At 51.1% G+C, this 115,343-nt stretch carries 109 protein-coding genes and 1 tRNA gene; 52 read left to right on the top strand and 58 right to left on the bottom strand.

Annotated elements, in window-relative coordinates:
* Positions 1-277: 277 nt before the first annotated feature.
* From WC598_RS09565 to WC598_RS09545, 5 genes are all read right to left on the bottom strand, one after another.
* On the bottom strand, positions 278-409 hold the full coding sequence (locus WC598_RS09565) for a type II toxin-antitoxin system RelE/ParE family toxin (RefSeq protein WP_372961269.1): 132 nt from the start codon (positions 407-409) through the stop codon (positions 278-280).
* 140 nt (positions 410-549) lie between these two features.
* Entirely contained in the window at positions 550-750 is a 201-nt protein-coding gene (locus WC598_RS09560; protein ID WP_372961268.1) for a hypothetical protein, read from the bottom strand.
* A 381-nt stretch (positions 751-1,131) separates the two neighbouring features.
* Positions 1,132-1,281 carry a hypothetical protein gene (locus tag WC598_RS09555; protein ID WP_372961267.1) on the bottom strand — a complete coding sequence of 50 codons (150 nt, stop codon included), beginning with the start codon at positions 1,279-1,281 and terminating at the stop codon, positions 1,132-1,134.
* Positions 1,282-1,678: 397 nt separating this feature from the next.
* Entirely contained in the window at positions 1,679-2,158 is a 480-nt protein-coding gene (locus WC598_RS09550; RefSeq protein WP_372961266.1) for a hypothetical protein, read from the bottom strand.
* Between the two features lie 27 nt (positions 2,159-2,185).
* Positions 2,186-3,268, bottom strand: coding sequence for a hypothetical protein (locus tag WC598_RS09545; protein ID WP_372961265.1), 1,083 nt, complete (start codon positions 3,266-3,268; stop codon positions 2,186-2,188).
* 464 nt (positions 3,269-3,732) lie between these two features.
* Here WC598_RS09545 and WC598_RS09540 point away from each other — a divergent pair, with 464 nt between their 5' ends.
* Complete coding sequence (locus WC598_RS09540; RefSeq protein WP_372961264.1) at positions 3,733-5,265, top strand: carboxylesterase/lipase family protein; 1,533 nt, start codon at positions 3,733-3,735, stop codon at positions 5,263-5,265.
* 162 nt (positions 5,266-5,427) lie between these two features.
* Here the strand turns inward: WC598_RS09540 and WC598_RS09535 are convergent, their stop codons facing one another.
* The gene (locus WC598_RS09535) at positions 5,428-6,291 is read right to left on the bottom strand and encodes a RecB family exonuclease (protein ID WP_372961263.1); all 864 of its coding nucleotides are present in this window, start codon (positions 6,289-6,291) and stop codon (positions 5,428-5,430) included.
* A 74-nt stretch (positions 6,292-6,365) separates the two neighbouring features.
* Positions 6,366-6,548, bottom strand: a complete 183-nt coding sequence (locus WC598_RS09530; RefSeq protein WP_372961262.1) for a hypothetical protein — start codon at positions 6,546-6,548, stop codon at positions 6,366-6,368.
* Positions 6,549-6,890: 342 nt separating this feature from the next.
* Between WC598_RS09530 and WC598_RS09525 the strand changes: the two genes are divergently transcribed.
* Together WC598_RS09525 and WC598_RS09520 are read left to right on the top strand one after the other, a co-directional pair.
* On the top strand, positions 6,891-7,808 hold the full coding sequence (locus WC598_RS09525) for an ABC transporter ATP-binding protein (RefSeq protein WP_372961261.1): 918 nt from the start codon (positions 6,891-6,893) through the stop codon (positions 7,806-7,808).
* Positions 7,809-7,811: 3 nt separating this feature from the next.
* Positions 7,812-8,558, top strand: a complete 747-nt coding sequence (locus tag WC598_RS09520; RefSeq protein WP_372961260.1) for an ABC transporter permease — start codon at positions 7,812-7,814, stop codon at positions 8,556-8,558.
* 98 nt (positions 8,559-8,656) lie between these two features.
* Here the strand turns inward: WC598_RS09520 and WC598_RS09515 are convergent, their stop codons facing one another.
* Positions 8,657-9,304: a hypothetical protein gene (locus tag WC598_RS09515; RefSeq protein ID WP_372961259.1), complete on the bottom strand. Its 648-nt coding sequence runs from the start codon at positions 9,302-9,304 to the stop codon at positions 8,657-8,659.
* Between the two features lie 872 nt (positions 9,305-10,176).
* Entirely contained in the window at positions 10,177-10,602 is a 426-nt protein-coding gene (locus tag WC598_RS09510) for a hypothetical protein (RefSeq protein WP_372961258.1), read from the bottom strand.
* Positions 10,603-11,406: 804 nt separating this feature from the next.
* On the opposite strand from WC598_RS09510, the gene WC598_RS09505 reads away from it, so the two are divergent.
* Positions 11,407-11,961 (top strand): TATA-box-binding protein, encoded by a 555-nt coding sequence (locus WC598_RS09505; protein ID WP_372961257.1) that lies wholly within the window; start codon positions 11,407-11,409, stop codon positions 11,959-11,961.
* 159 nt (positions 11,962-12,120) lie between these two features.
* Here the strand turns inward: WC598_RS09505 and WC598_RS09500 are convergent, their stop codons facing one another.
* From WC598_RS09500 to rsgA, 3 genes are all read right to left on the bottom strand, one after another.
* The gene (locus WC598_RS09500) at positions 12,121-12,354 is read right to left on the bottom strand and encodes a DUF2164 domain-containing protein (protein ID WP_372961256.1); all 234 of its coding nucleotides are present in this window, start codon (positions 12,352-12,354) and stop codon (positions 12,121-12,123) included.
* Positions 12,355-12,979: 625 nt separating this feature from the next.
* Positions 12,980-13,795, bottom strand: a complete 816-nt coding sequence (locus tag WC598_RS09495; RefSeq protein WP_372961255.1) for a hypothetical protein — start codon at positions 13,793-13,795, stop codon at positions 12,980-12,982.
* Between the two features lie 134 nt (positions 13,796-13,929).
* Positions 13,930-15,027, bottom strand: coding sequence for a ribosome small subunit-dependent GTPase A (gene rsgA, locus WC598_RS09490; RefSeq protein WP_372961254.1), 1,098 nt, complete (start codon positions 15,025-15,027; stop codon positions 13,930-13,932).
* Positions 15,028-15,223: 196 nt separating this feature from the next.
* Between rsgA and WC598_RS09485 the strand changes: the two genes are divergently transcribed.
* A complete protein-coding gene (locus tag WC598_RS09485; RefSeq protein WP_372961253.1) occupies positions 15,224-15,655 on the top strand; it encodes a nuclear transport factor 2 family protein in 432 nt (143 codons plus the stop codon).
* Positions 15,656-15,760: 105 nt separating this feature from the next.
* Here WC598_RS09485 and WC598_RS09480 read toward each other — a convergent pair whose 3' ends face one another.
* A complete protein-coding gene (locus WC598_RS09480; RefSeq protein WP_372961252.1) occupies positions 15,761-16,561 on the bottom strand; it encodes an ABC transporter substrate-binding protein in 801 nt (266 codons plus the stop codon).
* Positions 16,562-16,770: 209 nt separating this feature from the next.
* On the opposite strand from WC598_RS09480, the gene WC598_RS09475 reads away from it, so the two are divergent.
* On the top strand, positions 16,771-17,325 hold the full coding sequence (locus tag WC598_RS09475; protein WP_372961251.1) for a TATA-box-binding protein: 555 nt from the start codon (positions 16,771-16,773) through the stop codon (positions 17,323-17,325).
* Between the two features lie 323 nt (positions 17,326-17,648).
* Here the strand turns inward: WC598_RS09475 and WC598_RS09470 are convergent, their stop codons facing one another.
* Positions 17,649-18,197 carry a hypothetical protein gene (locus WC598_RS09470; protein ID WP_372961250.1) on the bottom strand — a complete coding sequence of 183 codons (549 nt, stop codon included), beginning with the start codon at positions 18,195-18,197 and terminating at the stop codon, positions 17,649-17,651.
* Between the two features lie 196 nt (positions 18,198-18,393).
* Between WC598_RS09470 and WC598_RS09465 the strand changes: the two genes are divergently transcribed.
* The 3 genes from WC598_RS09465 to preA all read left to right on the top strand — a co-directional run bounded on the left by WC598_RS09465 (position 18,394) and on the right by preA (position 22,264).
* Entirely contained in the window at positions 18,394-18,972 is a 579-nt protein-coding gene (locus tag WC598_RS09465) for an exonuclease domain-containing protein (RefSeq protein WP_372961249.1), read from the top strand.
* Positions 18,973-19,282: 310 nt separating this feature from the next.
* Positions 19,283-20,953, top strand: a complete 1,671-nt coding sequence (locus WC598_RS09460) for a cache domain-containing protein (protein ID WP_372961248.1) — start codon at positions 19,283-19,285, stop codon at positions 20,951-20,953.
* 66 nt (positions 20,954-21,019) lie between these two features.
* On the top strand, positions 21,020-22,264 hold the full coding sequence (gene preA / locus WC598_RS09455) for an NAD-dependent dihydropyrimidine dehydrogenase subunit PreA (protein ID WP_372961247.1): 1,245 nt from the start codon (positions 21,020-21,022) through the stop codon (positions 22,262-22,264).
* A 127-nt stretch (positions 22,265-22,391) separates the two neighbouring features.
* Here preA and WC598_RS09450 read toward each other — a convergent pair whose 3' ends face one another.
* The 4 genes from WC598_RS09450 to WC598_RS09435 all read right to left on the bottom strand — a co-directional run bounded on the left by WC598_RS09450 (position 22,392) and on the right by WC598_RS09435 (position 26,922).
* Positions 22,392-23,336: a hypothetical protein gene (locus WC598_RS09450; protein ID WP_372961246.1), complete on the bottom strand. Its 945-nt coding sequence runs from the start codon at positions 23,334-23,336 to the stop codon at positions 22,392-22,394.
* Positions 23,336-25,006 carry an AAA family ATPase gene (locus WC598_RS09445; RefSeq protein WP_372961245.1) on the bottom strand — a complete coding sequence of 557 codons (1,671 nt, stop codon included), beginning with the start codon at positions 25,004-25,006 and terminating at the stop codon, positions 23,336-23,338. Before WC598_RS09445 ends, WC598_RS09450 begins: the two co-directional genes overlap by 1 nt.
* A 1,287-nt stretch (positions 25,007-26,293) precedes the next feature.
* Positions 26,294-26,632: a DUF86 domain-containing protein gene (locus WC598_RS09440; RefSeq protein ID WP_372961244.1), complete on the bottom strand. Its 339-nt coding sequence runs from the start codon at positions 26,630-26,632 to the stop codon at positions 26,294-26,296.
* Positions 26,629-26,922 (bottom strand): nucleotidyltransferase family protein, encoded by a 294-nt coding sequence (locus WC598_RS09435; RefSeq protein WP_372961243.1) that lies wholly within the window; start codon positions 26,920-26,922, stop codon positions 26,629-26,631. Before WC598_RS09435 ends, WC598_RS09440 begins: the two co-directional genes overlap by 4 nt.
* Before the next feature lie 336 nt (positions 26,923-27,258).
* Here WC598_RS09435 and WC598_RS09430 point away from each other — a divergent pair, with 336 nt between their 5' ends.
* Complete coding sequence (locus WC598_RS09430; RefSeq protein WP_372961242.1) at positions 27,259-28,272, top strand: lysostaphin resistance A-like protein; 1,014 nt, start codon at positions 27,259-27,261, stop codon at positions 28,270-28,272.
* Between the two features lie 117 nt (positions 28,273-28,389).
* Here WC598_RS09430 and WC598_RS09425 read toward each other — a convergent pair whose 3' ends face one another.
* On the bottom strand, positions 28,390-29,526 hold the full coding sequence (locus tag WC598_RS09425) for a competence protein CoiA (RefSeq protein ID WP_372961241.1): 1,137 nt from the start codon (positions 29,524-29,526) through the stop codon (positions 28,390-28,392).
* Positions 29,527-29,869: 343 nt separating this feature from the next.
* Here WC598_RS09425 and WC598_RS09420 point away from each other — a divergent pair, with 343 nt between their 5' ends.
* The gene (locus tag WC598_RS09420; protein ID WP_372961240.1) at positions 29,870-31,132 is read left to right on the top strand and encodes an ABC transporter substrate-binding protein; all 1,263 of its coding nucleotides are present in this window, start codon (positions 29,870-29,872) and stop codon (positions 31,130-31,132) included.
* A 53-nt stretch (positions 31,133-31,185) separates the two neighbouring features.
* Here the strand turns inward: WC598_RS09420 and WC598_RS09415 are convergent, their stop codons facing one another.
* Entirely contained in the window at positions 31,186-31,455 is a 270-nt protein-coding gene (locus WC598_RS09415; RefSeq protein WP_372961239.1) for a hypothetical protein, read from the bottom strand.
* 45 nt (positions 31,456-31,500) lie between these two features.
* Here WC598_RS09415 and glp point away from each other — a divergent pair, with 45 nt between their 5' ends.
* Both glp and WC598_RS09405 read left to right on the top strand, forming a co-directional pair.
* The gene (gene glp, locus WC598_RS09410; protein WP_372961238.1) at positions 31,501-32,709 is read left to right on the top strand and encodes a gephyrin-like molybdotransferase Glp; all 1,209 of its coding nucleotides are present in this window, start codon (positions 31,501-31,503) and stop codon (positions 32,707-32,709) included.
* 599 nt (positions 32,710-33,308) lie between these two features.
* Positions 33,309-33,446 carry a hypothetical protein gene (locus tag WC598_RS09405; protein ID WP_320160598.1) on the top strand — a complete coding sequence of 46 codons (138 nt, stop codon included), beginning with the start codon at positions 33,309-33,311 and terminating at the stop codon, positions 33,444-33,446.
* Positions 33,447-33,891: 445 nt separating this feature from the next.
* Here the strand turns inward: WC598_RS09405 and WC598_RS09400 are convergent, their stop codons facing one another.
* The gene (locus WC598_RS09400) at positions 33,892-34,035 is read right to left on the bottom strand and encodes a hypothetical protein (RefSeq protein WP_372961237.1); all 144 of its coding nucleotides are present in this window, start codon (positions 34,033-34,035) and stop codon (positions 33,892-33,894) included.
* Positions 34,036-34,229: 194 nt separating this feature from the next.
* Here WC598_RS09400 and WC598_RS09395 point away from each other — a divergent pair, with 194 nt between their 5' ends.
* The 5 genes from WC598_RS09395 to fhcD all read left to right on the top strand — a co-directional run bounded on the left by WC598_RS09395 (position 34,230) and on the right by fhcD (position 37,347).
* Complete coding sequence (locus tag WC598_RS09395; protein ID WP_372961236.1) at positions 34,230-34,388, top strand: hypothetical protein; 159 nt, start codon at positions 34,230-34,232, stop codon at positions 34,386-34,388.
* Positions 34,389-34,598: 210 nt separating this feature from the next.
* Complete coding sequence (locus tag WC598_RS09390) at positions 34,599-35,261, top strand: alpha/beta hydrolase (RefSeq protein WP_372961235.1); 663 nt, start codon at positions 34,599-34,601, stop codon at positions 35,259-35,261.
* A gap of 88 nt (positions 35,262-35,349) precedes the next feature.
* Positions 35,350-35,691: a hypothetical protein gene (locus WC598_RS09385; RefSeq protein ID WP_372961234.1), complete on the top strand. Its 342-nt coding sequence runs from the start codon at positions 35,350-35,352 to the stop codon at positions 35,689-35,691.
* Between the two features lie 190 nt (positions 35,692-35,881).
* Positions 35,882-36,442 carry a 5-formyltetrahydrofolate cyclo-ligase gene (locus WC598_RS09380; RefSeq protein ID WP_372961233.1) on the top strand — a complete coding sequence of 187 codons (561 nt, stop codon included), beginning with the start codon at positions 35,882-35,884 and terminating at the stop codon, positions 36,440-36,442.
* Between the two features lie 14 nt (positions 36,443-36,456).
* Entirely contained in the window at positions 36,457-37,347 is an 891-nt protein-coding gene (fhcD, locus tag WC598_RS09375; protein WP_372961232.1) for a formylmethanofuran--tetrahydromethanopterin N-formyltransferase, read from the top strand.
* Positions 37,348-37,401: 54 nt separating this feature from the next.
* Here fhcD and WC598_RS09370 read toward each other — a convergent pair whose 3' ends face one another.
* Together WC598_RS09370 and WC598_RS09365 are read right to left on the bottom strand one after the other, a co-directional pair.
* Complete coding sequence (locus WC598_RS09370) at positions 37,402-38,262, bottom strand: class I SAM-dependent methyltransferase (RefSeq protein WP_372961231.1); 861 nt, start codon at positions 38,260-38,262, stop codon at positions 37,402-37,404.
* Between the two features lie 70 nt (positions 38,263-38,332).
* On the bottom strand, positions 38,333-38,602 hold the full coding sequence (locus WC598_RS09365) for a hypothetical protein (RefSeq protein WP_372961230.1): 270 nt from the start codon (positions 38,600-38,602) through the stop codon (positions 38,333-38,335).
* A gap of 183 nt (positions 38,603-38,785) precedes the next feature.
* Between WC598_RS09365 and WC598_RS09360 the strand changes: the two genes are divergently transcribed.
* From WC598_RS09360 to WC598_RS09350, 3 genes are all read left to right on the top strand, one after another.
* Positions 38,786-40,558 carry a thiamine pyrophosphate-dependent enzyme gene (locus tag WC598_RS09360; RefSeq protein WP_372961229.1) on the top strand — a complete coding sequence of 591 codons (1,773 nt, stop codon included), beginning with the start codon at positions 38,786-38,788 and terminating at the stop codon, positions 40,556-40,558.
* Between the two features lie 318 nt (positions 40,559-40,876).
* Positions 40,877-42,586 carry a histidine kinase N-terminal 7TM domain-containing protein gene (locus WC598_RS09355; protein WP_372961228.1) on the top strand — a complete coding sequence of 570 codons (1,710 nt, stop codon included), beginning with the start codon at positions 40,877-40,879 and terminating at the stop codon, positions 42,584-42,586.
* 190 nt (positions 42,587-42,776) lie between these two features.
* Positions 42,777-42,995: a hypothetical protein gene (locus WC598_RS09350; protein WP_372961227.1), complete on the top strand. Its 219-nt coding sequence runs from the start codon at positions 42,777-42,779 to the stop codon at positions 42,993-42,995.
* Between the two features lie 602 nt (positions 42,996-43,597).
* Here WC598_RS09350 and WC598_RS09345 read toward each other — a convergent pair.
* A complete protein-coding gene (locus tag WC598_RS09345) occupies positions 43,598-43,909 on the bottom strand; it encodes a putative quinol monooxygenase (protein ID WP_372961226.1) in 312 nt (103 codons plus the stop codon).
* 422 nt (positions 43,910-44,331) lie between these two features.
* Positions 44,332-45,549 carry an FprA family A-type flavoprotein gene (locus WC598_RS09340; protein ID WP_372961225.1) on the bottom strand — a complete coding sequence of 406 codons (1,218 nt, stop codon included), beginning with the start codon at positions 45,547-45,549 and terminating at the stop codon, positions 44,332-44,334.
* A 40-nt stretch (positions 45,550-45,589) separates the two neighbouring features.
* Here WC598_RS09340 and WC598_RS09335 point away from each other — a divergent pair, with 40 nt between their 5' ends.
* The 6 genes from WC598_RS09335 (at position 45,590) to WC598_RS09310 (ending at position 51,361) form a co-directional block, all read left to right on the top strand.
* Positions 45,590-46,429 (top strand): V4R domain-containing protein, encoded by an 840-nt coding sequence (locus tag WC598_RS09335; protein WP_372961224.1) that lies wholly within the window; start codon positions 45,590-45,592, stop codon positions 46,427-46,429.
* A gap of 494 nt (positions 46,430-46,923) precedes the next feature.
* A complete protein-coding gene (locus tag WC598_RS09330; RefSeq protein ID WP_372961223.1) occupies positions 46,924-47,436 on the top strand; it encodes a hypothetical protein in 513 nt (170 codons plus the stop codon).
* Positions 47,437-47,558: 122 nt separating this feature from the next.
* On the top strand, positions 47,559-48,521 hold the full coding sequence (locus tag WC598_RS09325) for a zinc ribbon domain-containing protein (RefSeq protein ID WP_372961222.1): 963 nt from the start codon (positions 47,559-47,561) through the stop codon (positions 48,519-48,521).
* A 991-nt stretch (positions 48,522-49,512) separates the two neighbouring features.
* The gene (locus WC598_RS09320; RefSeq protein ID WP_372961221.1) at positions 49,513-50,004 is read left to right on the top strand and encodes a hypothetical protein; all 492 of its coding nucleotides are present in this window, start codon (positions 49,513-49,515) and stop codon (positions 50,002-50,004) included.
* A 640-nt stretch (positions 50,005-50,644) separates the two neighbouring features.
* Complete coding sequence (locus tag WC598_RS09315; protein WP_372961220.1) at positions 50,645-50,908, top strand: hypothetical protein; 264 nt, start codon at positions 50,645-50,647, stop codon at positions 50,906-50,908.
* Between the two features lie 57 nt (positions 50,909-50,965).
* Complete coding sequence (locus tag WC598_RS09310) at positions 50,966-51,361, top strand: hypothetical protein (RefSeq protein WP_372961219.1); 396 nt, start codon at positions 50,966-50,968, stop codon at positions 51,359-51,361.
* A gap of 430 nt (positions 51,362-51,791) precedes the next feature.
* Here the strand turns inward: WC598_RS09310 and WC598_RS09305 are convergent, their stop codons facing one another.
* A complete protein-coding gene (locus tag WC598_RS09305; RefSeq protein WP_372961218.1) occupies positions 51,792-52,346 on the bottom strand; it encodes a GNAT family N-acetyltransferase in 555 nt (184 codons plus the stop codon).
* 234 nt (positions 52,347-52,580) lie between these two features.
* Here WC598_RS09305 and WC598_RS09300 point away from each other — a divergent pair, with 234 nt between their 5' ends.
* The gene (locus tag WC598_RS09300; protein WP_372961217.1) at positions 52,581-53,498 is read left to right on the top strand and encodes an AEC family transporter; all 918 of its coding nucleotides are present in this window, start codon (positions 52,581-52,583) and stop codon (positions 53,496-53,498) included.
* A gap of 493 nt (positions 53,499-53,991) precedes the next feature.
* On the opposite strand, the gene WC598_RS09295 is transcribed toward WC598_RS09300, so the two are convergent.
* Positions 53,992-54,417 carry a YkgJ family cysteine cluster protein gene (locus tag WC598_RS09295; protein ID WP_372961216.1) on the bottom strand — a complete coding sequence of 142 codons (426 nt, stop codon included), beginning with the start codon at positions 54,415-54,417 and terminating at the stop codon, positions 53,992-53,994.
* A 179-nt stretch (positions 54,418-54,596) separates the two neighbouring features.
* Here WC598_RS09295 and WC598_RS09290 point away from each other — a divergent pair, with 179 nt between their 5' ends.
* A complete protein-coding gene (locus WC598_RS09290; RefSeq protein WP_372961215.1) occupies positions 54,597-55,052 on the top strand; it encodes an Hsp20/alpha crystallin family protein in 456 nt (151 codons plus the stop codon).
* Between the two features lie 269 nt (positions 55,053-55,321).
* Here the strand turns inward: WC598_RS09290 and WC598_RS09285 are convergent, their stop codons facing one another.
* The 3 genes from WC598_RS09285 to WC598_RS09275 all read right to left on the bottom strand — a co-directional run bounded on the left by WC598_RS09285 (position 55,322) and on the right by WC598_RS09275 (position 57,406).
* Entirely contained in the window at positions 55,322-55,918 is a 597-nt protein-coding gene (locus tag WC598_RS09285) for an acetate uptake transporter (protein WP_372961214.1), read from the bottom strand.
* A gap of 445 nt (positions 55,919-56,363) precedes the next feature.
* Positions 56,364-56,636 carry a hypothetical protein gene (locus WC598_RS09280; RefSeq protein WP_372961213.1) on the bottom strand — a complete coding sequence of 91 codons (273 nt, stop codon included), beginning with the start codon at positions 56,634-56,636 and terminating at the stop codon, positions 56,364-56,366.
* Positions 56,637-57,208: 572 nt separating this feature from the next.
* Positions 57,209-57,406, bottom strand: a complete 198-nt coding sequence (locus WC598_RS09275) for a hypothetical protein (protein WP_372961212.1) — start codon at positions 57,404-57,406, stop codon at positions 57,209-57,211.
* Between the two features lie 331 nt (positions 57,407-57,737).
* Between WC598_RS09275 and eif1A the strand changes: the two genes are divergently transcribed.
* From eif1A to WC598_RS09255, 4 genes are all read left to right on the top strand, one after another.
* Positions 57,738-58,073 (top strand): translation initiation factor eIF-1A, encoded by a 336-nt coding sequence (gene eif1A, locus WC598_RS09270; protein WP_372961211.1) that lies wholly within the window; start codon positions 57,738-57,740, stop codon positions 58,071-58,073.
* A gap of 159 nt (positions 58,074-58,232) precedes the next feature.
* Positions 58,233-58,361 (top strand): hypothetical protein, encoded by a 129-nt coding sequence (locus tag WC598_RS09265; protein WP_372961210.1) that lies wholly within the window; start codon positions 58,233-58,235, stop codon positions 58,359-58,361.
* A 133-nt stretch (positions 58,362-58,494) separates the two neighbouring features.
* The gene (locus WC598_RS09260; protein ID WP_372961209.1) at positions 58,495-59,577 is read left to right on the top strand and encodes a hypothetical protein; all 1,083 of its coding nucleotides are present in this window, start codon (positions 58,495-58,497) and stop codon (positions 59,575-59,577) included.
* Positions 59,578-59,828: 251 nt separating this feature from the next.
* Complete coding sequence (locus WC598_RS09255) at positions 59,829-61,562, top strand: ATP-binding protein (RefSeq protein WP_372961208.1); 1,734 nt, start codon at positions 59,829-59,831, stop codon at positions 61,560-61,562.
* A gap of 196 nt (positions 61,563-61,758) precedes the next feature.
* On the opposite strand, the gene WC598_RS09250 is transcribed toward WC598_RS09255, so the two are convergent.
* The 6 genes from WC598_RS09250 to WC598_RS09225 form a co-directional block, all read right to left on the bottom strand.
* Positions 61,759-62,739: a hypothetical protein gene (locus WC598_RS09250; RefSeq protein ID WP_372961207.1), complete on the bottom strand. Its 981-nt coding sequence runs from the start codon at positions 62,737-62,739 to the stop codon at positions 61,759-61,761.
* Positions 62,740-62,870: 131 nt separating this feature from the next.
* On the bottom strand, positions 62,871-62,996 hold the full coding sequence (locus WC598_RS09245; protein ID WP_372961206.1) for a hypothetical protein: 126 nt from the start codon (positions 62,994-62,996) through the stop codon (positions 62,871-62,873).
* Between the two features lie 111 nt (positions 62,997-63,107).
* Positions 63,108-65,180, bottom strand: coding sequence for an AAA-like domain-containing protein (locus tag WC598_RS09240; RefSeq protein WP_372961205.1), 2,073 nt, complete (start codon positions 65,178-65,180; stop codon positions 63,108-63,110).
* A 229-nt stretch (positions 65,181-65,409) separates the two neighbouring features.
* Positions 65,410-66,468, bottom strand: a complete 1,059-nt coding sequence (locus WC598_RS09235; RefSeq protein WP_372961204.1) for an inositol-3-phosphate synthase — start codon at positions 66,466-66,468, stop codon at positions 65,410-65,412.
* An 18-nt stretch (positions 66,469-66,486) separates the two neighbouring features.
* On the bottom strand, positions 66,487-67,269 hold the full coding sequence (locus WC598_RS09230; protein WP_372961203.1) for a hypothetical protein: 783 nt from the start codon (positions 67,267-67,269) through the stop codon (positions 66,487-66,489).
* A gap of 688 nt (positions 67,270-67,957) precedes the next feature.
* Positions 67,958-69,745: a hypothetical protein gene (locus WC598_RS09225; protein WP_372961202.1), complete on the bottom strand. Its 1,788-nt coding sequence runs from the start codon at positions 69,743-69,745 to the stop codon at positions 67,958-67,960.
* A gap of 133 nt (positions 69,746-69,878) precedes the next feature.
* Here WC598_RS09225 and WC598_RS09220 point away from each other — a divergent pair, with 133 nt between their 5' ends.
* The 4 genes from WC598_RS09220 to WC598_RS09205 all read left to right on the top strand — a co-directional run bounded on the left by WC598_RS09220 (position 69,879) and on the right by WC598_RS09205 (position 75,092).
* Positions 69,879-70,712 carry a viperin family antiviral radical SAM protein gene (locus WC598_RS09220; RefSeq protein ID WP_372961201.1) on the top strand — a complete coding sequence of 278 codons (834 nt, stop codon included), beginning with the start codon at positions 69,879-69,881 and terminating at the stop codon, positions 70,710-70,712.
* Positions 70,713-72,447: 1,735 nt separating this feature from the next.
* Positions 72,448-72,792, top strand: a complete 345-nt coding sequence (locus tag WC598_RS09215; protein WP_372961200.1) for an STAS domain-containing protein — start codon at positions 72,448-72,450, stop codon at positions 72,790-72,792.
* Between the two features lie 110 nt (positions 72,793-72,902).
* A complete protein-coding gene (locus tag WC598_RS09210) occupies positions 72,903-74,021 on the top strand; it encodes a hypothetical protein (protein WP_372961199.1) in 1,119 nt (372 codons plus the stop codon).
* Between the two features lie 609 nt (positions 74,022-74,630).
* A complete protein-coding gene (locus tag WC598_RS09205) occupies positions 74,631-75,092 on the top strand; it encodes a hypothetical protein (protein WP_372961198.1) in 462 nt (153 codons plus the stop codon).
* A 23-nt stretch (positions 75,093-75,115) separates the two neighbouring features.
* Here the strand turns inward: WC598_RS09205 and WC598_RS09200 are convergent, their stop codons facing one another.
* From WC598_RS09200 to WC598_RS09180, 5 genes are all read right to left on the bottom strand, one after another.
* Positions 75,116-75,763: a tetratricopeptide repeat protein gene (locus WC598_RS09200; protein ID WP_372961197.1), complete on the bottom strand. Its 648-nt coding sequence runs from the start codon at positions 75,761-75,763 to the stop codon at positions 75,116-75,118.
* Between the two features lie 72 nt (positions 75,764-75,835).
* On the bottom strand, positions 75,836-76,804 hold the full coding sequence (locus tag WC598_RS09195; RefSeq protein ID WP_372961196.1) for a DNA methyltransferase: 969 nt from the start codon (positions 76,802-76,804) through the stop codon (positions 75,836-75,838).
* A gap of 63 nt (positions 76,805-76,867) precedes the next feature.
* Positions 76,868-78,001: a molecular chaperone DnaJ gene (dnaJ, locus tag WC598_RS09190; protein ID WP_372961195.1), complete on the bottom strand. Its 1,134-nt coding sequence runs from the start codon at positions 77,999-78,001 to the stop codon at positions 76,868-76,870.
* A gap of 7 nt (positions 78,002-78,008) precedes the next feature.
* A complete protein-coding gene (dnaK, locus tag WC598_RS09185; protein WP_372961194.1) occupies positions 78,009-79,871 on the bottom strand; it encodes a molecular chaperone DnaK in 1,863 nt (620 codons plus the stop codon).
* Positions 79,872-79,874: 3 nt separating this feature from the next.
* A complete protein-coding gene (locus WC598_RS09180; protein WP_372961193.1) occupies positions 79,875-80,408 on the bottom strand; it encodes a nucleotide exchange factor GrpE in 534 nt (177 codons plus the stop codon).
* A 265-nt stretch (positions 80,409-80,673) separates the two neighbouring features.
* On the opposite strand from WC598_RS09180, the gene purH reads away from it, so the two are divergent.
* From purH to WC598_RS09160, 4 genes are all read left to right on the top strand, one after another.
* Positions 80,674-82,158 carry a bifunctional phosphoribosylaminoimidazolecarboxamide formyltransferase/IMP cyclohydrolase gene (purH, locus tag WC598_RS09175; RefSeq protein WP_372961192.1) on the top strand — a complete coding sequence of 495 codons (1,485 nt, stop codon included), beginning with the start codon at positions 80,674-80,676 and terminating at the stop codon, positions 82,156-82,158.
* A 135-nt stretch (positions 82,159-82,293) separates the two neighbouring features.
* Positions 82,294-82,416, top strand: coding sequence for a hypothetical protein (locus WC598_RS09170; protein WP_372961191.1), 123 nt, complete (start codon positions 82,294-82,296; stop codon positions 82,414-82,416).
* Entirely contained in the window at positions 82,417-82,962 is a 546-nt protein-coding gene (locus WC598_RS09165) for a DUF4013 domain-containing protein (RefSeq protein ID WP_372961190.1), read from the top strand. It begins immediately after the preceding gene.
* Positions 82,963-83,209: 247 nt separating this feature from the next.
* The gene (locus WC598_RS09160; RefSeq protein ID WP_372961189.1) at positions 83,210-83,941 is read left to right on the top strand and encodes a DUF4013 domain-containing protein; all 732 of its coding nucleotides are present in this window, start codon (positions 83,210-83,212) and stop codon (positions 83,939-83,941) included.
* Positions 83,942-84,369: 428 nt separating this feature from the next.
* On the opposite strand, the gene ilvD is transcribed toward WC598_RS09160, so the two are convergent.
* The 3 genes from ilvD to WC598_RS09145 form a co-directional block, all read right to left on the bottom strand.
* Entirely contained in the window at positions 84,370-86,013 is a 1,644-nt protein-coding gene (ilvD, locus tag WC598_RS09155) for a dihydroxy-acid dehydratase (protein ID WP_372961188.1), read from the bottom strand.
* A gap of 87 nt (positions 86,014-86,100) precedes the next feature.
* On the bottom strand, positions 86,101-87,426 hold the full coding sequence (locus tag WC598_RS09150; protein WP_372961187.1) for a cobyrinate a,c-diamide synthase: 1,326 nt from the start codon (positions 87,424-87,426) through the stop codon (positions 86,101-86,103).
* A 398-nt stretch (positions 87,427-87,824) separates the two neighbouring features.
* Entirely contained in the window at positions 87,825-89,054 is a 1,230-nt protein-coding gene (locus tag WC598_RS09145) for a COG1361 S-layer family protein (RefSeq protein ID WP_372961186.1), read from the bottom strand.
* Positions 89,055-89,917: 863 nt separating this feature from the next.
* Here WC598_RS09145 and WC598_RS09140 point away from each other — a divergent pair.
* Both WC598_RS09140 and WC598_RS09135 read left to right on the top strand, forming a co-directional pair.
* Entirely contained in the window at positions 89,918-90,307 is a 390-nt protein-coding gene (locus WC598_RS09140) for a hypothetical protein (RefSeq protein ID WP_372961185.1), read from the top strand.
* Between the two features lie 80 nt (positions 90,308-90,387).
* A tRNA-Arg gene (locus tag WC598_RS09135) sits at positions 90,388-90,459 on the top strand.
* Between the two features lie 125 nt (positions 90,460-90,584).
* Here the strand turns inward: WC598_RS09135 and WC598_RS09130 are convergent.
* From WC598_RS09130 to WC598_RS09120, 3 genes are read right to left on the bottom strand one after another with little or no spacing between them, the layout of a single operon-like run.
* Positions 90,585-91,379, bottom strand: coding sequence for an energy-coupling factor transporter transmembrane protein EcfT (locus WC598_RS09130; RefSeq protein ID WP_372961184.1), 795 nt, complete (start codon positions 91,377-91,379; stop codon positions 90,585-90,587).
* Position 91,380: 1 nt separating this feature from the next.
* The gene (locus WC598_RS09125) at positions 91,381-92,841 is read right to left on the bottom strand and encodes an ABC transporter ATP-binding protein (RefSeq protein WP_372961183.1); all 1,461 of its coding nucleotides are present in this window, start codon (positions 92,839-92,841) and stop codon (positions 91,381-91,383) included.
* Entirely contained in the window at positions 92,838-93,362 is a 525-nt protein-coding gene (locus WC598_RS09120; protein WP_372961182.1) for a tryptophan transporter, read from the bottom strand. The genes WC598_RS09125 and WC598_RS09120 overlap by 4 nt, the downstream gene beginning before the upstream one ends.
* Positions 93,363-93,567: 205 nt before the next feature.
* Between WC598_RS09120 and WC598_RS09115 the strand changes: the two genes are divergently transcribed.
* Complete coding sequence (locus tag WC598_RS09115) at positions 93,568-94,785, top strand: NADP-dependent malic enzyme (protein WP_372961181.1); 1,218 nt, start codon at positions 93,568-93,570, stop codon at positions 94,783-94,785.
* 44 nt (positions 94,786-94,829) lie between these two features.
* Here the strand turns inward: WC598_RS09115 and WC598_RS09110 are convergent, their stop codons facing one another.
* The 4 genes from WC598_RS09110 to WC598_RS09095 all read right to left on the bottom strand — a co-directional run bounded on the left by WC598_RS09110 (position 94,830) and on the right by WC598_RS09095 (position 97,979).
* Positions 94,830-95,222 (bottom strand): thioredoxin family protein, encoded by a 393-nt coding sequence (locus WC598_RS09110; protein ID WP_372961180.1) that lies wholly within the window; start codon positions 95,220-95,222, stop codon positions 94,830-94,832.
* A gap of 155 nt (positions 95,223-95,377) precedes the next feature.
* Positions 95,378-96,091 carry a UPF0280 family protein gene (locus WC598_RS09105; RefSeq protein ID WP_372961179.1) on the bottom strand — a complete coding sequence of 238 codons (714 nt, stop codon included), beginning with the start codon at positions 96,089-96,091 and terminating at the stop codon, positions 95,378-95,380.
* The gene (locus tag WC598_RS09100) at positions 96,088-96,474 is read right to left on the bottom strand and encodes a 4Fe-4S binding protein (protein WP_372961178.1); all 387 of its coding nucleotides are present in this window, start codon (positions 96,472-96,474) and stop codon (positions 96,088-96,090) included. Before WC598_RS09100 ends, WC598_RS09105 begins: the two co-directional genes overlap by 4 nt.
* Positions 96,471-97,979: a homocysteine biosynthesis protein gene (locus tag WC598_RS09095; RefSeq protein WP_372961177.1), complete on the bottom strand. Its 1,509-nt coding sequence runs from the start codon at positions 97,977-97,979 to the stop codon at positions 96,471-96,473. Before WC598_RS09095 ends, WC598_RS09100 begins: the two co-directional genes overlap by 4 nt.
* A gap of 91 nt (positions 97,980-98,070) precedes the next feature.
* Here WC598_RS09095 and WC598_RS09090 point away from each other — a divergent pair, with 91 nt between their 5' ends.
* Together WC598_RS09090 and WC598_RS09085 are read left to right on the top strand one after the other, a co-directional pair.
* Positions 98,071-98,778, top strand: coding sequence for a Nif3-like dinuclear metal center hexameric protein (locus tag WC598_RS09090; protein ID WP_372961176.1), 708 nt, complete (start codon positions 98,071-98,073; stop codon positions 98,776-98,778).
* Positions 98,775-99,107, top strand: a complete 333-nt coding sequence (locus WC598_RS09085; RefSeq protein WP_372961175.1) for an SWIM zinc finger family protein — start codon at positions 98,775-98,777, stop codon at positions 99,105-99,107. The genes WC598_RS09090 and WC598_RS09085 overlap by 4 nt, the downstream gene beginning before the upstream one ends.
* Positions 99,108-99,411: 304 nt before the next feature.
* Here WC598_RS09085 and WC598_RS09080 read toward each other — a convergent pair whose 3' ends face one another.
* Positions 99,412-99,942: a chemotaxis protein CheW gene (locus WC598_RS09080; protein WP_372961174.1), complete on the bottom strand. Its 531-nt coding sequence runs from the start codon at positions 99,940-99,942 to the stop codon at positions 99,412-99,414.
* A 17-nt stretch (positions 99,943-99,959) separates the two neighbouring features.
* Entirely contained in the window at positions 99,960-101,438 is a 1,479-nt protein-coding gene (locus tag WC598_RS09075) for a methyl-accepting chemotaxis protein (protein ID WP_372961173.1), read from the bottom strand.
* A gap of 152 nt (positions 101,439-101,590) precedes the next feature.
* On the opposite strand from WC598_RS09075, the gene WC598_RS09070 reads away from it, so the two are divergent.
* The 3 genes from WC598_RS09070 to WC598_RS09060 all read left to right on the top strand — a co-directional run bounded on the left by WC598_RS09070 (position 101,591) and on the right by WC598_RS09060 (position 107,156).
* Entirely contained in the window at positions 101,591-103,246 is a 1,656-nt protein-coding gene (locus tag WC598_RS09070; RefSeq protein ID WP_372961172.1) for a PAS domain S-box protein, read from the top strand.
* Positions 103,247-103,666: 420 nt separating this feature from the next.
* Positions 103,667-106,408, top strand: a complete 2,742-nt coding sequence (alaS, locus tag WC598_RS09065) for an alanine--tRNA ligase (RefSeq protein WP_372961171.1) — start codon at positions 103,667-103,669, stop codon at positions 106,406-106,408.
* Positions 106,401-107,156 carry an ArsR/SmtB family transcription factor gene (locus WC598_RS09060; RefSeq protein ID WP_372961170.1) on the top strand — a complete coding sequence of 252 codons (756 nt, stop codon included), beginning with the start codon at positions 106,401-106,403 and terminating at the stop codon, positions 107,154-107,156. Before alaS ends, WC598_RS09060 begins: the two co-directional genes overlap by 8 nt.
* 467 nt (positions 107,157-107,623) lie before the next feature.
* Here the strand turns inward: WC598_RS09060 and WC598_RS09055 are convergent, their stop codons facing one another.
* The 3 genes from WC598_RS09055 to WC598_RS09045 all read right to left on the bottom strand — a co-directional run bounded on the left by WC598_RS09055 (position 107,624) and on the right by WC598_RS09045 (position 110,512).
* Positions 107,624-108,451, bottom strand: a complete 828-nt coding sequence (locus WC598_RS09055) for a hypothetical protein (RefSeq protein WP_372961169.1) — start codon at positions 108,449-108,451, stop codon at positions 107,624-107,626.
* A 65-nt stretch (positions 108,452-108,516) separates the two neighbouring features.
* Complete coding sequence (hisH, locus tag WC598_RS09050) at positions 108,517-109,122, bottom strand: imidazole glycerol phosphate synthase subunit HisH (protein WP_372961168.1); 606 nt, start codon at positions 109,120-109,122, stop codon at positions 108,517-108,519.
* On the bottom strand, positions 109,100-110,512 hold the full coding sequence (locus WC598_RS09045; RefSeq protein ID WP_372961167.1) for a phosphoadenosine phosphosulfate reductase family protein: 1,413 nt from the start codon (positions 110,510-110,512) through the stop codon (positions 109,100-109,102). The genes hisH and WC598_RS09045 overlap by 23 nt, the downstream gene beginning before the upstream one ends.
* A 102-nt stretch (positions 110,513-110,614) precedes the next feature.
* Here WC598_RS09045 and WC598_RS09040 point away from each other — a divergent pair, with 102 nt between their 5' ends.
* Together WC598_RS09040 and WC598_RS09035 are read left to right on the top strand one after the other, a co-directional pair.
* Entirely contained in the window at positions 110,615-110,902 is a 288-nt protein-coding gene (locus WC598_RS09040) for a hypothetical protein (protein WP_372961166.1), read from the top strand.
* Entirely contained in the window at positions 110,899-111,210 is a 312-nt protein-coding gene (locus WC598_RS09035) for a monovalent cation/H(+) antiporter subunit G (RefSeq protein ID WP_372961165.1), read from the top strand. The genes WC598_RS09040 and WC598_RS09035 overlap by 4 nt, the downstream gene beginning before the upstream one ends.
* Before the next feature lie 278 nt (positions 111,211-111,488).
* Here WC598_RS09035 and WC598_RS09030 read toward each other — a convergent pair whose 3' ends face one another.
* The gene (locus WC598_RS09030) at positions 111,489-111,839 is read right to left on the bottom strand and encodes a hypothetical protein (RefSeq protein ID WP_372961164.1); all 351 of its coding nucleotides are present in this window, start codon (positions 111,837-111,839) and stop codon (positions 111,489-111,491) included.
* 1,300 nt (positions 111,840-113,139) lie between these two features.
* Between WC598_RS09030 and WC598_RS09025 the strand changes: the two genes are divergently transcribed.
* The gene (locus WC598_RS09025; protein WP_372961163.1) at positions 113,140-113,727 is read left to right on the top strand and encodes a hypothetical protein; all 588 of its coding nucleotides are present in this window, start codon (positions 113,140-113,142) and stop codon (positions 113,725-113,727) included.
* Between the two features lie 244 nt (positions 113,728-113,971).
* Here the strand turns inward: WC598_RS09025 and WC598_RS09020 are convergent, their stop codons facing one another.
* Entirely contained in the window at positions 113,972-114,970 is a 999-nt protein-coding gene (locus tag WC598_RS09020) for a hypothetical protein (protein WP_372961162.1), read from the bottom strand.
* Between the last annotated feature and the right edge of the window lie 373 nt (positions 114,971-115,343).

Genomic DNA, 115,343 nt, shown 5'->3' with positions numbered 1-115,343 from the left:
ATCGGCTGAAATGCACCTCGTAGAATGGCCCCAAACGGTGGTCCGGCAGCCTCTTTTCCGGTGCTCTGCCATGGGTGGTTTTTACTAAGAAACGCGAAAAGAACGCGAATACGGGGGCCGGATTTTCCGGGGGGTGTCCGGGAAAACGGTGGTCTGGGCTCGCAAAGGTAATGCCGATGGAAAGCGGGATTTTATATCTGCGCCCTGAGCCGGCAATGCGACCAGCAAAAATCCGCTGCACAGGGTGCAGCCAATCGCACCGTCGGGGACGTACGTATTACGGAAAAGACCGGTAAATCTCTTCCCGGCTCTTTACCCGGTAGAATATGATCGTATTGTCATCCGTAATCTTACAACCGATCCGGTATTGTCCAACGCGGATACGATAGTATTGCTCATACCCTTTCATTTTGTCGATATTAAATCGAAAAAAAATTCTCTGACCCGGGAATCTGATCAAATACCAGCCGTTCGATCCGGGAACGAGGCCGTTTTGGTAGTTCAGCGAGATCTTTTAGGAATAGTTTCTTGTAGCCGCAAGCCGGCATTTCAAACCTTTTTTAATGACCGGTAGTGTTTCTTTGCTTCGTTCACGGAAAGCGTCTCATCAGACTCTGCTTCTTCCATAAATTTTGCCAGCCCGTTATTCTCGATGATAGACTCCATCCGGTTGAATGTTTCAAGGTCGACTATCACCGCCTGCTTCCGGCTCCTGGCATCCGTGATATATTTTCGGGGGATTGCAGTCATACCTGTATCATTTCACTGTTTATGCTGGAGAGTATAAAGGAACTTCGGGAGGATGGCGAATGTACCCTCAGATGTGAGCTGACAGGATAGTTGCCCGGATGCAGATGCGGATGAATAATAGCGTGAAGCCGGATAATCTGGCCTGATGATGACCGGTACCTGAATACGTGAAAAAAGAATAGCCCTGAAGCAATGTGGCCACTCCCAGATAAGAATGGCCTGTTCACGATACTATATCGAGTTGAGGAAGAAGGGGATTATCAAAAAGACGGGCCCTCGCAAGCCCTATCCCTGAGACCGATTACCTTCTTACTCAGATTATCATATAAAAAAATTCAAGATCTTCAAAAGGGATGGGGGAGGTCATTCTCAACGCACGGTTCAGTCATGCCCGGCATGCTCTGCGTCGCGCTTTGCTTCACGCATCAGGTTCAGGCCTTCACGGGTAAATGTCGGGTGCTCCAGGTACTCCTGGAACGCTATTGCATCCTCGCCTTCGAGTACGAGTCCGATCTCAATCGGTTTTGCCATATACATTTGCCTCCTGAATCTTTCGTTGTTTTATTATATGCTCAGGTAAATATATCGAATCTTGTGTGGAGCAAGAGATACGGCAGGCCTGTTTTGATTGCCCTGATTTCCAGCACACTATACCCTCTCATATTCTCCCAACCTTTGCCTCCGGACAAACCTCCGCAAACTTACAACTCAGGCACTCCCGCTGCGACGGGTTCACCGGGAAATCCCCGTACTCACACGAGGCATTCATCACTTCATATTCCCGGGGGATCATCTCCTGTATCTCGCGTAACCGGTCCTCGTAAAACCGGTATGGCTTCTTTGCTTGTTCACGAATGTATCTCACCCCATTGGGTTGCGGCACGACGGTACCCGCGGCGGAGTGTGGTAATTGACAAAAAACTGGAACTTATTTTACTATAATCGTCATATTGAACATCCGGTCCGTACTCATATTCTCTGTCCCCGAAAAGCGAAGAATTGCTTTTATTGATTGCACCCCTGTTTCTTTTGTTGTGACATTCCACTCATGAATTCCATATTCAATTAATGATATCGGGGGCGTCCCTTTCTCATCGTACCAGGTGACTCCTTCATCATATATCTGGAGACCTGGACTTCCGGTGATAATCCATGTATGTCCGGTTCTGCTGACGTCAGGAAGCCTGATCAGTATCGAGCTGTTGAGGCCGGCACAAATCGTTGCATTATTCTGTGTCTCGTTAATGATCAGGTTTTGTCCTGATTCAAGAGATACCGGACATTTTACCGATGCACTGTTCGGTTGACCCGGTTGCTGGCCGGGCCCGAGGCAACCAACCCCCAGTATAGCCAACAAAATTATCACTCCCAACAGTATGTATCCGGTTTTCTTGTAAATCGGTCTCATTCCCTCAATTCCTCAAGATAAAAAATATTAATTATTATTTGTCCACAGAGTCACGGGTGTCATACCCGTCCATGTAACATCCAGATTTGTCAATCCCATATTTGTGGATACCTGCCGGTTCCATGTAAATGAAACCGGGTTTAAGTTTACATCTTTAAAATTCATGTTTTTAAAGATAATTTTTCCTGAAACATCGTTGTCGTTATTGATGGTTTTTCCTTCCAGTGCACAAACCGCCCTCACATTATTTGTTCTGATATTTGGGGCATTGGTAGAGAAGCTGGATGAATATCCACCGTTTGTTAAATCCATGAAGATAATATTCCACCGGTTCAGATTGGAATTCCATCCCAATATCCCTCTGACATTGTTGCCAACCTGGGTACTTATAGGGGTGCCACGCCATCCTCTCCAATTAGTGTCGACATACCATGGAGCACCTGTCCACATATGGGTTCCTCCTACATTGTATTCAAGTACTGGCTGAACAATTCCAATGCTGCCTTCCGGCTGAATTTCATTGAAAATATAATTGATTGCTGTTGTCTGTAGATTTGGCGGAGATGATGGCACTTTCCAGTCAGCAGTAAACTGACCCAGTTGGGATATTCCTCCCGCTTGCGAAGATTCAATCCAACCGTTGGCAGATCGAATGGTTTTTTTCTTGCCTGGTGGAGATATTACCGTTAAGATCCTTTTCTCATTCAAATACACATCTGTGATTCCGTTATCGTTCACATGAATATACGATCCATCCGGAACCTGAGTAATGTCAATTGCAGAAATATATCCATCGGGTGTGGGAATCTGCGGGGATTCACTATCTTTTGAAATGGAGATTTGTTTCCCTTGAGAATCAAATACCCTGGTGATTCCATCATCCGAATGCTGAATGATTGATCCTTGCGGTATTCCCGTCTGGGTCAAGTTGTCAGTAAGACTGAAACCATTTTGGATTACAATTTTTGTTTGTGAATCATCTGGTTTCAATTGGGATAACAGTGAAGTGTGTCGTGAATCTGATTGCTCTTCCGCGTTCACTATCGGGACCATCGCCATCGCTGCCAGCAATAGTGCCAGCAGAACGACGCTCCATTTGAAAAGTTTCATTTTTTCATACCTCCTTTTTTTCGATACGCTATGCTCGGAGGCACGGGAAAACGTTCATAATAATGAAAGATAATAATCACATGCCTGCGGGCGGGACCGGGTTCAACACAAAGTTCGTCGCTTGGTGAACCCGTTCTCTTCTTTTGGGACAACCCCCGGTCATCCACAGGGAGCAATTCGGGGAGTGGGTATAAACCTTTTATCACCGGGTACCTTCCGCTTTTTCAATCACGGTAATGCACCGGGGAATCCGGAGTATCAATAATCCCGCAGGGAAATGTACGGTATTGGCCTCTCCAGATCCAAATTCCCTGCGTCCGGCCCCGGTACCGACGCAATCCTCTTTTTGCCCGCTCCGGTACAGCATCCGGAACCACTCCCCGGTAAAATCCGACAGGTTAATTTCGTCATAATCCAACTGAAAAAGTCAGATACCCATGACAACCGCAGGGAAAATTACGGATTTGGCAATTTGTATACAGGTTTTTCTTTTGATTGCCGGTCTCGTACTGGTTGCCGGGTGCATCCAGAAAAATCCAGGGCCCGGCCCGGTTTTAACGGGGGCTGGCGTTGTAACAACCGATGCCGGCTCGCTCCAGGGAACAACGGAGAATGGCATCACGGTCTACCGGGGCATTCCCTATGCAGCGGCCCCGGTCGGGGACCTCCGGTGGAAACCCCCGGCAGCGGTCCAGCCATGGCCCGGCGTGCGGAACGCGACAGAGTATGGTGCAGTATGTCCCCAGCCGAAATCAGGCGAATTCGATGTAATGCCGGTCATGAGCGAGGACTGCCTGTCCTTAAACGTCTGGACACCGGCAAAGAACCCGGACGAAAAACTCCCCGTCATGGTCTTTATCCACGGGGGTGCGTGGAAGACCGGGGCCGGATCCCAGGCGCTCTTTGACGGGAGCTCCCTTGCAGACAAAGGGGTTGTTGTCGTCACGCTCAATTACCGGCTCGGGGCACTCGGGTGGATGGCACATGAGGAGCTGACGGCTGAGTCACCCCATAACAGTTCGGGCAATTACGGGATCCTCGACCAGCAGGCTGCCCTGAAGTGGGTTCATACGAACATCGGTGCGTTCGGAGGCGACCCGTCACGGGTGACGGTATTCGGGGAATCTGCGGGGGGAAACAGTATTTACGCCCATCTGGTGAGCCCGGGGAGCAAAGGTCTTTTCCGGCAGGCGATTATCGAGAGCGGCCCGTTCTTCTCCGATGATGCAATGGGAACCGTCTTCCGGCCACGGAGCGAGGCCGAGCAGTACGGGATTGAATTTGCCCGGGGCCTCAACATCTCCGGTTCCGGAACGATCCAGCAGATGCGGGCGCTCAGTGCTATGGAGATCCTCAATGCAACCCCGGAACTGAAGTCTCCGTTCCGGACCATGCGGACCATCCAGTTCAAGCCGATCACGGACGGCTGGATCATTCCCTCCGCCCCGCAGGAAGTTTTCCGGCAGGGAACGCAGAACCCGGTTCCCCTCATTGTCGGGAACAATGCCGCTGAAGGAATACCGCTTGCGCTCGATGCAAACATGACGGTCCCCGAGTACCGGCAGTATATCCGGGAACGTTTCGGAAAGAACGCCGACCAGATCCTTGCAGCGTACCCGGCCGGCACGCCCGCTGAAGTCCAGGCCCAGACTGAACGGGTCATGACCGTGTACGACTTTGACCATGCCTCAAAACTCGTTGCCGGGTCCATGGCCGGGCTGAACCAGAGCACGTACCTGTACCGCTTCACGTATGCCCTTCCCGGCCAGCCCTATGGGGCATACCATGGCAGCGAGCTGTACTTCATCTTCCGGCATTTCCCCGGGGAACCGGACCCTGCGAGTATCAGGGTATCAGATACGATGATGGACTACTGGACACAATTTGCGAAGACCGGCAGCCCGAACGGCAAGACGAACGTGAACTGGCCGGAGTACGATACACGGACCGGCCAGTACCTTGATATCAATACTACGTCCAGTGTCGCAACCGCGTAGTAACGTGTGAGTGGGGAGTAGTACTCCCCTGTTCACCAATGCCGGACTTTGAGCCCGGACACCGGACCGATGTCAGGTTTGAAGGCTGCGGTCGTGCTCCCGCTCATTTTCATGGGGGCTGGCCGGTCCTGGATTCTCCCCATTCCCATCAGGTTCCTCCACTCATATTCTCCCGGGCCTGGCATCCGGACAAACCTCTGCAAACCTGCAGCTCAGGCACTCCCGCTGCGAGGGCCGGGCCGGGAAATTGCCATACTCATACGAGGCGTTCATCGCTGCATATTCTTTGGGGATCATCTCCTGCATGTCGTGTAACTGTTCCTCGTAGAACCGGTAGGGTTTTGTTGCGCCGGTTTTCAGGAAGACGAGCTCGGTGCTGATCTCGTCAGCACTCATCTTGTAGTATTCCTGAGCCCAGAGCACATAGGCTGCCATCTGGAGTTCCGTCTCGTACTCGTCATCGTCCCGCCCGGTCTTCCAGTCGGTGAGAACAAGCGTGCCGTCCGGCATCTTACCGACAAAATCCACCTTGACCGTTACCCCCACGTCCCCGATCTGGAAATGATCGAACTGCTCGTGCCGGAGGCATTCCCGGGTCGCGTAGCCCGGCCATTTCCCAAAGAAGGTCTGGAGACAGGTCTTCCCGTTCGCATCGATGTATGAAAAAAATGAGGAGGGGATCTTCTCGCCGTTATGGTACTCGGTGAAGGTCTCGCCGCCGATATCCCGGTAGAGCGATACTTTCTTCGAGAAGGATTTCATCGCCCCGTCCAGGTCCATCGGCTTGTTCGTGCAGTGGCATTCGATCTGCTGGTCGATGATGTCGTGGATGAGCTGGCCCTGGACAACGAACTTGGACGTGAAATTCTTGAGCCACCGGATTTTTTCTTGGCTGACAACCGGTGCCGATTTCACGTACGGGGCAATGTACTCGAAGTAATACTGGCGCTGGCACCGGTTCCAGACCCGGTGTTTGGTGAAGGACCAGGTGTTGATGGAAAAGAAGAACGGGTCAAGGTCTGGCATTATGGTTTAGGTGAGGGGAATGCGACGATATAGGTTCGTATCCGATTCCTGTACCAGGGTGGAGAGGGAAAGGATCAGCTGTCAGCGGTATCGAATCGTTCAACGTAACATTCGCCGGACGATCTCTTCTCCCCGGGTTTCAGGTGCAGGAGAAGGCTGTCGGCATGCTCTGAGCAGACATGCGCAAAACAGCACCCGATTGACTGGAACCCGATGGCCTCTTTCCCGCATACAGCGCACCGTTGTCTTTCCGCCATGATACTTTTCTTTTGTGTCTTTTTGCAGGTATATCTTTTTGATCTCCCGCTCCGGAACTTTTGGGCGGCCCCGCGTGTATCCATGGAGACGGTCCCGAAAATACCTCCGCTGGCACCCGGGCCGGAAATTTACCGGCGTTCTGGAAATGGAAGTACCCAGAGCCCCTTGCAGGGCCGGGTGTATCATAAAATTTTTTTTGGCATCACCTGTGTAAGATATGACCTCTTTTTGTCAGCAATGTCTTTTTAAAAGAGGTGACGGATCGCGGGGAAACCATCTCCCGAAAAAACAGATATCCTCATCAGGTATTCCGGAGAATGTAGATTCCGGAACACCACGGTATGGATGCTATCATTGCAAGGAATCTTCAGAAGACCTTTGGGCCGATCACCGCTGTTGACGATGTCAGCATTGCCATACCGGAAGGCGGCATCTTCGGATTCCTCGGACCGAACGGGGCCGGGAAGACGACAACGATCCGGATGATAACCGGTGTCCTGACACCGGACGCCGGATCGGTGCGGATCCTTGGAACGGACGTGCAGGAAGACCCGCTCACCGCAAAGCTGAAGATGGGCGTTATTCCGGAGAACGGCACGGTGTACAGCGATCTCACCGCAGAGCAGAACATCCTTCTCACGGCAAAATTTTTTGGCATGGATACGGCAGACCGCAGGAAGCGGGCCCATGAGATCCTCGGACAACTCGGGCTCCTGGAGCGGAGAAACGATCTTGTCCGCACCTTCTCGAAAGGGATGCGCCAGCGGATCAGCATTGCGTGCGCCATCGTCCACTCCCCCCCGGTCCTTGTTCTCGATGAACCTACCACCGGGCTCGACGTGTACAGCCGCAGGCTCGTGATCGATACGGTCCGGCAGATGAACCGCGGGGGCAGCACGATCCTGCTCACCACGCACAACATCGAGGAGGCAAACGCTCTCTGCACAACCATCAGCATCATCAACCGGGGGAAGATCGTGGCAACCGGCAGCCCGGAGAAACTCAAGAAGACCTTTGATACCTCGCGGTATGTCGAGATATCGTTCGACCAGCCGGTGGGGCCGGCATTATTCTTTGCCCCCTTTATCACCCGGGCGGAACCGTGGGGGGACAAGTGGCGGGTGTACACGGACGACCCTGACCGGGCGGTGAAGCACCTTGCCCGGGTTGCAGAGCGGGACCACCTGGCGATCGTTTCCATTGCAACCTCGAACCCCACGCTTGAAGAAGCGTTTGTCCAGCTCACTACGGGGGCCTGAGCCGTGGACTGGAAGATCTTTTTCCGCAGCACTCTCGTGATTACCGAGAAGAACATGCGGATCTATTACTTCAAGGGCCCGGTGGTGATCTTCGGCCTGCTCTTCCCGCTCATCATGTTCCTCACGTTCTTTATCGGACGGGACCTCGATCTCATCCTGTTCTTCCCGGGGTTTCTGGGCATGATGCTTTTCTTTACCGCATCGTCGGTCGGCCCGCTCATCACCCCGTGGGAGAAGCGGGAGAAGACCTACGAGCGGCTCGTCTCCCTTCCCGTCATCCTTGAGAATATCATCCTCGGCGACCTGCTGGCCGGGGCGATCTTCGGCTTTGCCATCACGCTCATTGTGTATCTGGCGTGTGCACTGCTCTTTCCCATCCCGCTTGCAGGTGCCGGGCTCCTTGCCCTGGGATTTGTTCTCGGATCGGTTGCATTCGCGGCCCTCGGGACCCTGCTGGCATCCCCGACAACCGATAACCCTTCGAACATCATGATGCTCTCAAGCCTTGTCCGTCTCCCGCTCATGTTCATATCAGGAATCTTCATCCCGCTCAGCCAGCTGACCGGGCCGTTCTTTCTTCTTACCTCCCTCTCCCCGCTCACCTACCTTGTCGACCTGTTCCATGCCGCACTGAACGGCGATGCCGTCTACCCGCCCTGGGTAGATGTGCTGGTGCTTGTTGCCGTGATCGTCCTCTTTGTCTGGCTGGCAAAGATCATCCAGAAACAAAACCTGGTGAAAGGAATTTAATTGGCAGAGTCCGAAACCGACCGGGGCAATGGGGAATTTCGGATACGGGATCAGTAAAAACGCAGAAAAAATCAGTGATACCGGCTCTGTCCCGGCGATTATACCTTAACCCCGTTCCAGAACCGGGTGGTATTTTTCAGGGCCTCAGGTCCCTCCGGTAAGTCTACCCAGTGGCCGTGGAACGATCTTCCATTCGCTGCCTGTTCAAATTCAAAGTATCCCGTGTATGTCCCGGTGGGGTCGGTGTCGGACCACATGCCGGTAAGCCGGGCTCCGTTCGTGGTACCGTTGAGCGTGCCATAGCAGTTGCCGGTAAGATCTGCCGTTGCATTGGCCGGGCCGCTGCAGTCATCGCCGCTGGTATAGGTTCCCGTCACGGTCGAACCGGTCTGGGTGATATTAAAAACCTCGACAAACAGCCCGGTCTCCCCGAAATTATATGTCGTAGCCCAGATGCCGGACCATGACATGGTTGTGGCTGCCGTTGTGGTTGCGGCCGTTCCTGCCGGGGCAGGCGGGAGCGGAGCAACGGTTCGTGTTGCCGGCGTTACTGTTGCCGGTGAGGTGCCGGAAGTGCCCGTGCAGCCGCAGGCGATTATCATGACACAGACTACGCCCGCAAGAATCAATGCAATGGCTTTTTTCATGAAACAATCTTTTACCTGTCTCTTCTTACCGGTAATACATACTGCTGCAATAACCGTGCACGTTTCCGGGTCCTGCCGGCGTCCCCCGGCCTGCAACATTACCTCCTTTCCTCATTCTCAAAAATAATCCCCGCCCAAAAACGAGTGATGTTCCTCTTCCCCGCAACCAAAAACCGCCGGCCTCTCCAAACACTCTGCACCAGCGCAACAGAAACGTATCCCGGGTGGTCCGGCTGGCCTTAGCCTTCTGCGATAACGAGGGCGACTGCGAAAGCCTCAGGAGTTTTATCATTTATCTTGGCGGATTTCCCGATTCCCATGGACTCTGCGAATATTCACGGCTTCATGACCGGGCAAAACGGGATGGGATCTTGCTCTCTACCGTGCTCCCGCAGTTCAACGCCGATGTGGAGCGAGCATCGACCGTGCCCATAATCCCGATTTCGATCTGCCTTCGGTCACTCCAAAATTTTTGCGGTGCAGGCTTGAGACAAATCTCCGCCGGAAACAAACCTTCTGTACTATGAAAGCACCGCAGGACCGGGATTTTTCCCCATCGCGATCACGATCCTTATCAGAAATCAGATCCGGATCAATCAAACCCTGTTTTTTTCAATCAGACCCTGGTGAAAAATTTCAATCGGATCGTGATAGAAAAAACGTACCTGCGTTGCGGTTTCCGTTAGAGAGTGCGGGTCGGACAAGTGTATCTCCCGGATCGAGAGTACGACAAAGCCCTCTTCGACAATGACCCTGGGTAATTCCCTTTTAGCACACTTCCCCTTCGTCGCCCCTGTTCCTCTCACCCTGGGTTATCTGGTCACTGGTTTTTTAAGAATAATCCAACCGACAATTTGCAGTAAAAAATTTCTTTCACATCCTGCCCGAAAAAAACCGATGGTGATCCGGATCGCGATCGAATATCCGAGCCGGATCAACCCGGTACTGAAGGAAGCCACAACTGGTTGCCATCATGGCATCCTGTCTTTGGGAGCTTCAGTACCGACAATATCCATCAGGATAAATTTACAGGGGACGCTCGTTATGTTGAATGTCGTTCCCCGTGCGGAGATATTGCTGTAGACCCTGTTGACAATGGTCTGGTTTACCCGTTCATCCGGGTTCATCAGGACCACGATTGAACCGTCCCTGTCCTTTACATACCCGAGAACCAGTCCTTTCGGGTATTTATCAGGCCCGGTATCCGCGTTCGATTCGTTGATGAATGTATCCATGAGGACCGGATTTTTCAAAAAAACCGTTCGCTCCGGGTTTTTCTCTCCCAGATCGAATGACGCAATAACCCATTCCTCCGGAACATGTGGTGCCTCCGGGGAAGGTGACACATGAGGTGGTGACGTATTCAGGGTCATCTTCTGGTCTTCGTTTTGTTTCATGCTCACAGGGATAAGAACACATAGGCCAAGAATTATCCAGAGGATTATTATGCCGATTGTTACTCGCCGGTTCATTCACACTCCACCTGTTTCATAAAAAAGGTATTTTATCCTGTCAGCGGGGTTATCCCGTTGAGATCCTGCCGGATACCCCTCCCCATTCAAACTATTGTATACAGATGACGATCTTCCCATGTGAATTCCTACAACTACTGTCTCACCAGCAGACCATTTTTCATATATTGGCGTTCCACTATCCCTATTCGTTAAGGAGTATGTAATATAATATTGATTATCAATATATTTCCTATAATACCTGCGTTAAATATTTCCCGTATACAGAGTGCTCCCGCTTGTCACTCCCGAGGAAACTCAAGACATGTAGACCGTAGATGTGGACGGATAATCATCCCCGTAATCAAAGGTAGTGTATGGAGAACCAGATTCGTACACGTTTGGATCACTCGTAATGCCACTGGTAAATTGTGTCCATGAAGAATCGGAATATGTGCTACCCTTTGAAGTGATATAACCGAGTAAAGCCCCGTTAATTGGACCCGGCGGGTACAATTCTGCTCCTGCATATCCAATGTGACCGGTTGTGACAACGCCACGATTTCCAGAAGACACGTTTCATCCTCAACAGGCCGGGTGCATATCATATCCATACTAAGAGTCCGCTATCAGCAGAATATAATATAATCACGTGTATGATATTTTTTGAGCATGACGGCTCAATCCCTCCGATCCCCCCATAAATGTTATCCGTTAGTATTATGCTCCCGCGGACGTCATAGAAAGGAGATGTCCGGTAAAAAATACGAATCCCTGAAGATCGAAAACATTGTTGCCTCCGGTGCCATCGCGGAGTCTATTGATCTCGCTGCTTTCACGGAAAAGACTGAGAACTGCGACCTCAATACGAAACGGTTTCCCGGGGCGGTATTTCATATTACAGATCCCAAGATTGCGTGCCTTATCTTCTCGTCCGGCAAGATCGTGATCACCGGTGCCCGTGATGAAACGGCGCTCGGAGCCGGGCTTGCTGTTGTCATGAAAGCGTTAAATGCTGCCGGGATTGTTCCCCTCAAAGAACCAAGGGTCAAGGTAACCAATATCGTCTGCTCGTACAATCTTGGCAAATACATCAATCTCAACAAGCTGACCGTTACGCTCAATGTTGAAAATGTCGAGTACGAACCGGAACAGTTTCCCGGGCTGGTATTCCGGATTGCGGATCCGAAGATCGTTGTCCTGATCTTCTCGTCAGGAAAGATCATTCTTACAGGGGGCAAGAACCTCGACGATGTCAGAAGGGGACTTGATGTCCTCGAAAAGAAGCTTGAAAGCGTTCTTTAAAAAAGGAACCCTCCCTTTTTTCTTCCGGTAAACCCCGGCATTGTTCCGGTGAATACCGTGTCTGTTATTCTGCGTGGAGAATCTCCTGTACGCGGTTCGGGAACCGGTATTGCGGGAAATGGCTGATGCCCCCTCCGGTCCGAGGAGTTGCGCCCGGTGTTATTTCCGGATTGACAGAAGATCTTCTGCAGCATCCTGCATATATTTGTGAGAATCCAGGACGCCCTGGTTGTAACATTCCGGGGCAATCTTTTCCAGGATGAAATCCAGCATCAGGCCGGCAGCCAGATCGCCAACCTCCTCCCCCCGCTCTTTTGAAAAATAATTCCGGATAGATACGATCATGTCGTCCCGTATCTCCTTTGTTACTTTTATCGTGTTTTCTTTTTTCATAGCATCATCCTCTTTTAAAATTGCACCCGATCCCCAAAAAAGCGTTCTCTGTCACACCCGCTGTTCTCACCAGTCAATCCGGCTGGTCCCGGTCCAGAATTGAATCCGCCTCAGCACACGCCGGCAGGGAATGGGTAATCGTTCTTTTCGGGTACCGGCGAACTATCCTGAGTACGCCGGTTTTCCTCTCTCCTGATACGCAAACCTGGCGGGCTTTTATTCCAGAAAACCGGCTCCCCGATTAGGCAATGGTGACAGGTATTTACAAGAAAACGCCCGGACTTACCGTCCCATCATCGTTCTCATTGCGGAATCCACAACAAAGACCGGGAGAGTGGGTATAATTCTTTGCACACAATCCGCGCTGCCCGAAGCCTTTCGTGCGGGATATACCGATGGCATAAGCGAAGTACATCCGGTCCCGTGCCATGAATGCCCGGAACTGATCCACAATCCCGTCTCTCTTCTTTTCTGGATATGTTTTTGGATCCGGTTGGTATACGGAAATGGTTATTCCCCTGCCATTTTCCCGGCTGCAGGATAGTCCGGGAGGGTTTTTACAGGGATCAATCGATCCGGAATAAAAAAAACGGGCGGGATGAGATGCCCGGCTGTTCCTTTGGGATTATACTCTCACACCATTCCAGATCTGGGTGGTATTCCTCAGGGCTTTTGGCCCTTCAGATGCGTATACCCAGTGGCCGGTGAATGCTTTTCCATCTGCGGACTGTTTAAAATCGAACGAGCCTGAATAGGTCTCGTTGCTGCTGGTCTCGGACCAGGTACCGAAAAGCCGGTTTCCCTGTGCTGCCGCTTTTACCGTTCCGGTGCCGTTGTTGTAGGTTCCGTTCACGGAAGAACCGGCCTGTGTCAGGACAAGGATCTCATTGAACGTTCCATTTTCCGCGGGAGTATATCCCGTGTTCCAGGTTCCGGACCAGGATGCGGGCGGGGAGACTGCCCTGACACCGCTCCAGGTCCTTGTCGTATTCTCAAGGGCTGCTGTGCCTTCAGATGCGGGAGCCCATGTCCCGGTGAACGAGCGTGTATTGTTTGCCAGTACTAACCGGAATATCCCCGTCTCGTTCCCGAAGCCGGGGCGGTCGTTCCAGGTACCGGTAAGCGTGTTTCCCTCAACTACCGCGGTGAATGTACCGTTATTCTGGATCCCTGTCACGGATGACCCGGTCTGGATAAGGACAAGCGTCCCGCCAATGATCCCATGTCCGGAACTAAACGATGTATTCCAGGTTCCGGACCAGGGTGGAGCGGTGGATGCAGGTGTGGTTGCTGCCGCCGCTGCCGGAGCGGATGCTACCGGGGCAATGGTTGTGGCAGCGGGTGTTGTTGCCGGCGTTGTACCGGAAGGACTCGTGCAGCCGGCAGCTATCAGCATGAGACAGACAAGGCCGGCCAGGATAAGTACAGGTGATTTTTTCATGAAATAACCGTTCACCGGTCTCTTTTTACGATAAATAAACCCGGCGGGGATGATTTTGTACCTGCCTGGCCGTCTTTTACGCTCCCTCCACCCCCATCGTTTCCGCATCTGCCGGAAATTGTGCCGGGTTCTTTTTAAAAATTCCCTTTTCCTTTCGAGATCTCCTTTGCCATTTTCGTAATTCCCTTCCACTTCTTTCGTTCGGAGCGCACAAGTCCGATGCCGGCTTTCTCCTGCTCGAATGCCAGCTCCCGCTGTAACCGGTGATAATTCTCCAGCCGGGATGCAGAGAGGGTTCCGCTCTTCACCGCTTCCTGCACCGCACAGCCCGGCTCCCGGTCGTGCCGGCAGTCCGAGAACCGGCAGCCCTCCGCAAGCGTAAGGATCTCGGAAAACGTCTCGGCAATGCCGGATGAGGCCGTTCCGATACCAACCTCCCGCACGCCGGGGTTGTCGATCATAAGTGCCCCGCCCTCCAGCACAAAGAGCTGGCGGACCGTTGTGGTATGCCGTCCCCTTCCGTCAAAATCCCGGGTTTGCGAGGTTTCCTGGACGCTGTGGCCAAGGAGCCGGTTGATCAGCGTGGATTTGCCAACACCCGATGAACCGATAAGGGCGATCGTTGTTCCCGTAAGAAGGAATGGTTCGAGCCGGTTGATTCCCTCATTGTTCAGGGCACTTACCGAAATTACCGGGATGCCGGATGAGACCGGAATAATGCTATCGGCAATTGTTGCAGGATCCGGGGCAAGATCGGATTTGTTGATCACGATCACCGGGCGGGCACCGGACGCGTGGGCGATTGCGAGGTATCGTTCGATCCGCCGGGCATTCAGGTCATGGCCTGCTGCGGTGACGATAAATACCGTGTCGATATTTGCCGCTATGACCTGATCCGTCCCCTCCCTGCCGGACGCCCCCCGCGTGAACACCGTCTTCTGCGGAAGGATGTCAACAATTGTTGAGGAGCCAGCCTCCGGCTGGTGGAGCAGTACGACAAAATCCCCCACTGCGGGAAAGCGGCCAAGCTTTTTCAGGGCCCCGGAGATCCCGGCCGTAACCGATCCGCCCTCGATGAAAACCTCCCATACCGTCTTCTGCCGGCAAACCACGCGGCCGGGCACGTAGGGTCCGGTATATTTTGAGAATGATTTTGCATGTTCTTCTGTCCAGCCAAGCTGTTTCATGGTAGGGGAATGCGGCTCTCCGCATCCAAAATCAGACGTGTTCATTCGTAAAAAACCTGAACGTATGGTAAAAAGGTTGCATGCAAAGTGTCAAGTGGTTTGTGGTCGGGTTTGTCAATTACCATCATCTGCCGGTAACGATCACGTGAACCCGGGCATCTTATCGCGTATAATTGCGTCCCTTTTTTTCCAACTGCTATCAATAAAAAAGATAATAGACCGGTATCGACAATCAATTGTTATGACACTCACAGAATCTCAGAAAGCTGAAGTAACAGAAACCATGCAGGCGTATGTCACGGCATACCGGATGAAGGACATCAAGGGGCTGTCAGCGGTATTCTCCCGCGACATCAGCGGCTTTGGCAGCGGACCCGATGAAGTGATCGCGAATCATGCCGACTTCATGCAGCATACGAAGCGCGATATGAGCCAGGCAACCATTCTCGCGGCAGAATTTACGGAACGGAAGATCTTTGGCGATGGCAGGATCGCTTGGGTAACGTCAAAGAGTTCGTTGACGTTCACGATTGACGGGACAAAAAAGCAGACTATTCATGGCAGGTCCACGATGGTGCTGCAGAACCGGGGTCGCGGCTGGAAGATTGAGCAGCTTCACTTCTCCCTGCCCTATGGAGACCAGTCTGCGGGGCAGTCATTTCCCGGCGCATAACCCACCCTTACCGGCGCCCGGCCAAGGAGTGCCCCTCCATTCATCCAAGGGGATGCTCCCGGCCAGGGCCGGCATTTTTTTGCGGTTGCGGGCAGGCCCGTTGTATCATTCCAGCCCGTACTTCTGCAACACCTGCTGCCAGTAGGGATCTTTTTCCAGCTGTGCAAGCCCGTCATTGATCCTGGAAAGTAATTCCGGGTCGGTTTTCCGGACGGCAACGGCGTACCTGTCCTGTGCCGGCGTTGTGCCGAGAATGGCGAGCGGTCTTCCGGCTATCGCCAGCTGCTGGGACGGGGCCTGGATGATGGATGCATCGACCGTACCGTTCTCAAGGTTCATGGTCAGTGTGGAAATGTCTGCAAACCGGGACAGGTTCGAAGCCGGCATCTTTCCCGGCTGTATGAGATTTTTTACCACCCAGTCAGCCTCGGACGATCCCGCCTGGACCCCGATCCGGAGCCGGCCGTTGTAGAGGTCCTGCATCGTGACATTGGATCCGTATCGGACCGCAATTGTCTGGTTCACGGTGAAGTACGGGTGCGAGAAATTCACCTTTTCCCGCCGGTCATCCGTGATTGTCATGCCCGACCAGATGATATCAACGGTCTTCGACTCAAGGGATGGAACTGCATTCTCCCAGGGGATTGCTATAAACCGTACCTGGATTCCTTTGCGCTCTGCCACCCAGCGGGCGGCGTCGATGTCCAGCCCCGAAAAGTTCCCCCCGCGATCCATTGACGTGAACGGCGGAAAATCCCCGTCAACCCCTATGACATATACCGGCTGTGCTTCCTGCGGGGCAATGGCGGCAGGTTGTGGTGGCGGGCTTTCCGGTGCGGATACGCACCCGGCAGCGACAAGGAGCAGACATATAAAGCCAAAAAAAACAACGAGCGTTCCCTTCATAAATCAATTCAATGCCGGTTCAGGATTTATGTGTTTTTTTAATTGAGGCCTCCCGTTCCTGGCGGCCGGCCCGGGCCTGCACTGCCACGCGGTTACGCGCCATTCCCCGGGCGGGAAACTCGACTCACTGGTATTCTGGTGCCATCCGGCAAACCTCTCATAAATGTTGTCCATTAGGCTTATGCTCCAGCGGACGTCATAGAATGGAGATGTCCGGTAAAAAATACGAATCCCTGAAGATCGAGAACATAGTTGCATCCGGTGCCATCGCGGAGTCCATTGATCTTGCAGCGTTTACCGAGAAGACGGAAAACTGCGACCTCAATACGAAACGGTTTCCGGGCGCCGTCTTTCATATTACGGATCCCAAGATTGCCTGCCTGATCTTCTCTTCTGGTAAGATTGTGATCACCGGTGCCCGCGATGAAACTGCGCTCGCAGCCGGGCTTGCAGTTGTCATCAAAGCGTTGAAATCTGCGGGGATCGTCCCTCTCGATGAGCCCCGGGTCAAGGTAACCAACATCGTCTGTTCGTACAATCTTGGTAAATACATCAATCTCAACAAGCTGACCGTTACGTTCAATGTTGAAAATGTTGAGTACGAACCCGAACAGTTCCCCGGGCTTGTCTTCCGGATTGCGGATCCAAAGATCGTTGTCCTGATCTTCTCGTCGGGAAAGATCATTCTCACCGGCGGTAAGAACCTTGACGATGTCAAGAGGGGTCTTGACGTCCTCGAAAAGAAGCTTGAAACCGTTCTCTAAATCAAGACTCTTCCCTTTTCTTTGCATCAGTACCCCGGCTTCATGGCAGTGAATGCAGTTTCTCAAATACTGAGTGCCCTTACCCTGTCGGACACCCCGGTACATGCCCCCTTTTTCTCTCTCTTTCCTTCCGCACTTGTTGCGGTTGTCATATCATACGTTCCGGAATGAAATGCAAACTGTTTCCCTCAGAAATGCAGGCAAAACCTTTGGGACCGTATTCGTCAGCAGGAAGTTGAAACGCCCGATCCTGGGTAATCCGGCATGCGTTTTGTGAATCTGCACCTGCAAAAGAACAAAAAAATACCGGTGTGGCTCTTTTTTCAGAACGTGACAAATGAGCCGATGATGATTGACATGATGATGGAGCCAACGATAAATATGACAATCTGCATGGGATTGAGGTCCACAAAGGCAACCTCCCCCGTGTTCATCTTCTTTGCCAAGCGGTATGCGTCGTAGACCGCATAACACCAGATCGCGATGAGGATCAGGAGATAGACTTCCGGCTGGGCAAGGCTGTGAATCAGGTTCTTAAACGAGGGGATGTCCGCACTCATGGCCATGAGATAAAACTGTGGGGATGCGATCGTGTAGAGCAGGTAGACAAGATAGAAACAGGACCAGAGGAAGACCCCGAACCCGCCCCTGCCATTATAGGCCTGCCCGAGACCGGGCCAGATGGCCGAGGTTATTGCCGAGATGATCACATTTTTTTCCTTTTTTACCGCAGGAACAGAAGCCGGCTGGGATGCCGGGATTGATGGCGATGGCGGGGGAGACACCGGAACCGGAACTGCCTGAAGCGATGCTCCGCAGAATTCACAGAATTTTCCCTCCGGGGTATTTTTCCCGCAATTCGGACAAATCATCTGCACTCCTTCCTCACACGTATCAAGGTAAAACCTGTATAAATATATTTCCCGGTGATAATCTCCGTCAAAACAGAATTTCCGTAATACTCGTGTTGTTTTGTTGTCTGCGTCTCTCCACCGTTTGACCGGAAAAGATGAACCGGCAGAACCATAATCCTGCAAAAAAACCAAATGCGATTATCCCTATATCCGGATGGTGCATCTTTTTCTCGATACAGAAACCACCGGCCTCCCAAAATCCTCAGAGAACGCTGCCGATAAGTACCCGAGAGTGGTCCAGCTGGCCTGGGCATTATACGATACTGACGGCACCTGTACGAGCCGGAACAGTTTTATCATTTACCCGGTGGATTTTACCATTCCCCGGTGCGCTGCGCGAATTCACGGGATCACAACCGAACGGGCGAAAAAAGAAGGAACCTCGCTCCATACCGTGCTCCCGCAGTTCAATGCCGATGTAGAGAAGGCTGCAACGGTCATTGCCCATAATCTCGCATTCGATCTGCCGGTTGTAACCACGGAATTTCTGCGGTGCAGGCTTGAAACGAATCTCCACGAGAAACAGAAATTCTGCACCATGAGAAACACGGAGATTATCTCGTGGTGCAGGCTTCCGACAAAGTCCGGCACGAGATACAAATGGCCTACGCTCACCGAGCTGCACCGGCAGGTGTTCGGCTCTGAATTTTCCGGCAGCCACGATGCGGGTGCCGATGTGGAAGCCTGTGCCCGGTGTTATTTTGCGTTAAAGGCGAGGGGAGTTATCAGCTAGGGATCTGATACGGACGCCCCTCTTTTATCCGCGGGCACCCGGTGTTTTCTCATGAACCGTATGGGATTGTATGGATATGGTGATGGGGGCGGATACTTCCCCGTCCCTTTGCACGGGACCCCGCTGCCACGGCAGGATGGGACTGCGGCGGGGAAACCCCCTCACCGGAATTTTTTTATAAGGCCCGGAGGTGAACGCCCGTTCATGTGCATTTCTTTTAGGAAAACCGCACACAACCGGGCCTGAGTTTTCCGGGCGGCACGGCGTCATTTGACAATCTTCATTGCGGTTTGACGGCAATACGAGTGATATGAAGGCATATCCCTGTGCGGTGATTCTTCTCATCCTCGCGACGTTCCTGGTGCTTGCGGGGTGCACCGCTCCGGCATCCAGCCCGGAAACCGCTGATATGAAATCTGTTGCCACTGAGCTCACGTTGTCCATCAATAACGGCCTTGGCGAGTTAAAAGCCGGGCTTAAGAATACTTCAGACAATCTCTCCGTATCCGGCCTTTCCGGCACAAATGCCGACACGGTCCTTGCAGAAAACCTCCGGCACTACCCGTGGGCGTATTCATCTGTTGTCATATCGCGGGATGGCATCGTCAAAACCTTAGTCCCAAAAAATACGGTTGTCCAGCCCGGCCTGAACCTGAGCGGACGGGTACAGGTTGACGATGCAAATACCGCCCGGGCCCCGCTTGTCGGCCGGGCTTTCCGGATGGAAGAAGGGTGGCCGGCAATCTCGCAGAGTTACCCGGTTGTCTCGTCTTCAGGTGAATATCTTGGCTTTTTGGATATCACCTATCCCCCGGAAACTTTCCTTGGCCGGTATATCGAACCGGTGATGAACCGGACCGGATATGATGTCTGCGTGGTCCAGGCGGACGGGACCGAGATCTACGATACAACCCGGGAGGAGATCGGGAAAAATATCTTATCGGACCCGGTCTATGCAGATTCCTCCGTGAAGGACATATCTGCCCGGATCACAAAGGAACCGTCCGGTTCGGGGAAGTACACGTTCTGGGACCGGGACTGGAACCGGAACGTCACCAAGACTGCCGTCTGGGAGACTGCGGGGATCGACGGGGCAGTCTGGCGCGTTGTCGTAACCAGTGCTAAAACCGACAGCAACGCTAACATCTCCCCTGCTGCGACCTCTGCACAACCGGCAACTGATGCCCGGCAGAAAAACCTTACCCGTTTTGTCGAACGGGCTGTAGCGTATGCAGACGGGCACGGGAAGGATGCGGCAGTAGCTGAGTTCAACAACAAAACCGGCCCGTTCATTGACGGCGACCTGTACGTATTTGCGTACGAGAGGAACGGGACCGTCATTGCCCTGCCCTACCAGCAGGGGCTTCTTGGGACCAACCGTATCGCCATCACCGATTCCAATGGTGTACGATTTATTGAACGGCAGACCGAGGTTGCCCGTGAGGGCGGGGGCACGGTCTACTATATCTACCCGAATCCCAGTGACAATTTCCGGGATGAGTTCAAGGTGTCCTACACCCAGCCGGTGGACAGCGGCTGGTTTGTCGGTTCGGGGATTTACCTGCCGGAGATTCCCGCACGGTTCAATACCTCGGAACGGGACGAACTTGTCGGGAGGGTGAAGCAGGCAGCGGAATATGCCCGGGTGCATGGCGCAACAAAGGCAATCGCGGACTTTAATGACAAGAACGGGACATTTGCCGACGGGAGCCGGTATATCTTTGCCTACGGCACCAACGGGACAACACTTGCTCTCCCGTTCCAGCCGGAAGTGATCGGCACCAACCGGATGAACTTTACCGACAGTCACGGCGTAAAAGTTACTGCGTGGGAGTGTTCCGTTGCAAAGAGCGGGGGCGGGTTTGTGTACGTGGAGTACCTCAACCCGGACACGGGCAAGGCCGGTCTCAAACTCTGCTATGTTGTTCCCGTTGACGAGACCTGGTTCGTGGGGTCCGGAATCTATACCGACCGGATGTGAGAATTTCCCGTCCGTAAGAACAACCATATGGATTCCCGGCGCTATTTTCTGGTAAGGAAAAACGGCATGCCCGCATCAGACCTCTCGCTTAAAACCACTCTCGGCCCGCTTACGCTCAACAACCCCTTCCTGCTCGCATCCGGTCCCCCGACCGCGTCTGGCGAACAGATCCGGCGGGCATTCCGGCTTGGCTGGGCGGGAGCGGTAACAAAGACCATTGTCCCGGATACCATGGAGATCCTGGATGTCTCGCCCCGGTTTTCGAGCTGGAAGGATGAGAAGGCCGGGCTTCTCGGCTTTGAGAACATTGAACTGGCCAGCAAACGGGATGTCCCGTACTGGACCTCGGAGATTGCTGCAATCCGGAAAGAGTTCCCGGACCGGGTCCTCATTGCGAGCATCATGGCCCCGGGCGATCCTGCGGAATGGCAGGATCTGGCCGGAACCGTGCAGGACGCCGGGGCGGATGCGATCGAGCTCAATGTTTCCTGCCCCCACGGCATGCCCGAGCGGGGGACCGGGGCTGTCATCGGGCAGCATCCCGATCTCGTGGCCAGCCTGACGCGGGCGGTGCGAAAGGCAGTAACCGTCCCGCTGATCGTGAAGCTCACGCCGGGCGTGACAGATATCCTGCCGGTTGCAAAGGCAGCGGTCGATAGCGGGGCCGATATGCTTGCGGCCATCAACACGGTCCCGTGCCTCATGGGAATCGATCTCGAGACGCTCGAACCCTTACCCTCTGTTGCCGGCCACAGCACCTACGGGGGTTACTCGGGGCCGGCGGTGAAACCCATCGGGCTCCGGATCGTTTCGCAGATCGCCCGGGAACTGCCGGTCCCGGCCCTGGGTATCGGCGGGATCTCCTGCTGGGAGGATGCCGCCGAGTACATCGCGGCCGGGGCCTCGGCAGTCCAGGTCTGCACGGCGGTCATGTGGAACGGGGCCGGGATCATCCGCGACATGAACGCAGGTCTTTCGGACTATCTTGCACGGAAACACTTTGCGGGTGTCGGGGAACTCCGGGGCCGGGCCCTCTCCCGGATCGGGACGCATGCCGCACTTTCAGCGGGCGTCTTCTCCGCTGCAACGATTGGCTCTCCGGAGCGGTGCACATCCTGCGGGCGGTGTGTTGTGGCCTGCCGGGATGGCGGGTATCATGCGATCTCTCTTGCGGACCGGAAGGTCGTGATCGATGCCGCCCGGTGCGACGGGTGCAGTCTGTGTTCGATGGTGTGCCCGGAGGGCGTGATTGTGATGCGGGGGTTTCCGGGGCGGGGGTCCGAGCTGCACTCGCAGGGAACCCTGCCGTAAGTACTGCGATGAATGTGTTGATCAGAAAAGAGCTGGTTGCGGGAGTTTCTGCAACTGAAGGGAGGCATTCCTTCCTTCGATATCAACTCCCGGTCAGGCTTCATTAGGTTTGAGTGGAGATGTTTGACTAACTATTTTCAATTGACTCGGTCTTTTTTAAGACATTAAATGAAGTATTATTTGTTTCCCATTGGAGAATTGAGGAGTATAATCCAGTTTTTTTAAATGAACTCTCGTTATATGCGGTTCGTAAAATTTCCTCTAAAGAACTTTTGTCTCTCCAGTGTTTCACTCGATCATAATCTCCAAAATTATGAATAAATCCATAATGTAATATTGCAACTAAGTCATGACCTCTACACATTTGCCAGGGGTATGTTTTTCCGAGTTTGATTATATTGTCCGGATCGGGAATTCTCTCATCAAAAATATCAGATAACCTCATTAATAATGCATTATTAATTAGATTTTGAAAGTTAATTCTTTGTAATTCATGATGTAATTTTATTCTATCCAATCTGAACGTCTCTTGTGAAATTATATTACTATAAAGTATTCCTTTGAAATCCCATGATTTTTTTTTCAATTGATTAAAAATGCGTAAATATCCAATATATAACGCATTGTCATAAAGAATTTCCCGAATGTTATTTCCAGAGTTTGCTTCTAATAACTCAATTTTTTTGTCAACACCATATTCAGAAAGAACTGATTCTAAAGCATCGGAACAAAGAATGATTGAATCGATATCCGTCATATCGGTCAGAATAAGATTACTGAATTGACAATTTTTTTTTAAAATAATATCAAAATCAGCATCGGCAATTCCGATAAATCCTTTAAATTTTCCATCCAATAACGAAAAAGACTCAAGGATTTTCTTTTTACCGCATGCAATAACGGGAATTGATTTTTTTTTATCAAAAAATTTTTTATATAATCGGGAATCGGAACTTCCTTCAACAAGAACAAAAGAACCTGAATATCCTTGATCTTCTCGCTGAAGTCGAATTTCGTTTCGGATTTCGTTTGGTGTAGGTTTTAATTGGTTTAAATCGTCGCAAATATCCATTATACCTTGCCTCCAACTTTTACCATCAAGTCATCTCGATCAGCGATAATAGCCGGAGCATGTGTTGAGATCATAATGTCCATCGCGTTTATTTTTACTATATCCGATAAAATCTCAACAAATTTTCTTTGCCAGCCGACATGTAACGAAATCTCAGGTTCATCAATTAAAACAAGAGCACTGTCTGGTACTTCAAATAAGAATTTAAAAAATAAGATGACAATATGCTGTTCACCCGATGAGAGATTACTTGGTGAAATTTCAATATTTGTTTGAGTGTCAATAAACCAAAAACCCTTATCGCGAGAAAAACAAATTTTTTTCTCAGTAAAAAGGTCCGAAATAATTTGTTGAAATTTTTTCATTTTATTGTCTAAAGAATTGTATAAGTCTAATTTCTCGCTCGTATGTTTTATATATAAGTCTAATGCAATTCGTGCATCCGGTTTAGTATCAATATCGTTTATCGAATAATGACTTGTGATATCTTTCTCTAATTTATAGAGGCCAAATTCAGCTAAATGTTCTTGTGTTTTTCTTAAATGTTCAAAATCCTCTCTTATTGTTTTTGACACCTCCCTATTATTACTTAAAATACCCTCCATCAATATATTCATAAATGTTTGATCTCGTTCCTGTGAAGCTTCATTATATGCTTTTTCTGCGGCATTCATCTGACTTTTTAATTCATCAGCACAAATATTCACTCCTTTTATAATTGTATCATTACCCATTTTCATACGACTACTACTAAAAACCTGTAATCTTTGAGATCCAATTAACAAAGGACGAATATTTTTTGATAATTTGAGTAAGTAATTTTCGAGAGTATTTTGATAATCGGAAAGATTTCGGTTATTTTTCACAATTAAACGTTGTCGTTCTCTTAGAGATTGTCTTCGGATTTTTTCTTCAGTCTCTTCAATTTTCATTCGAACAATTTTTATATCATGTAAAAACCGATTCCTTGTATCCGGAGTAATATTTTGATTTACTCTCATCTCATTTTCAAGATTTACGTGCATATTACGAAGACGAAATAATTCTTTCTCATAGTGATCATGGATATTTTGAGAGTCCGTATCTTCTTCGAGAAATTTTCTGATAATGAAGTTAGAATAATAGAGTTTACTTTTTTCATCAAGATCTTGAAGGTACTCCATATCTTTTAGTCTCAATAATATTTCTTGTTGTAATTTTTCTAAGTCTTCAAATGAAATAAAATCTAAATATTTTTCCGAATGTTCAACTCCAGTGTTAACAAGAATTTTTTCTGATCCACTTCTTGAAATAAAGAAATATTCACTGCTAATATCCTCAAGATTGTCTGGTGATTCAATTACAATAACAAATCTTTCGTCATTCAGAATTCTTTTATAATAACATAATTTCTGAAGATTTTTGCAATCATCAAGACCGGCTGCAAAAAGGCAATTTTTATACAAATGTATTACTTGAAAGTTATCAAAGGATAATGAAATTTTTGCAAAAGGGATTTTAGATAAATCTCTGAAATTTAATTTAAAAAAATTATTAAGAATTTCCAGTACTGTAGTTTTTCCGCTGCCATTCGGACCATGGATTATCGTAATTCTATCCTCATTACGAAGGGATATAGCAAAATTATACTTATAAAACAATTTTTCTATCGTTATTTGAGATAATCTCATATTTCAGTAATTAGTTCTGTTCATAATAATATACATGATGATTTCATATTCACTTCTCTGAATAATCCCACACATGATCCAATGATCCCCGCGATCACTCGCCCAAATATCCTAAAACACGATTTCACATGTACATCTGTAAAACAATCAAAAACGGTCGAAACTCTCCCCCATTTTCGCGAATTATGACCTCTGGATCCGGAAAAAGAGGGAATCGGAGCCCTATACGCAGAGATCCGGGAAGTACTCCCAAACGTGGGGAATCCCTTACCGAAGAATGTGCCCTTGCTCTCCCCCTCCCGACAAGATCCCGTGACCCCACACCTGTCTCATGCCAAAATACGCCCGCACAGGGCTTCGTTTGCTATCCAGCCCGTTTTCACCGTTGCGGTGGACAGCAGATTGGGCCCGGATTTGGTTCCTGTGGAAAATGTGCTTAAATATCGCCCCGTTTGCCAAAATCTGCCTGGAAACGACCTCACAGAATGGCCCTTAATGGTGTTCTAATCGGGATCTTTTTCGCCACTATCGTTACCCCATCTGTGCCCAGGAAATGCCAACCGGATGCGGATAACGAGGTCATATATCCGGGGGAGAATAAAAAGAACTCTGAAACCCGGGTACTATTCATTTCACCAATACTGACCCGGGGTTTCCCGATAATCTCATGAGGTTATTCACGTTTCTTCCCTATCTGAATGCGGAGCAACCGGCCGGGATCTCTGGGAGTTCTCATGCAGGATCGGTTTCCGGTTTTCAACCGGACTTTGATTTTTTTTCATCGCGATCATGATCGCGATTGAAAACCGGATCCGGATCAATCAAACCCTGTATTTTATTTTTCAACCGGACTTTGATTGGAAAATTTTCAGCAGATCTTGCATGAAAATTTTTTAGGCGAACCCTGATTAAAAACCGGTATCCGCGATTGTGTTTCCGTCGTGAACTGGCATTTTTGACAGATACAGACCTGGCTACCTTTTCACAACCGGACCTTGATTGAAATTTTTCCGGCAGACTCCGGTTGAACATTTTTCATCAAACATCGATTTCAAAAAGATCATCGCGATCACGATCGCGATTAAAAACCGGATCCGGATTACCGGACCTTGCATTTTATTTTTCAACCGGACTTTCATTAATAAATTGTGCGCAGACCCCCCACAATCATAGTACCCGGTGCCCGTCCGTGGCGTATTTGGGTGCCCCCATTAAAAAGGTCACTTCTCTTTTGAGTGTTCCGGTAAAAATCGATCAGCCGGTTGAGGATTGTAATCTCCGGTATCTTCAGGTGGTGTCATCAAGGATCTGGTCAAGTCCCATGATGACAAGAGGAATTTTGGTATCAATTGTCTTCCACAGGAGTTCATAATCCACACCAATATACCCGTGGATAACTTTGTCCCGCAGACCCGCGATGCTGCGCCAGGGGATATCGGGATACTGTGCACGGATATGGTCAGGCAGCAGTTTCGTTGCCTCACCCATAACTGCGAACTTGTACAGTACCGCGGAACGAGTCTTATTATCATCAACAAGATCGTTTTTGGACATCCCTTTCGTAAAATCGCGGATGTCTTGTGCAGCCTGCAGGATATCCTGCAGCAGAAGCCGGTATTCCCTCATGCGTACACAACATCCCGGTAAATTCCATCCCGGAGCTCCGGCCGGAGTGCCCCCGGGGTAGCAAGATCTACATGCCTACCTATCTTTTCTTCAAGATACTGGGACAATTCGATGAGGTCAAAGAGATCTGCATCCTCTTTAAAATCGACAAGGATGTCCACATCGCTGTCAGGCCGTGCCTCTCTCCGGGCAAATGAACCGAATACGCCAATGGTTCGGACTTTATACCGTGCGGTAAGATCACTTCTTAAGGATTTGAGCAGATCGAGAATCTCGTCACGGCTTGTCATGGTGTTCTCCTGTTCCTATCTGGTGTGCCTCACAATAATTTTTTCCCCTATCGTTTGCATGATTTTTAGATGCACATTTTCCGGTAACCTCCTCTTCCTCATGGCGCACTATGATCTGACCACCGGTTTGCGAAATGAACGCGGCCGGACCTCATGGAAAAACCGGGGGAGGACAAGATCGCCATCTTGTACTTCCGGCACGGGAACGGCTCCCGGCTACCGGTTCAATTTGCCAATCTTAATCCCACGGGAGGTTGAACCGTCTGTCATGGATGACGATCGTTCTTCTTCCGGGAATGTTCCCTTTGTTTTTGGAATGAATGCAGGAGTACCGTAATGACCGCAGTTCTGCCGGATAGGGAAACGGTGAAAAAGGAACTGATCGTGTTTCTGGCCCTCACCTTCGGGGCCACGTATCTTCTTGAACTAGCCGGCATTGCAATGTACGGTTCCGGGATACTTGCAAACAAGCTGATGATCATCCCGATGTACATCCCGGCGGTCTCTGCTATCCTCTGCATGGTGTATTTCAAATCCACGGCCCTGACAAGGGAAGCGAAGATCTTCCTCGCTGCGTTCCTGGTTGCCTCGGCGGTCTCCCTCTTCGAGGGCCTGTTCCAGCCAATCCTGGGAACAATCGGCCCCCTTCCGTTGTGCACCGTCATTGTTTCGGTTGGCGCCTTCCTGGTTGTTGTCATCCAGAACCTGGATAAACCAAAGCGGGAGAGCCTTGCTCCGGCCCGGTTGTCCTTTGGGAAAAATTACCGGTACTACCTGGGAATTTCGCTCATCTTCTCTGCCCTCTTCATCCTGGGACTGCTCATCAGTCACTATGCCGGCCTTGCCCTTCCGGCCCAGGAGTATAATCCGGGTATGTTCTTCACCTTCATGGGGATCTATCTCGTGACCTTTTTTGTTGCGTGGCCGAAATACTTCGGGGAGGAGTACGGCTGGCGGTTTTATCTCCAGGACCGTCTGTTCGCACTCTGTGGCGGGTATAAGGGAGTTGTCCTTGTTGGTCTCATCTGGGGATTATGGCATCTTCCCTTAAGCCTGATGGGATTGAATTTTCCCGCAAACCTTGTTATGGGGAACCTGGTCTATCTCGTATACGCGATAGTGGTCGGTATCATCTTCAGTTATGCGGTCTTGAAGACCGAAAGCATCTGGGTCGCTGTCCTGCTCCACGCGATCACCGACTCCCTCGTTGTTGTTGGCTATCCCTACCTTGCAAACGGGCAGATCCTCGTGGCATTCCTGCCGCTCCTGGTGCTCCTGGGTGTGCTTGCCGCACTACTCCTGAAGTCGAAGATCTGGATCGAGGAGTGCCCTGCACCGGCATCCTCGTAAGATCTCTTTTTATTGACTGGAAAGCCTGGCAGCGGGAATTTCCGGACACACGGTGTATAAATTCCTGCTGCAAATTTTCTGGCAAAGGGCTGGGGGCGGGTCTTCTGAACCCCCTTTTCACCGGTGAATTTCACGCCCGAGTCCGCTCAATGCCCTCTCAAATGCCTCTTCCCACCGGCTGAACATCTTCACGCACTCCTGTAATTTTTTGATTTTCGCTTCGGATTCAGGCCGGAAAAAGGGCCGTGGCGTATCACATCCCGCACTCTTTTTCCACGTAAACAACCCGTAACTGTCCGCCGTGTACGAACGATATTCGTTCTCCAGCCAGTCGATTTCAGCAAAAAGATCCTGGAACTTCTTCTGCAATGCCGTATCGTTTATCAGCGCTGTATCGGTTTTGCACCGGTGATGATAGTGCCCGGCCTTTTCCCGGTATGTTTTCTGCCGGACGATCTTCTCGTAAAAATCTTCAAACCGGATCAGTGCCGGCGCTGCCAGGATCACGAGCCGGTGCTTCCCGTTATACACGGCAGCGGTCTCTTCGAGATAGTTCCGGTAATTTCCTTTCAGGGCCTCTTTAACCCAGACCGCAAGCGGGATCTCCTTGTTATTGGTTGAAAACAGCGTCTGGTTCTTTCTCCTAAGGCCGACACTCCGGATCCCTTTTGCAATGAAGATATGGTTTTCGGGGCCGGTCTCAAACAGCAAAGGATCGATATAGGGAACTGGTTTTTCCGGTCGGTCGGCCTCTTTGAAACGATGAGAATTGCACCAGGATGCAAAATCCCGTGATCTGCCCAGGAAATTATCCAGTAACCAGTAGGATTCAATTCCTTTTGCACGGTATTTCCTGTCCCGCTCTTCCAGATCATGTAAGGAAATCGGGCTTATCTGGATCTCGAAAACTACTCTCCTGCCGTCACGGGTTGCATACACGTCCGAGATCCAGTTCCGGTCCGGGGAGGGAAATTCAACGTACGTCTCCCAGTTCTCAGCCTGGCAAATCCGGTATACCAGGTATTTGATCTCCAGGTGCTCCCATGACTCCTGTTCATAATGACATACGGAATCAGCCGCATGATAGAAGTGCTGCGTTCCTTTTTTTGAAACTCTCAAATGCCCCGCAGCCCCGCAGCATCCCATCCTGACGGTAAGCCCTTTCTTATGCCGCAGCATCAGGTCAGCCCATTCCTCTTTGAGAAGGTCCGGGCCGATGATGGTCTCTCCTTCCACAACTGCCTTTAAGGGCACAATTACCCCATGGACATTCAGGCAATTAAATCCTGCCGGGAAAGGTTCAAATCCCCCGGGTCATCAGAGCGTACATGTTGTCATACCCTGGGCCGGAGACGACCCTGCAGGTTTCTCGACCGGATGCGATCCGAAATGCGGCTCGCGGGCAGGAAATCTCCTGATAAACAATGATCATTCCGATGAGCTCCCCCTGCTTTTCCGGTTCGATCCCATAAAAATTCCCCGTCACTTGTGAGGAACGACACACCGGGGAGTTATACCCTATCGGCCTCTTCCTTCATGCTGAACTTCCGGATAGATAATTCGAAAGCATTTTTTATCCAGCGGATAATTTGCCCCTATGAAATATTCCGCTCTTGTATCGCTCATCCTGCTTGCCGCACTTATTTTCATGGCAGGATGCACCACCACGACTCCTGAAAAGGCGGCCGTCCCGGCACCAGCCGGATCGAAGATTATCACCGTTGACGCCCTCCTTCCCCTCAACGGGTCGTACGCCTCGTTCGGGGAACAGGCAAAGGCCTCCCTCCTCACCTCAGAGGCGGACATCAACCAGTATTACCAGGACACCGGGTCGTCTTCCCGCGTGAACGTTGTTATCCACGATACGGGATCCGACCCTGCAACCGCTCTTGAGCTGGTCAAAAAGGTTCATGCCGACGGGCGCAGGTTCGTACTCGGGCAGATGACGAGCGCGGAGATTGCAGCGATAAAAGAGTATACCGATACGAACGGGATGGTTGTCCTCGATGCCGGGAGCACGACTTCGTCCCTTGCCATACCCGGCGATTCATTATACCGGCTCACGTCCGATGATTCGGCCCAGGGGCGGGTCATGGGTATCCTGCTTGGGAAGAACAATATCCGGGCAATTGTTCCGATCTGGCGCGGGGATATCTGGGGAGAAGGCCTTCTCAATTCAACGAAGACTGCGTTCTCTTCCCGGAAGGGGGTCATTCTCGACGGCGTCCGGTACGATCCCGCAGCAACGGATTTTGCTCTCTCCCTCTCGTCCCTTGACATCCTTACCGGCGATGCCATCACCCGGTATGGTGCCGACCGTGTCGGGGTCTACATCATTGGTCTTGATGAGTCCGCATCGATCCTGAACGAAGCCGCAGGTAAACCGAACCTCTCCCGGGTCCGGTGGTTCGGGTGCGACGGGAATACCGCGATCCCTTCCCTGACCGGCTCAACCGCCGCGGCCCGTTTTGCTGCGCAGACCAACATGACCGGCACCGTCTGGGGGATTGCCTATGGTGATCCGTCAAGCGGCCCGCAGACCCGGATAAAAGAGCGGCTGGGATACACGCCGTCCGCCGGGCCCGTTACCCTGTACGATGCACTCTGGGTAGTGAAGGATGTCTATGACGAGATCCCCGCTGATGCAAACCAGGCCCGGACAGAAGCGGCGCTGGTCCGCCGACTGAGCACCTATGACGGGGAAACAAAATCACTCCTGCCAAATGCGGCCGGGGACCGGTCGCTCGCATCGTACGATGTGATGCTGGCAGTCGGCAACCCGGATGGAACCGGGTGGACGAGAGTTTCCCAGATAATTACCTGGGCAGACGGTCGCGAAGATATCGAAACCTTCCGCTAACATTTTTTTCTGACAGGGTATGCAGTCCGGCAGCCGGTATGTGGTGAATAACCTCACCATTGGCCGGAATTACGGACCCCGTCTCTTGCTTTTTCCTTGTTCTCCTGGTTCAGTGTCCTGTTCCTGCGCCCGTTGCCCCTGTCACCGATCATAAGGGGTATACGTAATGAAACAATAAACAGAATACGAACGCCCATGAGGAATGCAAATATGGCACCGGCAATGAACGATGCGGGAATCTCGCCGGAGATGAACGGACACCGGGTTTTTTCCAGCCCTGCGAATGCGACCTTCCCGATGAGTGCTTTAGCCGGGTACTGCAAGACGAACCATATAACGACCCTGGCCGGCCGGCCGGGCTGCTTTTTATGACCCGGTTTCTCACCGTCATTTCCGTAAAGGAAGCAGTAGCGGCAGCAGAGAAGATTGCCCCCCCGGTCAGGGCGGTTTCGGTGCCGGTCGAGCAGTGCGCCGGCCGGATCCTGGCAGAGAATATTGCGGCGGATACCGACATCCCCGGTTTTGATCGTTCCATTGTGGACGGGTACGCCGTCCGGTGCTCCGATACCACCGGCGCCGGCGACTCGGCTCCCGCCCTCCTCTCGTGTGCAGGCCGCGTGATGATGGGCGAGAACGATACACAGCTCGTTATCGGGAACTCGGTTTGTGCCTACATCCCGACCGGTGGCGTACTGCCGGCAGGAGCCGATGCCGTGGTGATGGTGGAGTACACCGAGACCGCTGGCGACACGGTCCTTGTGAAAAAATCCGTATCTCATGGCGAAAATGTCCTGATGCGGGACGAGGATTTCAGGTGCGGCGAAACCGTTTTCCTTCCGGGAAAACATTTGACGCCGCAGGATGCCGGTGTTATCGCCTCCTGCGGGCGTGCATCCGTTCTGGTGGCAGATAAGCCCGTTGTCGGGATCATCTCGACCGGCAACGAACTGGTGCCGGCCTCTGTTGTGCCGAAGCCGGGGCAGGTAAGGGACGCGAATGCCCCGATGCTTGCGGCATGGCTTTATGAGTACGGGTGTGTCCCGATACTCTACGGGATTGTCGGGGACAACCGGGAGGCATTCGAGGATGTGCTCGAACGTGCTGTCCCGGAATGCGATGTTGTTTTACTTTCCGGCGGCAGTTCCAAGGACGACCGGGATATGACCGCAGGGAGCATTGCCCAAAAAGGTTCCGTGCTGGTTCACGGGATCGCTCTTGCACCGGGCAAGCCCACGATCATCGGGACTATCCGGGAAAAACCGGTCTTCGGTCTTCCGGGCCACCCGGCATCCGCATTTGTTGTTCTTATCACGGTTGTCCGGCCGCTGCTCGACAAGATGCTTGGGCTCAGTAAGCCGTGGATTCCCTCGGTGAAGGCAACCCTTGCGGTAAATATTCCCTCCCAGCGGGGCAGGGAGGAGTATGTCCGCGTTGTGGTGGACAAGGGTGTTGCAACCCCGCTCTTTGGCAAATCCGGGCTTTTGAACACGCTCGTGAAGAGCGATGGCCTTGTCTGCATCCCGGCCGGGTTCGAGGGGCTTGAGATGGGCAGTGAAGTCGAAGTGATCTTATGGTGAAACGGTGCCCTGGGAAACCATCTTCATCGGGAGGCTGTCCACTCCGTTCCGGGTTTTCTTTATTTCTTCTTCCGGAATAATACCCCGGAAACAATACCCTGTGAGAATTATTTCGATAACAAACCGTCGATGCTCAAATCATAAAAAAGGATTCCGGATTCGAATCCCGATAACCGCATACCATTCCCATATCCGACTCATGTTTTAAAAAAGATGGACTCCCTGTCCGCGCGAACGGATTGGTGTTTCGGTGCCGTAATGTGGCGGCGCCCGGCATTCGTATTCGTCAGAACTTCCATGCAATCAGGGGCACAAGGGTGATTGCAAGGATCACTACCACGAACAATCCCCACTGGTGGCTGCAGGAACCGCGAATATAACGCTCCCTTTAAAGATGAGATGTGTTCACGCCAATAGCGGCGAGAGTGAAGCATCCCCGTATGAACTGAATGATAGAATGGTTTTCCGAATGGTTACGCAAATCACAGGTCAGTTCTTCGTTTACCCGGTTTTTTTACCGGTGGATATAACGATACAGGGATGTTTTAAAAAGGAAAAAAGCTAATGAGAATCAGCCAAAAGGGTAGCGAGGTGACGATATGCCAACGAGTAAGAAACAACTGGTGAAGCTGAACCAGGCAAAGAAGGTCAAGGCAGAAGAACTCTCGAAGCAGGCTGCTGCGGGGAGCGAAGGTGCCAAGAAGAAGCTCAAGAAGCTTGAGAAAAAGCTCAAGTGAGCAGCCTGGAATTTCCGGCATTATCCATAAAACCGTCAGAATCAAAGGACGATGGTATTATTGTATTGCTAAACCATTTTTTCATACTGTGGAAAAAACCAGAGCTCTTGTATTCCCTCATAACCGGGATAGAAGTGCTCACATTCTCCCCTTTTCTGTTGAACCCCTGTTGTTTGTGTATTCCCGTAAGGATGCGTTGTTTGTGCGTGTCCGCCACCCGTAGCAGAGGTCTGACGAGAACACGATCCGGTTCTGAATCGTATCTTTTGTATCGTATCACCGGCCACGGTTTTTTAATGAAGCCGCCAGCCAATTTTCCTGATGGGAGCATCCGTGTCCTGTATCATACGGATACTTGCTGCAGACCCTGACATCCGGTTTACTGTCCGGACACAGGGGATTGTGGCGGGGGCGGAGTGAAAATAATCCCGACTGGGAGCTATAATCATTTTACGATCAGAATCAGGTCGCCGTCAGGAGTAATATTGTACCGTTCTGAGAGTGTCCGGTCGTCCCAGGTGCTTGCCCGCCCGAAGACAAGGGAGATCTTCTCCCGGATTTTTGACAGTTTCTCACCATCGTATCTCACGACCGGGGGTTGCAGGTTTCTCGCTGTTAAGGGTTTGTGCAGGCAATCCATGGAAGAAGATCGAAATTCTGCCTACTTAAACCGGTACGCGGGGAGCGCGAAAGTGCTAGCTTACGGTCTCCCGGCCCGGGCCAGTCAACCTCCCTGATTGTCCCGGGCTTACTGATGCCTGCATCTGCTATCCGGGTGGCTTCATGCCGACAACCTGCTTTGTCACGAGCACGTTCCGGGGCCGGATGACAATTACAATGGGCCTCCAGGACAGCGGGCGTGCGAGGATAAAAACCCAAAACGCAATAGAACTTTTCAGGAAGCACCACCTCTCCGTTATTGACAGGTCCTGCGATCGATAGTATCAGCGGGTTGTGGGCTTTGCGTATCCTGTTTTTTTCTTTACCATACACTGTGTTCCCGCATCAGCAGCGCCGGACCATACTGCTCCCAAAAACCCGGACGGGACCAATCCTGATTTTTTATTCATCTAATCCGGATAGCAGATTATTATATATCCAGAAATCAATGCCTCATCTGAAACATCCGCGTGGGAGTGTGTCTTTGTAACTATGGCCAATTTTATTCTGGTTCATGGCGGCAATATGACGACGGATACCTGGAACCACCTTACCCAGGGAAGACCGGTCCATACCCCGGACGGCCGGATGGGAGGCAGGATCTGGGATCCCATAGTACCTGCACTCACAAAAAACAACCACCATGTGTCGGTACCCCGGCTCCGGGACGAACATATCTGCGACCTGACCTCCCATATCGGGCAGGTCTGCGCACTGATGGCTGAACAGGATCTATGGAATGTTATCTTAGTCGGGCACAGCTACGGCGGTATGATCATAACCGGCGTTGCCGCCCGGATGACGGAGAGGATCCGCCGCCTGGTCTATATCGATGCTGCACTGCCGGATCCGGGACAATCGCTCTTCGACATCATAGTTTCCAGCGGATACGATCCCCGTTCGTTTGCCGGCCTGGAACCGGCTCCTCCGTACGTGGAGAAACTCCGGTTCGATCCCCGCAGGATACGAGACCTGAAAAAAACCTATATCCTCTGCACAAAAAGCGAGTTCGCCGCTGTCCGTCATGTTATTGACAGAAAAATTGCCGAGGCGGGTCCGGAATGGACCTGCATTGAACTGCCAACTTCCCATGTCCCGATGGCAAGCATGCCCGATGAGCTGGTACAGGTACTGCTGCTTGCCGGAAGTGGTTGATCTTTTGTCAGAGAAACACCGTGTGCACCCGGTCCTCAATAAACGCATTATTTAAGGTATGGCCGGCAATTTTCTGTCTGAGCGAGACATGAGAAAAACGTCAGATCTGGTAAATGAGATGCTTGCAGAAGCAAAAGACGCGTGGCTTGTTGCTATTGCGGTCGGGTTTGAATCCGAGACAAAATTTATCTTCAGTTCCCGCAGGTACCCGCTTGAAGAGCTTGACCAGCTGGTCCGGGCTGGCGGTTTTCCTGTCGGCCTGCTCCGGTTCGAGAAAGAGAATTCTGCGGTACAGGGATCCTATCGCCCGTTTCAGGAATATGAGACTGAGGACTGGGCAAAAGAATATCTTGCCGGCCTTCTTGAAAAAACGGCAGAGATCATTGAATTAAGCCAGGAGCAGATGCCCCGCTTCCCAAAGGCGTATTGAAAAATTCAGTTATTCGCCTTTTTTTGTTTTTCCTGTTTGTATTCTGCGGGTCAGGCCGGTCTTCGTATACGAAATCCGGAAAACATTCTCACACTATCATTGCCGATAGAATCCGATGGCGCACGAATCTCCCAACCGGCCGGGTCTGAGTCCGGAAAAGCATAAATACCTCTGTTCTCTACTACTGCCCATGCGGGAGCAGAAAAGCAGCATACGGCAGATCCTTCGCGAGCGCAAGGATGCCATGGACCCGGAAGACCGGCTGAAGAAAAGCTCGATCATCTGCCGCCACCTCATGACACTCCTCAGCGAGGATGAGACGGTGATGGCCTATACTTCCAAGGAAAAGGAGGTAAACACGGTGCCGATCATCACTACCCTGCTTGAACGCACCAACCCGGTTATTGTCCCCATCATTGTCAAAGAGGACGTAAGCCTCCGGCTCTCGTACCTGCGGGACTTTGCGGCACTTGTCCCAAGTACGTTCGGCGTCCCCGAGCCAATCGGGAGCGAGATTCCTGCCCGTGGCGAGGACGTTGACACGATCCTTCTCCCGATGCTCGGCTTTGACCGGACCGGCGGGAGGATAGGATACGGTGCAGGATATTACGACCGGTTCCTGGAAAAGTTTCCGGATCTCCGCAAGATCGGGATTGCGTTTGCCTGCCAGGAGATCGACCGGCTGCCGCTGGACCCGACCGATGTCCGCATGGATCATATTATCACCGAGGACGGTATCGTGTACCCCTGAGGGAGGATGCGATAATGGAGATCAATAAAACTGAGATCCTTGATACGTTTGCCGAGGCGTTCCCGGTCTGGATTTCACGGATCATAATCACCGCAGATACCAAAGAGTGGGCATACACGGCAGCCTCGACCGCAACCGGGTTTGCCACGTCCAAGATCGCCTGTCCCTGTGAGGCCGGGATCGAATGCGAAATCCCCCCGGGTGAGACCCCGGACGGGAGATTCGGCGTCTCGATCTTGATCTGTGCCGAGAAGAAGAACATGAAAGCCAATGTTGCGGCCCGTATCTCCCAGTGCGTTCTCCCGGCCCCGACCGCCAGCGCATTCGATGGCCTGCCGGAAGCAGCCTCACGCTTTGCGATCCGCATGCACTATTTCGGGGACCGCTACGAGGAGCGGTGCATGGTTAACGGGCGGCACTGCTGGAAGATCCCGGTCATGGAAGGCGAGTATGTTGGCGAGGAGCGGTATGGCACGGTCAAGGGAATTGCCGGGGGCAATTTTCTTGTCATGGGAAAAGATAAGCAATCTGCGCTTGCGGCAGCGGTTGCGGGAGCCGCTGCAATCCGGGGCATGAAAGGCGTAATCATGAGTTTTGCCGGGGGAATTGTCCGGAGCGGGTCCAAGGTGGCAAGCAGGAATTACCGCTTCCCGATGCCGGCAAGTACCAACCACATGTTCTGCCCCACCCTGAAAGACACCATTACCGACTCGCTCGTCCCTGACGGCGTTGGCTCGATCTACGAGATCGTGATAAATGCAACGGATGACGCGGCAATGAATAACGCCATGAAGGCGGGTATCGTTGCGGCGGCAGGGACCGGGAAGGCCAGCCATATCGGGGCCTCGAACTTTGACGGGAAACTCGGCCAGCACCGCTTTTTCCTGAACAAATTATTCACTTAATGGATGCCGCCGGTCTGCCAGTCCAGCAGACCGCGACTTGTTTTTATGACACGGTTACTCTTCTGATCTGCGGGATGCAACGGCACAGGAAAGCCAGCCGGAGTCCGGCGTCGGGAAGTAGGTGTTGGTTTCGGTCCTTCTCTTCTCCATCTCGTCCATGTCGGAATACCTGCAGGAAAATGCCGGGCCGAGCATGGTCCGGATCCCGCTGTCGGAATAGGTAGTCATTCGGTCCATGCCGGTGTAATCCCGCACATGGGAGAAGATCTCGTAGGGAATGAACTTCCGCTCGCTGCTGACAAGGCGGCAGGGCTTGAGGTGTTCGAAGATGAGCGTCTCATCAAGGGCAAGCCCGGACAGGCAGCCAAGCACCCGTTCCATGACAGGCCTCCCGATATAGTACGTGAGCCCTTCCATGACCACAATAAGCCGCGTCTTTTCATAATTTACCATGCCTGCAAGGGTGTCGTCCAGGCAGGCAGTGTTTCCGATATCCGCTTCCCTGCAGGAGATGAACCTGCACGGGTCCGGGATGAGATCCGCATAGAGCCGCGTCTTCCGGTCCATGTTCCGCATATCCATCTCGATAAACCGGACCTGGTCCGAAAGGAAGGGCAGCAGTTCAAGGGCAAGCGGGGAGAATCCCGCCCCGAGGTTGACGATGACCGTTGGTTTGTTGCGGCCCCGGAGCAGTTCTTCCACCGTGCTCCGGATGAAATGCTTCCGGTTGATGATCACTTCCGAATACCAGGGACAGATCCCGTTATACCGGTCCAGCAGCGGCTGGCCAGCCGAGAGATCGAGCCTGTGGAGATACGTGCCAAGCAGCGGTTTTTCTGCATAGTACCTGGCGGCCCAGAGCATGACGAGTGCTGCCGTGTCGGAAACGGGGTAGGGATCCTGGTTGCCGGTCATGATGAAACGTATTTTTTGTAAGGTTGGGCGGGCCCGATAAAAAAATTACCACACCAGCGGTTTTTTGGCATTACTCTTTTGATCCCCGGGTGATGGTTCCCCCGCAAGCCCGGACCGTCTCTTCAATTTTCGTGAGCAGTTCCTCGTCATTGAGTGCGAAATCCAGCAGCTCAAATGTGTTTACGAGCGCAATCGGCTTGAGGATGACGAGCGGCTTCTTCCCGCGTGTCTCCCCGCAATAATCGGCCGGCACAACCGTCAGGGTGTCATTCTCCCAGACCGCCACGTTCCCGTACCCCGCTTCGTCCCAGAGTTTCCGGATAATATCCTGTGTAATCATGAAATGGTCTCTCCTCGAATGTGAGTACAGACAAAAAGAGCCCCTTGCATATAAGTGCATAGCATCGCACTCCCACAAGGATCCATTGCAGGGACCCCAACGCCCCCCTCCCCCCGTTTTCTACCCCAGCCATCCTTGATTTTATATCCATCATCGATCTATTGATCGTTAAGGTGAAGAGTTGTGACTGCGTGGAAGTGCAGGGTTTGCGGCTATATCTATGATGAAACGGCCGGGATTCCCATGGCGGGTATCCCGGCAGGGACTCCCTTTATTGATATTCCCGGTAACTGGACCTGCCCGGTCTGCGGGGCGGCAAAAGATGCCTTTGATGCCGTGTCGGAAGACGATCTCCACGCACGGTCGAAAACAACGGTCTCCGAAGTCATTGCTGCCGAACTTGCGGCGTTTGGAATCTCTCTGGTCTTCGGTCTTCCCGGCACGTCCTCGCTCGGGCTCGTGGAAGCGATCCGGAAGAACCCGGCCCTCCGGTATATTGTCTTCCGCCACGAGGGAAATGCGGCAATGGCAGCGTCAGCGTACAGCAAGCTGACCGGAAACGTTGGTGCCTGCTTAACAATTGCCGGGCCCGGTGCAACCAACCTCATCACCGGGCTCTATGATGCAAAGGAGGATCATGCATCGGTCATAGCCTTGAACGGACAGTCGGAATCGCAGTACACCGGCCCCGGGGGAATCCAGGAGATCGACCAGGATGCCCTCTTCCGCCCGGTCACCGTGTACAACAATACGATAGCAGACCGCAGCAAGGCGGTCCTTCTCCTGAGCCGTGCGCTCAAATACGCGATCATCCAGCGGGGGGTTGCCCAGCTCTCGGTCCCGAACAATATCCAGAAGGAACCACTCGATGCCGCGTTCTGCACCCGCGAGTCCTGCATTCCCGGTACAGGGATCATCCCGACCGAAGACCGGATCCGGCTTGCCGCCGATCGCATCAATGCTGCAAAAAACCCGGTCATCCTTGCCGGGTGGGGTGCGTATGCGGCCGGCGCTGACGTGCTCGCGGTTGCAGAGAAGATCGGATCCCCGATCCTGACAACCTTCCGGGCCAAAGGGATCCTATCGGAAGATACGGAATGGGTGCTCGGTATTCTGGGAAATGTCGGGTCGCCCATGGCCCGCTCAACTGCTGCCAGCGCCGATCTCCTCATCACGTTTGGCGTCGGATTCTCGAAATTCACGAACGTGCCCTCTGACAAGCCGATGATCCAGGTGGATCTTGACCCGATAAAGCTCGGGAAGAACAACCAGACCCTGTCGCTCTTCGGGAACTGTGCGGATGTCATCCCCCGGCTCCTCCCGCTTCTTGAAGGAAGGGACACCACAGCAGCAAAGGCAGAAGTGACCCGGATGCAGCGCGAATGGGACGGGCTGCGCGACCGCGAGGCGGACAGCACGGCGGTGCCGGTGCGTCCCCCGTATATCATGAAGGTGCTCTCGGAAATTATTCCATCCAACGCGGTCATCTCGCTGGATGTTGGCGAGAACCAGTGGTGGTTTGGCCGGAATTTCCGGATGAAGCGCCAGCGTTTCGTCATGTCCGGCTATCTTGCCACCATGGGCTTCGGGTTTCCCGGGGCGCTGGCTGCAAAGCTGGCGTACCCGGACCGCCCGGTCTTCTGCATAACCGGCGACGGGGGTTTTTCCATGGCCATGGCCGACTTCGTCACCGCGGTCAAGTACAGTCTCCCGGTGGTAGTCATCATCCTGAATAACCGCGAGCTCGGCATGATCCGGGTGGAACAGATGATGGAACACTACCCGAACTTTGCAACTGACCTCTTAAACCCGGACTTTGCAGCATATGCTGAAATATGCGGGGGCGTCGGGATACCTGTCCGACGGCCGGAGGAATTCAGACCTGCTCTGATCAGGGCAATGGCCCTGGACCGCCCGGTCATCATCGATGTGGATACCGATCCGAAACGGTTCTAAAAAAAGCTGGCGGGATCGCCCCCTGGATTGCATGCGTGAGGAAGTGCAGGAATTATTGCGCGATCATGCAGATGGCCTGTCCCTATGGACGTCCAATCCCGGTTTCCTGTCACGCTGATCAGGCCTCACGGTATATTCCCCGTTCCCTTTTTGAGCTCCGGTTACGACGATCCCCTACCCCCGGGATAAAAACAGGGAATTTATGACCCTTGAGAAATGATAAGTACTCATTAATCCTGATCAGGCTCGTGAATTTCGTGTCCTGCCCGCAGCGCGTTCTGGCCGGGACAATGTCATAATGCAGGAGAATTTGAGATCATGATTATCCAGTACTCCCCCGCGGTCATTTTTCTCTTCTTCACTGGCATCCTCTCGGCATTTCTTGCGTATGCCGGGTGGCGGAACCGGGCGATCCCCATCTCGCGCGCCTTTACCCTGCTGATGGTGGCTGAGACCGTCTGGGTCTTCGGTTATGCCCTGGAACTGATGAGCCCCGACCTCCAGACGCTCCTTCTCATCAACGATATCGAGTACCCCGGGCTGCAGATAGTCCCGATTGCGTGGCTCTTCATCGTCCTCCTGTATACCGGGCGTGACCATATCCTCAATAAAAAAACGGTCCCCCTCTTCTTTATTGTCCCTGCAATCGTCTGGCTCCTGGTCCTGACCAACTCCTGGCACCACCTCTATTATACCGGGTTTTACCCTCAGTACGTAAACGGGTCGATCATCTGGATCTATGAGCACGCCCCCCTGTTCTGGATCCACATCGGGTACTGTTACCTCCTTACTCTTGTTGCGCTCCTCCTTGCGGTGGGCAGGCTTTTTGTCCCCACCAGACTTTACCGGCGCCAGATGGTTCTCCTGGTCTTTGCGGCGTGTATACCGGCATTCTTCAATATCGCCTATGTATTCCGGATTGTTCCTTTCCCCGAGTTCGACCTGACACCCTTTGCGTTCTTTGTCTCAAGCATCATCTTAGCCGTTGGTCTCCTCCGCTACCAGCTCTTCTCCGCAGTGCCCGTGGCATACTCCCAGGTCTTTCACACCATGAAAGACGGGGTCATTGTTACAAACCAGCTGCACCAGGTAATCGATCTGAACTCTTCTGCCGAACGGATCACGGGGGTCTCATCGCAGAATGCCATCGGGCGCTCCCTTGCGGAGGTAGTTCCCGGGCTCGCCCATGTCCCGGGCGATCCCACCCTGGAAAACCGGGAACTCCATGTCGAAGTCCAGACCCGTCATGACGGCAGCCCGCGGTTCTATGATGTCCTGGTCACTTCCATGGATACTGACGGGACGGGATCAGCAGGGTATATCTGTCTCTTCCGGGACATATCCGAACGGAAACAGGCAGAGCTGGCGCTGGCACAGGCAAACAGGAAGATCGCCCTCTTAACCAGCATCACCCGTCATGATCTCCAGAACAAACTGATGGCAGTAGCCAGTTACCATGAACTGAGCACGGAGTTGTCCACGGATCCTGTCCAGAAAGAATACCTTGCCTGCGAAGAGAAGGCGATGAACGCCATGCGGGAACAGATCTCCTTCACGGGGGAATATGACAAGCTCGGGAGCGAAGTGCCGGTCTGGCAGAATGCCGGCGAGGTCGTTGCCCGGGCAAAGAATCATGTGGATCTCCACAAGATCTCCCTGACCCGCACCACCGGCTCCCTCGAGATCTATGCCGATCCAATGCTTGAGAAAGTGTTCTACAACCTCTTTGACAATGCCGTGAAATACGGGGGTGATGGTATCACGGCAATAACCGTCTCCACCCGGATGGCCGGCAATGATGTCGTAATTGTAGTTGAGGATGATGGCAACGGCATCTCTGCGGAAGACAAAGCCCGGCTTTTCGAGCGCGGCTTTGGGAAGAATACCGGTCTTGGCCTCTTCCTTTCCCGGGAGATCCTGGCAATCACCGAGATAACCATTCGGGAGACCGGCGATCCGGGCCGGGGTGCCCAGTTCGAGATCCATGTGCCCTGCGGGAAATTCCGGTATGCCGGAAGCGGGCAGTAATCCGCAGGTTCCCTGGCATCTTCCCCCCTCTTTTTTCGTCACGTTTCGTAGTACGTTTTGATAAAAAAATCCGGGCAGGCAGATATCTGCTGATTGTTGCGATACATCCCGGAACTCCCGATACTCATATGTGGCTCTGCGGCGAACCAGATACTGTTCATCCGGATAGCGGGACCGGAGAGGATCAACCATGCAGGTTACCCAGGTACAATTAAAAATGATTGCAATCGGGCTCATCCCGGTTTTTCTGATACTTTCCATTCTCATGCCAAAAACAACGACAACGACGATTCTGCTGGCACTTGTGATGATCACGGCCCTCGCGATCTCTTACGTGGGGTGGTCAATGGAGAAGCGGGACGCGGGAAAGGAGGATGACCTGCTGGCAATTCCTCCCAAAAAACCGTAATGTTCTTTGGGTAATGTACTATTCCAGCCCCTTAAATTCAGGAAGGATTTACGGAGTGAAAAAAGGTAAAAAATACCTGCCTAACATTTTAATGCAAAAAAGTAAATTCGTTTTGGAGCGGAAATACTGACGCTCCCGTGGCTTCGCCCCGCCACTATGGCGCCCCGGTTGCGATAGTGCTGTATTACCTGAATCGGGATTTTTGGAAATACCGGGGAATCGCATGCGCCCCCGCCCCCAATGGGGGCAAGGCTGGTGCAAAGGAGCGGCGGACTATTGTAAAAGATGTCAGGGGCTGGATTGGCACGTTACCCTTTTCTTTTTTTTCATTGCAGGGGGAGATAAGGCCGGCGTAAAAAAAGAGCACCGGACAACGTTGTACCGTCTCACGCCCGTTTCAAACTTGCAGGAATTTCCGCAACCCCGGCAAGAGCGGGCATGTTTATGGTTGTCCCTGCCGGATTCCGGGTTCCGGCAGGACAGGTCGTGTCTGCCCGAAAAATTTCCTGGCCGGTTTTTTCAAAAAAGAATTTGGCAGCGGCAACAATGGATCCGCCATGGGTGACCCGTGGAAATACGCCAGCCGCGCCGGGTCCGGATCCTCAGTCCTTCATCGTGACCGTTCGTGAGGACGAGATCCGGTAGATGGTCAGCTCTGTCGGGGCACAGTGTAAGGGTGTGGTTTTTGCAAAATACTCCTGCATATGTGGCTGTGCGATGTGGTTGTCGAGGTGGGCCTGGCTTTCCCATTCTTCAATGAAATGAAATACACCCGGCTGGCTCTCATCGGTAAGCAGTTCATACCGGGTACACCCGTCCTCTTTCCGGACGGTCGGGATGATCTGCCGGACCTCGCGGGTAAAATCGCTCTGCCGCCCGGGGAGAATGGAACATTTTGCGTCAACAAGGATCATAGCTCTTCACTTTACTGATACGCCCGATTCATTAAACGGATTTCCGTTCCGGTATTCTCATAAGGATGACTGAAAAATCTGCTCCGTTAAAATTCTCTTTTCATTGCGTTTGCCTACACTCCAGCGGGATTGAGCATGACCCCCTCTCTTCCCATGAGGGGGAGGCTGCCCAAGGGGAGATCCCCTTACCTCCCCATAACAGATTTTCATCTCTTGTTTAGTTTTCAACAGAGCCTGATGTTCTGTAATCTCCCGACAACGGGAACCGGTTTGTCGGCTCCTGCAGGTATCACGGAGCTGGTTTGTCGTTTTTCCGTTGAGCCCAAAAAAGAGGATGGCCACTGGTCCTTCACCGTGGCGGGCGGGCATTGAAAAATAAAGAAGGGGCTGGTGCATGCGGCAGAAACCTGCCGGGAACTTATTTACTGCGTGATGCGCTGTGCCATTGCCTTTCCGGTCTCGAACGCGGTGTCGAGCTCGGCTGCGTCCGGCACATAGAGCACTTCCTGCGAACCGATAACCGTGAACCCCGCGGTCGTGAGTTCGTCGGCAACCATCTTCACGGCCCCGCCCTTGCCACCCATGGAACCAAACGTGAGCGCGAAACGTTCCCCGGTCCGGTTGAAGTGCAGGCCCCTGAGATAGTAGAGGAGATCCCCGATGCTCGGGTAGGGCATGTCGTTGATTGTCGGGACGCCGACCATGATCGCCTTCGAGTCGAGGATGTGCTTGACGATCTCGGACCGCTCGTCTTCGTGCAGGTTGAAGAGTTTCACATCGCAGCCACCGGCAATGACGCCTTCAGCAAGGCCGTGGGCGAGCATCTTCGTTGACCCGTGCATGGTGTCGTAGATGACAGTCACCTTGTTCTTCCGGGACGTGCCGGATGCCCAGCCGACATACGCGCCAAGGACTTTGCCGGGATCGGTCCAGATCTGCCCGTGGGCAGGAGCTATCATCTTCACTTTCTCGATCAGGCCAAGGCCGGTGAGCTCCTCGGCCTTCTTGAGGAAGAGCGGCGTTAACGGCACGATGAGGTTGGCGTAGAACTTCTGCGTGGCGTCCATGAGGACATGTTCGGGAATATCGGTATCCAGCCTTTTTGCACAGCAGAGGTGCTGGCCAAAGGCATCGTTGGGGAAGAGAATGCCCTTCTCAACGTACAGCGTGAACATCGAGTCCGGCCAGTGGAGGAGCGGGGCCTCTACAAACGCGAGCGTCTTTTCGCCAAGGTCGAGCGCTTCACCGGTATTTATGTGGTGGAATGTTGCGCCCTGCAGTGCGGGGAAATGCCGGAGCAGTCCTTTCTCCGCAATTTCAGTACAGTAGATCGGGGCTTTTGGGAATTTTTTGTGGATCTCGACAAGCGCTCCCGAGTGATCTTTCTCCACGTGGTTCTGGACAATGATGTCGATTGCTTCCTTCTTTCCTTCCTTGGCAAAGGCATCGGCAATCCGGGCCCACATCTGGGCCGAGTGGCCCGGGTACACGTTGTCGATGAGAGCGGTCTTCTTGCCAAAGACAAGGTAACAGTTGTAGGACGTTCCGTCAAGCGTATAGCCGTGGTAGGTGCGGAGGTCCCAGTCTAAGGATCCGACCCAGTATACGCCGTCTGCGATCTTGTAGGATTCTGCTTTCATGGCAATCACATTGTTCGTAATGATACGAATGTTCTATTGTATGCGAACAATCTTTAAGAACATTGCGCTCCACTACTTAAGTATGCAATCGCACCCGGACCCGGCATCAGGCGTGCAGACCCGGGATGTCCGCCTCTTCTCTACACAGGATTCCGTGATGGCCGTTGACAGCCCGATAAAACTCCGGATCCTGGAGCTGGCGGCAGCTGGCCCGGTCCCGTTCGACCGGATTGTGGAAGGAACCGGGAAAGCCAAGTCCACCATATCCGTGCATCTCCGGGATCTCGAACGGTCAGGGCTCATCACCTCATCACCCGATCCCCGCGACAGCCGGAAGCGCCTGATAGCACTCTCGTCCGATGCCATCGGCAGGCTGACCAACACGGACCGTGACGCCCGCCTCCCCCCTCCCGCTCACCGGCATAGCGGTACAGGCCAGCCATTTGCTGATGACGATATCGTCTCGTTCTTCCGGTACTGCGTGCTCGTCTTCCGCACCCAGGCAATGGTCATGGGGATCAATATCGACCCGGTGCTGCAGCGGACCGGCGCCGAGGTTGGCCGGGTGCTTGCACCGAAAGTTGCCGGCAGGACCACAGAAGAGGTGGTGCGGAAGATGGATACCTTCTGGCAGGCGCACAGTCTTGGTGCCATCTCAATCGTATCTTCCGATCCGCTCACGCTGGGTGTTCGCGGCTGTTTTGAATGCGAGGACCTGCCGGTGACCGGCCATGGGGCCTGCGCCTTCGATACCGGTGTCCTCACATCAATCTTTTCGCATCACCTGGGCTGCCCGGTTACGGTTGTCGAGGCGGAGTGCTATTCTTCCGGGGACGACCGGTGCATTTTCGTGATCACGCCACGGCAGAGTAAGGACTGAACGGGCAGCCGGATCCGAGCACGAGTACGAGGATGAGGGCGGCTGCGGCGAGTGTGAGACAGATGGGCTTTGAGGTCATGGAGATATTCTCTGTTTGGGTGGGAAGCGGGGGCTGTCAGCCGTATCCATCATGGTAATGCTTACCGAAAGGACGGGAATGTGGCCAACGATTTATTTTGGACGGGGTCTTTATGATACATTTTGAGAGGGCTCCCGGGCCGGAGATTCATTTACCGAACATGTTCTGCTCCCGGGATTGAGTGGGTCGGATGTGATGGGTTATAACCCGACATGTTCTGCCTATTGTGGAGGATTATAACCTTAAACGCATTGCACACGCGTCTGGTTCTTTCCAGGATTTACCGGAACGATTACCGGGGCCGGTTGCCGGAACATTTCCCGGTTCATGAGATCCGTTGATCCCGGGTCCGGGGGAGACCAACCCCTCGATACTATTAAGGGACCGTAACGGCCATGTCCGGAACAGGAATACCATGCCTGAACCCGGTCCCCTCTTTCTTCCGATGCTCGCGATCATGGCCTTTGTCGTTGTCATGGGTGCAGCCCTGCTCGCACTTATCTGGCTTGTCAGCACCCGGGCCCCGAACCGGTTCCTCCGGGCTGCCGCGCCAATCGCGGTCATGCTGCTCGGCCTCATCTGGCTTAAGGACACCGACGCAGGGAACCTCATAGCTGCCTCCGTCCTCTTTGTCGCACCCATGGCAGCTCTCATACCGCCGTTCCTGTTTCACGGGTTTGTGGGACCGGAGACCGGCATCAAACGCATCGTTGCCTGCGACCTGGTTGTTTCACTCTTTGCGGTGGGCTTTGCGTTCTTTTTTGTACTGTCCGGTCTTTCCATGGTTCCGTGGATTTACTGGCACACGCCGGTTTCCAACGGGGTTATTTACCTGGTTGTGGTTGCGGTGGATTTGCTGCTGGCAGCGGGGGTGTACAAGGGGATGGAGAGGATCGGGGTGCTGGGGGTAAACGAAGGATGTACATGAGCGAAAGGTTGGAAACGATGAAATCGACCAGAAATACCAGTTCCAAAGGATATTTCTGAACGGCTACGAAAAAATTTAAAAGTAAATATAGTTTTATTTGATGTCAATGCGACCATCATACAATGCAAGCAATTCAGTATTGTTCAAATTGCGGGCGTGAAAATGAGATAAACTCAGAATTCTGTAAATATTGTGGAGGTTCTATCCGCCGAAAAAATACACAGCGTCCTGAAAAAAAGTATAGTTCGTTATTCGAATACCTAAAAGAAAATTCTGGATACATTGTTATTGCTGGTGTCTTTGCAGCACTATCTGTTTATCTTACTCAATTTAACAATGCGAACAAATCGCTATTATGGATTTTTAATGGATCGATGTCATCACCGAATTTTCATTTTCTCAACAATTCTTCAAATTTAACTTCGCAAAATCTCATTAATCACATCAATTTTTCTGCGAATGTCTCAGTATATTCAGTTTCTTCTCAAAATTTTTTCGGTGTGAATGAAACTTTTTTAAATATCCCTCAAGATCAGGTTTTATCTTCCGCAATTGCCGCAAGTTTTTCGATCTTCTTCCTTATATCAGCAAAAATCTGGTATGACATTCAAACTATGGATATTTCTTCGGATGGCAATTTCGTATCTTCATTTTCAAAAAAATCAACGAAGTGGTTATTCCTGATTTTCTATGGTTATTTAATCATATTCTTAGGCCTGTACGTAATACACGAATATCTTCTTGCAGTTTTTGCGTATGTTTTTCTTTTAGTCCCACTCGGATCAGTTTATTTGACAATTTCAATATATTTACATTTGAAGAAAAAATCAGGGAAATTTTTTGTACTTGATTCAATAATCTACGGATTGTTTTTAATTGAGTATTTTTTAATTTCAACCATTCTACTGTTGTCCGGAATTTTTACATCAACTTTTGAATCTGGGATTGTTGGATGGGTTGTACTACTCTCGCTTCCTGGTTGTCTCATGGGAATTTTTTTGGGTTTCTGGCCTTCAATCAAAATATTATTAAGTTGGATTCTAATATGGGTCACTAATAAGGTAAGATTCTTGGATCGAATTTGATAAAACAATTTTACTCAATAACTCTTCGGGTTTTCATTTCAAAATAACATCTGGCACATGCCTCAACATCAGCAGATGCATTATGACTATCTTCGAATGGGAAATTAAAGAGAACTTTATGCAATTCAGATAATGTTGGCCATTTATTTCCTTCTCGATATGGATTTGGGATTTGGCAAAAGGAGATTATCTCAGGAGTTTTCATTGTACAAAATTTTTTTGTTTTCCAGTAGGTCCGTTTTAAGGTTACTTCGAAGAAATTCGGCATTTAAAGTTGGCAAATCGAAATCAACATTATGAGCAATAATTGTCGAAATACTAGATAGGTCATCATTAAACCGCTCCTGGAAGATTTCCCCAAACAGGGGGTCCGGATACTATGTCCACGTCGGAGAATCCCTTTTCACGACGGAGAATGACCCCCCGGCCAGGGGCTATTCTCCGACGTAAATTTAGAAATGCGTCCGGAGGGGGTGCCCTGCACGCCGGCCACCGTTCCCCCGCTGAAACGGACAGAATTACGTTTCCGGGGGAGTTTCGCTTCCCAGATGCTGCTAAATACTGCTTCGGTTTTACGACGTAAAAATGGATAAAACCGGTGACTTAGTGCCTCATTTTCCGGAATTAGTGCCCCTGGTTCCGGAAAAACAGGGAAACGGGGCCTGTTACGGGCCCGGATTGGAGCATCTCCTAAAGAGGGTGTTCTCCGGCAGGGATATGGGTGGAAGCCCCTCATGGTATCGTGTAAAGTGGCCTCGTGTCTTTTATGGAAGTGATTATATAGGAGAATGAGAGCGAAAAACGTATCAACTTCGAGAATATAGATCCAAACCAGAATTATATGACATATTATAGGACGCGACAAGAGGCAGAAGCCCATAGAACTCGGAAGGGTGAGCGTATCTATTATGAAGCCGGTAAGGGGTGGTATATTGTTCGCCCGAAATATCGTGAAGACCCTTCTGGGAATATTTGGCCTTGGTAACATACTATGCAAATATCACAGGAAGGACTTTTTTATTCTAATGAATTTGAAAATGTTAAAAGACTAGATGAATACGTTAATTGTGACGATTTAAAAAATGAATTTGATATTTATTTCAACCAGTACTTAGATACTCAAGATGAAGAACTCTATAAAAAATTGGATGCAACAATAAAATCTTTTTACAAAAGGGCATTGCCGATTATTTTTGAAAATTATAAAGATGAAATATCAAAACGCGAGGGAAAACTTCATACATACACCGAAGAGAGAAATGCAATAATTCGTATACAAAAAAGGTTCGAACACACCCCAGATCTGAAAATTGGAGATTTTAAGGAGATTTTTAATGAGTTGAAAAAAATAATCTATGAAATCGGTATAAAAAAGAATATTGAAAAAAATGATTTAAAATCAAAAATACTCTGGTTTGCTTTGGGTGCAATTGTTGGATTTATTCCATTTTTCCTTCATTTATTCGGAGTAATTAATTTTTAGATATTATTCCTCTTCATCAACTTCTTCGAGCAATAGAACTTTGACCCGTCATCCAACCCATTTTTTTGGCACAAGAATCCCCGCATACTGTACACTGATATCGGCGGGCAATTTGTATCGAAGGTTTTTGAGGACTGCTTAAAAGTCCAGAACCTCTTCACCACCGCGTTGACAAGGGCAAGCTGTGGCAGAATGGGAGGATCGAGAGATTGTTTAAGACCCTGTTTGATGAGTAGATCGCTCACAACAGATACGGCAATGAGAAATCCCTTAAAGAAAGTCTTGACAAATTCCGTGAGTGGTTCAACAACGAAAGGGAGATTCAAAAGTTGGATTACAAGACACCTGAGCAGTTGTTTAAGGAAAAATCGATAACATAAAACTCTTTATATGCGCGTTTACTCCTAAAAATCAATTTGCATAGTTTTTAATACTATTAAACGTTCGTATGAAATCGTTAGTTCGGGTTAAGTTTATATAGTGTACGACGTAAGCTGAGATCGGGCAAGTCAAAAGACTTCCCAAAAGTAGTGGGAGTTGGTACCTCCCACAACCTCAAAAATTATGCAAGGAACTTATCTCAATGTTGGGATAAAAAGGTTGTGTTAGAGTACCAGCTCCTCTGTAGTGAGGAACGAATATGCGTGAAAACCCACAACCTATTAGCCCTTGGGTGTATCTCTTCGGAGTAATCGCATTCGCAATTGGATGCATACTCTTCGGGAACTATATCCTCGGGAACTTTTCAGATTCGGTATCAACCGGATTTGGAAATCAATTGATGGCAATAGGAACAACAATTCTGCTTACGCTTGGTATAGCGGCCGCAATTGTACTTGGTATTATGTATCTTATCTATTGGCTATTCTATAAGCCACAAGATGTAGATCCATATCAGTACTAATTTTTTTAGAGATTTACGTGATATTGCACTAAATGAAAATAATGGGAGTGATAAAAAATGGTATGGATTATAGTTGATCATGATAAAATAATCAATTCGGAAAAGATTGTTGAAATCAGTTGGGAGTGCCCAGTCACTTCCGGGAAAGCGATTATAAATTTTTATTCAAAATTATGTGGTGAAAATATTGAGACAACCAAATCCTTATTATTTACAAAAGATATCATGCAAAGTGTTGCAGATTATGTAGAATGCGAGAGTAAGAAACGCGGCAATATGGGATTTGTGTCAGAGATGATATCTCCCAAAAACTATGAGAATAAATTAATTGAAATGGCTATATCTAAAAATGCCAATGTCATCTTAAATGAGATATTTTCTCAGATAGCAATTGCAAAGTCGCGTAATCAGGATGCAATTATTGACCTTAACAAAGAAGTTAAAATCTCTTAATCATTTTTCTGAATTTTTAGGATCGGCATTGTGATAGGAATCGTCGCTAACATTGATCATACGAAATAGACACGATGCCACTTTACACTACATCATGGGATCTTCCTCATCGGAGCCCCGTCGCGCAATCCCCGGATTTGCCGTTGCCTTTCCTCTGCTCCCATGCCAACGCCCGATTCCACCGGCCCGGCCCGTTCGCGAGCCGCACGCAAATTTCCCGTTCAGCGTATCGCACGAGAAATTCCGGTCGGTCCGGGTCTCAAAGCAATGAGTGTCTCCCCATGCTTAGAAAATAATTGGTGGTGGGTCAACACGATGAAAAATTATTATGGGTGGTTACCCGAAAACCTCGCCATTTTGCAGGTGACCCGACCCCTGCTCGAAAAATATCAGCATTCCCCATAGACAAAACCCCAGATGCCAAAGATCCTCACAAATCCGGCCTGATCAAAACGAATGCAAGCGTCCCCTCTTCCATGCCCGATCCGCCCTCACGGTGACCTGCGGGTACGAACCCGCTTTTTTCGAGGATCCGGATTGATGCCTTCAGATCCGGGTACGTTGTTGCAAGGATTTTCCGTACCCCCGGGGAGCGGAAGATAACCGGGATCAGGTGGTGCACGGCTTCCGTTGCATATCCTAATCCCTGGAATTCGTCGAGCACCGAGTACCCGATCATCACGGTGTCCGGAGATGACGGGCAGGATGCCGTTCCCCCGCTGCCGATCAGCGTGCGGCCCGCCCCGCTCTTGTCATCCAGGATCCAGTACCAGGTACAGAAGTTCGGGTCGGATCCCGTTTCCTGCAGACTGACAAGTTCTGCACGGGTAGCATCATCGAGCAGGGGCGGGGGCCATGACGGGGGAATGACAGCCGAGAGCAGCCGGCCGAGATCGGTGCGGTCATTGCAGTCTGCCGAGAGTATCGCGGTGGTGGCGGGAATGAGTTCGAGCCGCGGGGTTTTTATTTTGAGTAACGGGTGCATGGGGATCACGACAGGGAGTACCGGCCGGTTCTTTTAGTGTTTGGATTTTATGGAAAAACGGTTTTGCGTAAACCGGGGGTTGGTATGCCGGTTGTCCCTGATATGAGGTATTTGTATGGTTTTGTTTCGGTTAGTTCCCGGGAATAATTCCCGGCAGGCCGGACGGATGGCGTTCCCAAACTATACATCATCGGTTCATCAATATTGAAATGAATCTGAACAGGAACCGATCCCATGGATTTCTTGCTGGTCTTTCTCTCGATAATCTATCTCTTTCTCATCATCGGGACAGGCTTTGTCCTCCGGAAATACGGCGTCCTGAACGGGAACCGGGTCCGGTGGATCTCCCATATCCTTGTCAACATTGCCCTGCCGGCCCTGACCATCAGCAGCATGCAGGTGCCGTTGTCTGATGCAACTATCGGCATTGCAGAGAGCATGCTCCTCATTGCTGTTGCATACTACCTGGCAGCGTTTTGCCTGAGCTTTGTCATCTGCCGTTTCCTGCCCACTTCCGGATCAGAGAAAGGTGTCTTCCAGTTCATGCTCGTCTTCCCGAACGTAGGCTTCATGGGAATACCCGTTGCCATGGCAGTGCTTGGACCGGACTCGCTCTTTTACGTGATCCTCTTCTGCCTGCCGTTCAACTTCTTTGCGTTTTCGCTCGGCGTGTATCTCATAGCTCACGGCCGCCCCGGGAAGTTCAACCCGCTGGTCCTTCTCACCCCTGGCCTCGTTGCGTCCTTTATAGGCCTTGCTCTCTTCCTTACCGGCTACACGATCCCGGCACCGGTCAGCACCGCGCTCGACTGGATCGGGCTGACGATGACCCCCCTCGCAATGCTCGTGGTCGGCGCCCTCCTTGCAACTCTTCCGGTTTCCCGCCTTGCAGGTGACTGGAGGATCGCACTTGTCACGGCATTCCGGCTCGTGCTCCTGCCGGTCCTTGCGTTTCTCATTCTCCTGCCATTCGTTCACGACAAACTCCTGCTTGGCGTTGCCGTCGTCCTCATCGCAATGCCTGTTGCAGCAAACGCGGTCCTCTTCTCGGAAGAGTACAAGGTCGATGCAACGCTTGCGTCGCAGGGTGTTTTCATCTCAACACTCTTCTGCCTGGTAACCATCCCGGTCATCGGGTTTCTGCTGTTGTGAACAGACCCTGTAACCGTGGAGGCCCGGTGGCGATCCAATCCCTGCAAATTTTTAAAAACAGGTACTATGTCCCGTGACCCTGAGTTTTCTTATGAAGGGACCTTTTTTTTATCTGCTCATACGATTCGTATTTTCAATCCGGGTATGAATGTCCGTTCATATGCGACTCAACAAATAAAAAAAGGGTAATGTACAATTCCAGCCCTTGAATCCAGGAAGGATTTACGGAGTGAAAAAAGGTAAAAAATACCTGCCTGAAATTTAATGCAAAAAAGTAAATTCGTTTTGGAGCGGAAATACTGACGCTCCAGGGGCTTCGCCCGGCCGCTATGGCGCCCCGGTTGCGATAGTGCTGTATTACCTGAATCGGGATTTTAGGTACTAAATCGCATGCGCCCCCGCCCTCAATGGGGGCAGGGCTGGCGCAAAGGGGGGGCGGACTATTGTAAAAGATAGATGTCAGGGGCTGGATTGGCACTTTACCCTAAAAAAATTATTCGTGCGGCCACCGGCATTTCCGGTCGATCTTTTTGAGTGCAAGGCACCGGTTGAAGTACGTCTCGCCCCAGACCCAGGGCTGGTAATTCCAGCACATATCGGGTTTCACGAAATGGATCCCGCAGAGGTACCGCGTCTTTGCCACCCGTCGCAGGAACGGGCAGACCGTCACGAACTCTCCCGTCTCGGGATGTCGCATCTCGAACGAGACCACATCCCCGAGGTCGTCGGCCCGGAGATCAATGCATTTTATGGGATCCCCTTTCTCCATGAACGCGACATACCAGCGCAGGATATCGGTCCGCCCCTGCTCCATCCAGACGTACACGTTCGGTACGGTTGGCGCAATACCGGGCCCCAGTATCCGGCAGCAGAGCCCGCACTGTTCACACGGCTCGTCTTCTAATGCAGGTTCATCCATTGCTTTCCCTCCACTATTCATCCGGCATCGGGATAATGTTTTACGGATCTGTTCTGCTCAGATCTTTGCCATCCCCGGGTGTGTCCGGATTGTACCAGCGATATCTCTTTAATCTGAAACAGCACTCGTCCCTGTATCCAGGTTAACGCACCTGGGCAACAAACAGAGGAGGTAGACAAATGGTACGACGCTTTCACCGATCAATCTATGATGAACTCGACGAACTCAAAGCATCCATGGACTACCTGTTCCAGCTTGCTTTTGAACCAACCGACAACCCGCTGTTGCCACAAGGAGAAGACCCGGGTATCGTATGCCGCAACCCGCATAACCTGAACGCGGAGGTCGTAGAGACTGCCGACGAAGTGATTGTCACGCTTGAAACCGTTCCCGTTACGGGCCCGGCAACAATATCCGTTGATCTTGTTGACCGGTACACCCTGAAAATTGCCTGTGAATGGCAGGAGGAGACAAACGCCGGAGGTGCCGGGGAGACTCTATCCGAAGAGCGATCCCTGTCCCTCCATCACGAGATCCCGCTTCCTGTCCCGGTCATGAAGTCCGGGGCACGATCCACCTTAAAAAATGGCGTGCTCGACCTGCACCTGAAGAAAATCGTACCGGTCCGGACCTGAACCCGATACCCGCACCCTTTTTTCCCTCCCGAATCGTGAGAATGCCCCGCTGGTCTGCCTTCGGATCGCGGTATTGATACTGGATTTTCCCATGGGATTCTTTTCCGGGCATCTGAAAGCAGATTTTACCCGGCAGGACAAACCGTTCTTTAAGAATTGCGAAAAGGAGCCTGGCATTTGTGGCGGGGATGATGGATGCACAGAGAAAAAACGGGGGGAATGATTCCCGAAAATATTCCCTTATACCCTGGTAATGAATGAAGAGTTCCCTACCCGATCGGTGCGATGGTTTTCCCGTACACCTCATTCAGGACCGGTGCAAGTGCCGTGTAGATCGCACTGAAGCCGCTGATGATGCCCACATACCCGGCAAGTACCGTGAACATACCGGTTCCTGTTGCAGCGCCTGCGGCTTCCAGGAAAAATACGATTGCAAGTGTCCCGAGAACGAACTGGAGTGCCCGTGACATTTTCAGCGAGCCGATGAAGAGAATGAGCGTGAAGAGTCCCCAGAGTGCAAGATATGCCGCCATTGCGCCGGCTCCGCCGGTATCTTTTACCAGCCCGAGCGCCGGGAGAAGGAGAAGTGCTGCAAAGGAGAACCAGAACAAGCCGTAGCACCCGTACGCTGCCATGCCATAGGTGTTGCCTTTCTTCCATTCCATGAGACCGGCCGCGAGCATCGCAAACCCGCCCATGAAGATCACCATGCCGAGGATTGCCGACCCTGCCTGGATTATTCCCGCGTTGGCAAGACTCACAAGAACGCCCGGCATACCGTATCCGAGGAGGCCGAGTGCCCCGGCTCCCCCGGTGATATCCTTAATCTCAACTACAGAACACTTGTTTGTGGTAGTTTCCGTCATTAGTAATCAAATCCGATTGGATATTACTGCTTTTTTATCAAGGTATATATGGAAGATCATTTCCACCTGCGATAAATCCTGGTTTTTGAAGAGAATTTATCATTTTTTTATCATTTTTTTATCAGAATGGGTTTTTTGCCGGAATGTCCGTATCCCTGCGTGCCTGAATTCAGATGATTCAATGGAACCTGCCGGAATGCTGGATCCGCCCCCGGCAACTATTTGGGGATGTGATTGAAGGAGTAACCTGATGATGACCGGTCGGCGTGGCCCGCTCATCCGCAGAGGAATTGTTCCGCCCGGCCTGACGCAATCCTGGTGAGTGGGAGCATGACTTTTTTACACAACCACGGGTAATCGTGTCCCGGTAAGGGAGATGAACCGGGGTGGGGGGGGGTTGCCCTTCCGGAAGATGGATCTCCCCGTTCTCACCTGGCGGGAGAATTCAGAATCCCGGTCGTTTGCTTTTTTTGGCAATCTTTCCCGGCACCGGACGGTCCTCGTGGGTGCCATGGTCGGTGTTGAGGGCCTGTCCTTCCGGGGGAGTATGAGGATGATGCCGGGGTGAGCCCGTGGGTTGTTTCTGGGGGTGGTGTGCCGGGTGCGGCTGGGGGCTGGATTCCGGGTGGTGGCGGACCTCTTCCTCGTTCCGCTTTTTGTCCTGGCTGGTATCCAGTACGGTATGGGACTTATGCGTGTTTTCCTTCCTGTCTGCCATGGACAGTAATTTCTGTGCCAGGTAATAAAAGAGGTGGAAGGGGCCGGTCCTAATGCATTGCCGGTTTTATCTGGAGGACAGGCACGGCAGAATAATTTCGTGCATTGTTTACAACAGGAGTCCGGATCGCGGATCGGCTCCGGCATTGGTTGCATGGGGCAACACGGATCTCTCTTGCATGGTCTTTTGAAGATCGGGCGATGATGATATTTTCCGTAGCACATACGGGGCAGGAGAACCGGATAATATATCCGGCTCTCGTTCCTTTAATCTCGGGGATTGATTGCTGAATCGTCATAATGCATTCTTTCTTATGGGTTTTTTCCGGAAACCATGAAACCGGCCTGGCAGCCAGGACCTAATCACGCAAAAAAGTTTCGAAGGTGACAGGACCGCCCTGTTTCAGGGGTCCGATTGGGAGGTGATCTGTTGTCAAAACTGTTTGTGTTATCGTAGTATTGGTTGTCCGGACGTATAGTATGATGGGTAGTGACCAGAAAATACTGCAGGAAAAGCCGGCTCACAGGAACCGGAATAATGGGGAATACCGGGGGATACCGGAAACGTCCGGCTCAGTAACCCTTGCCCGGTGTCAGGACGGTTAAGCGGGTTCTGCAGTGCTTGCAGGAAACAACCCGTGCTTCCTTGAAATGATCCCGGGGGGCCTTGTTCACAATTGTACTCTCTTTTGCGCACGTGGGGCAGGTATAGCGGATCGAGTAACCGGTCCGGATGCCCTGGATTTCGGGGTGTAAGGATTGAAGCGTCATTTTTTTTAAGCAATTGGCTGTTCATTGTCCGGCCCGGCGCCATGCGTGGCGTCTGAACGACCGGTAATCCGACCAGAAAAAGTCTTGCAGGATGCCGGGTAACGGGCTGTAATGGAAGACCCGTACCGCAATAACGCATTGTCAAAACGTTTTATCAGTATACTATGTTGGCGTTCCTTGCGTATAGTATGATGGGAACAGCACGTTTTTTCGGCCGGGCCATGATTGCATGTCCCGGGATATCCGGAAGCGAACCCCCGAAACCACCCGTACCTTAACATACCTTCAACATGTCAGCCGCCATTTAACCCTACAATACGTAGTTGGTTGAATGGGTTTTCACAAAAAGAATAACGATGAGCCGGACCTGAATGCCGTTAATCCAGATGGCACTCCCACCGTCCGCGTACGGTTGCCGAAAAAATGGAATAACGAACAGTTTGCCCTTGCCGAACAGATGCTCGGGGCAAACCACATCCGGGTCCGGTGTATCGACGGGGTCACCCGCATGGGCCGGATCAAGGGGAAGATCAAAAAAAGGGCCTGGATCCGGGAAGGCGACACGGTCATTGTCACTCCCTGGAGTTTCCAGGACGAGAAGTGCGATATCATCTTCCGGTACCTCAAGCCCCAGACAGACTGGCTCCGGAAAAACCGGTACATCTGACCGGTGAGGCAGAAGGCATGCAGTGGTAAATTTTCCCGATTCCTTTCACACGACAACCTGCAAAAAACAATGCAGCACAGGCTGCATGCCGCTTTTTTTTCAAACAATCTTCAAGAATGATTATGGTTCCCGTGATGTTTTTATGGCCCGGGAGATCCGATGACCGTCTTTCCTGCAGCGTACGATTTCGACGAGTGTATCCCGGTCTGGAAAACCCGGTGGTTCCGGCTGGCTGCCCTGACAGTCTGCGCTGGTCTCTCAGCCCTGTTCTGGATCGGATGGTTTTAAGACCGGGTTCTCTTCCGTGATCTCAGGCCCCGGGACAATCCCGCGAGCGTCTGCCGGGGATGCACAGGAGGCGCTCTCACGAATTTGGGGATTTGAGATCATTTATTAAACCGCTGGTAGCACAGATTGGAGAATGAAAAATTGTCCGGACTGCGGCCGGGAACTTGCTGAAGGTGACACACACTGCACTTCGTGCAAACCCAAGGAAAAACCGTTCTTTACCATAAGGCGCTTTTTGTGGGATAACTTCCGCTTTTTCACGTTGATTGGGATAACCGGGACCATGATCTCGCTCATCCCCAACATGGGGAACAGGATTCTGGGCACATCCTGGATTTCGAGCGAGGAGAGTTACCTTCCCCTCTTCCTGTCCATGATCCTTTTTTTCGGGGCCATATTTCTTTCCATCTGCTTTCTCATGGTATTCAGCCTGGTCTTCGAAGGCCGGAAGAACGAAGAGATTTTACGGAGTATCCCGCTCCGTTCCCGGGCGCTTGTGACGATCTACAAGGGTGATTTCCAGCGCTTCATCCTGCTCTTCTGTCTCGTCCCGATGTGGTTTGGCCTGCTGATGTTTTTTATCATGATTATGCCGCTCATCCCGAACAGGTACTCCTGGCTGTTTGCGACCATCACGGTTCTCACCTGCATACCGCTTGCCCTCTATTCATTTTTAGGATGGAAAATTGGTGAGAATGTGAGCAGGATATCCGGAAGCCGGGTAAAAAACCCGCATCTGATGGTTGCAGTATTTGCACTATTCGTGGTACTGGTGCTCATCCTGGTACCCACTGCAATCCCCGGGTTTGCTGATACTGCCGATACGTTTTCCGGAAATATCGGTATTCAGGCTGATCACCAGTATTTTTCCCCGCACATCTCTTCAGCCAAAGGATTACGGCTGGTGATTACGAATGTCTCCGGCACCGAATTACTGGCAAGCTGGCACACGTGGTCTGCTAATTACGGGTATTTTATCCGAATCATTCCGTCAACTTCTGAAGTAATTATCCTTGGAAATCCCGTGTATGACGATAATAACCGGGACATTTACTGGACTTGGTCGGATGCGGAACGAAAGAAAGACCCGGTGAAAATAAAATTGCAGATCACAAAAACCGCCAATCCTGCAATAAATACGAATGCATCCCTGTATCTGACCTGGTATACACCTGATATCGTGCAGGCGAATACCTCGTATGGACAGGCATTGTAATTTTTGGCCGGTAACAACGCACATCCCGTGATGTGACAGAAGCCTGTCCCGCCCTGATCTCTCCTGCGGTCATTTCCTTATTTTCAGCGGGGAATCGAACCCGTCGGACCCTGCTTGTTTCGCCCGTCCTGCCCGAATGGTTTTGCCCTGGAGCAGACTGCTGCATACGCGTGGTTTTTACGCTGGTAAATTCCCTGTTGGGGTTGAGAATACTTTTAATAGGATGAACTGTTAGTCTTCATTGAACGATCGTGAAGATCCAGACCCGGACCCTGCTCATCCTCGGGGCAACGGTATTTGCACTGATCATCATCCTTGCGATAGTTGCCCAGTTTTTCATCCTGTACTCGTTCACGCAGATCGAGCAGAAGGAATCCGCAACCAATGTGGCCCTGGTGAGCGGGGAGCTCGCGACCGGGACCGATGATCTTGGCCGGAGCCTCAACACCTGGGCGGTATCGGATGCAACGAGCCGCTTTGTCCAGAATGCCAACCCTGAATATATCCGGTCGGTTCTCGATCCGCAGTCGTTTCACAAGCGGCTCCGCACGGATGGCGTTCTCATCTACAGCGTAAACGGCACCCTGGTGTACTCGGGTTCGATCAAGGGCGAGAATCCCGATGCCGCGGTGATCACGCAGGAACTCATCGCGTATTTAGCAACGCATCCGGGGGTGCTCATGCAGTCCTCCCCCACCGGGCTCAAGCGCAAGCAGGGTTTTGTCATTCTCCCCCATGGCCCGGCAATTGTTGCCATCCATTCGATTGTCCCGGTAAGTGCTGACGGTCAGGGCATCCGGGGGAAGTTTGTTGTTGTGCGATCCTTTGACCTCGAAGAGGTTGCAGCGCTCAAGGAGAATGTGCACCTCCCGGTCCGGATCCTGCGCCTGGACACGACCGAGGGTACGGTATCCTCAACGGTTGCAGAACTGACCCGCCCCGGCGCCCCCGAGTATGTCCAGCGGGAAGACCCGGCAACGATCACCGGTTCGTCCCTGATCCAGGATATTGACGGGCAGCCGGTCCTGCTTTTGGAAGTGGAGACCCCCCGGCAGATGGCCACGCAGGTGAACACCACGATGGGATTTGTCCTGTCTGCCTTCCTGCTGCTTGGCATAATCTACGTGATCGTGACCGGGCTGCTCCTGCACCGGTATATCAGCACTCCCCTCACCGGGCTCGACCTCTCCATGAAGGAGATTGGAAAAGACCGGGATCTCTCCCGGCGTATCCAGGTGAGCGGCGATGACGAGATTGCGTCGCTGAAAGAGTCCTTGAACGGGATGCTCCAGGAGTTGCAGGATAAGGAAAAGATCCTTGCCGAGTCGCACCGGAAGGCAAACATGTACCTCGACATCTACCTGGATGTGCTCACGTATGAGATCCGGAACGCAACGATTGCGCAGCGGGCCTATACCGAACTCCTGCTGGAGAGCGAGGGCGAGGACAAAAAGAAGTACGTTGCTGCCATTGTCGATATCATCGACAAAAGCCGCGACGTGATAAAAAATATCGAGATCATCTCTGCGATCTACAAACACCCCCCGTCGAAAAAGCCGACCGATCTTCTGGCGCTTGTCCAGAAGATCCTCCACGACTATCATTCTGTGGATATCAGGACCGAAGGCTGCGGAGTCTTCGTGCTTGCGGACGAAAACCTGGGGATTGTCTTTAACAATCTCGTCAATAACAGTATCAAGTACGGGGATTCGGCAGTTCAGGTCACGATCAGCGCAAAGCCTGTTCCGGACGGGATGGTCGAGATCTCGGTGACCGACAATGGCCGGGGGATCCCGGATGAGATGAAACCCATCATCTTCGACCGCTTCCGGAAGGGCTCGGACGAGCGGAGCAGTTACGGGCTCGGGCTGCACATTGTCAAGATGCTTGTCGAGGCGTACGGCGGTCGGGTCTTTGCGGAAGACCGGGTTTCCGGGCATCCTGAAGAGGGGGCGGCTATCCGGTTCACTCTTTTTAACGTCTGAAGCCGGGGACCGGCTGGCCCGGCGTGTGCAACAAAGAGCAGGCCGGCATTCTCTTGTACGGAACCGTGGCCTGGATCGGTAAAACAATCCGGGTATTGATTTCTGACTGATCGCCTCCGGTTTTGAAACGTCATCCGATCGGCTGCCCGTTTTTGTCAGGACTGGAATGCACAATGCAAAAATCCGGTCCCGTCTCCTAATGCAGGAGGGTTAGGAAGAGCAGGAGATACATGAGGATGGAAAGAGGTGGTATTAACAGAATCGACCAGTGACGGATCTGCTCAACACGGGCGAGCTCGCCGGACTCGGTAAATTTCTGGATGAGGATGCCGGATACCAGCACCAGGACTATTGTTGAGTAGGTGATGATCATGAACACGTCGAGGAAGGTTGCATACGCAACGAGCGGGATTGCATCGGATATACGCCAGTGGATGAAGACTGCGACAATGAGCATCGATGCGTTGAGTCCCAGCCGGGACGGCCCTTTCATCATGAGCGAGAAGAGGGTCACTATCACGAGAAGCAGGATCGGGATGAAAAATTTCAGGATGGTTGATGTGATGTCCCGCTGGATCTCATAACTGAAGACTGCACGGGAATAGGGGGGCTCTCCTGCGTCATAGGTCCGGGAGATGGTGCGGGAACTTTCGCCTGCCAGGCGCCAGCCCTGGATGCCGGCATCCGGCTCGTGGCCGGTTGAATTGTTGTGAATTGCGAGAATCATCCGGTTCTCGTCGTACAGTTTTGGTTCGATCTGGATGAGGAGGGTATGCTGGTCGAACGGGTACTGGCGCAGATCGGGATCGGCAGTCATAGCTGCAAAGACCCGGTAACTCTTCTCATTTGACGTGTTGAGGATGGTATCAACGGAGGTCATACGCCCGTTCACGATCTCGAGATCGGTGATGGATACGGGTGCATCGGATTTGAGGGCAAGGTAAAAATTGACTCCGAACGAACCATCTGCAACATTAAACGTGTTTAAATCAACGACATACACCCCGACCTGGACCGGCTGCGGGCCGGTTGTGTTGTGCCATGACGGCATCTCTGCTGCCGCAGCCGGAAGTACCATCAGCATAACCGCAAGAGCTGCAAAAAAGACCGGGAACCAGGTACTTCTGCCCTCTCTTCCGCCGGGACAGTCCAAGGCCCGCCCTTTTCCTCTTTCCATGATCATGTGATGGTGAATCGTATCGTATCCAATAGAGAAGTGGTGGTGTTGATGTATATTAATTCAAAAGATCTTTTCCTCACAGGACGTGGTTAGTTAAGATGTATGGCGGCCCTGACAGGAAAATTCCCTTACTCATGAAGTGCCCATTCGTCCCGGGAGATGTGAGCCTGCCGGAGAATTCTTACCAGAAGATCCACGCTGATCCCGGCCCGGTGGGGATTGGGAATAGTAAGAACGAGATCGCCACGGATCATGTCCGGGTGTTTCCCGCCGTGGTACGGGCCGTCAGAACCAAAGGTCTTCAGTCTCCAAACCTATTTGATATCCTCAACTTAATTCATCTTTGATCATTTTTTTTAATCCAATTAACTTGCAACTTTATTTAGTTCTATTTGAATACTCAAAAATAAACTGTCCAAAACAACTTGTTGCATAAAAAATTGAACATCTGGTATTTCATCAGCCCGTTTTCCTTCAAGGTCAATTGCTATAAACATCTCAAAATCTCTGTGGTATCTGTCAATTAATTCCCGATGATCACATTTGTGCCGATACAGTTTAATCCGATATAGTGATTTCCATAAATTTGGATAGGATTTTTGAATATCATCAAAATAATTGTTTTTTGAGATCGATTTTCCATATTTATCAATTGACTCAACAAAACAACGGTGACAAGTATTCATAAATGTGCAAAATGTTGATTTATCTTGTACAATAAATAATTGAGAGAATTCATCCGCTTCTGGAAAAGAATTTGGACCGAATAAAGAAGGTAATCCCTTTAATCGAGCATTTCGTTCTAAAGATTGAAAATCGTTGATAATTGATTTTTTAATATTATCTAACCATAACACTCGATCATTCGGTTCGATAATTTTGTAAATTGTTTTTCTTCCTTCATTTTGCATATATTCTAAACCGATATACCTTCCCACAACCGGAACCGATATTACCGGAATTTTATTTTTGTCGTATTCTAATAATCCATATTCACGTAAATGCCTTAAATATTCTGGAGGGATCGCGAGATCTAAAAATTTTTTATGTTGACCACTAGCTACGAGCTCTAAAATGTCGTACTCCTGCTTATAAAACATTTTCAATTCTGATACAACACTTCCTGAATATGCAAAAAGGGTCGAATCGATAAGATTATCATATTTTTCAATTTTTTCTTTATTGATATCAATTGGTTTTTTCTCCCCTAGATTCATGAATGTTGTATTTAGACAACTACAAGCAATTCTCGTGAGATATGGATGTCCTCCATATTTTTCAAATATGTATTCATATGCACTATCATCAAATCTTAATCCCATCTTTTTTCCGAGAGTATATATCATATTTTTTAAATCCGGTAAAGATAGTCCCTTTAAATATTGATATGAAACAATCCCAAAAAGTGGATTCTGGGCATTTTCGATTCTTGCCACTTCACAAGGATATGGATTCACACCAACAATAATTACAGAAACATTTCGATATTGTGTCTGAACCGCTCGGAACGTCTGCCAAAAACTAATAAAATCTTTTTTCCAGTGTGGTATATCAGATATTGGAGTTATATTTTCAATTTCATCAAAAATCAGAATAATTCTCCCACATTTTCCACATGCTTCAATATAATTTAAAAATGTTTCAGATGCTTGAATCTCTGTAAATTCACCATTAATTTTAATGTTTACACGTTTTTCAACCTTTTTACAAATCATTTCGAACAATTGATACCATCGTAGTAATTTTACTGAAGGAAGTTGACAATCAATAAAAAAAACTTCACCACCATTATTTTCAGAGATTTGGCGTGAAATTTTAAAAAGAATTGATGTTTTTCCCGTTTTCCGAAGACCAAATAGTGCCTTGTTCTCGTTTTTATTAACCCCGTCGTAAATACTTGCAACGATATCCTTTCTTCCAAAGAAATAATTATCCGTTACTAATGGTAATAAATAATCAAATAAATCTCGGCCATAGAGATTATTATTCAATATATTTCGAACGAAATATGCATCTCCTTTTGCATTCTGTAACTCATTTGAATAGAAAGGGACAATAATACGAGATTCTGGATTTCCTGACAAATAATCATTAACCCATTTTTCAGTTTGATCACATTCTGAAACTAAAAAATAAGTCAGGTTTTCCACTCTGCCTGCTGCTGGCATGTCTTTAATAAATTGTTCAATTGCTTGGATTGTCCTTGGTTCTAAATTTTTATATTCAGAATAAACTAGCATAATCTCTCTTGAAAAGCCATATTCTTCCTGAATATAATTGGCAGGTTTTAAAAAATAAACAGAATATTCGGACGTTCCCCATTTTCTTTTTTTTCCCCATGTGATGTCGAACCCATCTAAAAATGGTTTTAATAAATTTTCCTCTTTTGGATAATGAGTAAGATGTTGTTCTCTCACTTCAGAATGAATTATTCCCATAATGTTTCCTAGGTTGAATTAGAGCGTGAGATGATTAGTTTTATTATTTTAATGTGAGGATCCATGCCTCATAAAATGCAAGTGAGATCCGTTTTTTTCCAGAAACCGAACGTTTCATGTGAACTCATTAACGAAGGCCATTATGGTTTGCTTATATGGATGAACTGGTTGCGGGAATTGTAGAACGATCAAGAAAAAAACTCTCTTAAAAAACGGTTGATAATAGTATTTATGATTGAATAAATTTTTTTACCCTATCGAGAGCTGTATCGTCATCGCATTGCTTCTTGGGATGCTTAAAGTAAAATGGACAAATCTCATCCAATGGTCCAGAAATTTTCTTGTCCATTGCTAATCGCATCAATCTTATCACATCAACCACTGAACCCGCAGAATTTGGAGAGTCTTCTTCTTTTATCATCATATCGACAGAAACTGGTGTATCTCCAAAATATCGTCCCTTCATAGATATCTGACAAATGCGATGGTCTCTATTCTTTTCATCAAAGACGGGAGTTGGCATATTGATTTTTGTAGGGTAAGGAATAAGGCTTTGAATGGAATCAATTTTTGTTATTAACTTTGAAGAAAATCTAACTTCATCAGACAAATTAAGATAATCCATGTTTCCAGATTCATTTGACTGAGTGGTCTCTTCAATAAAAACTCCTCGTTTCACAAAAATATCTACTAATGTCCTATGGAGAATTGTTCCCCCGATTTGGGATTTGATGTCATCCCCAGCAAGAGGAAGACCCGCGTTAGAGAATCGCGATCTCCATTTAGACTTTGATGAAATTGGCTCAGGGATTGCATTAATAAACCCGCAATCCGCTTTGAGAGCTTCATTCGCATAAAATTCAGTTGCTTTTTTGCTTCCGGTAGGAAGATAATTCACAACAATATCCGTGCCAGTTTCTTTTAGGATTTTTTTCACATCAACAGGCAGTTGTTGAACGTCTACAAAAATTCTATTTTTAACTTTACTACTTACTCCATCCAATACAGGTCCTTTATAAATTTCAGCTCCTAGATCCTTTACATCAAAAAAATTTGTTGCGTTGTTTGGATCTATAATAATTGCCTTACTTAAATCTTCACCCACTTTATTTGAGGCAATATCAAACCCGGCAACAAAATTTATGTCTGAAATTTTGTATTTTCCAATTGATTTGAATATTACATTCAGGCTTTTTTGTTTTCTTGTTTTTTTGATTGATTCGACACCTTGAACCAATGATGAGGAACAATTTCCAATCCCTATGAGCGCAACGTTAATTTTTGTCATTATCCCTTCACTATTATATCATGATTCAAGCAGTCGCTTATTATCCATTTCGATTTTTTTATCGACGGCATAATAAATAAGCCACATAATTATTATAGATATGGCAAAAAGACCAATAAATCCAAAATAATTGTGAGTTATTTCAAACACAGGACATACAAAAATTGCTGCAGTCACTGAAAAAGCAACTGCCCAAAACAATTTAATTGCTCTTACTAATCGAGTCATATTTTTTCGAGATGAAACATAGTTTTTATCGAGAGCATCTGAAAAAATCTTTTGAAGTTTCTTTTTCTCAATAGTTAATTGTGTAAATTCTTCTGGGGAGGGATGTTTCTCCAATTTCTTTAGTACCACTTCTAAATCTCTGGTCGCTCTTGATGGATGATTATAAAAAATGCAGACACCTTTTTGATTATCTGGAGAAACAATCTTTTCAAAATTATATAATTTATTCTCCCAAAATTCTATCCAATAATCACTGCCTTTTAAGATACGGGAAATAAAAATTGAACATACAAATCCAACAAAGAAAATAATGCAAAAAATAATCAGTACCTCTGGTTTGAGATCCATTATTGTTGCAGTTGGAGGACCATCCTTACTATTGTTTTGAAGAGAGATTACTGCGGCAATTACTGCAATTATGATTGTATTGAAGGCTAAAAACACATTGAATTTTTGCCAGAGTATTGTATGTTCATGATCTCGAAGATTGAGTAATATTAAATATTTATATTGATTATTTTTTAAATTGTCTTCAAGACATTCTTCGTGATTAAATGCCTCTAAAGGTTTCATGATATCCGTAACTCCGCAACGTGATTGAGTCTTTGAAATTATAATAGAAAATAGTATCGAAATTATATTTGTACTTCGTTCAATAATGGATGAAGTCATGTTGAAGATGACCTTATTTATTGATCACGTTTGAAATCATCAAACGGTGTTCATAAGTCACGTTCCTGTCAATCATTCCTCTAAATCCGACACTTACGTCTCTATGAATTTTTATCTGTAAATATCTACGAGAATAATATATGGAGAATAGATCCCGTGCATAGAATCTTTCTGCAGATTTACCCCGCCAACTCCTGATTATTTTAACCAATTGAATCCGTAAAAAGTCACGTTTGGAACCGTTTGCATAAGGTGATTTGAGGACCGGTTCGGGATTCTTGTGATGATATCCTAAGACTCACTAGATGAAATTCGGATATGTGTGATATTTTATCAAGAGGTCCATTTCGGACACTGAAACTTCGTTGTCCTAGTGCAATCCGATGCACCTCCGGAGAGGAGATCGCCCGCTGTAATATAGCTACATATGACCTCCCATTCTCCGACGTGAAAACGACCCAAAATGATCGAAACTCACCCCCATTTTCGCGAATTATGACCTCTTGATCCGGAAAACCGGGCAATCGGATCCCAATATGCAGAGATCTGGGAGGTACTTCAAAATTGGATGACGTGGGATCATTCTGCCTTACATTAGTTTCTTCTGTTTTTCTAGTTCATCCAGAAGTTTTTTGGGTACAGGATATTTCCAGTCTCCAAAGCGCATTATAACATCTCCAAATGCGTCATCAAAAAGCAGTCTATTCCGACGATAAATCATCATAAAAAACGTTTTCTGGTCCTGGTCAATTAACGATCCTGCACAGGATTCAATCGAGTATTTAGATTCTTGAGACAGGGCGACCTGAGAGAATGCGTGATCATCATAGAAATCCTCCCTCAATAATACCCGGTTGAGATCCATAATTATTGATGTGACCAATGCTGGATTTGGATCATTCATTCTCTCATAGAAAAGAAGCAAATTGTGCAATCTGTTTGACATTTTATTTCTGACATAATTTGCCACTAACGTGTTCTCCCTTAGTTTTTTCAGGAAAGAAATATGACTTCTGATTTCTGGTAATTTCAGAAAATATGGTTGAACTTGTGACTCTTTTATCCAGATTTTAACAAGTGAGTTATCTTCCATTTGATCTTCGTTTTTCAGCATTTTTTCGTTGGTAATTTCCCTCGGTTTTGTGGGTATGGATTTTATTTGCGTTGTCGAAAAGGTAAGATCATAATATATCTCATATCCGCAGGATAGTCGAATCATTATCAAGGCATCTTCCTTTTTATCCTCCCCGGAATAAGATCGTCTTGATGGAAAGTTCCTGATGAAAAACTTCTCTACAATACAGTTATGCGGAAGAAGCATCGTTCTTCCAACATCCATCATTGCCCGGGTTATCAAACGACCAAATAATTCATTTCGAAATGCCTCATTATTCCTTTTAATGAACCCCTCTTGGATTTGGAACGTCGGCCAATCCCCAAGAACAAATTCTGAAAGGGCTGCTGGTGAACTTTGAATTAATGCCAGTATGGGAAGAATCAACCGTTCTCGCTCCACAATGCGAGTATGATCATAATAGGGGCTGGGATATTGCCTCAGCGTCTGATCAAATCTTTCCTCATCCCGAATAATTTTTTCCAGATCATATTTTCGTTCGTCATCAGTGACTTCTCTGGATTGAATAGGGATCTGGGTATGGGTGAAAGGAGAAATTGTCCATCGGAAAACCTCCTTTTGATAAACCGAATGGTTTTCAAAATCCCGGATACCATCTTGGATGTGTGATTTAAGATTTTTTTGCGAAAGAGTCTCATCGGCCTCCCAAGATCTGAACGCTTTCAGAATTTCATCCGGTTTCCAGTCAAGAATACCGATACGAACTAATATCGAGACATTTCTTTCGGATAAAATTAGACGAACCAGGTCCTCATCAATAAATTGCGATAAGTATGGATAACTCAGCATTTCAATGAAATAATAATCAGGACATCGTTCTTTCACAATTGAGAGAACGATTTTAAATGTTTTGAAATCCGTTTTTAAGAAAAATTTGGTAGTCTCCTGGTTTTTTTTCCCGGCTCTTTCTCCTTCAACCCGCTCAAAAATACCTACTTCTGTAAAATGCCGGCATGCAGCTCTGGCAGTAGGTGGATGGACCTGAAGGATATCTTTGCATTGAGAATGTGACAAATCCGAATGAGTTTTCACATCCATTGGATTATACGGATTAAATTTTCTTGTAAGTTTCTTAACAATTGCATCAGGATATGAATAGAAGTGGTCTTCCAATTGCATGGCAAGAAGATCTTTTTTTCGATGTGTCGCCATCTCATTTTTACAAAGAACAAAACTTTCCTCTACAATAAATAATTTTAAAATAAGCCACTCTTTATCTGTAATTTTTGGAATTTGACTCATTAATCATCTCTTGTCCGATAATACTGATAAACCTAAAAATAATATTTAAATTTTTCTGAACGAGAAGATTGTGATGCAACAATTTTATGCGTTCAATCTGGATATTAGGGCTCAAAATTTATAGATTAATTGCATGTCAAAAAGCCACCTTAAATCTGCTAACTGGCATATGACCTCCCATTGCAACTACCGATGCACGTTCTGTTGCATGCAAAATCTTACGGGCGATCTCACGTCCCTTGAAAAAGGCGAGAACGTTTTGAATCATTTAAACCGGTTGGGGATCGAGAAAATAAATTTTGTCGGGGGTGAGCCGATGTGCAGTGCCCTCATCTTTGATCTCACACGAATCGCAAAATCAATGGGGTTCACAGTTGGGATCACGAGTAATGGGTCGATGATGAATGACGAGGTGATGAACCGACTATCAGGATCTGTTGACTGGATTGGTCTCTCAATTGATTCTGCATCCGATTATATTGAGGAACTGTTGGGGCGTGGCAATGGATTCCATGTCGCACATTGTCTGGAAATAGCTCAGACCATTCATGATCTTGGAATTAAACTTAAAGTCAACTCCACGGTAACCCGCTACACGTTTCTGGAAGATATGCGGGATTTAATCCGGCAGTTGGATCCATCCCGGTGGAAAATCTTCCAGTTCCTCCATGTAAAAGGCCAGAACGATGATGCGGTAGAGACACTGGGAATCACGGATGATGAGTTTTCACAATTCCGGACCCTCAACGGAAATCTCCAACTCCGTCGTGGAGCGTTTCCTGTGTTTGAATCCGCCACATGTATGATCGATTCGTATCTGATGCTTACTCCGCAGGGAACATTATTCCTCAACACAGAATTCCCATTCAGGGAATACTCCCTTGAATCGGTTCAGGCAGATACGCTGGCGGATATTATTAACACCAAGAAGTATTTCCAGCGGGGTGCTGTTTACGACTGGAACTAGATCCAAAGATCCTCCGGTTCATACTGTGCCTCGAACATGTCCGGGAGGTGCGGATATGTAGTATTTTGTGGTTTACAGGAAAAATCATGAATTGTGTTTTGAATAAAAACGTCAAAGAGGTAAAAAAATATGACAAGTAACCAACGAGCTGATGTAAAGAACACGAACAACCCTTCTCAAAAAGCAGCTGTGGACAATCGATCAAATCAGCTGAATCCCAATCATGCCCCTTCAAAATCCAGTGGCAACAAGAAGTAATCTTTTGGATCTTTTCCCTTTTCTTTTTCTTATAGCCCTTATGACCTCTCACTCCCCCCGGAGCCGGAAAAAATCCGAGTCCTAGATACCCCCTCCCGGACAAGAGCCCGTCCGGAGATGAGATCGCCCGCTGTAATATGGCTATATATGACCTCCCCCTCTCCGACGTAAAAACGCCCAAAAACCTTTGAAACTCTCCCTCCTTTTCGCGAATTATGACCTCTGGATCCGGAAAACCGGGCAATTGGAGCCCGATACGCAGAGATACGGGAGGTACTCCCAAAAGAGGGGTATCCCCGGCAGAGAATATGCCCATGCTATCCCCCTCCCGACAGGACCCCGGGACCCCGCACTTGCCCCATGCCAAAATAAGCCCGTACAGGGCTCCGTTTGAGATCCAGCCCGTCCCGGCCGTTGCGGTGGACCGCAGATTGGGCCCGGATCCGGTTCCTGTGGAGAATCTGCCCGAAATTCGCCCCGTTTGCCAAAATCTGCCTGGAAACGACCTCGCAGAATGGCCCGTAATGGTGGTCCAATAGGGATGTTTTTCGCCACTATCTTCAGCCCATCCGGACCCGGAAATGCCAACCAAATGCGGATAACGCGGTCATATATTCGGAAGAAGATAAAAAACCCTCAACATGGAGGTTACCTAATAATTTCCCCGATATTTTTTCGGGGTTTCCGGATTACCGCAGGCTGGTCTTCACTTCTCTTTCCAATCTGATTGTTGTGCGACCGGCCGGGATCTCTGGGCATTCTCCGGGTCGTATCGGATCGTTTGCACTCATGTAGAGGTACTTAACTTTTGATCAGCAAACCTTGATGAAAATTTTTATTCCAGACTTTGATTTTTTATTTTCCATCAAGCTTTGATGGTAAAAAAATCATCGCGATCACGATCGCGATTGAAAATCGGATCCGGATCAATCAAACCTTGAATTTTATTTTTCAATCACGCTTTGATTGAAATCTTTTCAGCAGACCTTGAGTGAAATTTTTTTAGGTGAACCCTGATTGAAAACTGGTATCCGCGATTGTATTCCCGTCATGAACTGGCATTTTTGGCAGATGCAGATCTGGTTAACTTTTCGCAACCGGACCGTGATTGAAATTTTTCCGGCAGACCTTGATTGAAATTTTTTCATCAAACCTTGATTTCAAAAAAATTATCGCGATCACGATCGCGATTGGAACATTGATCCGGATCAACCGGACCTTGAATTTTATTTTTCAATCAAACCCTGATAAAAAAACCCTGATAAAAAAAATTTCAGGCAGGTCCTCCCGCAGGTTCCGGCTCTTGTTCAGTATTCCTCATGAGTGTGCGAATGCTCATTTCGGGATATCCCAGGTATCATGTTCCACAGATCCTGTACCCGGTAAATCCCTCTGCAGGTCTCCCCCCCAAAAAAACCGAACCCTTAATACTCCGAAAGGAGACAGGACTGTACGAATCCCCGGGTGAGTGAACCGTATGGCCTTGTGCGAAGTCCGGACCCATGACAACATTCTGATCCTCACCCTGCCCCTCTCGGTCGACCATGTCGTCTCCATGACCCTGAAGACCGAGATCCAGGGCTATATTGCACAGAAACCCAAATCCATTCTCTGCGACATGTCGCAGACCCGGTACGTCTCGAGCTCGGGGTTGCGGGTTTTCCTGCTCATAGCAAAAGAAGCAAAAGTAGCCGGGATCCATTTCGGGCTCTTTGCCATAACCCCGTTTGTTGATCACGTCTTTGGCGTATCGGGTTTCAAAGCCCTTCTTGCCTTCTATGACTCAGAAGATGCAGCGGTCCGGGCAGCCATGAGATGGTAAGCCGGCGTTTCCGGCTCAGGACGCGGATCGTCCTGTCCCGCCCGTTTTAAGACGCTGATACCATTAAAGCAAATTACATGAGAAACAATAATTAAACAACTGTGTAACATATGGCGAAATACTGTCCTGAATGCAAAAAAATGATACCGGATTCGCTGAGTTATTGCCCGGACTGCGGGACTCATCTCGATGTGGTGATCAAACCCAAAATCGAAGATGATAATGTCATCCTTGCCGCAGAATTTTCCTACCGCAGGGATTCCCCGGTAACATCCCTGCTGAAAAAATACGGGCTGATCGTGGCGGGCGTTGTAATTATTTGTGCCGTCGTGATGATCTCCCTTTTTTTGTCGGGAATCATCTCACCGGGCACGTCTTTGGGAACTGGTGTCCAGGAGCCGGGATCCCTGGAAACCCCGCAGGGAGTAAACACAACCGTGACCCTTATTCCTGCAGCCCCGGCGGAAAGCGCAAAGGACCGGAATATCCGGGTCATCAAGGGAATCGTTGAACAATACCATAAGGATCATACCTATATCGGCAACGACATCTTTGACTGCGAGAAGATGGCGATGGATGTCTGGGATATGGTAGAGACCCAGGGGATCACGGCGAGGATCCAGGTGGGGAATGTTGAGAAGAATGTCTCAAAGATCGAGGATGCGAACCATGCCTGGGTTCTGGCAGAAGTAGCACCGGGCCAGTGGGTTGGCATGGAAACTACCGGAGGCTACCTCGTCTGCCCTGTCAACGCGGTCTGTTCTGTCAATAATCCCCGGTACTTTACCGGCTGGAGTTTTTCCAATCCAAAGGAACTGAATGCTGCATATGAACAACTGAATCATCCCTGCCAGAGCGGGTATGTGCTCGGGTCCGACAAAGTCTGTCATGTTGCCTGTGGCGGGAGCACCTATTGTCTCGGCGACAGTGTCTGCGTAAACGGGGAATGCCGGGGTTGTCTTTCAGGATATGTTCTTGGCGATGATCTCAAATGCCACGCAACGTGCGGCAATACAAAATCCTACTGCAAAGCTGGCACGGTCTGCGTGAACGGGGAATGCCGTGGGTGCGATCCCGGCTATGTTCTCGGAATGGACTACGAGTGTCACCAGCCCTGCGGTACGACAACTTCGTACTGTACTGACGGAACTGTTTGCGTGAACGGCCAGTGCCGCGGATGCGATGACGGCTGGTATCTTGGCAATGATCTCAAATGCTACAAATACTAAACGGATTCTGCATTTGCAGATCCGGACACCCGGGTTTTACCCGGTTTAGCGGGTGCCGGTGGAATCGGGGAGGGTGATGCAGGTCCCTGCTGGTGGAATGCCCGCCGCCAGACCCGGTGTCTTCGGCGCCACTCAGCCATGTGGTTCCCGTGCACCTCTTTTCGGAACTGATCTCTGTGCCTCTCCGTCTGTGTTCGGCAGGCTCTTTTAAAAAAAGGGTAATGTACTATTCCCGCACCTTAAATCCAGGAAGGATTTACGGAGTGAAAAAAGGTAAAAAAAACATGCCTGAAATTTAATGCAAAAAGTAAATTCGTTTTGGAGCGGAAATACTGACGCTCCAGGGGCTTTCCCCCGCCGCTATGGCGCCCCGGTTGCGATAGTGCTGTATTACCTGAATCGGGTTTTTGGTAATACCGGGGAATCGCATGCGCCCCCGCCCCCAATGGGGGCAGGGTCGGCGCAAAGGGGGGGCGGACTGTTGTAAAAGATAGATGTCAGGGGCTGGATTGGCACTTTACCCTAAAAAAATCCTCAATCCCGATGATCCGGATTGGGTCCCGGCAGTAAATGAAACGGTTATCATCTTCCCGGTTCTGATATTCTGTCATGAGAAGACCGGTTTTCATTATCATCCTTCTTGTGCTTGCCGTGATGGTGTGTGGCTGCATGCAGACCCCGGCCACGCCACCGGCAACCTCGGTCCGTATTGACGCGACCCCGCAGCACTACTCGCCCATGATGTCATCAACGGTTGGCATCGGACTTACTCCGAACGTATCCGGGTTCAGTACCGCTGATGCCCGCTATGAATGGAACGCCAGCTATGGCCGGTTCTCCGGCTGGAGTGCACCCGGGTACCGTGTCAGTGAACAGGGATCATCCGCAATAACGAATGGCGAAAAGATCTACTGGTCGTTTTATCCGTTCCCGGAATCACCAGTCGTCCCCCCGGTGATAATCACGCTTACCGCAAAAGAGAACGCAACCGGCCGACTGCTTGGCAGTTCAACGATGACCCTTGGATGGGAGCAGAACAATACGTTTGTTGTTGTGCAGAAGATCGAGTAAAAAAAACGAGTAATTTTTTTTAATCAGTATTCTTTCCGCACGGCACGGTACCATACCACGGCACCGATCACAATAACGGCAATCACCACGGCATAAAAGATATTTGCCGCCCTGAACGGGGATTCATCATCCCGCATCTGGACTGCCATCTGCCGGTAATAATCCAGGCGGGGATAATTGGGATCAAGGGATTTGACTTTGTCAAAGGCTGCAATTGCCTCGTCATACTTTTTCATGCCCGCAAGAGAGAAGCCTTTGAAGAACCAGGCACTGGTATTGGAGGGGTCGATAGTTATTGCAGTATCATAGGCTTTCTGCTCGTCCTCGTACCGCCCGAGCATGTACAGGATCGTCCCCCGGTTGAGCCATCCCTGGAGATACTGGGGATTGAGACTGATCGCTTTGTCAGAAGCAATGAGGGCATTGTTGTACTGCTTGTTCTTGTTGAGGGCATCGGCCAGGGCATTCCAGGCCTCGTAGTACCCGGGCTCAAGGGCCGTTGCATTCCCGTAGGCCGCGATCGCCCCGGCATAATCTTTTGTGGACATGAGGGCATTTCCCTCATTGTAGTACCTGGCCGCATCGGCCGAATAGGCGAGGACCGGCATGCTCAGGATGGCCAGGCCCAGGATACCTGCAAGAAGAATAAACGGGAGATTTTTGCGTCTCATAGCAACCTGATCATATCTGGAACGGGAACCAGATAAAGAATATGACCTTAAAACCCGGGCCTGGCGAGCGGATCAGTTCGTCAGCACCAGGACACGCCGGGTCAGGCTCTTGTGCACCCGCTGGTCGTGACGCTGGAGCACGGTCATGTGATCGGCAGCAATGCCGGCAATATCCTTGTGCGTGACAACAACGGCACGCCTGCCGGGTTTCAGGATCCGGCTGATTTCGTCAAGAGCATCGGCATACAGCTGGTCCATGGTGTCGGTCTTTTTGATGCAGACGGATTGGCCGTAGGGCAGGTCCGTTACTACGGAATCGATGGACCGGCTCGAGAACGGCAGGGCGGTTGCATCGGCAAGGAGGAGTTCCGGGTTCCGGATATTCCGCCGGCAGCCGGCAACCATCATGGGATCGAAATCGCTTCCGAGCGGACGGGCAGAGAGCAGCCCGGCCTCGATCAGAATTCCCCCGGTGCCGCAGAACGGGTCCACGAGGATATCGCCCGGCTTTGTACAGGCAAGGTTGACAAGCGTTCTTGCCATCCGCGGCATCATGACGCCCGGGTGAAAAAAGTCCCGCTTCCCGGGGTTCCGTTCATCGTAGGCGCTGCGGGATATCGCGAACAACACCCTGCCAAAATAGCAGCGGTCTTCCGAGAGGATTGCCCGGTATTCCACGTCAGGATTTGTTAAGGAGACCGGCCCGGCGATCATCGTGCCGATGAGATTTTCAAACTCTTTCTGGGAACAGGGGTTGCGCTCATTGCATCCCCCGTGCACTTTCTTGGCCCGGCCTGCAAAGGTTCGGGTTGTTTCGATTGCAAGGTCCTTGAGAAGTGTCCGGAATGCGGGGATGGACGGCTCGCATTCGCCAAGGTATTCGAGCACCACCTGCGTCATCGCGAGCCGCTCTGTTTCCCGTGGGTCCGGGCATTCGGCAACCGCAACCTGCAACCGCCGGTCAAGAACGTTGCCGACACAATCGAGTTCGGCAAACGGGAGCGTTGCGTTCTCGCCGGAGAGCTCGAAAATAAGCTTCATTGGTACAGTATTGGCATTGAGCGTTCAAATACGTGTGCAAAAACGTGTGTAAAAAGGGAAAAATTATTTTTTGCCCTTCTTCTTGCCGCCCATGATGCCGGAGAAGAATCCCCCGCCATCGCTGTTCTTTCCTTCCAGCTCGGCGATCTTTCCATAGAGTTCCTTCTGCTCGTTGCTGATGGATCTCGGGGTGACGATCTTTACCCGGACAAGCAGGTCGCCCGGTTTTCCCCGGCGCTTGATTCCTTCGCCGGGGATCTTGAGGGCGGTATTGTACTGGATCCCGGCCGGGACATGGAGATCGATGTGCTTGTGATCGATGGTCTCGACATCGACCGTTGTCCCGAGCACGGCCTGTGCCGGCGAGATCTCGATTAAGGTCTCGAGGTTATCTCCCGTCCGCACGAACCGGTCATGGGCCTGGACATAGATCTCGATGAAGAGGTCGCCGTTGTGCGCCCCGTAGTCACCCGCTTCACCGTAGCCTTCCATGCGAAGGCGCATGCCGTTATCGACACCGGCCGGGATGTGGACGGAGACTTTCCGCTTGACCCGGGTATGGCCGGATCCGCGGCAGTCCTTGCAGACCTTCTCGGGGATCTTTCCTTTTCCTTCGCACTGGGTACAGGGCGTCATCCGGACAAACTGGCCAAACGGCGACTGGGCGGTCTGGCGCATCTGGCCGGTGCCCCCGCAGCGGGGACAGGTGTTGAGCCTCTTGGTCTCGCTGCCGGAACCGCTGCAGGTCGGGCACGGCTCCGTGTGCATCACTTCAATTTCGCGATCTACCCCGGCAACGGCATCTTCCATTTTTATCTGGATCCGCATGAGGAGATCTGCGCCGGGCTGCGGGCCTGACCGGCCCCTGCCCCCGCCGCCAAAGAAGTCGAAGATGTCTCCAAAGCCGGAGAAATCGGAGGAGAACCCGCCGCTGTTGTATCCTCCCCCGCCACCGGAATACGAGCCTTTCGAGGCGTTCGTAAACGTCTCGTGGCCCATGTTGTCGTACTGGCGCTTCTTCTGTTCATCGGAGAGGACGCTGTACGCCTCGTTTATCTCCTTGAATTTTTCTTCAGCGCCGGCATCTTTGCAGACATCGGGGTGGAATTTGCGGGCGAGGTTCCTGTAAGCTTTCTTGATCTCCTTATCATCAGCATTCCGGGGTATGCCGAGCGTCTCGTAGTAGTCCGCGCCCATTCTTGCTTCACTCTTCTTTTACCTTGTAATCTGCATTGACGACATTGTCGTCCGTCTTGGCATCCTGCTGTGCAGGGCCAGAGCCGGCATCCGGTCCGGCCTGCTGCTGTGCTGAGGCCTGCTGTTCTGCCTGGACTTTCTGGTAAATCTTGGTTGTCACAGCATATACAGCTTCAGTGAGCGATTCCATTGTCTTCTTGATCTCTTCAAGGTTGTTCTCCTCAAGAGCCTTTTTGACTGCCGCAGCGGCTTCTTCGACTTTCGTCTTGTCCTCGGCCTCCAGTTTGTCGCCGTTCTCCTTGAGCATCTTCTCGGCTGTGAAGACTGCGGTGTCGGCCTGGTTGCGGAGCTCGATCTCTTCCCGCTGCTTTTTGTCTTCTGCCTCGAACTGCTTGGCCGCATCCATCATCTTCTTGATGTCCTCTTCGGAGAGCTTCTTGTCTCCCTTGATGGAGATGGCCTGCTGGTTGCCGCTTCCGAGATCCTTGGCCGAGACATGGATGATACCGTTCGAATCGATATCGAAGGTAACTTCGATCTGCGGGATACCCCGGGGTGCCGGAGGGATGCCGGTGAGCTGGAACTTCCCGAGCGTGAAGTTGTCCTTCGCAAGAGCACGCTCTCCCTGGACTACGTGGATCTCGACACTGGTCTGGCCGTCAGCCGCTGTCGAGAAGATCTGGCTTTTCCTGGTCGGGATCGTTGTGTTGCGTTCGATGAGCTTGGTTGAGATGCCGCCGAGGGTCTCGATGCCGAGCGTGAGCGGGGTGACATCCAGGAGGACGATATCCTTGGTCTCACCGGTTAAGACTGCTCCCTGGATCCCGGCGCCAAGGGCAACGCATTCATCGGGGTTGAGGCCTTTGTCCGGTTCCTTGCCGAGGAGTTTCTTGACCGTTTCCACAACGAGGGGGACACGGGTTGAACCGCCGACAAGGAGGACGTGATCGATATCCTTGGGCTCGAGTTTTGCATCGCTTAATGCCTGTTTTACCGGCCCAACGGTGGATTCGACAAGACCCCCGATAAGCTGTTCGAGCTTGGATCGTGTGAGATCGATGTTCAGGAACTTGGGGCCGCTGGCATCCGTGGTGATGTACGGCAGGTTGATGTTGGTGGACTGCCTCTGGGAAAGCTCGATCTTGGCATTCTCCGATGCATCCCGCAGGCGCTGCATGGCGTACGGGTCGTTCCGTAAGTCGACACCTTCTTTCTTCTTGAACTCCTCGATCAGGTAGTCCTGGACGAGCTTGTCGAAGTCGTCGCCGCCAAGGTGGTTGTTGCCGGCTGTTGACTTGACCTCGAAGACGCCGTCCCCGAGCGTAAGGATCGAGATATCGAAGGTTCCGCCGCCAAGGTCATAGACGAGAACCGTTGCATCGCTCTCCTTGTCGATACCGTAGGCAAGGGCGCTTGCAGTTGGTTCGTTGATGATCCGCAGCACTTCGAGACCGGCGATTTTTCCTGCGTCCTTGGTAGCCTGTCGCTGGGCATCGTTGAAGTATGCCGGGACGGTAACTACGGCCTTGCTGATCTTCTCCCCGAGGAATGCCTCTGCATCGACCTTGAGCTTCTGCAGGATCATTGCGGAAATCTCCTGGGGCGTGTATTCCTTGCTGTCGATCTTGACTTTCTCGCTCGTGCCCATCTTCCGCTTGATGGACTGGATGGTCCGCTGGGGGTTGGTTACCGCCTGGCGTTTTGCAAGGCTGCCGACAAGCCGCTCGCCCTCTTTGGTGAACGCTACAATGGATGCTGTTGTCCTGCCGCCTTCAGAATTGGGAATGACGATGGGTTTTCCGGCTTCCATGATGGACATGCAGGAAAATGTTGTTCCCAGATCGATACCCAGAACTTTCTCGTGTGCCATAATTTATACCTCCGATTTGTTTTCGTTTCCTTTCGATACTGCAACTTTTGCGTGCCTGATGATCTTGTCATGCATACGATACCCGCAGGCAACCTCGTCGATGACCATTCCCGCAGTTTCATCCGATGGGATGTGGGCAATTGCTTCGTGTTCTGCAGGGCTGAATGGTTTTTTTAACGATTCGATGGCAACAACGCCGTGTCGTGCCAGCTGTGATGTGAGGAGCTGCTGGATCTGGACAATGCCCTCCCGTAAGTGGGCATCATCGGCTTTGAGGGCCCGTTCGAGATTGTCAACAACCTCGAGGAGATCTACTGCGAACCGCTCGTTTGCAAGAACCGTGATCGATTCCCGTTCCCGGGCAGTCCGTCTCCGGAAATTCTCGAAATCCGCTGCCAGCCTGAGGTGCTGGTCGTTTAAGTCAGCAAACGCCTTCTTCTGTACATCCAGCAGTGACTGCGGATCTGACGGCGGGTTTTCCGCGGGTTCCGAACCCGGAGAACCGGCCTGTTCTGGAGTGTTTTCTGCCTCGACCATAATACATCTCACTCGATGTTCCAATATCTATTGCATTGTGGTTCTATATAAACGTTGAGTTGGTCCTGCGGGGTAATCCGACAATCTCCCGTTGTTTTCGAAAACGGAGTAACATTATTGCGGGAAAACCGATCCGGGATGTCGTGAGGCCCGGATTGTGTTCGATTGTTCCCGATCTCACGAACGGAGCCGGTCCCATCAGCCCTCAGGTACCGGTTATACTACCAGCATACCTTTTTCTTTCCTGTTCTTCATATAGTAGGACATGAAGTGGGCATTGCTTTCTGTCTGGGACAAGACGGGTATCATCGATCTTGCACAGGTACTCATTGAACAGAAATACAGTATCATGAGTTCCGGTGGAACCGGAAAATCCCTGGCAGAGGCCGGCATAAAATTCACCGAAGTCTCGAATTATACCGGGTTTCCCGAGATGATGGACGGGCGGGTCAAGACCCTCCACCCCAAGGTGCACGGGGGACTGCTCGGCCGGCGCCAGATCGATGACGCGGTTATGGCAAAGCATGGCATCAACCACATCGACCTCCTTGTCGTCAACCTGTACCCGTTCGAGAAGATGGCAGCTAAAAAGATGAATCTCGAAGAGCTCATCGAGTACATCGATGTTGGCGGACCGGCCATGATCCGTGCAGCAGCGAAAAATTACCGGGATGTTGCTGTTGTTGTCGATCCAGCGGATTATTCCCTGGTGAAAAACGCTGTTCGCGGCGAAGGATTCCCCGAAACCGGGCGGCTTGTCCTTGCCAGGAAAGCATTTGCCCGGACTGCTGCGTACGATGCGGCGATCAGCAATTACCTGTACAACCTGGATTCCCCGTTCCCTCCAACATTTTCTGTGCAGTATACTCATGGCCGGGCCCTCCGGTACGGCGAGAATCCCCACCAGCAGGCTGCCGTCTACGGCAGTTCCGGCATTGCCGGTGCAGAACCCCTCCAGGGCAAGCAGATGTCCTACAATAATTACCTGGATCTCAATGCCGGGGTCTCCCTTATGCGGGAATTTGACGAGCCCGCTGCTGTTATCGTGAAGCACAATAATCCCTGCGGCGTTGCCATCGGCAGGGATGTGTTTGAGGCCTATATAGCCGCCCGTGACGTAGATCCCGTCTCCGCGTACGGCTCCGTTGTCTCCGTCAACCGCGAGCTTTCAAAAAAACTGGCAGAAGAGATAAGCAACACGTTCGTGGAAGTTATTCTCGCCCCTTCGTTCTCAAAGGAAGCTCTCGAGATCATGAAGAAGAAGGAGAACATGCGGGTCATTGTCCTGCCTGAATGTGCCCCTTCCGATGAGATCCGTACGATCGATGGCGGCGTTCTTGTCCAGCGGACTCCTGCATACCAGGAGCACTGGGAAGTCATCACCGACCGGGACCCGACCCCGGACGAGATGAAAGCCCTGCAGCTCGCCTGGAAAGTCTGCAAGCACACCAAGAGCAACACGATCATCTTTGCCGACCAGCACCATACCCTTGGCATCGGGGCCGGCCAGATGAGCCGGGTCGACTCCGCGAAGATCGCGATCGAGAAGGCCTGCGCATCCCTGAAAGGATCTGCCGTTGCCTCGGATGCTTTCCTCCCCTTCCCGGATACGCTTGAAGTTGCCGCAGCAGCAGGAGCAACCGCGCTCGTCCAGCCCGGCGGCTCGATCCGGGACAAGGAAGTCATTGAGGCCGCCAACCGGCTCCACATGGCAATGGTATTTACGGGGATACGCTATTTCAGGCACTGATATTCTCTTTTATTTTTCCATTCAACCCCGATTCCTGCGATAAATTTATATTCTGCGAACTTGTCATATGATCTTTAAATCGTTTGTGGCAGGATTCGCCATAAATGGTGCAGAAAAAGAATTGTGGTGATGAGAATGGATTTTGGAAAAGTTGTCGGAGATTCGTTTGGCTATGCAAAAGAAGGTCTCGTTGGAAAGTGGGTAACCTGGATACTGCTTATCATCAGCTGCATCATCTTCCCGCTGATCCTGGGCTAGATGATGCGGGTATACCGCGGCTCAAGCACTGCGCCTGAACTGAATGAATGGGTGAGCATGTTCATTGACGGGATCAAACTATTCGTTGTTTCCTTGATCTATATGATCCCCGTCCTCATCATCGAGGTTGTCGTCCTTGGAAGTGCTTTCCTGACCGGTATGATGGCACAAAATTACGCTCAGGCAGATCCCGGTGCAATCCTGGGACTCATTGGTGCAGTCCTCTTCGGGTTCATCATCCTTGCCATTGTGTCGATCATCATCGGTCTATTCCTTGCAACTGCCGTTGTCCGCTTTGCCCGCACGGGCAGCTTTGGCGAGGCGTTCAATTTCAGCGCAATAGCAGCGCACATCGGGAAGATCGGCTTTGTGCCCTATATCATCTCCCTGATCTTTTTGATCATTATCATCGGTATCGTTGAGATTATCTGCATGATGATTCCCTATGTCGGGATGCTGATTCTCTTGATCCTGCTCCCGGTTATTACCCTGTTCGAGGCACGGTACCTTACCCTGGTCTATGAAAGCGCGGGAACAACGGCATAACTCTTTTTTTCGTATTGGGCAATGGTAAAAACATTTTTTCATTATTTGCTCATTTTCCAAAAGGAAAGGAGCGAGATCTGTCTCTTCCCCGGTGGGGAGGCAGGCCGGTAAGAGACCCCCGTGGTTTCCTGCAGATCTTTTTTCTCTTCTCTCGTTTTTTTCAGATAAATGGATTGCAGTATTTTTCGCCCGGGCAAATCTTTTTATTTCCATACAAAGACTCTTTGGAAACATCTGGTGAACTGACATGGATTTTGGCTTAATGCTTAACGAATCGTATTCCTATGCAAAAGAGGGCGTCTGGTCGAAATGGTCCCGCTGGTTCCTTCTCATTATCAGCATGATCATCTTCCCGTTAATCCTCGGATACATGGTCAGGATCTTCCGCGGGGAAAAACCGGCTCCTGAACTCAAGGAATGGGGATCAATGTTTATCGACGGGCTCAAACTGTTTGTCGTGGAACTGGTCTATGCCGCCCCGGTGATTCTTCTTATCATCATCGCGTTCCTTCCCATCGTCTCGTCACTGGTGACAAGCGGTGCCTTCCACCAGGACTTTGCGTCAATGTCCGATGCGCAGATCAACCAGTGGTTCCTGAGTCATCCGGAATTCATCTCGGCCGCCGGAATAATGCTTGTCCTTATCCTGGTCGCGGTACTCCTTGCTATCATCATCTCGATCTTCTCGTTTATCGGATCAGTCCGGTTTGCAAAGACCGGGAGCATGAGTGAAGCCTTCAACTTTTCAGCAATCGTTGCCCATATCGGCAGGATCGGCTGGCTGAATTACATCCTTGCCCTGCTGGTTATCGGTGTCATTGGCGTAGTTTTCGGCCTGATCTTCAATGTGTTCTCGCTGATACCGGTTATCGGGGATATCATCGGCCTTGTCGTGATGTTCATCCTCTATGTCCCCTTCATCCTCTTCTCCAGCAGGTATAACCTGCTGGTCTATGAAGCCGGTGAAGAAAAGAACTAATCATTTTTCTTTTTAAAAAACCGGGATGCCGATTTTCTTCTCCACTTTTTTCTGTGACTGCACGGTACTGTGACAAAATCCCCGGTTCTGATACCGGAAAAATTAAAAATGGGTATTGTACTATTCCCGCCCCTTAAATCCAGGAAGGATTTACGGAGTGAAAAAAGGTAAAAAAACATGCCTGAAATTTAATGCAAAAAAGGAAATTCGTTTTGGAGCGGAAATACTGACGATCCATAGGCTTCGTCCCCGCTGCTATGGCGCCCCGGTTGCGATAGTGCTGTATTACCTGAATCGGGATTTTTGGTAATACCGGGAAATCGCATACACCCCCGCCCCCGATGGGGGCAGGGTTGGCGCAAAGGGGGGGGCGGACTATTGTAAAAGATAGATGTCAGGGGCGGGATTCGCAATTTACCCAAAAAAAATTATCTCTGGACTGCGCCAAGGTTGGCCTGTTCTACCGTCTTTGCGTACCGGGCAAGGACGCCGGTGAGGGACTTTGCCGGTGCTTTCCAGTGGCTCCTGCGCTCCTGAATGACGGCTTCATCCACGCAGAGATCGAGCTTCCTTTCGAAGAGATCGATGTCGATCATATCCCCTTCTTTCACGAGGCCGATTGGCCCGCCGACTGCGGCTTCCGGTGCGATATGGCCGATGCAGGGTCCCCGCGTTCCCCCCGAGAACCTGCCATCCGTAAGAAGAACTACCCGGGTGTACTCAAAACCCATGAGTGCGGACGTCGGGGAGAGCATCTCCGGCATCCCCGGGGCCCCGCGTGGGCCCTCGTTGCGGATAATGACTACATCGCCTTCGCGGATTTCGCGGGACAGGATTGCCTTCATCGCGGCCTGTTCGCCGTCAAAGACCCGGGCTGGTCCCTTGTGTTTCCACATGCTTGCGGGAACTGCTGCGCATTTGACAACTGCGCCATCCGGTGCAAGTGATCCAAAGAGAACTTTGAGTCCACCGGCTGCATGGACGGGTGTATCGATACTCTGGATCACGGAACTGTTTTTTATCACTGCTGCCCGGGCGATCTCGAGGATATCCTTACCCGCAACGGTTGGTGACGATTCAAGGAATTTTTCGAGTTGCCGGAGCACGGCCGGAATTCCCCCGGCCCGGTGAAGGGTCTGCATCGAGTGCGGGCCCGAGGGCTGCATATGGCAGATGTGGGGAATGGCATCGGAGAACCTGTTGAAATCCTCAAGCGTCAGCGGGATCTCCCCCTCAGTTGCAACCGCCATTAAGTGAAGGACGGTGTTGGTCGATCCTCCGAGCGCCATGTCCACCCGGATGGCGTTCTGCAGGCTTTTTCGCGTGATGATATCCCGGGGTTTTGTGTTTTTGTTGACAAGGGCCATCACGGCCTCGCCGCTCTCCCGGGCAATCCTCAGTTTTCCCGCGTCAACGGCGGGAGTTGCGGCACATCCCGGCAGGGACATGCCCATTGCCTCGGTCATGCAGGCCATGGTGTTTGCCGTATAGAGTCCCTGGCAGCTTCCGCAGCCGGGCATGGCGCATCCTTCCAGCTCGCAGAGCGCAGGTTCGGTCATGGTTCCTGCTGCAACTTTTCCCACACCCTCGAAAATATCGATGAGGGACCGGTCTTTCCCGTCCTGGTAGCCGGAGAGCATGGCTCCGCCGGTAATGACGATGGTGGGAATATTGCACCGCACTGCTGCCATGAGCATGCCCGGCACGATCTTGTCGCAGGTGCCAATACAGACAAGGCCATCGAACCGGTGTGCCTGAACCATCAGCTCGATGGAGTCTGCGATGTTTTCACGGGACGGGAGGGAGTAGCGCATTCCCTCGTGCCCCATGGCGATCCCGTCACAGATCCCGATAACCCCGAACTCGAACGGTACGCCACCGGCAGCAGCTATGCCTTCCCGGGCTTTCTCTCCTAACTTCTGGAGGTGGACATGACCGGGTACGATCGTATTATAGGCATTGGCAATGCCGATGAACGGCAGTTTCATCTCGCGATCGGTAACGCCCAGCGATCGGAGGAGCGCACGGTTGGGTGCCCGCTGGTACCCTTTTTTTACGTCATCACTGCGCATCGATTAAAAACTCCTGTCTTGTGATGATAGGTTCGCAGTCCATTATCTTTATTTCTTGTATCGGAATGGGAAAACCGGAAACCTGGTTCAGGTGCGGGAATATCTGCAGGCAGCATCGACAAACTCCCCGGCAAATTTCCCTGAAAAATAGGCGTGCGTGTACGAGCCAAGCACATTCTGTGAGATCATCCCGTCTTTTCCGGCATCGATCCCTTTGCCCCGGGATAGCCGGTACGCGTAATTTGCGTCCTTGTCCGGGAGGATCCGGGAGTAATGGAACTCATGCCCGAGAACCGGTTGGTTCTTTGAGAATACTGAATGGTTCCCGATCACGTCCCCTTTCACGTAACCCAGTGCCTGGATGCGCCCGGTCATCTCCGCAACTGCCGGAAGAACCCCGGCCATCCGGTAGGTTTTATCCGCCTGGATCTCCCGGGACAGGTACATAAGTCCGCCGCATTCGGCATAGATGGGCATTTCGTTCTCTGCTGCAGTTTTCAGCGCCGGCGTGCATGGCGAGGCTTCGAGCTGCGGGAGGAAAAGTTCCGGATAACCGCCGCCCAGGTAAACCCCGTCAACGTCCGGCAGGGATCCCTGGACCGGGCTGAAAAAGACGAGTTCTGCACCCGAATGGGCGAGGCGGTCCAGGTTATCCTGGTAATAAAAACAGAATGCCGGATCCATTGCCACGCCAACCCGGGTGTGCCCTGGAACCTCGCTGGCGGATTTACGGCTGGTGCAATATGGCGGGGCACTGCAGGCAATGGTAATTATTGCATCCATGTCGCAGAACTCCTCGATAAGGGAACCGGTATTGCCGGTATCCTCTGATTCGTGTGCCATGTGAAGGCCAAGATGCCGGCTTTTCACCACAATATTTTCACGTCGTGGTATCCAGCCAAGGGCCGGGGTTGCAAGGGATGGGGCGATCATCTCCCGGTGCCTTGGACTCCCGATCCGGTTTACGATAACACCGGCAATGGTGATGGTCGGATCAAAGTCAAGGAACCCTTTGATGAGGGCATGGATACTCCGCGACATCCCTTTGGCATCCACCACGAGGAGAACCGGGGCGCTCAGGATGCGGGCGACATTTGCCGTGCTGGCAAGATCGGATCCGTCCACCCCGTCAAACAGGCCCATGACGCCCTCGATGACTGCAATATCAGCGCCCCCGGATGCAGAAAGGAAGGTGCCGGAACACCCGGACTCCCCCATCATGAAGGGATCCAGGTTACGGGATGGCCGCCCACAGACTTTTGTGTGATGGGACGGGTCGATGAAATCCGGTCCCACTTTGAATGGCTGAACGGTCTGGCCCCGTGCGGTCAGGGCGGCCATGATACCACTTGCTACCGTGGTCTTCCCGCATCCGCTGTGTGTACCGGCAATCACGAGGCGGGGGATTTTCATGGACTGCCATCTCCCGGCATGACCCTGCAATCCGGGCTTATCCGGATATCTTCATTGGAAATCGTTTTCATTGCCGGCATCCTTGTCCCTCTCTTCTCATTCTTCTCTGTGCGGTTATTGCCCCGGCAGGTATTGTCTCATGTATCTCCTGGGACTGTATAAAGATCCGGATTATTTCTCTATGAAACACCGGGTGTTTTTCATACAGATTTTAGAATAACCGGGTGGAATGCCCGCTGGTCCGGATCATCTGTTTGGGCCTGCGATATTTAACATTTTTTAAGTCCGTTCGCCGGTAATTTCCGGATTATCTGCAGGGATGACAATGCGTTTATCCGTACCGTTTTTCCTTACGGGCCGGACTGGTGGTACAAAAAAAGGTATCCGGTTTGGAGCAGTTACTGTTTTTTCATCCGGTAGTGATAGATGCCGTAGGCAATACCGATGATGATAGCGACCAGTACCGAGAGGTAGATGGGATTGAGCAGAATGGTCATGATGCCAGCCGGGTTGCTCACATTGATCGCTACTTTCATGGTATCTGATATGTGCGTGTTGTCGAGTGCATCCCGGTACCGGATCTCAGAATCAAGCCCGTATTCCTTGATAGTTGCACTGCGATCCACACTGATAATGTAGGATGCTTTTGCCGACTCCCCGGCCTTGAGATTCCCGAGGTACGCCACATCGTCATTGCAGGTAAACGGATCAACGGCACTTATGCGGGCCTGTGCACTGTATACTGTCGTTTCGCCGGTATTCTTAAATTCCACGGTTATGGTTTTCTTGTTGCCGGGATTCAGTTCGGGTGGCGTTGAAACGATCGCAAAATCAGTTTTTCCTCCCACCGGAATGCCGATGGTATCGGTGCGGGACGTGACAAAATCGCCCTCCTTGTTCTGGTAAACTACGGCTACATCTATCGGGTAAGCCTGGCGCTCTGCAATGGTGCTGACTGCCACTTTATACTGGCATTCGGCGATACTACCCGGGGGGAAATCGCCAATATAGACGCTGCTGTCCGTTGGCACGATGGGGCTGTTGCCGTTCTGGGTGATCTTGACAATTGACTTTGTCCCGAATTCCGAACCGGTGTTCTTGATCTTCAACCGGATATACCCTTCAGCGCCCGCGTTGAGGTGTTCGGGGGTTGCTTCGAGCACATCGATTGAAACATCCGACTTGATATTGATGGGTGTTGTGAGATTTTCCGTTACTGTCTTGTACTGGTATTGGATGGTATCTGCGCCGAACTGATCTGCTGCATACAGGTACGTGTAATTAAGTGCAATGGGGAGCTGGTAGGTTCCCGCAACTGCATCAGATTTTACTTTGATGGAAAAAACGGCATTTGCATTATTTCCGCCTTTCAAGTCTCCAACCATCTGGGAATCCGATTTGATGACAATGGGTATATCGCCCGGATTGAGGGATACTGTTAAGAATTTTGCGGTATTGGGAAGATCGTCACGGTCAACGATAACGGAATTGATGAATTTGTACTCATTGAGCCCGGTGTTTTGTATAACGATGGTTAATGGTATGTCTTTTCCCGGAGTAAATTCATTCGCTCCTGAGATGTATGCCGAAAGTTCCGGACTCCCTGCAGTATATCTCGTCCCTGCCATAACCGGCGCGATCAGGCATACGCAAAGAATCAATAGAATACAGGATATTTTTTTATAAGATATCATTTGCTATAACTCCACAGTCTGGTCTGTTTTTTCGTACGTCATAAAATATGGGAATAGGATATTGTTAACACCCGTTTCTCGCTTATTTTTCCCTTCAAGATTGGTCCGGGCAAATATTTAATCTGTTTGTATCATTGGTTAGAAACAAATACCACTAATATGTATTGTTGGCATGTATAGGATATAAAAAAAATATTTATAAACAAACCCGCATCTTTGGAATAATGGGGCCAATAAAAAATTATGGATGAACATCTTTCCCTTTGCTTTTTCAAAGGTCCTCTTGTTTCGTATGGATGATTGCCCCTGCATATGGTGTCTTCTTGTATGGTTATCCGATGCCGCCCGCGCAGTTCACGGTAACGGGGAGAAAACCTGTTCAGATACCGATGAAAAACACTTAATTACATTAACGCGCCTTATTCTGTCTGATGAATTATCAGAGAGTCTCTGCTGTATGCGTAGCTCTTCTTTTATTATCCGCTACGCTATCCGGTTGTGTGGCACCTCCCAAAGAGATTCCTCCCCCGACCCCTGCTCCGACATCTGTCACCGGAGATCTCTCAACACAATTTTCAAATGCATCTGATAATCCGGCGTTTGTCACAACAACTGCATCCTATCTCAAAGATGCAACACCTTATCCAACACGGGTGACCCCTGCATCCGGAATTCCGACCCTGGTGGCGATTCCTGTAACCGATCCGGATCAGGTGTGCCTTATCTCACTTGAGAATTTCAATGCTGCAACGGGGGTAAAGAAATCGGCAAAAGAGTTTACACTCGTAAATCCCCCGATGTATATCAACTATACTATTAAAGATCCATCGTATATTACGGGAACAAAGATCGTGGTCGGTCATTCAAGCCAGGCAGAGTCGGTAACCTATAAACAGATAAATCCTGCATCATACCTGGAAATTACGGTAAGGAGCCGGACGAACGGAACAATTTATCTTCAGGATGGTTTTGGAAAAGAATACGGTCAGTATCTGGCGAAAACCATTAAAATAACCAAACCTGGGGATCTCCTCATTGAATTCTCCGGAAATAAAGTTACTGCCAATATCGGTGTCTGGGTTAAACCGGTTGGTAATTTTGATGAGAATGTAACGTTTGCAAATGTCGAATGCAAATCCCCCAAAAAATTTGGATCAAGTTCTCTTGATCTCCCGAAGACCTCGTAGTTTTTACCCGATGGATCCTAAAAAACGGTGAGGTATTTATGCGATGAGAACGTTTTAAGTAAGGCAGGTAGTCATCCCGCGTCCCGGTGGGGTAGTGGACATCCTAGAAGATTGCGGATCTTTTGACCCGGGTTCAAGTCCCGGCCGGGGCGTATAACTTCTTTCTTTCAATTTTCTTTTCTGCAAGCGTATTCACTTCAGCGCTGACAATGTCTTCGGGCAGGTATCCTAAAAAAAACTAAACAAAAAATGACTTATTTTCCCTTTGAACCTGTGCTCAAAGGAGCTGCCGGACGAGAAGCAGGACATACCCGCAACCGGCGAGGCCGATTGCGCATACAGTCATGTAATCCCGGCGCTGGAACGCAAATTCCCTCATGCGGGTTTTTATCCCGGTGCGGTATCCACGGATATCGATGGTAAGTCCGAGAACCGTGGCCCGTGCCAGTGCATTGGACACGAGGGGAATAACGATCGGGGCAACGCTGCGGAGTTTTCCCATCAGTCCGTTCCCCGGGTTATACCCTCGTGCCACCTGGGCTTCGTGTATCCTCTTCCCCTCAATCTGGAGGGTGGGAATAAACCGGAGCGCGATTAAGAACATGAGCGTATAATCTATCGGGATTTTCAGCCGCTCCATGGTCTGGACAATATCCCGTGGCTGGGTTGAGATCACAAAGAGCTGGAATACGCAGATGAGGATCATGAACCGGAATGTGAGCACGAAGCCGAACTCGATAGCTCCCGTGGTGATGGGAAAGAGACCCCCGATAAACGGTATTGCAGATGGAATAATATGGCCGATAACATCGCCACTCGGCATGGTCAGGATCGTAATTCCGATTAAGACAATGCTCATGACAGCAATCAGTTTGAACTGCTGGATAACTTCACTCCCCAGGTTTGCACAGTATGAGATCCCAAGAACTACAATAACGAGAGCAATAAGGAATGCCAGGTTCGTTGTGAGGATCGACATCAGGGCAAACAACAGGATGAATATAATTTTGGTAAACGGGTGGAGGCGGTGGAAGAAACCCTCCTTATGGACATACGCAAGAATTTCTGCCATGTTACGTGCTCCTAGCGGGTGTATCGGAAATGATTCTTCCACCCTCCATCCGGAGAATGCGATCTGCACACTTCCCGGCAATCTCCTGGTTGTGGGTAATAATAACGATCGTATGGCCTTTACTCTGGAGTCGTTTGAGCACTTCCATTACCAGCCGTGCCTCATTTCCGTCAAGGCCGGTTGTCGGTTCGTCCAGGACAATTATCTGTGGCTGCATGGCGATAACGCAGGCAATGGCAAGGCGCTGCCGCTCGCCGCGGGAGAGCCAGCGGGGATAGAGGGTGCCGGTATGCCCGAGGTGAACCTCCTCAAGAGCGGACCGGATGATCGCATCCCCGTCCGTGATTCCGAGATTCTTTAACCCGAATGCCACTTCATCGTATACCGAGTCGGCAAAAAACATGTGATCCGGGTTCTGGAAAACAAGCCCTACCTGTTTTGACAGTTCAGTAGTTGAGGAGAGTTTCGTATCTTTTCCTGCAATGGTTACCATTCCCGATTCCGGGTTGAGGAGCCCGTTGAAATGCTTGACGAGCGTTGTCTTTCCCGAACCGTTCTCCCCGACAACTGCAACAAACTCTCCCGTCGTAATAGTGAGGGAGATGGTATCCAGGGCGCGGATCTTATCATAGGAATATACGAGATCCTTAACAACAATAACGGGAGTTGCACCCGGTTTTTTGCCCGGTGCAGAATCGGTATTTTCATTTGGAATGCCGGACCGGATTTTGGAAAAATCTGCAAAAACGATCTTATGGATCCGCTCATCCCGGAGGACTTCTTCGGGCGATCCCATGGTGCTGATGGCACCGTTTTCCATGACAACAAGGGTATCCACCATGTCCCTGAAATGATCAAATTTATGCTCAACGAGCAGGATGGTTTTGCCCTCGTTTTTCAGGTTGCGCAGGATCTCAACGATCCGTGCTGTGGCCGCCTCGTCCAGTTCCGATGTCGGTTCGTCCAGGATCAGGATATCGTTCCCGAGTGCAAGTGTGGCAGCAAGAGCAACCCGCTGTTTCTGACCCCCCGAGAGATGATGGGGAGACCGGTTTTTCAGTTCAGTCAGGTGCGTTTTTTCCATAATGGCCGAAAGGCGCTCCTCTACAACCTCTGCCGCCAGCCCCCGGTATTCGAGTGCAGAGAGAATCTCTTCTTCAACGGTCGTAAAGATCATCTGGGCTTCGGCATCGTCAAAGACAATACCTATTGTTTTTGCCACTTCGGAAAGGCTTGCAAGGGTACTGATATCCGTTCCTTTGAGGATAACCCGCCCCTCTTTCTTTCCGCCATATTCGTGGTGAAGAATTCCTGCGGACGCAAGACACAGGGTAGTTTTTCCGGCTCCCGACGGGCCGGTCACCAGCACGCACTTTCCTCTGGGTAAATCAAAAGAAAGGTGGTTTAAGGCTTTCTGAACCGTGTGGGGGTAGGTATAACTGACCTGTTCGAGTTCGATCATTCCTGTCCTCTCGACAGCACCCTGCTGGAGGGTACGTAGAGGATCTGGACAATGACGGCGTTAAAAATTGCCGTGATAACTACGATCGGGACGAAAATGATGATGAATCCTTCCAGTGTTGCATATTTTGAAAGGATTTTAGGAGCCACGGCTACAAGCGCGAGCACGGCAAACGAAAAACCGCTCGCAAGAGTCACGAGGAACGTTGTGACGGTGGGTGCAAGTTTTGTCCGGTTCTTGAGGAGCCCGTAGATACCAAAACACACCAGTGCCCCGAGAGGTTCGCTGATGAGGTTAGCTGGGGGAAATATCGAACCGGAGATGAGCATCGACAGAATGCCTGCTACAAAACCGATACCGATCGCCTCGTAGATTTTTGGCCGGATCAGGATAATGGCAAGGCAGTAGAATGCGATGATCATATTCGGCGTGAGGGGCGTGTGCAGCATCGCAAGGAAATAACGGAGGATAGCACCGATTGCGAGCAGGATTCCGACTATTGCAATATCTTTTGACTTCATGGTAATCACGTGTAAGGTGGGGAAACCGGTAATCCGGGTGTGGTCATGGTATGGAATGACCACATAGTATACCTTAATGTATAATTTTGTCCATCCATGTATTAATATGTAACTTCCCTGCCCCCGGCAGATCCCGGGATGGCATATCCCGACCACTAACTTCATTGCCTGCGGCGGCGCTCTCACGTATGAGGAATGATCATGTATGGTCTTTTTACCGGGAAGCAATGAGATTTACAAGGATGCCCTTGCCCTGCATGCCCGACATCACGGGAAACTGGAGATCCGCTCAAAAGTCCCGCTCAGGAACCGGCACGATCTTGCCCTTGCCTATACTCCAGGTGTTGCCGAAGTCTGCCGGAGAATTTCCCTCAATAAAAATCTCGCGTACAAATATACTCTCAAAGCCAATACCATTGCAATCGTCACCGATGGATCGGCAGTCCTGGGTCTGGGAAATATCGGTGGATCTGCGGCTATCCCCGTCATGGAAGGAAAAGCAATTCTCTTCAAGGAATTTGCCGGCATTGATGCCTTTCCTATCTGTTTTGAAAACTATGAGACCGACTTTACCGACCAGGTGAAAAATATCGCACCGGTCTTTGGTGGTATTAATCTTGAGGATATTGCTGCACCAAAATGTTTTGAAGTGGAAGATGCCCTGCAGGATCTTGGTATACCGGTTATGCACGATGACCAGCACGGGACCGCGGTCGTTGTTCTCGGTGCACTTCTCAATGCCTGCAGGGTTACCGGAAAAAAATTTACCGATCTCAACATCGTGATCTGTGGAGCTGGCGCAGCCGGTTTTGCCATAACCCGGCTTCTCAAATGCATTGGTTATGATCCCAAAGTCTGTACTATGGTCAACGAGATCATCGTCTGCGATACGCAAGGGACTATCTTCCGTGGTCGTGAGGGCCTGTACAGGAATAAATACAAGTTTATCCTTGCGGAAGAGACGAACAAGCCAGCCCTGGCAGGATCCCTTGCCGATGCAATGGTCGGTGCTGATGTGTTTATCGGAGTTTCTTCCCCGGGTGTTGTTACTGAAGATATGGTCCGCTCAATGAACCGGGATGCCGTTGTTTTTGCCATGGCAAACCCGGTCCCGGAGATCTGGCCGGATGCCGCATTACGGGCCGGTGCTGCAGTCGTTGGAACCGGACGGAGCGATTTTCCCAACCAGATCAATAATGTGCTCGGTTTTCCGGGAATATTCCGCGGGGCACTGGATGCCCGGGCCACACGAATCTCCGATGAGATGAAGATTGCAGCTGCCCATGCGATTGCAGGGTTTGTGAAAAAACCAACACGGGAAGCGATCCTTCCCAACATCCTGGATAAGGGCGTGACAAAAGCCGTTGCAAAGGCAGTGGCAAAAGCGGCAATAGAATCCGGGTGCAGCCGCCCGAAAGAATAGGGGAAATTCCCGGGCTGATGACAAATCTGCCAAAACTACCGTAACTACCCATACCCGGTTATTTCATAGTCAATCAGGGACGAATTATCCGCACATTCCCTGGCGTGAAGAAGGACATCATCGATCATTTTTTTCAGCAATGCCGGATAAACTGCCCCCACGAGTTCCTGAACGGGCTTTCCCTTACAAAAAAAGGTGAAGGTCGGCGTGCTCCTGATGCCATATCTCCCGGCAGTCCATGGGCTGGTGTGTGTGCTGAGCCGGGCAAAAAGAACCACACCTTTGTACTCCATGGCATAATTCCGGAAAGAGGGATCCATCTGGTGGCAGAACGAACACGCGGGCGAGTAGAACATGACCACAACCGGTATTCTGGATTTTTCAACGGAATGCTCCCATGTCCGGTCATCAACGTCAACAGGAATTCCATCGGGCAAGCTCTGCGGATCTGACGATACAAAAGCCTTCCGTGATATGCCGGGTAATTTCGGCCCCTCCGGTTTTTCCACCATTCCGATGACCCCTATATGGAACTATGGAAAAACAGGAGATATAGTTTGTTATTGTCCGGGACCGGGAAAATAGTCCGCCTTTAGATCCTGTCCCCGGCACTTATGAGGTGCTCGTCCACAACAGCACTGGCAATTGGCGGCAGTTCGCCCCACCGAACAACAGTATCTCCCAGAATCGCAAAAACGCCGTCAACCTCTGCCGGGTTGATCCGGTCAAGGACCGTTTGATTGTCCTGACGTATCTCATTACAGACGGATGTTGCCCACGCATCTGCCAGGGCAACATCCGGTGAGAGGATGGTGACTGCATCGGCAATACCAAACGATATGGATGGCCCGACCGTTGCAGATGAAGTGCAGATACCCAGAATTCCTTTTGGTGGCGGAATAACAAAAGCGATCCGGTTGGAGAGCGGGGCATTGCCGGCATGCACGCCTACCCGGACCGGCCGATCCGATATGAGGGCGATGTCCCCGCCATTATCAATGATGCCGAAAACCGCACCTGCATCCTGCATGGCCTCGATGCCGGCCCATGCGATCGCGCCGGCAACCGCTGCCATCGGGCCGACACCGGCCTTCCGGGTTGCATCCGCCATCCTTTGCAGGATCAGCACATCGGAATCCGGTTCATAGGGATCGAAGGTTGACGCAAAAAAGGGATCCCGGGCAATGTATGCCTCGAGTTCCTGCCGGGCTGCAAGGATGCCTTCCTTTGCCGCCGCAATATGGGCCGGGTCATCCGCGAGGATCGTGGCAAACGTTTCGCGGAAGTGGAATGGAACCCGGATCATAATGGCAGTGTGAGTGCCCGGTGGGGACACGCATCGGTGCACTTGCCGCAGAGGATACACCGTTCTTCATCGATATTGAGTTTCCAGTCGGGATCAAACGAGAAGACTTCCCGGGGGCAGACGCTGATGCAGGCTCCGCAGTCCACACACTCGCTCTCGTTATGATTTATGCCGTGTTCGAGAATGCGTACCTGTGCGCCAAGATTCGACATGGAATCCCGTACGAGCTTGCACTGGTCGTCCGGGACATCGATGAGAGCCTCTCCTTCGGAAGAATCGATCACCGCCCGCTCGACATTGATAAGTACGCCGGTGTCGCGGACAACCTGGGCTATGATGGGTCTCCTGCCTTTGCCCCGTGAAAACGTTACGAGAAGTTTCATTTCAGCCACCTCCCGCCAAAGAGTTTGCCCAGATTCATAGCAGTGAGAATGGCAATTACATGATAGTGTGCGTCAACGACCGGCAGTGCGCTGATGTTATTCTGCTCCAGTTTCTGGACTGCTATATCCACCGCTTCATCCGGCGTAGTCGTTATCACTTTTGTTCTCATGATATCTTTTACGAGATGAGCTTTTCCGGGGTTTGCCACGGCTTTTGAGACATCGAAGGTGGTGATGATGCCGACCAGTACCCCGTTTCCGTTAACCACGGGGAGGTGATTTGTCTCTCCCCTGAGAAGTTTTTTTGCCGCGGTCCGGATCTCTTCGGTCTCACCGATGGTAATCACGCTCCTGTCCATGATGTCGAGCACCCTTGGACCCTTGACGGTCTGGTGCATGGGACGGGCCTGTTTTGCCGGGTCGATTGCACGGGTGGGGAGTGCCAGCTGCAGCGTGCCTTTCTCAACCCACTGTTTGAGTTCTGCTGCAACCTGTCGTGCCTTGCGGTAACTGGACAGCGAGGAGGTCCTGATCTCCTCTCCATTGAGTTCCACGGATCCGGAACGCAGTTCGGCATACGTGACCTTCTTTGCGACCGGGCGTGACCTGCTCGGTACACCATAATCAAGGATATCGACACTGATATCCTCATCCCGGATAGCAGTTGCCCGGACAACGTCGAGATCGAGGACCGGCAGCGGGATGCCGAGACCCACATACATGGTAACGCCATAGCCGGTCATGGTTGCGGCCCGAAGGTACTCCTGGGACATCTGCTTGAGATCCCCGGTAACCATCAGAGTCCCAAAGCCTCCTGCCGGGGAATGCTGAGTACCCTCGCCAACCACCATTCCCGGTGCCCCGCAGAGGAAGATGGGTACGCCACTTCCGATTAAGCGGAATTTCGGGTCATTGGAGATCGGGTTGAGTACACCTGCGCCAGAGTATGAGATATTTCCGTTGTTCGGGAGGAGCATTCCCATGTAGGTATGAAGGGTCCGGTCTGTGGTATTCGTGGCAGCGTTGTAGCGCTGGTACGCGTTCCGGGGATTGCACATGATCGCCTGGTTGAGGTTCTGGAGCTCAAGGTCCGTTGTGATAGTCCGGCGCGGGTAGCAGTCGGTTCCCCGCGAACTTGCACGGAGTTCCACTGTTTTTCCGGCAACAAGATCTTCGATTACATGAGCCCCGCCATATTCCTCTTCAAGGGTATCGGACTGCTGGGTGGCTCCGATAAACGTGTCAACGGCTGCAAGTCCACCATAGGCTTCGACATTATTGAGCCAGATCCTCTCCATACGGATGGGTGGTTCGGCATGGCCGAAGTTGAGGAACGCGCCCGACGAGCACATGGCGCCAAACGTGCCGGTGGTAACAACATCCACTTCTTTTAATGCCCCGTTCTCGCCAAGTTCGGCAACAATCGCGGGCATTTCCTCGGCCGTGACCACCCGGGCGCTCCCGTCCCGGATGCGCTCATTGATCTGTCCAATGGACTTGTGCATACCCAGAAATACGTTTTTACGAATATTAAAACTAATTGCTATTATCGGGGGTAATAAATGTGATTTTAACCCCGGACAACCATGATCCTGTATGGATGTGCGTACCTTCATTGAGGAGATGGAGCTGCTTGCCCCGCCCGATCTTGCCGAGGATTTCGATGTTGGGAAAATTGGGCTCATCGTCGAGGGAAGCCCGGATATCCGGAATGTCTGTTGTGCGCTGGATGCGACACCCGGTGTCGTGAAGCAGGCTGTTGCCCACGGTGCGGATATGCTCGTTGTCCACCATACGCCGATCTGGACTCCGCTCACGGCCATGACCGGCTCTATGGCCGATCTGATGCGCGAGGTCCTGTCTGCCCGGCTGAATATCTACGTCATGCACACAAATTTCGATCGCGCAGAGGAAGGTGTCAATGATGCCCTTGCCGAAGTTCTCAAGCTGAAGGATGTATCGCCCCTCTCACTTGGCCGGATCGGTACCTGTACGCTCACTCTTCCGGAGATCTCGCGCCTTCTTGGGGGAAACATCAGGATCTGGGGCAGCCTTTCAGCCCCAAAACGGCTTGCCCTTGTTGCAGGGAGCGGTTTTGATCCCCTGATCATGCAGGAAGCAAAGCGGGCCGGGGCAGATGCATTCCTCTCGGCCGAGATGAAACACTCGACCGCCCGGTCCGCGCCCCTGCCCTGTATTGAGGCCACCCATTATTCCCTCGAAGCCCCGGCCATGAAACGTCTGGCGCTGCGGCGAGGCTGGCAGTACCTTGACGACCCCCCGGCCCTTCTCACGATTCCATGAAAGACGATCATATCTGGGAGCGCCTGGGCAAAACAAAAAACCTCGATGAATCCCTGCGATCAGAAATCGAATCTGCGTATGGTACACGGGGAAAAAAGGCCCTCACGATTCTTGATGCGAAAAAGATCAAAAAATATCGTGACTTTTTTGTTGCTGAAGGAAGGACGGCTTCCTATATTGTTGATGAGGATTTCTGTACCTGCGGGGATTTCCTGTACCGTGGCAGGCCGTGTTCGCACATTCTTGCGGTAAGGATGGCGGAATTGACAGGTGTCTATGAAACGGTTGATTCCTGGTACCAGGATCAACTTAAAAATAATCCGGAATAACACGCAGTTCCTTGTGGAATTACCGGTTCTCGCGATTGCATGCGATTAAAGGCGTGTCCGTGCAGGTAAAAACCAATAGTCTGATCGAGATCTGCTTTTTTGAATGTCCTGTAACGGAGAGACTCCGGGCGCGAAAACCCTGTCGTGTGAATTCTCTCTTAACATGAGAGTCACATCTGCAGGATAGTGACTATCACTATCTCGTATGCACCTGTTCACGGTGCATACTAGAAAAAAGGTGGGATTTCAATTCTTATGACACAACCGGATATCCTGCACTCGGGAATTTCCGCGCAATCCGCTATTATGATTCAATATCCGTGAGCAACTGCTTGAGGTCAATCCAGATGATCAACTCATTCTTCTCCTTGTCTTTTACCTTCACCTTGCGCTTGATGATGCCGATGATGGCGGTATCTTCCTTGTTGACGGATGCTGAGGTGTAGTCCACCTGGTTTCCTTCGAACGTGGAGACGGACGTCACGTCATCGACAAGAATGCCCATCTTGGATGTGGCGATCTGATCATCAAGGACAATGATCCTTGACGCCTCAAGCGATTTGGAACTCTCTTCGGTGATGTTCATCCGGTGTTTGAGATCAACGATCATCGTAATCTCGCCGCGGAGATCGATGATGCCCCGGACATAGGAGGGCACATTTGGCAATTTTGTGATGGTTGTATATTCCACAACCTCTTTCACATCGAAAAGGTCGATGGCAAAATGTTCGTTCCCGAGAACGAACTCCACGACCTGGATCGAATCCGGCTGATCATTCTTTACGGTAGCAGCGTTTTTCGCGGTTGCAACAGGTTCGTTTGCCTTGGCACTCATGGGCAACACCTCCTGCCTCATTCCACCTTGAATTTCCGGTTTGCTTCCATTGCTCCCAGGGCAACTTCGTTCACCGTGCTGATCATGCGGGCTATCTCGTCAATAGCTGCTGCCGACTCTTCCGTTGCTGCAGCCGCATCGCCGGCTTCTTTTGCGGTATGCTCGATGAGGTTTGCAACTTCTGCTACGCTTGCCGTGATCTCTTCGGTTGTTGCTGCCTGTTCTTCTGACGCTGCGGCAACTTCGGAGGCACTGTTTGCAACCGTCTCTGCTGCCTTCTGGATCGTCTTGAAGGCGTCGAGCGCCTGCGATGACTCGGAGAAACCCTTGCTGACAAGGGTTTTCGATAACTCCATGGCATCGGTTGCCTTCCTGGTCGCAAGGTTGAGCTGGGTTATCATGTCCTCGATCTTCTCGGCACTGGAACGGGATTCCTGAGCAAGGGATTTGACCTCGGAAGCAACGACGGCAAATCCTCTGCCATGTTCGCCGGCCCGGGCCGCTTCGATAGCTGCGTTGAGGGCAAGCAGGTTGGTCTGGCTGGCAAGATCGCGGATAAGTACGATTATCTTGCCGATATCGTTCATCTGTTTCTCGATATCCTTGACAATGCCGTACACGTTGTTGGTCGAGTTTGTAATCTCGGTCATATCCTTGTTGACATTTTCTGCAAGGATCGCACCGGTCTTTGCAGAACTGTTGGCATTGTTTGCCTGGGACGAGACGCTCTCCATGCTGGAGGTGATCTCTTCTACTGCGGCACTCATATCCTGCATGGCTTTTGCCATCTGCTCGATCCCCTCGGATGCCTTCTGCGCATTCTCGGAGACCTGGCCGGCATTCTTTGCAATCTGGTTGACGCTCTTTGAGGCGTCATCAACACTCCGGGTTGCGCTGTCGGACGTTGTTGTCAGGTTCTGCATGCGCTTGTTGACGTCGGCAATATTATTTTCAAGGCTGACGATGATGCCCCGGACCGCGTCGCGTAACTTGACCAGTATCTCGTAGCTCTCCTTTGTATCGGTATCCGGGTCCGTGAGTTTGTACCGGGGCGTGAGATCTCCCTTTGCCATGATGGAGTAGATCTTTGCAAGCTCGTCAACTTCCCGGGACATGTACTCCTGCGTCTTTGTAATTTTCGTGATATCGTTGTAGGCAATATAGACATACTCGAGATCGCCTTTTGCATCCAACAGCGGAACGATTGTCCTGAGTACTTCAATCCTTCCGGCCGGGGTTTCGAGGGTTGACCGCCCGTGGGCAACGCGCCTTGTTGAGACCGCATTTTCAAAGGACTCTCCTGAATCCCGGAGATATTTTATTACGCCCCTGTCCTTGAAATCGGTTAATTTCATGGACAGGATTATGTCACGCGAGACTCCTACCATCCTGCAGAATTCCGGGTTCGTTTCAATATTCCGGTAGTTCCTGTCAATCAGCAACAGGGCAAGCGGGGTCTGTTGAAAGATCATCTCATAGTTTCGAATGTCGACCATTTTTTACACCATTACATATTGTAATAGCCTCTTATTGCTAAATATTATTTAAATATTTTGTTCAATAACGATTATTGATATTTATTATTGATGACGACCAATAATGCTAAATAATGTGAACCGGATAGTAAATGGTTGAAGACTGAGGCCCTATGGAAAAGGAAAGCGAGCAGGACCGGATAAAAAATCTCCTTAAGGAGAACCCGAAAGGTCTGACTATTGAGGATGTCTCAAAAAAGCTCTCCCTCAACCGGGCAACGGCTGCAAAATACCTCAATTCCCTGATGATGACCGGGCAGGCAGAGCTGCGTGAACTTGGCCGGGCAAAGATCTTCTACCTCTCCCAGCGCCTGCCGCTGACCAACCTGCTGAGTCTTTCCTCAGATCTGATCCTGATTCTTGACCGCGATCTTTTTATCCAGGAGGTTAACGAACCGTTCCTCTCCTTTTTCAACCTGGAGAAGGATGCCCTGAAAGGAAAAAAGATCGAACATTCCGGCTTTGCACCCTGGTTCACGGAAGAGTACATGGTTTCCCTTGAACAGGCACTCGATGGCACAGAAGTCTCCCGGGAGGTACATTTTGAAACCGGGGATAACGACCGGTATTTCAAGATGAAACTTATCCCCCTGGTCTTTGAAGGCGGAGCCCACGCGGTCGGGATGATCTTTGAAGATATATCCGAGATGAAGCGCTACCAGCTCGAACTCGAGGAGCGGATCCGGGAGAGGACGGTAAAGCTGCAGACCAAAGTCGAGCAGCACAAGCGGGCAGAAGACGCCCTTCGCGAGAACGATGCTGTTCTGCGGAGTATGCTGGATGCCACCCCGGTTGGTGTCGGGCTCCTCGTGAACCGGGTGTTTAAGAAAGTGAACAACTCGCTCTGCACCATTACCGGCTACTCCGCAGAGGAACTGACCGGCCAGAACACAAAACTCCTGTACCTGGACGATTCCGAGTACATCCGTATCAGCAATGAACTGTACCGTCCCCCGGGTGATACGGGTGTTGGTATGGCGGAATCCCGGATCCGGAGAAAGGATGGCACGGTCATCGATGTGATCATGAGTCTCAGCCCGTTCGACCCGCAGAATCCGGAATCCGGTGTTACCGTAACGCTTCTGGACATGACGGACCGGAAACGGGCTGAGGAAGCATTAAAGAAAGCAAACCAGCAGGTTGCCCTCTTAACCGGTATCACGCGGCATGATATCCTGAACAAACTCACCGTCCTCCGGGGATATATGCGGTACATGAAAAAACAGCCTGTCAGTGAATCCCTGACCGACATCATCAAAAAAGAAGAGGCTGTTGCAGATCTTATTGCAAATCTCATTATCTTCACGCGGGATTACAAGGACGTTGGTGTCCAGCCCCCCGGCTGGATCCGGGTCGATGGCTCAATACGGATGATCCAGAAATCCATGGACCTGGGCGGCATATCTGTCCACGCGGATACCGGTGGCCTTGAGATCTATGCCGATCCCCTCATGAAGAAGGTATTTTCAAATCTGATCAACCACTCGCTCCGTCACGGTGGCCCGGTATCTGAAATACGGATCACTGCACGGGATGCCGGAAACTGCCTGACAATTCTCTATGAAGACAACGGCACCGGGATAGCGGCCGATGAAAAAGAGTCGATCTTCGAGCGGGAATACGGGAAGAATACCGGCCTTGGCCTCTTCCTTGCCCGCGAGATCCTTGCAATTACCGGCATCACGATTACCGAAACAGGAGACGTTGGTCACGGGGTGCGGTTCGAGATATCCATACCGGAACGGGCATACCGGTTTGCAGAAACCTGATTTCGTAACCTGGCCACGTTAACCGGTAAAAAACGCCGTTAATATCTCACATCGTGATGTACTGAAAAATTCCTGACCGGAACCGTGTTTTTACCTGCCAGGACTCGGCAACCGGACAGAATTTTCAAAAAAACTCTGACCCGGTAAATCAAAAAAATACCGTGGTTATCAGACTCACTGAAAAAAGAAAAAAAGATCCAGGGATATTTACCGGAAGTATTGATGTCCGGGGCCGTGCAGGTGATACCAGGGGCTGCACCGATCGACAGTTCATTCTGGATGTCCACACCGTCCGGATTTACCGGCAACCGTTTTTTTTTTAAAACCCCCAAATACCCCGGGATACGCTGAAGGATTAAGCCGGAACAATACCCTAATTACCGTTCGTAATCAACAGTACTGAAGATTGTGTGATTATCCATGCTTGAAGAGGAATACCAGCTCGATTATTTCAAGACCCAGGGCTTTGTCCGCAAGACCTGCAAGGCCTGCGGTTCAGCCTTCTGGACCCGCGATCCCACCCGGGAGATCTGCGGGGACGCTCCCTGTGAGCCCTATAATTTCATCGGCAACCCGATCTTCAAACCCCACACCCTCGATACCATGCGCGAGGCCTATCTCTCCTTTTTTGAGAAGCAGGGGCATACACGGATCGACCGGTACCCGGTTGCAGCCCGCTGGCGGGATGATATTTACCTCACCATCGCATCCATCGCGGATTTCCAGCCGTATGTTACAAGCGGGGTTGTGCCGCCTCCGGCAAACCCGCTCACCATCTCCCAGCCGTGCATCCGGCTCAACGACCTCGACTCCGTTGGAAAATCCGGGCGCCACTTAACCACGTTCGAGATGATGGCACACCATGCCTTCAACACACCCTCGGAGGAGATTTACTGGAAAGACCGGACCGTTGAGCTGTGTGACCAGTTCATTGCTTCCGTTGGCGGGGACATCAACAAGGTGACCTATAAGGAGAACCCGTGGATCGGCGGCGGGAATGCCGGGCCGAGCGTTGAAGTCCTCATTGGCGGCCTTGAGATTGCAACCCTTGTATTCATGAGTCTCGGACGCCAGAACACCGGCCAGCCCGGCTATGATCTCAAAGGAGAGATGTACTACCCGATGAAGCTCCGTATCGTTGACACCGGTTACGGGCTCGAACGGCTTGTCTGGGCGTCGAAGGGTTCACCCACAATCTACGATGCGGTCTTCCCGGAGATGGTCAGCCGGGTCATGAGCGCTGCCGGCCTCAACCATATGCTCGACAACAAGGAATACACCAAGATCCTTTCCTTGAACGCAAAATATGCCGGGCTCATGGACATCTCCGGAACCAACCTCTTCAACCTCAGAAAGAAAGTGGCAGCAGCCATCGATGTCTCTCCCGAGAAACTCGACAAGATGATGGGCCCCATCGAGAAGGTGTACGCGGTCGTGGATCACACAAGGTGTCTTGCCTACATGCTCGGCGACTGCATTGTACCCTCCAATGTCCGCGAAGGTTACCTTGCACGGCTTGTCATCCGCCGGACGCTCCGGATGATGAACGAGCTCAAGATCCAGGAACCCCTTGCCGATTTCATTGAACAGCAGACCCGGATCCTTGGCATAAACAAATTTGAGCAGGACTTATCAGTAGTCCGCGAGATCGTTGACCGGGAAACCGAGAAATATGCAGCCACCCTCGAACGCGGCACGCGGATTGTCCAGAAAGTTGCAAAAACCTACAAGGCAAAAAGCCAGCGTGTTCCCCTCTCCGAGATTATCACCCTCTATGATTCCCACGGCATCCAGCCCGAGATGGTCAAGGATATTGCGGCGCTGGAAGGCGCAGTGGTTGATCTGCCGGACAACTTCTATTCGATAGTTGCTGACCAGCACTCGGAATCCAAGAAAGAGGCAGAAGAGGACAAGACCGGAAAATATTCTGCCCGCGTGCAGGGCCTCCCGCCGACAAAGAAACTGTATTACGAACAGCCCTCATCGATCGAGTTCGAAGCGGTTGTCATCGATTTCTTCGACAGCTATGCAGTCCTCGATCAGACCCTGTTCTACCCGGAGGGCGGCGGACAGCCGGCCGATACCGGGACGCTCGTCAGCACGGAAAGCATGGTCCGTGTGGATGACGTTGTCAAGGTTGGCGAGGTTGTGCTCCACCATATCACGGGCGGGATGCTCGGGCGGGGCGACCGGGTCAAGGGCATGGTTGACGAGGAACGCCGCTGGTCGCTGATGCGCCACCACACGGCAACCCACGTGCTCCTGCATGCAACAAGGGAAGTTCTCGGCGCCCACATCCACCAGGCCGGTGCACAGAAAGGCAGCGAGAGTTCCCGTGTGGATATCCGGCACTTCAAGCATATCACCGCAGACGAGCTTCACCGCATCGAAGTTGCGGCAAACCGGATGATCATGGCCAACCAGTCTGTCGACATCTCGGTTGAGGACAGGACCCATGCCGAGCAGAAATACGGCTTTTCCCTGTACCAGGGTGGCGTTCCCCCGGGCCGGGATATCCGCATTGTGAAAGTTGCCGGCGATATCGAGGCCTGTGCCGGTACCCATTGCCGGAGCACCGGGGAAGTCGGCATGATCAAGATCATCCGGGTCGAGCACATCCAGGACGGGATCGAACGGATCGAGTTTGCCGCAGGAATTGCTGCGATATTCTACATGCAGCACCTCGAGCAGATCGTGTCGGCATCCTCGGATATCCTGTCCGTTCAGCCGGAGAACCTGCCGGCAACGGTCACCCGGTTCTTCACCGAATGGAAAGACCTAAAGAAGGATATCGAGCGCACGAGTGCAAAGCTCGTGGAACTGGAACTGCAGACCATCACGGGCGAATCTCTCGGCGGTATTGAAGTTGTGGTAAAACGCGTGGATCTCCCGCAGAAGGAACTCTCCACCCTTGCAACCGGCATTGCCGCAAAAGGTGGCGTTGCCCTCCTTGCGTCCTCCGGCGAGACCGTGCGGGTTGTTCTTGCGTCCGGCGATTCCCGGGTGAATGCCGGTGACATCATCGGCCAGGTCTGCAGTCTCCTTGGCGGAAAGGGCGGCGGGAAACCTTCGATGGCCCAGGGCGGCGGCCCGGATGCAAACCAGCTTGACCTTGCACTGAATGTCGGACGCGAACGAATCATTGCTGCACTCAATGGCTGACGACATCGTACTCCTGGAACCCGGTGACCAGCGGGCGCAGAAGATAGCAAAAGCAATGTCGAGCCAGACCGGTGGGGATATCCTTCACCTGCTCGGGGAAGGCCCAAAGAGCTTAACCGACATTGCCGATCACCTCAAGCTCCCGATGAATACGGCCAAGTACCATCTGGAGAACCTGCTGGATGCCGGACTCATCGCGGTTGCGGAAACCAAGTACAGCGTCAAAGGGCGTGAGGTGAAGATCTATACGCTCACCAACCAGCTCCTGATCGTTGCTCCCCGGCACTCGAACGTGCGATCCCTGCTGCTGAAGTATGCCACCCTCTTTGGGATAGTTGCAGTCTGTTCCATGCTTATGGCAGCCTTGTCCCCGCTCTTTAGTCCGGCCCTGTTAAAAGGTGGCAGCCAGGCTGGCGGAACCGGGCCGCAGTTAGCCGCTGTTTATGACGGGGGCATGGAGACTCATACAGCGAAGGCCATTTCAGAGGCTGTTGCTCCCAATGTCTCTTCGGGTACCGGGCTTTTACGGGACAGTTCAAATGCGCTCAACGAGACCTTTGGTACCTATACAACCGCGGAGCCGTCCGGCGTCGTGTACCAGGCAGTTGCCCGGGCATCCCCACCGCCGGATATTTCCGGGTATGCGGCAACTACGGGGTCTGACTTCGCCCTTGCCTTCTTCCTTGGCGGCGTGCTGGTCATCTTTGTTCTGCTCTGCTACGAAGCCTATCTCTGGAAAAAGAAATAATCCTTTTTTGCCTGCACGGCATCCGTGCAGGATTGCGTCTGGAATTTTTTTACCGGATTCCCCCTCCAACCCCTCCACAACCCGGCGTCAATCCGGCATGGCGGGTAACGGATGTTTGTATTTTGTAGTCACTGAACCGCTGCGGGGAGCACCGACCGGGGCGGTGACATTCAGCGCAATGATGGGAACTATCCAGAAAACAGACCGGTTATTGCAGGTTTTTTTAAGAGATACGGTTTTTTCGTTTTCACCCGGGTTCTCCATCCATCTGAATGTGACCGCCTCTTCCCTCCGTGCAAGGAAATGCCGGAAGATCCCCCGGCTCCCAAACCTGTTGACGGAACTCCATCCTGTGTGTGTGACTACCTTTATGGGAATGCCACAACAGCGCATCCTGCGGGCGAACCCGGAGGTGCTTCATGAATACACGATGTGTCCTGCAGAGCACAAAAAAAAGAAACTAAAAATTATTTCCGGATCACGTATGCTGCGAGAAGCCCCGCAGCCAGGACTGCACCAACACCTGCCAGCGGGGAGAGCGGGGACTGGGTTGCGCTTGGCCAGGGGGTGGGGATGGACGTGGCCGTCTTCGTGACCTTGGCGGTAGTTGTTGTCGGGACTACTGATGTAGCAACGGCTGTCGGAGTACCAACCCTGAACGTCACCGTACTGATATATCCTTTTGAATCGGAGAACGAAACCTCATAATTCCCGGGAGTTGTAACGGCCACTTTCTGCGCGAATTTCCCGTCGCCGGTTCTCATGTCATTGGTAGTTCCGATCCAGAGCGGCCCATAGACCTTGCCGCCATCCGGGTCCCTTACTTCCAGCTGGATCCCGTCAGTACCCCCTTTTGTCAGTGCCCCTTCAATGCGGAGAGCGTCAGCAACATTCTGGGTCATGGGGGAGGTAATGGTGATTTGATCGGAACGGTCGATGATCTCGACCAGCTGCAGGGTTTTGGAATCCGATCTCAGGCGCGGTTCATCGGCACCGAGAAACTTCACTTCAACCTTATAATTTCCCCCGGGCAGGCCCGTGGTATCCAGGAGCCTGTACTGGGTCTGCTGCTTGTCCTGGATAGTCACGCTCTCGGATTTAATCTGGGTAGCCGTGTACTGGGTCTGGTACAGGACAATGCTGAAGGTAGTCCCGGGTGGGAAATCACTGTCAATGGAACACTTCAGGGGAAGACCTGTCTGAACGCTCTCCGGGCAGGACAGGTAGAGGCCGTATGCGGATACCGGTCCTATCAGGACAAGCAGGCACAGGCCAAGGAAAATGATCTTCTTCATGCCTACAGGATCGCATTGCAGGCATTAAAAATGTTACCCATTTGTTCCGGTACTATTGACCCGGGTCAGATCATGCCCATGAAATTTTCCAGCACGCGGAGACCGGCAGCCCCGCTTTTCTCGGGGTGGAACTGGACCCCGTACGTATTGCCGCTGGCAACGGATGATGCAAACGGGCAGATGTAATCCGTTGTCGTGAGAGTGAATGCAGGCGCTGTCTCTGCGTAAAAGGAATGGACAAAGTACATGTATTCATCCTTCCCGAACCCGGCAAAAAGCGGGCTCTCCGGATCATTGATCGTGAGGGAGTTCCAGCCCATGTGGGGAATTTTTTTACCGGGAGTTTTGGCAAACTTCTTTACATTTCCCGGAATGAGGCCGAGACCGGCATGGATCCCGTGCTCCTCGCTCGTCTCAAGGAGCATCTGCATGCCAAGGCAGATGCCAAGGAGCGGGACATCGCGGACAGATTCCGTGATAACGGTTTTCAGGTTTCCGAGCTGTTCCATTCCTTCGTGGAATGCCCCGACTCCCGGCAGTACCAGGCCGTCGGCTGCTGCGATCTCTTCCGCATTGCACGTGATCGTGGCTTGAGCCCCGGCCTTTTCAAGGCCGCGAATCACGCTCCTTAAGTTCCCGAGGCCGTAATCAATAATGGCTATCTGCGTCATCCTTTCCCTCTTCCCGTAACCGCCACTTGCCATCGGTAATCCACGCTTCGGGGAGTCCCGCGGACTGCCTGTACGTTTCCAGTTTTTCTGTCCAGGACTGCCAGAGTTCCGGGTACTCATCAGCGATCATGTGGATCAATGCCATATCGCTGGAAGGGCACATGAAACAGCCGATCCGGTCCAGGTGATGCCGGTAGAGCACGTTATACGGGGCCTGTTCCTGCATAATGTAGAGCCAGACATGCAGGGCAGTCCAGTTGTGGATCGGGGCTGCGGAGAGCTGGACCCTGACATTGGAATTTCTCCAGACACGCTCGCTCTGGGCCCGGGCTGCCGACTCGTACCGGCGCTGGCCGATGAACGAGAGGCATTCTCCCCACTTCTCCCTGATCAGTTTTGCAACCGGGGTCAGTTTGCACACTTTGCAGCACCACCGGGCATTGACTGCCGGCGGGCCCTGCCGGGAAAATGTCTCCCAGAATGTCGTGATGCCATCCGTGCGGAGCACCTCAAGACCGTATTTTTTTGCTACCTCATCCACGTTTGCGTACGTTTCCGGGAATTCAAGGCCCGTATCGGCAAAGAGCAGCGGGACGTTGCCTATGGCTTTTAGTACGACAAGCAGGGTTGCGAGGCTGTCCTTTCCCCCGGAATACGAGATGTTGGGCTGGAGGCCCGGGTTCCGGCCTGCCACCTCCCGGATGAACAGGACGGCTTCTCCTTCCGCCCGCTCCAGGACGCCGGCATTTGCTTTGACGGCATCTTCCCACGTGGCAGCTCCCGGTACAACCGTGGAGGCAATATTGCGCCGTGTCCGGACGATCTGCCCTTTTTCCATGGCGCGGGCAGTTTCTGCATCGACTTTTGCCCGGCCAACCCCGATACATTTTCCGTCCGGGGCAAGGATGAGGACCTCGTCTCCGGCCCTGACATGGTCCTCGATTGCGATAACACCCGGGCGAAGGACGCTCATGCCCTGGTCGCGTATGAACGGGACCGCGTCATCACTCACCACAACGAACCGTTTTGTCGGGGTGAAGAGAAGGCCTGCCTCGGGGCGGGGAACCGGCTCCCACTCTTTCCGGTCCGGGAAATAGCGGATGATGCCGACAATACCCCCGCCGGCAACGACCTCCTCCATCCGGTCGTTGTCCGGCACTTTATTGAGAAGCGCAAGGTGTCCTTCCGGAATGAGCGGGGCGCCAAAGTGCTCTTCGTAGATCCGGTTCACGAGCGCAATGTCATCCGGAAATGCCGGGCGGGCATCGCCGGGCGGGGTTACCGGGACTTCCCGGGTCTCAGCCCCGCAGGCGCACGTGCGGGCAAGGACCGGCGTGTGACAGTGATCGCACCAGCGCAGCAGGATCTTGCCTAGGTAGGAGGGTCGCATCTTCTGTATTTATTCGCGCTCCGATAATAAAAAATGAGGAGCAGGGCGGAGAACCGGGCAGGGTCGTACCCAAAGCCGGCAGTACCGGGCGGGAGCATTGATATGCACCAATCTTCCACTCTTTATGAAATGATGATCGATACCTGGCTTCTGGCTGTATTTTTTCTCGCGCTGCTCACGCTCGGGGCACTCCTCCGCGTTGTCCGGATCAAGAGCCGGTTCGACCGGCTTGTTGCGGCAATCGTGGCCATATCGCTTGGAGCAGCAACGGGGCTTCTTGTGAGTATTGCGTTTGGAAATCTCCTTGTCCTGAACATCACCGTCATCCTCGTGCTCATCTGTTTTGCAGTCCTGATTGCCGGGGTCCGTTTCCGGGGTGAGACCGCATGATCCTCGCAGCAGATATCCTGATCTGGCTCCTCCTTGCCGCAGGGATCGGTTTTGGGGCTCTTGGCCTTTTCGGGCTTGTGATATTTCCGGATATCCGGAGCCGGATGTATACTGCTGTTCGGGCAACGCTCATCAGTGTCACGCTCATTACGGTCTCTTCCCTCATCTATGCGGCCTCCCGCTTCCTTGAGACGAATGGCAGCCAGTACCTCACGCTTGCGGTTACTGCTATCATCCTTTACATAATCATCGTCATTGCAACGGTCATCCTGTCCCGGGAGATCCAGGGGCAGATCAAAACAGCATAATTTTTTTTAATCTGCCAGTGTCCGGCCTTCTGGACGCAAAATTTTCCGCTCTTTTTTTCGCCCGGGTTGTTTTGGGAATTGCGGCTCTCCAGAAATTTTGGCGGGAGATAAAAAACCTGCCCCGGGGGAGTTGTTTCATGCCACCATCCTCCGCGGGAATGCGGGGCTTGGCTCCTTTCGTACTGGAGAATTCGCAAACACTTGAAAATGGTAATTTCAACCGGACCGGAATTTCCGGGAAAATAAAAAAAGGGTAGGTCCTGTCTGTTTTTCAGGGTTCAGGCTTCCGCTCCTTCTTCGTCTTCCGGTTCAGCGGGCTTTTCCATGAAGCAGAGGATACCGGCAATACCAAGGACGATGATGGCCGGCAGGTACAGGGTGAAGAGGTTCAGGGACCCGGCAATCGGTACCGAGAGGGCGATGAATATTGCTGCGAACATGAGCATCCACCCGGCAAACCGCGTGTCCTTGCTCGCAATGGCCGCCCCCATCAGCCCGAGACAGGAGAAGAGTGCTCCCTGGACGCCTGAGAGGAGGACATCGTTCCTGGTGGCCGTGGCGATGACATAGAGTGCTGTGATGATCCCGAGGAATCCCCCGATGAGACCGAGCACAAACTGCTTCTTCATATCCTATCGGTGGGCGCCTTCGGAATTAATACTATTGCTGGTGCAGGGATATCTCACGTTTGTTCCATCCGGACCGGCCCTGCACCCGGTTATGATCAAGGCAGCCTGAGAGCGCGGGCGGTTTTTCCCCGTTCGTACTACCCTGCGGGGTCATGGATTGATATAAGCAATTAGGTGTTATTTTAAGAAACAGGGCATTATACGCAGGATTGCGCATTTCGATCCATATCAATCGTATAATTCGTTTTTGGTCAAATACTGGCATTTTTCGCTGGGTAAAGTTAAGATTGGTTGCGATTCTGTGCCCCAAAGTTCTATTCCGACCAAAATATTTATTAATCAAGAAAATAACAAGAAAAATAACCCTTTCCGGTAGGAGGTGGAAACCAGATGGCAGCAGCAGTCAAGAAGGCAGCGGCAAAGAAGCCGGAAGCGAAGAAACCAGCAGCAAAGAAACCAGCAGCTGGGAAGAAGAAGTGATCTCACTTCACTATCACCATTTTTGATACGGTTTCTCTCCGTATCCTTTTATTTTTGATATACGGGTCATACTTGTCAGCAGATTCGTCCGGAGATTTGCCGGCATTGAAAATACGACGGAGACGTCCGGGTATCTCCGGCAAATGCCCGGGAAATGGGCCTCACTCCCGCGGGAAAATGTCAGCCCCCTCCAAAAAACCCGCTCTCCGCCCCGCTATTATACGCAGCCCTGCCCGTTCTCCTCTTTTTCCGGCTGAAAAACCCGGGCCAACCCGGGCTAAATTTCTTCCCGATCCCATTTCGTTCATAGCGGTCCTGCAGCAGGGATTTTATCCGGAAACGGGTTACCGGTGGCTTAAAAAATGCCTCCCCGTACAGGCCCGCTGTTTTTCAGGTTTGATCTCCTTGAAATGAGGGTATTTCACCAAAATAACAAAAATGCAAAGACTTTTTGAATGGCGTGGACACAATTTCCTGTGGAATGGTTCCTGCAACCAATCCCTCGCAGACCGTCTCCGTCGGAGAATAGATCCCGGGGAGGGGCACGTCCTGTTATGCCGGACGGCAGTGGAGGGTTCATATCCCCTCTCCCATCGAAGGTCCGAATATGGGGTTCTTTTCGATCTGATCCGGCCACCCTTTTCCGGAGAACCGCCTCCCAAAATGTCTGCCAGGGTTTTTTTACCGGCTCAAAAATGCCCCTGTTTGCCTGGATCCTGTGTATTCATTTTCCAAAAATGCCTGTCACATGCCCTGCTGTCGAACATTTTTTGTACCCCGGGATTCCATGATTGACATGGGAAAACGATCCTTAACTCCAATGATACTGCTGATGACGTTTCTTGTCATCTTCTCGGTCAGTTTTGCAGGATGTACAACACAGGCCCCGCCGGCATCACCGCTCCCCGGTAACAATCTGTCGGCGATCGAGCCTTCGCAGATGGTGTTTGCGTCCTCCGATATTCCGGCAAATTTCACATTAGTGGAAAAAGCTGAACGAAATGTCTCTGAAATGCGCGCCTGGGCCGTTGATCACGGGTGGAAGAAAGGATATTATGCCGTGTACCTGAAGAATGACCCTTCACAACCCGGGACGGTCTTTGAACAGATCATTTCTGTGTATCCCGCTGAGAACATCACGCTTATCATTCCTGATACCATGGGCGCCTATAAGAACTGGACCATTCAGGAAACCAGTGCGAATCTGTCCTATGAAGTATTACCCGTGCCAGGGATCGGGGATTCCAGCAGTGCACTGAAAATTACCGATAACGGTGATAACTCACTGTGGTACCTGATTACCTTTGTAAAAAAGGACGTGTACCAGGAGATCCATACAAACGGAACTGCGGCCGATTATGAAACGCTCCGCAAGCTTGCCGATATTGCAGCAGCAAAAATAACGTAACCTTTTTTGCAGTTTTGATTTTTTTTCCTTTTCTATCGTAATTTTTACCCGGCTCAACGCTCCGCGAGCCACCGGGTCCGAACCGTTCCCGTAAAGATGTGATCGGGCAGGGGATACCTGCTGTTGTCCAGGAAGCCGGAGACCGGACCTCCACTGCCTTTTTTTTTATCGGATTTTTAGTGCCCGGACTCCCATCCGGTCCGGGCAGCACCCGAAATTTCCCAATGAGGTACGCCATCCGTTGTTAGTCGTAGAGCCCGATATCGGACAGCTTCTCAACCGGCTTCTTGCGAGCGCTCTTGGCTACTAAACCCTGTGAAGGAAATGCGTCCTCGACTTTTTTCTTTGCTTTCTCAACCAGTCTTTCTGCATCGGATGGAATAAGGTCCGCTGACGTGATAGCAGTACGACGGAACGCTGCAAGAGCCTCCTTTGCATCTGTGATCCTGTTCTCTTTGATTGCTGTCTGAATCGCGGCATACCCCACCTTGAGATCGGGTATTTCGCCATAGTCCCACTTCTCCAGTGACCTACGGAGCGAGAACACTGCGTAACCGCACTCGAGAGGCTTTCCGTCCAGGAGAAGTCTGCTGTCACTGTCCAGGGACAGTTTCTTTACATCAATCGATCCCTTGGGAAGGGCAAGGACTGCTGCTACGCAGCTTGTTGTCAGCGCAAGATCGGTATCGACACCCACTTCCAGCGCCGTGTCCTGCTGCTGACCCGCTATCAGATCCATGCCCTCCGTGATCAGTGGCAAAAACGGTTTGATCGTGCCCACGTAACTGATTCCCGCAACCGACGAAACCCTGGTGATGTAGTCCAGAACCGGTGTTAACAGGTTTCCGCTCTTGACTGAAAACAAGCCAAATTCCACCGACACCGGGCCCCCGCGGAACGGGGTAGCACCCATCATCTGCTTGGATATGGTGATGACACGGTCCAGCGAACTTGCATCGAGTTCTGCAAGTTTATCCGGTTTTGAAACCGCGGCAAGCTGTGAACGCGCCTCTCCTTCCCGCGAGAGTGTGACAAAGGAATAGGCAACTGCATGGAACCGGGTTGCAAACCGGCGGGCCCGAGTCAGACGCAGCGATTCCAGGTACAGCTCGATGTAACACGCATCGGGCTGGATCTCTTTACCGATATCAGGTTTGTCCGGTGCCGGGATTGATGGAACAAAGATCAGCTCGGTTGGCTGACTTCCCGCCACGGTTTTTAAAAGATTCCCTAACCATCCCATAGTTTACCTCTTGTGTAATTGTTTTTGCGAAAAGCATGTTCCCATTTGGAGAACGATCGTTTCTGTTCCCGCAAGCGAGCAACCGGACCGGAAAAGCCCTGCCGTTCCGGCTCTCCTATGCCCATTCCGGTATGATTATTTTCATTATATATAAAATAATTATATTTGATTTTCCCTGGCCGGAGTAAGGCAGTCTGCTCCAGATGCTGCGGTGGTTTTAGCGGGAGTCATGGACCGGTATTCCGGTCCCAGTACTTCACTAATTTTTTTAGCTTGGGCTATGGATAACGGTAAGATCTAAATAGTCGGCGGGCGCCGAATATGGTCAAACACCGGCAAATTGCCCGCCGAATAAAGAATGAGATCCGAGCAG

Source organism: Methanoregula sp., assembly GCF_041645475.1.
Classification (GTDB): domain Archaea; phylum Halobacteriota; class Methanomicrobia; order Methanomicrobiales; family Methanospirillaceae; genus Methanoregula.
Note: the sequence above shows the minus strand (reverse complement) of the source record. Positions and strands in the feature narration are given on the sequence as shown.

What these genes read in the sequence shown, in the direction of transcription:
- WC598_RS09565 (WP_372961269.1), bottom strand. Translation starts at nt 409, where the DNA reads ATGAAAGGGTATGAGCAATACTATCGTATCCGCGTTGGACAATACCGG.
- WC598_RS09560 (WP_372961268.1), bottom strand. Translation starts at nt 750, where the DNA reads ATGACTGCAATCCCCCGAAAATATATCACGGATGCCAGGAGCCGGAAG.
- WC598_RS09555 (WP_372961267.1), bottom strand. Translation starts at nt 1,281, where the DNA reads ATGGCAAAACCGATTGAGATCGGACTCGTACTCGAAGGCGAGGATGCA.
- WC598_RS09550 (WP_372961266.1), bottom strand. Translation starts at nt 2,158, where the DNA reads ATGAGACCGATTTACAAGAAAACCGGATACATACTGTTGGGAGTGATA.
- WC598_RS09545 (WP_372961265.1), bottom strand. Translation starts at nt 3,268, where the DNA reads ATGAAACTTTTCAAATGGAGCGTCGTTCTGCTGGCACTATTGCTGGCA.
- WC598_RS09535 (WP_372961263.1), bottom strand. Translation starts at nt 6,291, where the DNA reads ATGCCAGACCTTGACCCGTTCTTCTTTTCCATCAACACCTGGTCCTTC.
- WC598_RS09530 (WP_372961262.1), bottom strand. Translation starts at nt 6,548, where the DNA reads ATGGCGGAAAGACAACGGTGCGCTGTATGCGGGAAAGAGGCCATCGGG.
- WC598_RS09525 (WP_372961261.1), top strand. Translation starts at nt 6,891, where the DNA reads ATGGATGCTATCATTGCAAGGAATCTTCAGAAGACCTTTGGGCCGATC.
- WC598_RS09515 (WP_372961259.1), bottom strand. Translation starts at nt 9,304, where the DNA reads ATGTTGCAGGCCGGGGGACGCCGGCAGGACCCGGAAACGTGCACGGTT.
- WC598_RS09510 (WP_372961258.1), bottom strand. Translation starts at nt 10,602, where the DNA reads ATGAAACAAAACGAAGACCAGAAGATGACCCTGAATACGTCACCACCT.
- WC598_RS09505 (WP_372961257.1), top strand. Translation starts at nt 11,407, where the DNA reads ATGTCCGGTAAAAAATACGAATCCCTGAAGATCGAAAACATTGTTGCC.
- WC598_RS09500 (WP_372961256.1), bottom strand. Translation starts at nt 12,354, where the DNA reads ATGAAAAAAGAAAACACGATAAAAGTAACAAAGGAGATACGGGACGAC.
- WC598_RS09495 (WP_372961255.1), bottom strand. Translation starts at nt 13,795, where the DNA reads ATGAAAAAATCACCTGTACTTATCCTGGCCGGCCTTGTCTGTCTCATG.
- rsgA (WP_372961254.1), bottom strand. Translation starts at nt 15,027, where the DNA reads ATGAACACGTCTGATTTTGGATGCGGAGAGCCGCATTCCCCTACCATG.
- WC598_RS09485 (WP_372961253.1), top strand. Translation starts at nt 15,224, where the DNA reads ATGACACTCACAGAATCTCAGAAAGCTGAAGTAACAGAAACCATGCAG.
- WC598_RS09480 (WP_372961252.1), bottom strand. Translation starts at nt 16,561, where the DNA reads ATGAAGGGAACGCTCGTTGTTTTTTTTGGCTTTATATGTCTGCTCCTT.
- WC598_RS09475 (WP_372961251.1), top strand. Translation starts at nt 16,771, where the DNA reads ATGTCCGGTAAAAAATACGAATCCCTGAAGATCGAGAACATAGTTGCA.
- WC598_RS09470 (WP_372961250.1), bottom strand. Translation starts at nt 18,197, where the DNA reads ATGATTTGTCCGAATTGCGGGAAAAATACCCCGGAGGGAAAATTCTGT.
- WC598_RS09465 (WP_372961249.1), top strand. Translation starts at nt 18,394, where the DNA reads ATGGTGCATCTTTTTCTCGATACAGAAACCACCGGCCTCCCAAAATCC.
- WC598_RS09460 (WP_372961248.1), top strand. Translation starts at nt 19,283, where the DNA reads ATGAAGGCATATCCCTGTGCGGTGATTCTTCTCATCCTCGCGACGTTC.
- preA (WP_372961247.1), top strand. Translation starts at nt 21,020, where the DNA reads ATGCCCGCATCAGACCTCTCGCTTAAAACCACTCTCGGCCCGCTTACG.
- WC598_RS09450 (WP_372961246.1), bottom strand. Translation starts at nt 23,336, where the DNA reads ATGGATATTTGCGACGATTTAAACCAATTAAAACCTACACCAAACGAA.
- WC598_RS09445 (WP_372961245.1), bottom strand. Translation starts at nt 25,006, where the DNA reads ATGAGATTATCTCAAATAACGATAGAAAAATTGTTTTATAAGTATAAT.
- WC598_RS09440 (WP_372961244.1), bottom strand. Translation starts at nt 26,632, where the DNA reads ATGAGGGAATACCGGCTTCTGCTGCAGGATATCCTGCAGGCTGCACAA.
- WC598_RS09435 (WP_372961243.1), bottom strand. Translation starts at nt 26,922, where the DNA reads ATGACAAGCCGTGACGAGATTCTCGATCTGCTCAAATCCTTAAGAAGT.
- WC598_RS09430 (WP_372961242.1), top strand. Translation starts at nt 27,259, where the DNA reads ATGACCGCAGTTCTGCCGGATAGGGAAACGGTGAAAAAGGAACTGATC.
- WC598_RS09420 (WP_372961240.1), top strand. Translation starts at nt 29,870, where the DNA reads ATGAAATATTCCGCTCTTGTATCGCTCATCCTGCTTGCCGCACTTATT.
- glp (WP_372961238.1), top strand. Translation starts at nt 31,501, where the DNA reads ATGACCCGGTTTCTCACCGTCATTTCCGTAAAGGAAGCAGTAGCGGCA.
- WC598_RS09405 (WP_320160598.1), top strand. Translation starts at nt 33,309, where the DNA reads ATGCCAACGAGTAAGAAACAACTGGTGAAGCTGAACCAGGCAAAGAAG.
- WC598_RS09395 (WP_372961236.1), top strand. Translation starts at nt 34,230, where the DNA reads ATGCCGACAACCTGCTTTGTCACGAGCACGTTCCGGGGCCGGATGACA.
- WC598_RS09390 (WP_372961235.1), top strand. Translation starts at nt 34,599, where the DNA reads ATGGCCAATTTTATTCTGGTTCATGGCGGCAATATGACGACGGATACC.
- WC598_RS09385 (WP_372961234.1), top strand. Translation starts at nt 35,350, where the DNA reads ATGAGAAAAACGTCAGATCTGGTAAATGAGATGCTTGCAGAAGCAAAA.
- WC598_RS09380 (WP_372961233.1), top strand. Translation starts at nt 35,882, where the DNA reads ATGCGGGAGCAGAAAAGCAGCATACGGCAGATCCTTCGCGAGCGCAAG.
- fhcD (WP_372961232.1), top strand. Translation starts at nt 36,457, where the DNA reads ATGGAGATCAATAAAACTGAGATCCTTGATACGTTTGCCGAGGCGTTC.
- WC598_RS09370 (WP_372961231.1), bottom strand. Translation starts at nt 38,262, where the DNA reads ATGACCGGCAACCAGGATCCCTACCCCGTTTCCGACACGGCAGCACTC.
- WC598_RS09365 (WP_372961230.1), bottom strand. Translation starts at nt 38,602, where the DNA reads ATGATTACACAGGATATTATCCGGAAACTCTGGGACGAAGCGGGGTAC.
- WC598_RS09355 (WP_372961228.1), top strand. Translation starts at nt 40,877, where the DNA reads ATGATTATCCAGTACTCCCCCGCGGTCATTTTTCTCTTCTTCACTGGC.
- WC598_RS09350 (WP_372961227.1), top strand. Translation starts at nt 42,777, where the DNA reads ATGCAGGTTACCCAGGTACAATTAAAAATGATTGCAATCGGGCTCATC.
- WC598_RS09345 (WP_372961226.1), bottom strand. Translation starts at nt 43,909, where the DNA reads ATGATCCTTGTTGACGCAAAATGTTCCATTCTCCCCGGGCGGCAGAGC.
- WC598_RS09340 (WP_372961225.1), bottom strand. Translation starts at nt 45,549, where the DNA reads ATGAAAGCAGAATCCTACAAGATCGCAGACGGCGTATACTGGGTCGGA.
- WC598_RS09335 (WP_372961224.1), top strand. Translation starts at nt 45,590, where the DNA reads ATGCGAACAATCTTTAAGAACATTGCGCTCCACTACTTAAGTATGCAA.
- WC598_RS09330 (WP_372961223.1), top strand. Translation starts at nt 46,924, where the DNA reads ATGCCTGAACCCGGTCCCCTCTTTCTTCCGATGCTCGCGATCATGGCC.
- WC598_RS09325 (WP_372961222.1), top strand. Translation starts at nt 47,559, where the DNA reads ATGCAAGCAATTCAGTATTGTTCAAATTGCGGGCGTGAAAATGAGATA.
- WC598_RS09320 (WP_372961221.1), top strand. Translation starts at nt 49,513, where the DNA reads ATGCAAATATCACAGGAAGGACTTTTTTATTCTAATGAATTTGAAAAT.
- WC598_RS09315 (WP_372961220.1), top strand. Translation starts at nt 50,645, where the DNA reads ATGCGTGAAAACCCACAACCTATTAGCCCTTGGGTGTATCTCTTCGGA.
- WC598_RS09310 (WP_372961219.1), top strand. Translation starts at nt 50,966, where the DNA reads ATGGTATGGATTATAGTTGATCATGATAAAATAATCAATTCGGAAAAG.
- WC598_RS09305 (WP_372961218.1), bottom strand. Translation starts at nt 52,346, where the DNA reads ATGCACCCGTTACTCAAAATAAAAACCCCGCGGCTCGAACTCATTCCC.
- WC598_RS09300 (WP_372961217.1), top strand. Translation starts at nt 52,581, where the DNA reads ATGGATTTCTTGCTGGTCTTTCTCTCGATAATCTATCTCTTTCTCATC.
- WC598_RS09295 (WP_372961216.1), bottom strand. Translation starts at nt 54,417, where the DNA reads ATGGATGAACCTGCATTAGAAGACGAGCCGTGTGAACAGTGCGGGCTC.
- WC598_RS09290 (WP_372961215.1), top strand. Translation starts at nt 54,597, where the DNA reads ATGGTACGACGCTTTCACCGATCAATCTATGATGAACTCGACGAACTC.
- WC598_RS09285 (WP_372961214.1), bottom strand. Translation starts at nt 55,918, where the DNA reads ATGACGGAAACTACCACAAACAAGTGTTCTGTAGTTGAGATTAAGGAT.
- WC598_RS09280 (WP_372961213.1), bottom strand. Translation starts at nt 56,636, where the DNA reads ATGGCAGACAGGAAGGAAAACACGCATAAGTCCCATACCGTACTGGAT.
- WC598_RS09275 (WP_372961212.1), bottom strand. Translation starts at nt 57,406, where the DNA reads ATGACGCTTCAATCCTTACACCCCGAAATCCAGGGCATCCGGACCGGT.
- eif1A (WP_372961211.1), top strand. Translation starts at nt 57,738, where the DNA reads ATGGGTTTTCACAAAAAGAATAACGATGAGCCGGACCTGAATGCCGTT.
- WC598_RS09265 (WP_372961210.1), top strand. Translation starts at nt 58,233, where the DNA reads ATGACCGTCTTTCCTGCAGCGTACGATTTCGACGAGTGTATCCCGGTC.
- WC598_RS09260 (WP_372961209.1), top strand. Translation starts at nt 58,495, where the DNA reads ATGAAAAATTGTCCGGACTGCGGCCGGGAACTTGCTGAAGGTGACACA.
- WC598_RS09250 (WP_372961207.1), bottom strand. Translation starts at nt 62,739, where the DNA reads ATGGAAAGAGGAAAAGGGCGGGCCTTGGACTGTCCCGGCGGAAGAGAG.
- WC598_RS09245 (WP_372961206.1), bottom strand. Translation starts at nt 62,996, where the DNA reads ATGATCCGTGGCGATCTCGTTCTTACTATTCCCAATCCCCACCGGGCC.
- WC598_RS09240 (WP_372961205.1), bottom strand. Translation starts at nt 65,180, where the DNA reads ATGGGAATAATTCATTCTGAAGTGAGAGAACAACATCTTACTCATTAT.
- WC598_RS09235 (WP_372961204.1), bottom strand. Translation starts at nt 66,468, where the DNA reads ATGACAAAAATTAACGTTGCGCTCATAGGGATTGGAAATTGTTCCTCA.
- WC598_RS09230 (WP_372961203.1), bottom strand. Translation starts at nt 67,269, where the DNA reads ATGAAACCTTTAGAGGCATTTAATCACGAAGAATGTCTTGAAGACAAT.
- WC598_RS09225 (WP_372961202.1), bottom strand. Translation starts at nt 69,745, where the DNA reads ATGAGTCAAATTCCAAAAATTACAGATAAAGAGTGGCTTATTTTAAAA.
- WC598_RS09220 (WP_372961201.1), top strand. Translation starts at nt 69,879, where the DNA reads ATGTCAAAAAGCCACCTTAAATCTGCTAACTGGCATATGACCTCCCAT.
- WC598_RS09215 (WP_372961200.1), top strand. Translation starts at nt 72,448, where the DNA reads ATGGCCTTGTGCGAAGTCCGGACCCATGACAACATTCTGATCCTCACC.
- WC598_RS09210 (WP_372961199.1), top strand. Translation starts at nt 72,903, where the DNA reads ATGGCGAAATACTGTCCTGAATGCAAAAAAATGATACCGGATTCGCTG.
- WC598_RS09205 (WP_372961198.1), top strand. Translation starts at nt 74,631, where the DNA reads ATGAGAAGACCGGTTTTCATTATCATCCTTCTTGTGCTTGCCGTGATG.
- WC598_RS09200 (WP_372961197.1), bottom strand. Translation starts at nt 75,763, where the DNA reads ATGAGACGCAAAAATCTCCCGTTTATTCTTCTTGCAGGTATCCTGGGC.
- WC598_RS09195 (WP_372961196.1), bottom strand. Translation starts at nt 76,804, where the DNA reads ATGAAGCTTATTTTCGAGCTCTCCGGCGAGAACGCAACGCTCCCGTTT.
- dnaJ (WP_372961195.1), bottom strand. Translation starts at nt 78,001, where the DNA reads ATGGGCGCGGACTACTACGAGACGCTCGGCATACCCCGGAATGCTGAT.
- dnaK (WP_372961194.1), bottom strand. Translation starts at nt 79,871, where the DNA reads ATGGCACACGAGAAAGTTCTGGGTATCGATCTGGGAACAACATTTTCC.
- WC598_RS09180 (WP_372961193.1), bottom strand. Translation starts at nt 80,408, where the DNA reads ATGGTCGAGGCAGAAAACACTCCAGAACAGGCCGGTTCTCCGGGTTCG.
- purH (WP_372961192.1), top strand. Translation starts at nt 80,674, where the DNA reads ATGAAGTGGGCATTGCTTTCTGTCTGGGACAAGACGGGTATCATCGAT.
- WC598_RS09170 (WP_372961191.1), top strand. Translation starts at nt 82,294, where the DNA reads ATGGATTTTGGAAAAGTTGTCGGAGATTCGTTTGGCTATGCAAAAGAA.
- WC598_RS09165 (WP_372961190.1), top strand. Translation starts at nt 82,417, where the DNA reads ATGATGCGGGTATACCGCGGCTCAAGCACTGCGCCTGAACTGAATGAA.
- WC598_RS09160 (WP_372961189.1), top strand. Translation starts at nt 83,210, where the DNA reads ATGGATTTTGGCTTAATGCTTAACGAATCGTATTCCTATGCAAAAGAG.
- ilvD (WP_372961188.1), bottom strand. Translation starts at nt 86,013, where the DNA reads ATGCGCAGTGATGACGTAAAAAAAGGGTACCAGCGGGCACCCAACCGT.
- WC598_RS09150 (WP_372961187.1), bottom strand. Translation starts at nt 87,426, where the DNA reads ATGAAAATCCCCCGCCTCGTGATTGCCGGTACACACAGCGGATGCGGG.
- WC598_RS09145 (WP_372961186.1), bottom strand. Translation starts at nt 89,054, where the DNA reads ATGGCAGGGACGAGATATACTGCAGGGAGTCCGGAACTTTCGGCATAC.
- WC598_RS09140 (WP_372961185.1), top strand. Translation starts at nt 89,918, where the DNA reads ATGTATATCAACTATACTATTAAAGATCCATCGTATATTACGGGAACA.
- WC598_RS09130 (WP_372961184.1), bottom strand. Translation starts at nt 91,379, where the DNA reads ATGGCAGAAATTCTTGCGTATGTCCATAAGGAGGGTTTCTTCCACCGC.
- WC598_RS09125 (WP_372961183.1), bottom strand. Translation starts at nt 92,841, where the DNA reads ATGATCGAACTCGAACAGGTCAGTTATACCTACCCCCACACGGTTCAG.
- WC598_RS09120 (WP_372961182.1), bottom strand. Translation starts at nt 93,362, where the DNA reads ATGAAGTCAAAAGATATTGCAATAGTCGGAATCCTGCTCGCAATCGGT.
- WC598_RS09115 (WP_372961181.1), top strand. Translation starts at nt 93,568, where the DNA reads ATGGTCTTTTTACCGGGAAGCAATGAGATTTACAAGGATGCCCTTGCC.
- WC598_RS09105 (WP_372961179.1), bottom strand. Translation starts at nt 96,091, where the DNA reads ATGATCCGGGTTCCATTCCACTTCCGCGAAACGTTTGCCACGATCCTC.
- WC598_RS09100 (WP_372961178.1), bottom strand. Translation starts at nt 96,474, where the DNA reads ATGAAACTTCTCGTAACGTTTTCACGGGGCAAAGGCAGGAGACCCATC.
- WC598_RS09095 (WP_372961177.1), bottom strand. Translation starts at nt 97,979, where the DNA reads ATGCACAAGTCCATTGGACAGATCAATGAGCGCATCCGGGACGGGAGC.
- WC598_RS09090 (WP_372961176.1), top strand. Translation starts at nt 98,071, where the DNA reads ATGGATGTGCGTACCTTCATTGAGGAGATGGAGCTGCTTGCCCCGCCC.
- WC598_RS09085 (WP_372961175.1), top strand. Translation starts at nt 98,775, where the DNA reads ATGAAAGACGATCATATCTGGGAGCGCCTGGGCAAAACAAAAAACCTC.
- WC598_RS09080 (WP_372961174.1), bottom strand. Translation starts at nt 99,942, where the DNA reads ATGAGTGCCAAGGCAAACGAACCTGTTGCAACCGCGAAAAACGCTGCT.
- WC598_RS09075 (WP_372961173.1), bottom strand. Translation starts at nt 101,438, where the DNA reads ATGGTCGACATTCGAAACTATGAGATGATCTTTCAACAGACCCCGCTT.
- WC598_RS09070 (WP_372961172.1), top strand. Translation starts at nt 101,591, where the DNA reads ATGGAAAAGGAAAGCGAGCAGGACCGGATAAAAAATCTCCTTAAGGAG.
- alaS (WP_372961171.1), top strand. Translation starts at nt 103,667, where the DNA reads ATGCTTGAAGAGGAATACCAGCTCGATTATTTCAAGACCCAGGGCTTT.
- WC598_RS09060 (WP_372961170.1), top strand. Translation starts at nt 106,401, where the DNA reads ATGGCTGACGACATCGTACTCCTGGAACCCGGTGACCAGCGGGCGCAG.
- WC598_RS09055 (WP_372961169.1), bottom strand. Translation starts at nt 108,451, where the DNA reads ATGAAGAAGATCATTTTCCTTGGCCTGTGCCTGCTTGTCCTGATAGGA.
- hisH (WP_372961168.1), bottom strand. Translation starts at nt 109,122, where the DNA reads ATGACGCAGATAGCCATTATTGATTACGGCCTCGGGAACTTAAGGAGC.
- WC598_RS09045 (WP_372961167.1), bottom strand. Translation starts at nt 110,512, where the DNA reads ATGCGACCCTCCTACCTAGGCAAGATCCTGCTGCGCTGGTGCGATCAC.
- WC598_RS09040 (WP_372961166.1), top strand. Translation starts at nt 110,615, where the DNA reads ATGCACCAATCTTCCACTCTTTATGAAATGATGATCGATACCTGGCTT.
- WC598_RS09035 (WP_372961165.1), top strand. Translation starts at nt 110,899, where the DNA reads ATGATCCTCGCAGCAGATATCCTGATCTGGCTCCTCCTTGCCGCAGGG.
- WC598_RS09030 (WP_372961164.1), bottom strand. Translation starts at nt 111,839, where the DNA reads ATGAAGAAGCAGTTTGTGCTCGGTCTCATCGGGGGATTCCTCGGGATC.
- WC598_RS09025 (WP_372961163.1), top strand. Translation starts at nt 113,140, where the DNA reads ATGATACTGCTGATGACGTTTCTTGTCATCTTCTCGGTCAGTTTTGCA.
- WC598_RS09020 (WP_372961162.1), bottom strand. Translation starts at nt 114,970, where the DNA reads ATGGGATGGTTAGGGAATCTTTTAAAAACCGTGGCGGGAAGTCAGCCA.